This is a genomic window from Burkholderia sp. Ax-1719 (genome assembly GCF_011753055.1).
Taxonomy (GTDB): Bacteria; Pseudomonadota; Gammaproteobacteria; order Burkholderiales; family Burkholderiaceae; genus Paraburkholderia.
The window spans coordinates 226,881-318,905 of the sequence record NZ_VWWJ01000007.1 but is presented as its reverse complement, the minus strand read 5'-3'; the positions used below and the strand labels follow the sequence as shown (position 1 = coordinate 318,905).

Genomic DNA, 92,025 nt, shown 5'->3' with positions numbered 1-92,025 from the left:
AGACGCGGCGCGGCCTGCGCGGCGCGCGCGAGCCCGGCGGCCAGGCGTGTCACGTCGCGCATCGCCACCGGACCGCCTTGCAGGCGCGGCAGCACGAAGCGCGTGACCAGCGCCGCCGTCACGAGGCCCGCGATCGAAAACGCGCCCAGTTGCACGAGGCCCGGGAAGCCCGAGAACAGCATCGACGCGAATCCGCACACGGACGTCAGCACGCCCAGGCGGATCGTCGGCCAGTAGGCGGCGACCCACGCGCGCAGCCTGTCTTCCTTGTGTGCTCCGGCGAAGTCTGGCGTGGAAGTTTGTGCAGACTGCACGAACAGATAGATCGAGTAATCGACGGCCTCGCCGATCAGCGTCGTGCCGAAGCCCAGCGTAATGCCCTGCACCGTGCCGAACGCAAGACTCACCGCCGCGATCCCCGCCGCCACGCCTGACAGCACCGGCAGCAGGCCGAGCACGAGCGTGCGCGGCGAGCGGTACAGCGCCAGCAGCAGCGCGACGATCAACACCATGCTGAGCGCCGAGATGCGCTCGACGTCATGGCGGATCGCATCGCGCGTCTCGACCGAGAACACGCCGGGGCCGCTCATTTCGATGCGATAGCTGGAAGCGTTGGGCAGCGTGCGCGTGGCCGCTGCGAACGCGCGCTGGATGGCGTCGGCGGCGCGGGCCTGGGCGTCCGTGTGGGAGCCTGCGGCGGCGGTTTGCGCCACCAGCACGGCGCGCGAGCCGTCGCGCGAAGCCCAGACGCCGTCGCGGGTGGCGGGCTGCGCCGCACCGTCCATCTGGCCGACCAGCGCGGCGACTTCGCCGGTCGGATCGTGCGGCAGCAGATCCTTGGCCATCAGTCCCGCCGACGAGCTGAGCAGGTCGAGACTGTCGCCGAGCGCTGCGTGCAGGCCGTCTGTCGTAAAGCGTTGTGGCGTGACGTCGGGGCTCAGCGCGTAACGGTGCGCGAACACGAACTGCTGATCGCGGGCGTCGTTGACGGTTTCGCCGTTATGGATCGCTGCGAATTGCGGATCGGCGCGCAAGTTGGCGGCGACCTGACGCGAAATCTGCGCACGCGTCGTCGGAACGCCGCCTTCGACGCCGACCAGTATCAGCCGCGAAACCACGCCGTCGCGCAGTTGATCGACCAGCACGCGCTGACCTGCGCTGGGCGCGCGCGGCAGAAAAGCGGAAAGATCGGTGCTGAAGTGGGTGCGGGCGATTGCGCCCGCGCAGGCCAGCAGAAACAGCAGCCAGATAAGCACGGCGCGGCGTTGCAGCGCGTGCATCAGACGGTGGATGGGCGTGTGCGGGGCGTTCATGCGGTTCAACCGTGGCGCGAGGGCAGAGGTGCGCCGCTCAGTTCGAAGCCGATCCGGACGAAGAGGCCGATGCCGAAGCCGACAGCGGTCGCAACTGCATCAGCGAATGATCGCCGCCCGCCTGCTGGATCGCCACGCTGCGCAGCAGATCGCGCGTGCCTTCCAGCGTGATCGAGCTGACGGTTTTGCGCATTTGCGAATCGCGCGGCGTGAGCGTGAGCGTCCAGTCGTCGCCGCTGCCGGTGAGCGCGACCTGGTAAGTCTGCTCCAGCGCGAAACGGTTGCCCGTGAGCGTCGCGCGGATGCTTTCGATAAACGCGCCCAGTTCCAGATAGCGCGCGAGCGCGAGCGTGTATTTGTGGTTATTGCGATCGACGGTGAGCATGTCGCCGTCCACGACCAGATGCTCGGGCTTGGGCTTGAGCGTGTTCTTTTCGAGATGGTCAGGCGCGACGAAGGACAATTCGCCCGACGATTCGACAGGCTGTGTCGCAATCGACAGGTATTTGGTTTCGGTGAAGGCGGCGCGCCCCGATTTGTGCTGCGCGAGCGTGGACATCAGCCGGTCGAGCGTCCAGTCGGTGGAGGTGGTTTGTGCCGCGTGGGCGATGCCCGTGACGCCTAGCATCAAGGCGGCCAGCGCGGGCGCAAGCACGCGGTTCACACTGCGCAGGCGATGAATACGGAGGGCGCTCATGCGTCGGAAGTCTCCCGGGCGGCGAGGCTGGCGGTGGTGCTGTCGCGGCGCGCGTTCACGTTTCTGGCGACGAACGCGCCCTGCGTGAGCCGGGCGGCGGCCAGCGCCGCGGTGTTCGGTTCGGGCTTCGCCGTCTGCCAGAAATCGAAGTAGTTGAACCAGTTATAGGGCGCGGCGCGGCAATGGCGGTCGAGCAGCGCAACATAGCGCACCAGCGCTGCGTCGATGGCTGCCTGACGGCCCTCGCGCGGCGTGTGCGTGAAATCCGCGAGCGTTTCGAAGTGGATGTCGTAACGGTTGCCGCCGCGATAGAGGCCGGTCATGAAGATGACCGGACGCTTGAGCATCGCGGCCATGTAAAGCGGTCCGAGCGGAAACGCCGCCGGTTCGCCCAGGAAGGCCATGCGGCGCAGTGCGGCGGTGTCGTCGGCGAGCAGGGTGCGGTCGGCGAGCATGCCGACCATGCAGTTTTCGTCCAGGCGCTGGCTCACGCGCAGCATCGAATCCACCTGGCCCAGACCGATCACCTCGGGCTGCGCGGCGGGATTGACGGCGGCGAGCGTCGCGTTAATGCGGCGCGCGTTCTCTTCGAACATCGTCACGACCACGCGCAGCGTGGGGTGCGTGCGGCCGAGCGCGCGCACCACTTCGAAGCTGCCCAGATGCGCGCCCATCAGGAACGCACCGCGTCCGCCCGCGAGCGCTTCGTCCACCAGGTGGTGGCCTTCCGGTTTGATGTCGAACAGGTCGAAACGCTCGTTCATCAGATAGATGCGGTCGTGGATCGTCGCGGCGAAGGTGAAAACGTGGCGATAGAGATCGGCCCAGTTGGCCGGGCGGCCCAGCACGCGGCGCAGGTAGTCGCGCGAGGCGGCCCGCGCGCGCGGCGAGAACAGCACGAAATACAGGGCGATGAGGTGCACCAGGGCGCGCGCCAGGCGGCGGCCCAGGCGCAGCGACATCCAGGTCATCGCACGCAGGAGCAGGGCGTTGCCGCGTTCCTCGCGCTGCGCCCAGTCGGTGCGGTTGGTGGTGCTGGTCGAGTTCGTCTGATTCTGTTGGGTCATGGCTGCGGCCCTTCCTGCGGGTTTGTTGCGCCTGGCGTCAATGCCAGCGTGCCGCTCGCGACATCGCGTTCGCCCGCGCGCACGGTGAAGCGGATCGAGCCGCTGGCCTGTGCGTCGAAGGCGAGGTCGAGCGCCTCGCCTGGCACTGCCGGGCTCAGGAATTTCGCCGCGCTCAGGCGCCAGCCATCGGCGGGACGGTCGAGCGCCGAGCCGATCGCGTCGATGGCGTGGTCGAGCAGCATCACGCCCGGCACGATCGGATGGCCGGGAAAGTGGCCGGGCAGCGCGGGATGATCGGCGGGGATCGTAAAGCTGAGGGCGGCCTGGGTGGGGGCTGCCGCATGGTGAAGCGCACCGCGTGTATGGGTGGCGACCAGCGCGGCGAGCACGTCGTGCGGCAACTTGCCGGTTTCATTGCGCGGCAGCGAATCGACGAACACCAGCGGGCGCGGCATGAACGCGGCGTCGATACGCTCGCGCAGCGCGCGTTGCAGGTGCGCGGCGTCGAGCGTCGGCGCCACCACCAGCGCGACGAGGCGCGTGACGTGTTCGATGCCTTCGCGCCCGGTGTGGGCGTGCGCGGGTTCGGCGGGCATGAAGAACACGCCGTCCGCGACGCCTTCGATCGCGTTGAGCTGGTGATTCAGGTAGGCGAGCGAGGTGCGCTTGCCCGCAATATTGATGAGATCCGCCTTGCGCCCGTGCAGCAGGAAACGATGCGCGTCGAGCAGTTCGAGCGCGTCGCCCATCGGCACCGGCACTTCGACGTGACCGCCCGAGGCCCACATGGTCGGGCCGTCGTCGGTGTCTTGGCGCGCTTCCAGGCGGATATCGTCGAACAGCGTCCAGGTTGCGCCCTTCGCGGTGCGGCGCGTGGCGATCTGGCCGGTTTCGGTGCTGCCGTAGATTTCCACCAGCGGCGCGTACAGGCGGCTTTCCGCAACGGTGGCAAGCTTTTCCGCGAGCGGGGCGGTGGCGCTCAGGACCAGCGATGCTTCGGGCAGCGCCGCATCGCTGGCGAGCAGCGCGCGCAGGTGGATCGGCGAGGTCACCAGCACGCGCGGCTGCGGCACGGCGGCGAGTTCGTTGCGGATGTCTTCGGGATAGAAGGGCTGGCGGTTGCTGAAGGCGAGGCCGCCGATCAGCGCGAGCAGCACCGTCGATTCGAAGCCATACATATGCTGCGGCGGCACGGTGCCGATCAGCGTGTGTGCATGGCCGTTGTCATCGGCGAGGCCCAGACGCGCGGCGGCAGCCTGAATATTGGCGACGAGAAAGCCCCACGTCTTGCGATGCGGCACCGGCGCGCCGGTCGAACCGGACGTGAACACGTAGGCCATGACGCGGGCGGCGTCGATCTGCGGGATCTCGAAGGGCGCGTCTTCGTCGGGCTCCGCGGTGGTCAGCGGGGCGTCGGGATAGCGAAAACGCGGCAGATCGATCGTGCATTCGGCCGTGTCATGCAGGCAGAACGCATCGGGCGCGAAGCTGGCAAGCTGGCGCACCATCTCCGGCGTGTGCGTGGACGGCAGCAGGCTGATGCGGCCCGTCACGAGCGCCGCGCACAGGCTCACCGCGAAGCGGTAGCGGTCGCGGCAGACATTGAACACGTGGCCGCCCGGCGGCAACGCAGCGGCGACCCGCGCGACCTCGGCGAGGAACGCGCGTACCGTGACCGGCGAGCCGTCGCACCAGGCAATGACCTGGCGGGGCGATGTGTGAAAGACCAGCGGTTGAGTCGGCATAAATCGGTTGAAACGAAAACTGGGGCCCGCGCGAACGGTATCGCCGTCTGGTGCTGGCCCGGTATGTGTTGCAGTTATTGCAGTTGGCCCGCGTGCGGCGAGGTTCGGGCTGCGTTTTGCGATTTCGCTCGGTAAGCGCGGATCGCTTCCATCATCCCCGCCTGCGCCTCGCCAGGCACCACGAAACGACGCACCGCGTGCTCGCCGACGAACATCGCGCCCACCAGCGGCAGCGCCAGATAGTTCGCGAAGGTCGACCAGTCGACGATCGGCGCAAAGGCGAACATCAGCGTCGATACCGCTGCGATCGCCACGAAAAATACGGTCCAGGCAACGGTGATCTGCCGCGTGTACCGCGCCACCGCAGGCTTGAGACCGCCCGCACCGGACTTGCGCATCATCGTCGCGAACTGCGTACACAGCGGCGTCTGACCTGCCGCGAGCGTGCGCCCAAACACCAGCGCCATGCCCAGATTGAAGCTCACATGTTCAAGGTACAGGCCCCATTCAAAGTGCTGAGCAAGCGGCGTGCGCGCTCCCCACAAAGCGCCCGCAGCCAGCATCCAGAGCGTCAACCACCACGCGCGGCGCGGCGAACGGGCGGCCGCGCCCAGTGCGAGCAACAGGGGCGGCGCCAGCGCCATTGCCAGTCCAAGGCCATGCTCGTCGGGCGTTGCAACCGCATGATGCGCGAGCACCTGATACGCCGCGACCGACGCAACCGCCAGAAACGCCCGCATAAAACCGATGAATCCGCGCGTCGTGTTCATCGCTCGACTCCCGGTCGCACGCCGTCACGCCCTGCGAGGCAGGGCGGTTTGGGGCAGCGGTGAAAGGCGGGGCGATGCATGGTCGATGTTGTATCCGTTGGTTTTCAGATCGCTTTCGAGATAGTGGTCCGGATCACGAAGCGTCTTATGTCATATGAATGTCGGGCCCCGAATTCAGGGCAGGCGTATTTTAAGATGCCGGAGGCGCATCCTCGGTAAGCCTTCCGGACGCTTTGTAACCGTTTGTATGACACTGTCATCGCGGTTTCGGACGCCACGGCCGGATGCAGCCGGTTTCGCCCAAGCGCTACGCGACTTTGCGTCCCCAAACACGCGAGGCGCGTGCCCGACCCTCTGTAACCTTTCGGAAGGCCTCCCCGTATACGCACCGATACCCATCGTCTAGAATCCGCGTAACTTTTACCAAACGAACCCTAAAATCAGGGCAGGCGGGGGCTAGCGTCGCAAGAACGGCGCGGGCACAGGCTGATGGCCGATGAATTGATCATTGGCCAATTGCGACATGGCAACGCTGTGATGCGCCCGTGGCGAACCCCGCACCCTTGATTTCCACGCCCTGCACGCACATGAATCCACTCGAACACGAGCTTGCCACCCTGATCGTCGGCGAACTGAATCTGGAAGACGTGTCGCTCGACGACGTGAACGCCGAGACCCCGCTCTATGGCGAGGGCTTCGGGCTCGACTCCATCGACATTCTGGAAATTGCGCTGCTGATCTCGAAGAAGTACGGTTTCGAGCTGCGTTCGGACAATCCGGATAACGAAAAAATCTTCGCGACGCTGGGCGCGCTGGCCGCCTACGTCGAGGCGCATCGCACGCGCTGAAGCGTTTTTCCGCGAACGCCAGACGCGCATCTCCATTGCGCCTGGCGCCGCTCAACGGGGGAGCCGAAATGCACAACGACAAGCCCATGCGGGCACTCGTGACCGGCGGCAGTGGGGCGCTCGGTCAGGCCATCTGCGCCGCGCTGGCCGCGGCGGGCCATGAAGTGTGGGTACACGCCAACCGGCGCCTGGACGAAGCGCAGGCCGCCGCGCAACGCATCGTCGACGCAGGTGGGCGTGCTCACGCCATCGCCTTCGACGTGACCGACGCCGACGCCGCACAAGCGGCGCTCGAACGTTTGATCGAAGACGCGCCGGTGCAGATTCTCGTCAACAACGCCGGCATTCACGACGACGCGCCCCTCGCAGGCATGACGCGCGAACAATGGCGCAGCGTGATCGACGTGTCGCTCAATGGCTTTTTCAACGTCACGCAGCCGCTCATGCTGCCGATGATCCGTACGCGGCGCGGGCGCATCGTCAATATCGCCTCGCTGGCGGGCGTGATGGGCAATCGCGGGCAGGTCAATTATTCGGCGGCCAAGGCCGGCTTGATCGGCGCGACCAAAGCGCTGTCGCTCGAAGTCGCTTCGCGCGGCATCACCGTGAATGCGATCGCGCCCGGCATCATCGCTTCGCCGATGGTGCAGGACGCCTTTCCCGCCGAGCGCATCAAGCAGCTGGTGCCTGCGCAGCGCGCCGGTCAGCCCGAGGAAGTGGCCGGCATGGTCGCCTACCTCGTGTCGGATGCGGCCGCCTATGTGACGGGCCAGGTGCTGTCGATCAACGGCGGGCTGGCCTGAAGCGGATTTGTCGCTGAACTCGCCGGATTTAAGCCACGCCAGCCACAGCAGCCACGCCAGCCGCGTCGTGTCATCAAACTTTGTCAGTATGTCTTCCGCCATGTCCACGCCCACTGCCTCCACCACGCATCTCGTCCTGATCCCGAGCTACAACCCGGGCGTGAAGGTCGAGGAAACCGTGCGCGGCGCGCGCGCGCAATGGAACCCGGTCTGGGTCGTGGTGGACGGCAGCACCGACGGCAGCGCCGAGCGCCTGCAGGCAATGGCCGCCGCCGACCCGGGCCTGCACGTGATCGTGCTGCCCACCAATCGCGGCAAGGGCAGCGCGGTGCTGGCGGGCATGCAGGCGGCCGCCGCGCGCGGGTTCACGCACGTGCTGACGATGGATTCGGACGGCCAGCATCCGGCGGGGCTGATCCCGCGTTTCATGGCGGCGTCCCAGGCCGACCCCGAGGCGATGGTGCTGGGCGTGCCGAAGTTCGACGCAAGCGCGCCGCAACTGCGTGTGCAGGGTCGCCGCCTCTCCAACTTTTTCGCTGATTTCGAGACCCTGTGGGCCGGTATCGGCGATTCGCTGTACGGTTTTCGCGTCTATCCGATCACGCCGCTCGTGACCATCATGGAGCGCCAGTCGTGGATGCGCCGCTTCGACTTCGATCCCGAAGCCGCCGTGCGTCTGTGCTGGGCTGGCGTGAGGCCGATCCAGATCGAGGCGCCCGTGCGCTACTTCGGCGCGCATGAAGGCGGCGTCTCGCACTTCAACTATGCGCGCGACAATCTGCTGCTGTCGTGGATGCATCTGCGCCTGGTGGCGGGATTTGGCGTGCGGCTGCCCTTGCTGATGGCGAAGAAGGTGCTGCGCTAGTTACCCTGCGCTAGTTACCTTTACGCGCGGCGCAGTTGCGGCAAGGTCGTTGCGTGCGCATCGAACGCGCTGAATAGTCCGGCTTGCGATATGGCCTCGCCGATCGCATCGCCCACCAGAATGATCGCGGGGCTGCCGAGTCCCGCAGCCTGCGCCAGTTCCGCGATCGTGCCGAGCGTGCCCATCACGCGGTGCTCCCGGGCGTTGCCCGCCCATTGCACCACCGCAGCGGGCGTTGTTGCGGCAAGCGTCTGTGCAAGCGTCGCGCAAAGCCCTTCGATACGGCTCATCCCCATATAGATCGCGAGCGTCATGCGCGTGGCCGCCAGTGCCTGCCAGTCCGGCTCGCTATGGTCGCGCAAATGCGCGGTTACAAAGATCACGCCCTGGCAATGGTCGCGATGCGTGAGCGACACGCCCAAACCGGCCGCCGCCGCAAATGCCGACGACACGCCATTGATGATTTCAAACGGCACGCCCGCGCGATGCAGCGCCGCGAGTTCTTCGCCCGCTCGGCCGAACAGGAGTGCATCGCCGCCCTTCACACGCACCACGTCGTGGCCCTTGCGTGCATAGCGCACCATCAGTCGCTCGATAAAAGCCTGCGGCGTCGAGCGGCAACCGCCGCGTTTGCCGACCCGGATGATGCGCGCCTGCGGCGCCAGCGTGGCGATCCCGGGATTGACCAGATCGTCGAGCAGCACGATCTGCGCGCGTGCTAGCGCTTTCGCGGCTTTGAGCGTGAGGAGATCGAGGTCGCCTGGGCCTGCGCTCAACAGCGTGACCGTGCCGGTTGTTGCGTTCATCGTCGCGTTCGTCGTGTCATTCATGTTGCGTCCTCTGACTGCGCTTCCTCTATGGTGCGCTTCAAATGCAAACGGCGTCCGCCCGTCTTGATGACGAGGGGACACCGTTGTCCGTTTGTACTCTATGTGATGCGGTGTTCTGCGCCGACATCGTTGCCGGTTGCCGTTTCAAATGCAAGTTCCAGACCAGTGCGATGAGCGCGTGTTTTCAGCGCCTTCTCACCTTGCAAACGCGCCGAGCGCGCACAGCGAGCGTGCTGCGCAGCACCAAATCTGTGCCCGTCTGCATCGTCGTGTATCAGTGCATGGTCTGCTTCGCGGTCGCGCATGAGTGACGCAAACGCCCGCTGCAAAAGGCGTTGCGCCGATTGCGAACGCATTGGCACAGTGCTTGCGTAACGCTTAGCGAACCGGATCAATGGCGATCCGGCTGCGGCGAAGCAAGTGCAACGCAGCAGGCAGCAACAATCGTTTGAATACAGGACAACGGCGTCCCCTGAATCTGGCTTGTCACAAGCTGGATTTGCGGGACGCCTTTTTTATTGGCTTTTTCTCAGGCAGGGTGCACAGGCATGACGCAATCTACGCTCGCAATGAAGACTCTGGACGTGGTCGTCATCGGTCACGGCATGGTGGGTCACAAGTTTCTCGAAAGCGTGCTCGCCGACGCGGCCCAAACCGCGCGCAACGTGCGCGTCACGGTGCTCAGCGAAGAGCCGCGTCCCGCCTATGACCGCGTGCATCTCTCCGAATTCTTCGCGGGCAAGAGCGCCGACGATCTTTCGCTGGTGAGCGCAGGTTTCTCCGAACGCGATGACGTGTGCGATCGCGTGCGCCTCGTGCTCGATGCGAAAGTCGTATCGATCGATCGCGCCGCGCGCACGGTCAGCGTGTCGAATGGCGAGACGATCGCTTACGACAAACTCGTGATCGCCACCGGCTCGTCGCCGTTCGTGCCGCCCATCGAAGGCAATAATCGTTCGGATTGCTTCGTATATCGCACCATCGAAGATCTCGAAGCGATGCAGGCGCGCGGGGCGAGTGCAAAGACGGGCGTGGTGGTGGGCGGCGGCCTGCTGGGCCTGGAATGCGCCAAGGCGCTGCGCGATCTCGGGCTGCAAACCCACGTGGTCGAATTCGCGCCTCGCCTGATGGCCGTACAGGTGGATGAAGACGGCGGGCGCATGCTGCGCGGCAAGATCGAGGCGCTGGGCGTGAGCGTGCATACGCAGAAGAACACGACCGCGATTGTCGACGGCGAAAGCGCTGCGAACCGCATGGTGTTTGCCGATGGCACGCATCTGGAAACCGACATGATCGTGTTTTCGGCGGGCATTCGTCCGCGCGACGAACTGGCGCGCGCGTGCGGACTCGAAGTTGGCCCGCGCGGCGGCATCGTGATCGACGATACGTGCCGCACGAGCGATCCCGACGTGTACGCAATCGGCGAATGCGCGCTGTGGAAAGGGCAGATTTTCGGCCTCGTCGCGCCGGGCTACGACATGGCGCGCATCGTTGCGAAGACGCTGACAAGCGACGCGGCGCAGGATTTCGCGGGCGCGGACATGAGCACCAAGCTCAAGCTGATGGGCGTGGACGTGGCGAGCATTGGCGACGCGCACGGCAAGACGCCGGGCAGCCGCTCGTATCGCTTCGCCGATGAACGCCGCGAGGTCTACAAGAAGATTGTGGTGTCCGAATGCGGCAAGAAATTGCTGGGCGCGGTCATGGTGGGCGACGCCGGCGAATACGGCACGCTGCTGCAAATGATGCTCAACAGCATCGAATTGCCCGAAGCGCCGGAGTTCCTGATCCTGCCGCAAGCGGACGGCAAGGCGAAGCCCGCGCTCGGCGTCGAAGCGCTGCCCGATGGCGCGCAGATCTGCTCGTGCAATAACGTGTCGAAGGCGCAGATCTGCGCGGCCGTGCGCGAAGGCGCGACCAGCATCGGCGCGATGAAGACGGCCACCTGTGCGGGCGCATCGTGCGGCGGCTGCGTGCCGCTCGTCACCCAGGTCATGAAGTCGGAGATGAAGCGCCAGGGCGTGGCCGTCAACAACCACATCTGCGAGCACTTCCCGTATTCGCGCCAGGAGTTGTATCACCTCGTGCGCGTCGAGCAGATCAAGACTTTTGGCGCGCTGCTCGCGAAGCACGGACACGGGCTGGGTTGCGATATCTGCAAACCGGCGGTGGCCGGCATTCTGGCGTCGTGCTGGAACGAGTTCGTGCTCAAGAAGGAGCATGCGAGCCTGCAGGATTCGAACGACTATTACCTCGCCAATATCCAGCGCGACGGCACGTATTCGGTGGTGCCGCGTATGGCGGGCGGTGAAGTGACGCCCGAAGGACTGATTGCCGTGGGCATGGTGGCGAAGAAGTACGGCCTCTATACCAAGATCACGGGCGGCCAGCGCGTGGACCTGTTCGGTGCGCGTGTCGAGCAGTTGCCCTTCATCTGGGAAGAGCTGATCGAAGCGGGCTTCGAATCGGGCCATGCCTACGGCAAGGCGCTGCGCACGGTGAAATCGTGCGTGGGCTCGACGTGGTGCCGCTTTGGCGTAGGCGATTCGGTGGGGCTCGCGATCGATCTGGAAAACCGCTACAAGGGCCTGCGCGCGCCGCACAAGATCAAGTTTGGCGTGTCGGGCTGCACGCGTGAATGTGCGGAAGCGCAGGGCAAGGACGTGGGCGTGATCGCCACGGAAAAGGGCTGGAATCTCTATGTCTGCGGTAACGGCGGCATGAAGCCGCGTCACGCCGAACTGCTCGCCGCCGATCTCGACCGCGCCACGCTCGAGCGCTATATCGACCGGTTCCTGATGTTTTACGTGCGCACGGCGGATCGTTTGCAGCGCACCAGCGTGTGGCGCGACAACCTCGAAGGCGGGCTCGATTATCTGATCGACGTGATCGTGCATGACAAGCTCGGCATCGGCGCGGAACTCGAAGCGGAAATGCAGCTCGTGGTGGACACCTACGAGTGCGAGTGGAAAAAGGCCGTGACCGATCCGCAAACGCGCCGCCGCTTCCGCCATTTCGTGAACAGCGAGGAGGGCGACCAGCATGTGACCTTCGTCGAGGAGCGTGGCCAGATCCGCCCGGCAACGCCCGCGGAGCGGAAGCAGATTCCGGTGCGTGCGCAACGAGATGCGCTGGCGGACATTCCCGTAGTGGTCGAGGCAGTCTGAATCCGTTGATTGCAATTTGAAGAGGAATCCAGAATGAACGATATGAGCCATGGCGTGTTCGCGCAAAGCTGGGTGCCGGTTTGCCAGCTCGACGATATCGTGCCGAATACAGGTGTTTGTGCGCTCGTGAACGGCGAACAGGTTGCCGTCTTTCATGTCGATGATGGCGAGGCGCGTGTCTTCGCGATTGGCAACTACGACCCGAATTCGCAGGCTGCGGTGCTCTCGCGTGGGCTGGTCGGCAGTCTGGGCGAGCGCATCGTGGTGGCCTCGCCGATCTACAAGCATCACTTCGATCTCGCGACGGGCGAGTGCCTGGAAGAGCCGCGCAGTTCGGTGAATGCGTTCGCCGCACGCGTGGAGAACGGGCAAGTGTGGGTGGCAGCTTAAAACCCGCATCAATCGTGATGTAAACAGCTAGAGACCGATATGACGGGCGAGAGCGTCAAGACCGTGTGTCCCTATTGCGGCGTGGGCTGCGGCATGGTTCTGCACGTCGAGGATGGCGAGGTCAAAAAAATCTCCGGCGACACCGAGCACCCGAGCAACTTCGGGCGGCTCTGCACCAAGGGTTCGTCGGCGCATGTGGCGCTGCGCAAATCGGGGCGGCTCGAACGCGCCTTCGTGCGTCACGCGCGCGACGAAGATCCCGTGCCGCTGCCTATGGCGCAGGCGATTGCCGATACGGCGGCGCGCCTGCGCGCGACACTCGACGCGCATGGCCCCGACGCGCTGTCGTTCTACGTCTCCGGGCAGATGTCGATCGAGGCGCAATACCTCGTCAACAAACTCGCGAAAGGCTTTGTCGGCACCAACAATATCGAATCGAATTCGCGTCTTTGCATGGCGAGCGCGGGCAGCGGCTACAAGCTCTCGCTGGGCGCGGACGGCCCGCCGGGTTCGTATCAGGACTTTGATCGCGCCGATTGTTTTTTCGTGATCGGCGCGAATATGGCGGACTGCCATCCGATCCTGTTCCTGCGCATGATGGACCGCGTAAAGGCGGGCGCGAAACTGATCGTGGTGGACCCGCGCCGCACCGCGACGGCGGATAAGGCATCGCTCTATCTGCCGATCAAGGCGGGCACCGATCTCGCGCTGCTCAATGGCCTGCTTTATCTGCTGCACGAAAACAACCACACGGATGCGGATTTCATCGCCAGGCACACCGACGGCTGGGACGCCATGCCCGCGTTCCTGGCCGACTACACGCCGGAAAAGGTCGCCACCATCACGGGTCTAACCGAAGCCGATATCCGCCGCGCGGCACAGATGATCGGCGAAGCGCCGGAGTGGATGAGTTGCTGGACGATGGGCCTGAACCAGAGCACGCACGGCACCTGGAGCACCAACGCGATCTGCAACCTGCATCTGGCAACGGGGAAGATTTGCCGCCCAGGCAGCGGGCCTTTCTCGCTCACGGGCCAGCCCAATGCGATGGGCGGCCGCGAAATGGGCTACATGGGCCCGGGTTTGCCGGGGCAACGCACGGTGCTTTCCGAGGACGATCGCGCCTTCGTGGAGGAGCGCTGGAATCTGCCGCGCGGCACGCTGACCACGAAACTGGGCGGCGGCACCATCGACCTGTTTTCGCGCATGGCGGCGGGCGAGGTCAAGGCGTGCTGGATCATCTGCACCAACCCGGTGGCCTCGGTTGCGAACCGGCAAACGGTGATGGCGGGCCTGCGCGCCGCTGAACTCGTGATCGCCCAGGATGCCTTTCTGGACACGGAAACCAATCAGTACGCCGATGTATTGTTGCCTGGCGCGCTATGGGCCGAAGCCGAAGGCGTCATGATCAACTCCGAGCGCAATATGACGCTCACTCAGGCCGCCATCGAGCCGCCCGGCGAGGCGATGCCCGACTGGCAGATCATCGCGCGCGTGGCATGCGCGATGGGCTATGAAGCCGCCTTCAGCTATACCAGCGCGGCGGAAGTATTCGACGAGATTGTTGGCTTTTCAAACTTCAAAACTGGCTACGATCTGCGTGGCGCGAGCCACGCGAAGCTGCGCGAAACACCGCTGCAATGGCCATGTGCGCCCGATGCGCAAAGCGATCGCAATCCCATTCGCTATCTGAAAGACGAAGGCGGCAGTTCACGCATTGTGTTCCCCACGGCCCATGGCAAGGGCGTGTTTTTCGCGCGCCCGCACGTTGCGCCCGCCGAGTTGCCCGATGGCACATTCCCGATCGTCTTCAACACGGGCCGCCTGCAGCATCAGTGGCACACGATGACGAAGACGGGCAAGGTCGCCATGCTTAACAAGCTCAATCCCTCGCCTTTCGTGGAGATTCATCCCGAGGATGCGAGTGCGCTGGGCATCGCGGCGAAGGATCGTGTGGAAGTGCGTTCGCGGCGCGGACGCGTGGTGCTGCCCGCCGTCGTTACTGACCGCGTGCAGCCCGGCAACTGCTTCGCACCGATGCACTGGAACGATGTATTCGGCGAAGAATTGTGCGTGAACGCTGTGACCAATGATGCAATCGACGCTGTTTCTCAGCAGCCCGAACTGAAATTTTGTGCCGTCGCGCTCACGCGTGTTGCGCCCGAGCCGGCCTTGGCCGAACCGAACACGGCCGCCCCGCAGACCACCGATGAAGCCGGCCACGCGGCGATGCCTCAGGAATTCGATATGACCCGAATCGATGCGTTTGCGAATCTACTCGACCTTGGCGCGGTGCCGGCACCCGCGCTTGGCGAAACGGAGCGGCAGTATCTGGCGGGCTTCGTGAACGGCTTGCGAGCCTCGCGGGGCGACGCCGCGGGCGGATCGGCTGCGCCAGTTTTGCCGGAACATGCGCCCATGCCCGCGTCCAAACGCGCATGGGTGGATGGTCTGCTGGCAGGGCTGTTCAGTCGCGCCGCGCCGCACGCATTGCCCGCCGTCGATGGCACGCAGCAACAGGACGACCCGCAGGGCGCCGTGCGCATTGCTCATACGCGTCCGAAAGTGGTGTTGCTGTGGGCGTCGCAAACAGGCAATGTCGAATCGCTGGTCGAACGCTATGCGACGCAACTGATGGAATCGGGTTGCGAAATCCGCACGGCCTGCATGGCTGATTATCCGCTTGTGAACCTGGAAAAAGCGCAATATGTGCTGCTGATGACGAGTACCTTCGGCGATGGTGATGCGCCCGATAGCGGCGAGCCGTTCTGGAGCGCGCTCAAGGCCGGGAATGCGCCGCGACTCCCTGCGCTGCGCTACGCGGTGCTCGCGCTGGGCGACCGCAATTACGACCAGTTCTGCGGCCACGGCCGCAATCTCGATGCGCGCCTCGAAGCGCTGGGCGCACAACGCCTGATGGCGCGCGTCGATTGCGATACTGAATTCCAGAGCGCCGCCGACGCATGGCTCGAACGCGTCACGCTGCGCATCAAGGAGGACGACGCAGCGCTTCATGCGGTGCCGGCGTCCGGCTCGATCCCCGACGTGCTGCCCGGCTGTGCGCCGACGAAGGCGCGTCCCGGCACAACGCGTCTGGTCGAAAACGTGCGCCTGAACATGCACGGCGCGGCCAAGGACACGCGCTATTTCTCGCTGGCAACCGGCGAAGCGGGTATCGAATACGAAGCGGGCGATGCGCTGGGCGTGTGGCCGACAAACTGTCCCGCGCTCGTCGACGAATTGCTGACGCTGACGCGCCTGCATGCCGATACGCCCATCGACGTTCCTGGGGTTGGCGATATGCGCCTCGCCGATGCCTTGAGCCATCACTACGAAATCGCGCGGCCTGGTCCCGATGCGCTGGCATTGATCGCGGCGCGTGCGCGAGGCCCGGGCTTGAGCGATCTGCTGCGCGAAGAGCGCAAAGGCGATCTGAAGAACTGGTTGTGGGGGCAACAACTCGCCGATGTATTGCACGAGTATCCTGTTGATCTCACCGCGCGCGAATTGACGGGCATGCTCAAGCGACTGCAACCCCGGCTCTATTCGATTTCATCGAGCCCAAAAGCGCACGCAGGTGAAGTGCATCTGACGGTTTCGGCGGTGCGCTATCACAACGGACGGCGCGACCGCAAGGGCGTGGCCTCGACGTTTCTGGCCGACCGTGCGGAAGCTGGCAGCGTGCCGGTGTTCGTGCAGAAGAGCACGCATTTCCGGCCGCCGCGCAGCGGCGATACGCCGATGATCATGGTCGGTCCCGGCACGGGCGTCGCGCCATTTCGCGCCTTCCTGCACGAGCGACGCGCGCGCGGCGACGCGGGCCGCAACTGGCTGTTCTTCGGTGAGCAGCATGCGGCCACCGACTTCTACTATCGCGACGAACTGGAACAGATGCGCGGCGACGGCCTGCTCAATCAACTCGATCTGGCGTTCTCGCGCGACCAGCACGACAAGGTCTACGTGCAGGATCGCATGCGAGAAAGCGGCGCACGGCTCTGGTCGTGGCTGGAAGAAGGCGCACACTTTTACGTCTGCGGCGACGCGAGCCGCATGGCAAAGGACGTGGACGCCGCGCTGAAGTCGGTGGTGGCGCAGCACGGCGGTCTGAGCGACGAGGCCGCCGCGGAATACGTCGGCTAGATGGCGCGCGAGCGCCGTTATGTGCGCGATGTGTATTGACGTCTTGATCGAATCACGCCTGGCGCCGCTCACTCGCCGTCGCGCGTTTCTGCAGGTACATGGCGGCGTCGGCGCGCGCGAGCAGATCGTCGACCGACGAAGGCTGATCGTCGCGCGTCATCGCGCTGCCTACGCTGCTGCGTAGCTGATAAGGCTTCTGCGCCGCGCGATTGAACAGGTCGAGCTGATTGCGGATGCGCTCCATCGCACTCATTGCGCCGTGTTCGTCGGTGCTGGAGAGCAGCACGGCGAATTCGTCGCCGCCCATTCGTCCAATCACATCGCCATCGCGCAGCGCCGTGCGCAGAATGCTTGCGAACGCAACCAGTGCGAGATCGCCTTCGGCATGGCCGTAGGTATCGTTGATCTGCTTGAAACCGTTGAGGTCGAGATAGAGCAGCGACGCGGGCCGCTGCGTGCCCAGGCACAGACGCACGGCCTGTTCCGCGAGCGATTTGAAACCACGGCGATTGGCAAGACCGGTGAGTTCGTCGGTGGTGGCCATCTGAGTAGCGGCGATTTCCTGCTCCGCCATATCGGCGAGATCGCGCAACACAATGCGCTCTTCATCGTCGAACAGGCGCGGACGGCTATCGATCACGCACAGCGTGCCCAGGCGAATATCACCCGTGACCGATAGCGGACAGCCTGCGTAAAAGCGGATATTCGGCGAGCCGGTGACGAGTGGGTTGTCGGCGAAACGCACGTCGGTGCTGGCGTCGTTCACGAAGAACAGATCGTCGCTCAGGATCGCGTGACCGCAGAACGAGACGTCGCGCGAGGTCTCCGAAGCGTCCAGGCCAGGATGCGATTTGAACCATTGACGGCCAGTATCGACCAGCGTGATGGCAGCGATCGGCACATTGAACAGACGGCGGGCAAGGCGCGTGATGCGGTCGAAACGGTCCTCGGCAGGCGTGTCGAGGATCTTGTACGAGCGCAGGACTTCCATGCGCTCGGCTTCGTTCGCGGGTACGGAAGGTCGAAGCATAGATGGACGAGACGATGGTCAAAAGATGCGATCGATTCTAACGCGAAGAATCGGCGCGCGGCGTGCGCAAGTATGAGCATAAAGCGCTGAATTGCAGGTCGAATTGCAGAGTCCATGCGCGAGCTTTCGAATTGATTGCGAATGCATGCAGTTTAAAGCGTGGCGCATACTTCAAATAGCAAGGCACGTGCCCAGCGCCGCGCCGGGTCGCGGTGTGTGCGTTCGTGCCACGCGGCCGTTTTCGTGAAGCCAGGAATTGCAAGCGGCGGCGCAACGATGGCGAGGCCTTCGGCGCGCTCGGCAAGCCTGCGCGGCACCACGGCGATCAGATCGCTGTCGCGCAGGATCTGCGGCAACACCAGAAAGCTCGTTACGGAGAGGGCGACGTGGCGCTTGCGACCGAGTTGAGCGAGTGCTTCATCGGTTACGCCTTCGAAGGCGCCGCCCGAATACGACACCAATGCATGATCGAGCGCGCAAAAGCGCGGCAGCGTGATGCGGCCGCGCGCAGCATCGGGGTGATCTTTACGCATCGCGCATACGTAGCGCTCGTCGAACAGGCGGCGCGCATGTAGATCGGCCGGCGTGCTCTCGGGCGTGATGAGCGCGATATCGACATCGCCGCGCGCGAGTTGCGCATGGAGCGTGGGGTCCTGGGCGGGCACGACAGCCACGCGTATGCCGGGTGCATCGCGGCGCAACGCTGCGAGATAAGGCGTGACCACGGCCTGCAGGGCATAGTCGGTGGCGGCAAGCGTGAGCGTGAAATCGGCGCGAGCGGGATCGAACGCCTGGGGCGTGAGCAGCGACTCCACCTCGCCCAGAATCTGTCTCACCGGCGCGGCCAGTGCGAGCGCGCGCAAAGTGGGCGCAATGCCGCGCTGCGTGCGCACGAACAGCGGATCGTCGAAGGCGTCGCGCAGCCGCGTGAGCATGCCGCTCACCGCAGGCTGCGTGAGCGAGAGGCGCTGCGCGGCGCGCGTGACGTTGCGCTCGTCGAGCAGGGCGTCCAGCGCGCGCAGCAGGTTCAGATCTATCGTCCTGATATCAGCTGGCATGATGTCAAAAATAAAAATACTCGATTGGCCTTATTTCAGCATAACGGCCATGATGATGAACGTCCAGCGGGCGCGCAAGCAGCATCAAGCGTCCGTTTCCACTATGTTCATTCTCGAGTGTCCAACTCTGGAGGCAATCATGCATGCAATCATCTGGCCCGACGACTATCAACCGGGCTTCACGGACAATTTCGCTTCGAACGAAGTCATCGTCGCAGGCCTGAGCGTCGCCGACGTCTGGCCGCAACTGGCGAATACCACGGCATGGCCGACCTACTACAGCAACGCATCGGATATCGCGTTTCATGATGGCACCGGACCGGTGCTGTCGGCTGGGGCACGCTTTCGTTTTACGACGTTTGGCTTTCCTGTCGAGGGCGAGGTGACCGAATTCGTGCCGCCTTCCGCGGGTCAACCTGCGCGCGTAGCGTGGCACGGCTGGGTTGAAGGCGATGCACAAGGCCGTCTGGACGTGCATCACGCGTGGCTGCTGGAAGATTTGCCGGGCGGGCGCGTGCGCGTGCTGACTCAGGAAACGCAGAAGGGCGCGCCAGCGGTGGAACTGGCGAAAACGCGACCGAATCCGATGATCAACGGACACCAGGAATGGCTCGACGGTTTGCTCGAATCAGCCCGGACCGTTAGCAAAGCGAAGTAACGTAAACCGTTGAATCAGGCGTGAAGGCGTTACCATGAGGCATTCAGACGCTTATCGACAACATGGAAAACGCGCCTATGAAAACGGGTTCGCTGCATCGGTTTTCGATCCACGCCGCAGGTGTTGAATATAAGGACGCGTGGTATGCGCTCTGGCGCGCGTACTGCGCATACTACGAAGTCACGCTCGACGAGCGTGTAACGGCGCGCACCTGGGAGCGCATCGTGAGCGCAACCGATCCCGTTCACGCATTGATCGCGCTGGATGCGCACGGCACGCCGCTGGGGTTGTGCAATTACGTCCTGCACCCCAATACGTGGAGCGATCAGTCGGTCTGCTATCTGGAAGATCTGTATGTGGCGCCCGCTGGTCGCAGACAAGGTATTGCGACGGCGTTTATCGAGCAGTTAAAAGCGCTTGGCGCGGAGCAGAAGTGGTTTCGCATTTACTGGGTGACGAATCAGGATAACGTCGCCGCGCAAGCGGTTTACGATCCCATCGCGAAGCGCACGGGTTATGTGCGCTATGAGATTGCGTTGGGCAATCGTTCGCGGTGACGGATGCAAAGCGTGTCTGGAGCGGGGCTTGTAAATAGTGCTGATCTTCGAACGTCCAGATTAAATGCCCGGTCAATTTTTCCTCGGTAGTGTTTTCGAGGAAGCTATAAAGCGTCGTTAAATGGGTGATTTAAAATAGTCTGAAGAATGATATTAATCTTGGAAATTAAGTAGTACGGTGTTATAAACCGATCCACGTACCCGATTGCTGTCGCAACGTTCCATCCTGCGGACGAGAAAATGCGAAGACGGACGTGGAAAATCGGTCTGGGCGCCATTGCGCTGCTCTCCGGCGCAACGCCATTGTGCAGCTTCGCGGCTTGCTCTTCGACCGCGCCCGGCAGCAATAGCACTGTCACGTGCAGCGGCGCGGGCGTGCCGTCTGTCAATGCATTGACGGGCAGCACCCAGGTGGCGATCACGCTCGATAGCACGGCCACCGGCAGCTATACGCTGTCCAGCACGCCCACGCCCTTTTCAGTCGACACCTCCAGCACCATCGTCAATAACGGCAGCCTGTCGATGTCGGGCAATGGCAGCGGCGTCGCCAATCGCGGCGCGGTGCTGATCGGCGTGAATTCCGGCAATACGATTACCAATGGCACGACCGGCGTGATTGCCACGACCGGTGCCTATAACGACGGTGTCGCCGCAAACGGCAATAACAATACGCTCGTTAATAACGGCAAGATCACGACGTCCGGCGCCAATTCCTATGGTATGACGGCGGCCTGGGGGCAAAGCAATCTGGGAGCCTCGGGCAATACCTTGATTAATACCGGAACGGTCTCTACTTCGGGCAGCAATGCGCGCGCGGCCTCGTTGCTCGGCGGCAGCGGCACCATCAACAATAGCGGCACGCTCATCTCCTCGGGCCGCGACAGCCCCGCGGTCTATATGCAGGGCAACAACGACACGTTCATCAATAGCGGCACGGTGCAAACAACAGGAACGGCGTCGAGCAGCGGCAGCGTCGATGCGGTCGTATCGAATACACTTGGCAGCTCGTTTGTCGCCACCATCACCAACCAGGCGGGCGGCTCGATCATCAGCAATAACGGCATTGGTGTGCGCTCGACCAACGGCAACACCACCATCACGAATGCCGGGCTGATTCAGGGCGGTAGTGGCACCGCCATCAAGAATGGCAACGGCAACGATACGCTCATTCTCCAGACTGGCTCCCAGATCATTGGCACTGCTGATGGAGGTGGCGGGACCAATGCCGTGCAATTGCAGGGCAGCGGTACGGCGTCGAACGCATTCGTCAACTATCAGACGCTGGCGATGAGCGGCGATAGCTGGATCTGGTCGGGCAGCGGCACTTTCACGAACGCATACGTGAAAAGCGGAACGCTCAATCTCACCGGCACGCTGGGCACGACGACGGCTACGGTGAGTGCCCGCGTGGATAGCGGCGCGACCTTGCAGGCCAATGCCGGCAATCTGCCGCTTGCCGTGACCGATAACGGCCTGGTGCGCTTTCAGCAGGACAGCGACGGAACCTATGCGGGCTTGATCGGCGGAGCAGGCGCAGTCGAGAAAACAGGTGCAGGTGTGTTGACGCTCGCGCCAGCGGCTTCGAGCGGCAATACCAGCAACACCTACACGGGCGGCACGACGATCACGCAAGGCGCGCTGGCGATCAGTGCGGATAGTGCAATTGGCGCGTCGACGGGGGCGGTCGCCTTCAACGGCGGCACACTGCAATTCAATGCGGCCTTTGATTTATCCGCAAGCCGCGCAATTGGCATTACGTCGAACAACGGCACTATCGATACGCAAGGCTTCAGTTCAACGCTCGCGCAGAGTATTACAGGCGCGGGCGCGCTCACCAAACTGGGCGCGGGTACGCTTACGCTCGATGGCGACGACAACAGTTATACCGGTGGCACCCATGTCGATGCCGGTACGCTGATCGTGGGCGATAACGCCAGCCGCAACGCCGCGCTTGCGGGCGGCGGCGAGGTGACGATAGCGGCGGGCGCAACGCTGGGCGGTTACGGCAGCGTGACGGGCGATGTCTCCAACAGCGGCACAATTGCGGTAGCCAACGCGTTGCCCGATCTCGCGAGCGGGGCAGTCGGCAATTTCCAGATCAACGGCACGTTCACGAACGCGGGCCTGTTGAAGCTGGGCGGCAACGGCGTGGGCAATACCTTGACCGTGGTGGGCAATTACGTCGGCCAGAATGCGACGATTGCGCTCAACACGTATCTGGCGGGCGACGGCGCGGCCTCGGACAAACTGGTAGTCAGCGGCGGCAGTGCGAGTGGCACGAGTACCCTGGAAGTGACGAACGCGGGCGGGCCAGGCGCTGTAACGCTCGTCGATGGCATTCAGGTCGTTGAAGCGACCAATGGCGCAAGCACGGCTGCGGGCGCGTTTTCACTGGCAGGTGGCGCAATCAAGGCCGGAGCGTACGAATACTATCTGGCGAAGGGCGGCGTGAGCGCGGGCACGGGCGAGAGCTGGTATCTGCGCAATACGATTCCAGAAGTAGCCGGTGAAAGTGTCGCCGCGCCGGGGACGCCTGAACCCATTGCGCAGGCGGTTACCAGCGCAGTTGCGAATGCGGGTAGTCAAACCGTGCCTGTCTATCGCCCCGAAGTGCCGCTCTATTCGGAAGCGCCTGGCGTCGCTCGTCAATTGGGCATCCTGCAGATCGACACGTTTCATGACCGGATGGGCGAGCAGAGCCTGCTGACCGAAAACGGCAAGGTGCCGGCCTCGTGGGCGCGATCGTGGGGCGGTTACAGCAATATCGCTCGGGGCGGTGCGATCAGTCCTTCGTTCGACGGCTCGGTTTGGGGTATGCAGATTGGTCAGGATCTCTACGCGTCGACTTCGTCCGGCGGCGCGCGAGATCACTACGGCCTCGTGCTGGGTTTTTCGCGTGCGGTGGGTGACGTGAATGGCTTCGCGCTGGGGCAGCCAGACTACGGAGTCGGATCGCTACAGCTCAATGCGTATAGCCTGGGCGCGTACTGGACGCACATCGGCGCGGCTGGCTGGTACACGGATGCCGTGGCAATGGGCAGCGCGCTGACCGTGCGTACGCAATCGAATGAGGCTGCCGGCGGCGTGTCGGGGTCGACGCATGGCAATGCATTCACGGGATCGATCGAGGCCGGCCTGCCGATCGCGCTGGCGTATGGACTGACGCTGGAACCGCAGGCGCAACTCGTCTGGCAATGGCTTTCGCTGGACCGCTTCGATGATGGCGTTTCAACCGTCACATGGAATAACGGCAATACGTTTCTTGGCCGCATCGGCGCGCGGCTGCAATATGCTTTCGACGCGGGCGGCGTGAGCTGGAAACCTTATCTACGGCTGAACGTACTGCGTGCGTTTGGATCGGATGACGAGACCACGTTTAGCGGAACGACCACCTTGGGCACGCCGGTTGGGCAGACGATGGGGCAATTCGGCGTTGGGCTGGTCGCACAATTAACGAAGCGCGGCAGCGTGTTTGTGACGGCAAGCTGGCTCACCAATCTGGGCGGTGAGCATCAGCGCGTGATTGCGGGCGATGCGGGCGTGCGCTGGTCGTGGTGAGTGATTTCATCGCTTTAATTCCCGTGCTCAAGATTCGGTAACTTTTGAGAATCCCTACCGGTTGAATAAATTCTCACAGAAATAAACAGGATTTAAAGGTAATTGATTTGAAAGAATAAGCGGCCTGATGGCCGGGCCTTCGGCGCAGCAAGGCCTTGAGACACTGCGTGGTCGAGGCGCATCTAATTGCTGGCACCGAGCCAGGAGAAAATCGAATGCTTCACCTGCAAAAACGTTGTGATCCAGACTTGATCGGGCATACATAGGCGACTCTTATAATCACGCCTCCTCAAATTGCAGGGAGTCGCGTTCATGTTCGATCTTGCAGGCAAGGTAGCAATCGTTACGGGTGGAACCAGCGGTATTGGCTTTGGCATTGCGAAGGGTTTTCTGCAAGCCGGAGCGCGCGTCGCACTCATTGGTCGTGACGAAGAGCGAGGCGCAAAGGCGCTCGAAAAACTGGGCGCGGGCGACGCTGCCATTTACGTCAAGGCCGATATTTCGGCGGGCGAGCAGTGCAAGCGCATGGTGGCCGAAGTCGAACAGCGCTTTGGTCGCGTCGACGTGCTCGTGAACAATGCCGGGATGAATATCCGCCGCCATGGTCAGGACTATGCCCACGAAGAATGGCACCAGATCATGGATACGAATCTGAGCAGCGCGTTCTATTGCGCGCAAGCGGTTTTTCCGGCGTTCGGCCGTGCGAAGGGCGGCAAGATTCTCAATATTGGTTCGATGCTCTCGTTGTTCGGCACGACGTATGGCACGGCCTATGCGGCGAGCAAAGGCGGCATCGTCCAGCTTGGCCGCGCGCTGGCCGTGGAATGGGCGCCGCACAATATTCAGGTCAATACGCTGCTGCCGGGCTGGATCGAAACCGAACTGACGGCGGAAGCCAAGAAACTGTTCCCCGATCTCGAAGCGGGGATTCTCTCGCGCACGCCGCAGGCGCGCTGGGGACGACCCGACGATCTCGCGGGCATTGCCGTCGCGCTGTGCTCCAGTGCCTGCGACTTCATCACCGGCACCGCGATTCCGGTCGACGGCGGCTATTCCGTTCAGGGCTGATTCCGGCCCTTCAGGTTTTATCGCACATGAATGCTTTACACACCGGCGACGAGCGATCGCCTGCCCAGATTGATCGACGTAGATTCATTCTGGCAACGCTATCGCTCGCCGTCGTCGAACTGACGGGCGGCGCGCTTGCGCAAGCCGCCTCAAGCGCTGCTGTTGCGGGCAGCGATACGGCGAAGAGCCTGTTTATGCAGGTATCGAAACTCGTTTCCACCAAAGCCGTGAATATCGTGACCGCAGACGCGCTTTACGTCGCGCTCCGTCATAGCGATCCCGCCTTCGATGCGAATCTTCTCGCGCTGGCCAGGCGGATGTCGGGCAAGCCCGATTTCACGGTCGAAACGCTTGCCGCCGATCTTGACCGCGATGCGCAACTGGCGCTGCGCGCCACGCTGAACAGCATCGTATCGGCGTGGTATCTGGGCGTGGTGGGCGACCGGACCTACGCCTACGAGTCGGCGCTGATGTTCCGTAGCGTTGACGATGTGCTCAGCCCGCCCAGCTATACGCGCGGCGCGCCCTTGTACTGGGCTGCATCGAACAACCTGCCATCCGCGTAATGCCCTGTCTGTTGAGAGCCGCTTCGATCCGGAGCGCTCTCAAACATAATTGGTATAACGAATCATATCTAGAATAACCTTCCTGGAAATACGTTCCCCGTGAATAACTCATCGCTTTCTGCGGACGTCGTGATCGTCGGCGCGGGCGCGGCCGGCAGCATTGCGGCTCTCGAACTGGCGAGCAGCGGCTTGTCGGTGCTCGTGCTCGATGCGGGGCCGCGCGTTACGCGTGGTGAGATCGTCGAGAACTTTCGCAACGCGCCGGTCACCACGCGCGCCCTGACGACGCCTTATCCGCCCAAGCCGTGGGCGCTTGCACCGACCTTTTACAACACGGACGGATCGATCCAGGATTACCTCCAGGTGAGCGGGCCGGACGGCGATGCCTACCAGACCGACTATCTGCGCCTGGTGGGCGGCACCACCTGGCACTGGGCTGGCTGCGCCTGGCGACACCTGCCGAATGACTTCAGGCTCCATTCGCTCTACGGCGTGGGCCGCGACTGGCCCATCGGCTATGACGATCTCGAACCGTATTACTACCGCACGGAAGCGATCTGGGGCGTATGCGGACCAGATCCGTTGAACGGTGCTGATCAGGAGTACCTGGGGTCGCCGCGCAAGAAAAAATATCCGATGGACCGGATGCCTTGGACCTACACGAGCCGCATGGTCGACGAGGCGGTTCGCAAGTACACGAAATGCCGCGTGGTGCATGAACCGGAAGCGCGCAATACGCGGCCGTACGAAGGTCGCCCCGCCTGTGCGGGCAACAACAACTGCATGCCGATCTGCCCGGTTGGCGCGATGTACAACGCCATGGAAACCGTCGTCAAGGCGGAAAAGGCCGGCGCGCGCGTGATGGAAAACGCGGTGGTGTACCGGATCGAAACCAATCCGGCCAACAATGAAGTGGTGGCGGTTCACTTCTACAACCCGAACAAGGAGAGTTTCCGCGTGACGGGCAAGAAGTTCATTCTCGCCGCGCACAACATTGAAACCGTCAAGCTGATGTTGTTTTCGAAGGACGACAAGAACCCCAACGGCATTTCGAATAAAACCGATCAGGTCGGCCGCTACATGATGGAACACGCGGGCACCGAAGTGCAGTTCACCTGCAAGGATCCGGTCTGGATGGGTCAGGGGCCACAGCACAACGCCGCGATCGACACCTGGCGCGACGGCGCATGGCGTAGCGACATGGCCGCGTCGATCCATCGTGTCGACGAGATGAACATGACCGCGCAGGTCACCGTCGCGGCGCTGAAGAAGGGGTTGGTGGGCAAGCCGCTGGACGACGCGATTCGTCATGGCGTGTCGCGCAGGATCGAAATTTCTTCGCACCACGCGGTGGTGCCGAATGCAGAAAACCGGCTCACGCTTTCGGGCAAGAAGGACATGCTCGGCATCAACTTCCCGAGCGTGCACTACTCGATCGACGACTACACGCGCCGTAGCGCCGTGCGGACCGTGAAGGAGCTCTATGAGCCGCTCATCGCGGGCATGGGCGGCACCGACGTGCTTTATATCCCGGACCCGGCCAACCCCTACAAATTCTCGGCCGAAGATCATCCGGCCGGCGGTGCGTTGATGGGCAACGATCCGAATACTTCGGTGGTGGACGCGCAATGCCGCTCGCACGAACTGAAGAATCTGTATGTTGCGTCGAGCGCGGTGTTCGTGACCACGGGCACGGCCAACCCGACGCTCACGATCGCATCGATCAGCCTGCGTGTGGCGGACACGGTGAAGGCCGAACTCGCGCACGGTTGAGGACATGCAGATGACGACGAAAGTATCGTTTTTAAAAACGCTGGTTAGCTCGGCATGTGTGGCGATGGCGTGCCAGGCCGGTGTGGTGCATGCCGTTGCGAGCGCAACGGATTCGCCTTCGGCTGAGCTTGTCGCGCGAGGCCAGTATCTGGCCGCAGCCGGCGATTGTGCGGCGTGCCATACCGCGCCGGGTGGCAAGCTGATGGGCGGCGGTTTAGCAGTCGAATCGCCGTTCGGCACGATTTATTCGAGCAATATTTCTCCGTCGAAGTCCGACGGTATCGGCAGCTATAGCGAAGCGGAGTTTGCGCGGGCACTGCGCGAGGGCGTGCGCGCCGATGGCACGCATCTCTATCCCGCCATGCCCTACACGTCCTATGCGGGCATCAGCGACGAAGACGTGAAAGCGCTATACGCGTACTTCATGCACGGCGTTCAGCCTGTGGACGCTGCGCCGCCCGCCACGCACCTCGCATTTCCCTTTAATCAGCGCTGGCTGATGGGCGGCTGGAATCTGCTGTTCGCGGGCGATGCATCGGGTGCTCCGGTCAGCGGCAAGAGCGAGGCATGGAACCGCGGACAGTATCTGGTGCAGACGCTTGGGCATTGCGATGCGTGCCATACACCGCGCAACTTCGCGATGGGCGAGAAGCGCAGCCTTGGCTTGTCGGGCGGGAGCGTGGGCGCGTGGCGCGCGCCTAACATCACGTCGGACCCTGTCAGCGGCATCGGCGGCTGGTCGCACGAAGAACTCGTGCAGTACCTGCGCACCGGCGCGGTGGCAGGGAAGGCCCAAGCAGCGGGCGATATGGCCGAAGTGGTGGGGCGCAGCACGCAGTATCTGAGCGATACCGATCTGATGGCGATTGCAACGTATCTCAAGGACGCACAAGCTGTTCGCAATCCTGATGATAAGGTGCCAGCCTATAGCTACGAGGGGAGCGGTCAGGACTACGAGCCCGCATTGCGCGCACAGAACCCCGGCATTGGCTTCAATAGCCCGGGACCTGGCTATGTTTCGCTGACGTCAGGTGCGCAACTCTATAGCGCGAACTGTGCAAGCTGCCATCAATCACATGGCGACGGCACGGCTGATCATGCGTTCCCCGCACTCACGCACAACTCGGTATTGGGCCACGATAACGCGGACAATCTGGTCATGGTAATGCTCGGTGGCCTGCATATCGAAACGCAGGGTAGCGAGCGCCAGATGCCAGGTTTCGCCGACGATCTCAACGATGAGCAGATTGCCGCGCTTGCCACATTCGTGATGAAGCAATACGGCAATCCGGATGTGACGGTGAGCGCTGAGCGCGTCGCGCAACTGCGCAAGGGCGGCGCCATTCCAGTGACCGACGCATGGCCGGTCGGCGTTGGTTTTGCGGTATCGCTGCTGGTGCTGGCGGCGATCGTCTGGGGTGTGCGGCGCAAGCGGGCGCGTTGATCCGCGACTGAAGCCGCAATAAAACATCGACGTAAAAAAATCGAGCCTCCCAAGGGAGGCTCGATTCATTTGTGGAGCACGTCCCCCGCGCAACGCACGGGGGCGGATTCCATCGCTTACTTCGCAGCCGCTTCCAGCGCAGCGTTGAACGTGGCGCTCGGGCGCATCACTTCAGCCAGCTTCGCGAAGTCCGGCTTGTAGTAGCCGCCGATGTCGACCGGCTTGCCCTGAACCGCAGCCAGTTCGCCAACGATCTTCTGCTCGCTTTCGGCCAGTGCCTTGGCGAGCGGCGCGAAGTGCGCTGCGAGTTCCGCGTCGTCCTTCTGTGCGGCCAGCTCTTGCGCCCAGTACATCGACAGATAGAACTGGCTGCCGCGGTTGTCCAGCTCGCCGGTCTTCGGCGACGGGCCCTTGTTGTTGTCGAGCAGCTTGCCGGTGGCGGCGTCGAGCGTCTTCGCGAGCAGCTTGGCGCGCGCGTTGTTCGTCTTGATGCCGAGGTCTTCCAGCGAGACAGCCAGCGCGAGGAATTCGCCCAGCGAATCCCAGCGCAGGTGGTCTTCCTGAACCAGTTGCTGCACGTGCTTCGGAGCCGAACCGCCTGCGCCCGTTTCGTACATGCCGCCGCCGGCCATCAGCGGAACGATCGACAGCATCTTCGCCGACGTGCCCAGTTCCATGATCGGGAACAGGTCGGTCAGGTAGTCGCGCAGGATGTTGCCGGTGACCGAGATCGTGTCCAGACCGCGGATCACGCGTTCGAGCGTGTAACGCATCGCGCGCACTTGCGACATGATCTGGATGTCCAGGCCGCTCGTGTCGTAATCCTTCAGGTATTCCTCAACCTTCTTGATCACTTCGTTTTCGTGCGGACGGTACGGGTCGAGCCAGAACACGGCCGGCGTGTTCGAGTTCTTTGCGCGCGTGACGGCGAGCTTGACCCAGTCGCGGATCGGCGCGTCCTTCACGAGGCACATACGCCAGATGTCGCCTTGCTCGACTTCCTGCGTGAGCGCGTCCAGCACTTCGTTGGTTGCGTTGTCAACGATGCGGGCCGTGCCGTCTTGCGGGATTTCGTAGGTCTTGTCGTGCGAACCGTACTCTTCAGCCTTCTGCGCCATCAGGCCGACGTTCGGCACCGTGCCCATGGTCTTCGGGTCGAATGCGCCGTTGGTCTTGCAGAAGTTGATGATTTCCTGGTAGATGCGCGCGAACGTGCTTTCCGGAATCAGGCACTTCGTGTCGGCCGGGCGGCCATCGGCGCCCCACATCTTGCCGCCTGCGCGGATCATGGCCGGCATCGATGCGTCGACGATCACGTCGTTCGGTGCGTGCAGGTTCGAGATGCCCTTGGCCGAATCGACCATCGCCAGCGCCGGACGGTGCTCGTGGCACGCGTGCATGTCGCGGATGACTTCTTCGCGCTGCGATTCCGGCAGCGTTTCGATCTTCGTGTAGAGATCGACGAGGCCGTTGTTGACGTTCACGCCCAGTTGTTCGAACAGCTTGGCGTGCTTCGCGAAAGCGTCCTTATAGAACGTGCGCACGGCGTGGCCGAACACGATCGGGTGCGAAACCTTCATCATGGTCGCCTTGACGTGCAGCGACAGCATGACGCCGGTCTTGCGCGCGTCTTCCATCTGGTCTTCGTAGAAAGCCAGCAGGGCCTTCTTGCTCATGAACATGCTGTCGACGATTTCGCCGGCTTGCAGCTTGACCTTCGGCTTGAGGACGATGGTTTCGCCGCTCTTCGTCACGAGTTCCATGCGGACTTCGCGGTCCGTGGTGTTCGTGATCGACTTTTCACCGTGGTAGAAGTCGCCGTGCTTCATGTGCGCGACGTGGGTGCGCGAAGCCATGCTCCACTCGCCCATGCTGTGCGGGTGCTTCTTCGCGTAGTTCTTGACGGCCAGCGGCGCGCGGCGGTCCGAGTTGCCTTCACGCAGGACCGGGTTCACAGCCGAGCCCAGGCACTTCGAATAGCGCTTCTGGATAGCCTTTTCTTCGTCGGTCTTCGGATCTTCCGGGAAATCGGGGATCTTGTAGCCCTTGCCCTGGAGTTCCTTGATCGCGGCGACGAGCTGCGGCACCGATGCGCTGATGTTCGGCAGCTTGATGATGTTCGTTTCCGGCAGCTGCGTGAGACGGCCCAGCTCAGCCAGGTTGTCCGGCACGCGTTGTTCTTCGGTCAGGAATTCGGGGAATTCACCGAGAATGCGGCCCGCCACGGAGATATCGCTGGTCTCGACGTTCACGCCGGCCGGCGCAGCGAAAGTGCGGATGATCGGCAGAAACGCGCTGGTGGCAAGCAGCGGCGCTTCATCGGTCAGGGTGTAGATGATGGTGGGTTGGGTGCTCATCGGCTTCTTGGCGGGATCGTTAAACGAGGTGGTAACACCACCGGCTGCGCGCAGTCGGCGAAACACCTGGATTTTGCCTCAATTTCCGCCAGGCCGGGGCGGAGATCGACATGTATTTCATATCGTGGAATCGCGTTGCGCGGCGTCATTCGCCTGCAAAATCGTCGTGCTGGCCATGATTGCCCGGCTGCGCGCTGAAAACGTTATCGCGCCAAAGCCCTGTTACATAAAGGCTTTCAGGTCGAAACCAGCAATCTGGCCCCGTGGCAGATGTTTTAAGTTTCGTACCCTTCATTGTTTGTCAAGCTGGTGAAGACCCTTGCTCAACCGCGGGGCAATCGGCCACTCTTATAGAAGAATTTATTGCCGGGCAGGGGCGATTCGAGGTCGGGGAGCGCTCGCATTTCCTGGTGGTTTAGTGGGATATCGGGTGCCACCAGGCGCGTCGGGGAATCCGCAAAACTGACCGGCCGGGGGCCGGTCGAGGGTGAGCGGGGGCGTTCTTACTTGCGGTTCAGGAACTCCAGAAGATCCGCATTGACCTTGTCGGCTTCGGTCGTGCACATGCCGTGCGGCGCGCCCGGATAAATCTTGAGCGTGGCGTTCTTGACGATCTTCGCGGAGAGCTTGCCCGCATCGTCGATCGGCACGATCTGATCGTCGTCGCCGTGCAGGATCAGCGTGGGCACGTCGAACTTCTTGAGGTCTTCGGTGTAATCGACTTCCGAGAACTCGTGCACGCACTCGTACAGCGCGAGTACGCCGCCCCACATGCCCTGCTGCCAGAACGAGTCGATCGTGCCCTGCGAAACCTGCGCGCCGCTGCGGTTGAAGCCGTAGAACGGCACGGCCAGATCCTTGAAGAATTGCGAGCGGTTATCCACCACACCCTTGCGGATGTTGTCGAACACTTCCTTCGGCAGGCCGCCGGGGTTCTGCTCGCTCTTGATCATGATGGGCGGCACCGCGCCGATCAGCACCGCGCCCGACACGCGTTTCGTGCCGTGGCGGCCGATATAGCGCGCGACTTCGCCGCCGCCCGTCGAGTGGCCGACCAGCGTGGCGTCCTTGACGTCGAGCTTGTCGAGCAGTTCGGCCAGATCGTCGGCCCAGGTGTTCATGTCGTTGCCCTTGGCCGGTTGCTCCGAGCGGCCGTGGCCGCGTCGGTCGTGCGCGATCACGCGGAAGCCTTTCTGCAGCAGAAAGAGCATCTGCGCATCCCAGGCGTCGGCGGACAGGGGCCAGCCGTGGCTGAAGACAACGGGGCGGCCGCTGCCCCAATCCTTGTAATAGATCGACGTGCCATCGCGGGTGGTGAACGTGCTCATCTGAAGCGCTCCTGGTTGGGGCTGAAGGGGAATCACGCAGGGGGACGGATGTCACGGTGCGCACGCGGCGGGCGTGCCGCCTGGGATGTGGCATCCGGTGGGTGAGGCAAAACGGAATGGATCGTGAGCGACGCGCCGCGCGCGGCACCTCGAACACGCGACCGAGTATAGGGAGGAACGCGAAGCGATGATGCGAAGCTGTCCGATGCAACGGTGAGGCGGCGGAATGTATGAAAACGTGATGACGCTACGTTTCCGGATGAGCGTTTTTCAGCAGCGTCAGGCCTGCGCCGGCGAATAACCGTGCGCGTCGAGCCAGTGACGAACGAGCCGCGCCTGATCCGCATCGAGCGCGCGCAGCACCTGTTCGGCGGGCTGCTTGCGCAGGGCCTCGACAATCGGCGCAAGCGGCACGCCCTGCAGGTGCCAGACGCCAAGCGGCTGATCCGGGCTCACCACCACATCGGCTTCGGCGATCAGATTGCCGTCGATCACGGGGGCGCGTTCGATATTGAGCTGGCTGAAATCGGCGCGGACGTGCAACGGCGCATCGTCGGGCCAGAGTCGGCGCGCTTCCCAGAACGGTCGCGCGGCCCAGCGTTGTTCGAGCGCGTAGAAGTCGCGCCCGGTGCGCGCGAAGCGCTTGAAAAGCTGCTCGATACGCTGCTGGTGAAAGCGCAGCGCGAGCGTCGCGCGTTCGGGGCAACTGAGCAGCGTATGAATCACGGCCGGTGCCTGGAGCGCCGACGAAAGCGACTGGAAGATGCCATTGCCCGAGAGCGGATCGACGGCCATGGCTGCGTCGCCCACGCGCAGCCAGTTGCGCGCGCCCGTGCGTCCGCACAGCGTGGGCGTGCTGCTGCGCGCGTGCAGGCGCATGTCCGTTTCGGCGTCGCGCGCGAAGAAGTTGCTCGCGAGCGGCGCCTGGCGCATGCGGGCGCAGAAGCTCAGGAGTTCGTCGCGCTGCGGGAGTTCGGCGCTCGCGACGTCCAGCGTCATTTGCCAGTAGCAGCGGCCGTCAGGCAGGCGCGCCATCCACGCCCAGCCATCCTGCAGGCTTTCCACGGCGCTGGCTGCCGCGCCGCGCTCGCCTTGCCAGATGTTCAGGAGGCTTAAGGTTTGCGGGCCGCGTGTGGCGTCGCGCATGAGGGGCGCCACGCGGCCACGGGCTTCGACGAGAAAATCCGCGCGCAGTGACAACGGCCCGTCGCAGGTTTCGATCATGAGATCGTGGCCGGATGGCGCGGTCTGCACGCTGCGCACAGTGGCTTCGATCACCTCGACATCAGCGTGACGCAAATCCTCGCGCAGCGCGGCGTCGAACACCCGTCGGTCGACGAGATATTCCGCATTGAGCGTTTGCATCACGCCATTCCAGAGCGTGGTGCGGGCGCTCGGCCCCGCGACCGCATTGGCGGCGCGATGCAGGCCCGCGTGACGCAAACCTTCGATCACGCGCGGCGACATGCCTTCTACGGCGTCGAAGCGCCGCCAGTCGCTCACCACCTGAACGGCGTAGCCCAGACCCGCGAGCGCACGCGCAACAGCCGCGCCCGCCGGGCCTGCGCCAAGGACGACGATGCGCGGCGCGCTCATGATGCGTGCGTGCGTCTTTCGACGCCGATAAAGGCCGCGTGCGTGCGCAGCCAGTCGAGCAGGGCGTCGCGGTCGGCGTCCGGATGGCGCATGAGCCACGCGGCGGCGTGTCCGCTCAAGGCTGCTGTGGCGATGCTTGCGCCCGCCTGCGTGCTTGCCTGTCCACGCACCAGCGCGCCGAATTCGGCCTGTGCGCTATCGAGCCACGACCATTGCGTCGCATTGCAGCGCGCGTCGCCGGTCACGCGCACGACGTCGGGATAGCCCGATGGAAACACGGGCGCGCCTTGCGCGGGACTCGCTGCGCAGATCACCACGCCCGCATCGACCGCGAATGCGCAGGCCTCGCGCAGGGCCGTGCGATCGGCGCGCACGCCCAGGCTGAGATTGATGACGCGGACCTTCTGCGCGACGAGCCAGCGAATGGCCTCGGCGATCTGCAACGGCGTCGTGGTTGCGCGCTCGCGAAAGACTTGCGCAACGCAGAAGCGCGCCTCGGGTGCGCCGGCTGCAATGCGCTCAAGCACGGCGCTGCCGTGTCCAAGCCGGTCCGTGATCGCATCATGCCGATGCACCTGCATATCGTCGTCAAGCACGAAAGCTGTGGCCGCATGCACGCGCGCGGCCTGATCGGCGCGATAGCCGCTATCGACGACACCCACGCGAAATTCAGTGTTCATGCGCGGCTCCCTGCGATTCGCGCATCACCAGCCGGCCATCGATCAGATCGAAATGCAGATCGGCGTGTGCGAGCGTGCTCGCCCGATGGCTGATGAGAATGCGCGTGCGTGTGGCAAACAGCGTGTCGATCTGCGCGATTACCTCACGCTCGGTTGCTTCGTCCACCGCGGACGTGGCTTCGTCGAGCACCAGAATCGACGGTTCCTGCAACAGCGCCCGCGCGATGGCGATGCGTTGCTTCTGTCCACCAGAAAGCTGCTGGCCGCGCTCGCCAATCTGGCTGTCGAGGCCTTCGGGCAGCGTTGCCACCAGCGAATCGAGCTGCGCGGCGTGCACGGCCAGCGCGATCTGCTCGCGGCTGGCGTGCGGCGCGCTATAGCGCACGTTATCGGCGAGACTGCCGCGAAACAGCACGATGTCCTGGCTCACCACGGCCACGCGACGGCGCAGGTCGTCCAGCGGCAGATCGCGCAGATCGACGCCGCCTAGCATGAGTGCGCCATGCTGCGGATCGTAGAAGCGCTGCACGAGATCGATCAGCGTGGATTTGCCTGCGCCCGACGCACCCGCAAGCGCAATCTTGCTGCCTGCGGGCAAGACCGCGCTCGCGCCGCGCAGTACGCCATGCGCGCGCTCGTCGTGCGAGAACCAGACGTCGTCGAAAACGAGGGTGCTGTCATTGGATGCGTCGACAGGTGTTTCGGCTTCCTGAACGATAACGGGTTCGTGCTGAAGCTCGACCACGCGCGTGAGGCTGACGGTCATGCGCTGGAGCGCGACATAGAGGCCCAGCAGGCTTTTCACCGGACCGACAGCCATGCCGAGATAGGTCGTGAACGCAATCAGCGCACCCAGTTGCCACGTACCTTGCACGACCCAATAGCCGCCAACCAGAAAAGCGCTGGCGCGCGAGATCGATGTGAACAGGCCCGGCACCGACTGCGTAAAAAATTCCGTCACCTGCAGCTTGAGCAGGCGGTCCATATAGCGGTCGCCAAAGCGTTCGAGCCGCAGGCGTTCGGCGTGCTGCTGGCCGCTTGCCTGGATGAACTTCATCGCGGGCAGGGTTTCGACCAGAAACGAGGAGAGATCGGCGGCGCTTTCACGCAGGCCGCGCGCGTCGCGCTCGACCTTGCGGCGCATCCAGCGCAGCCAGAGCGCTTCGAAGGGAATCAGCACTGCAACCAGCATCGCAAGCTTGACCGACAGCGTGAGCAGCAGCGCCACGGAACCAAGCAAACCGATCACGCTCGATACGGCAGAAAAGAGCGCATCCAAAGCGAAGCGCTGGATTTCGGCCACGTCGCCATCCAGACGCGAGAGCAGATCGCCAATGCGCCGCCGTCCGTAGAACGAAGGCGGCAGCTTTTGCAGATGCGCGTAGACGGCGCTACGCAGCGCAAACAGCACGCGGCCCGAAAGACGCGTATGCAGATATCGGTTCACGCCGCCGAGCACAGTGCCCACTAGTCCAGCAACGATCATCGCCACGGCGAGCACGAACAGCATCGAAAAATCTCGCCCTACCAGCCCGCGATCGATCATGTCCTTGGTGATCCAGGGCTGTACCAGCACGAGCAGCGATGCGCAGACCGAGAGCCCCAGCAGTCCCGCAATCGCCAGCCGATGGGGCCGCACGAAGCCGTAAAGCCAGGCCATCGACGCTTCGAGGCGCGCGCGGTCGTCGGTTTTCGCCAGGCGGAGCAGCAGGTTCAGCATAGGTGCAGGAGATTCAGGGGCGCAGCCGTTTGAGCTTGCGATAGAGCGTGGCGCGGCTGATGCCGAGCGACAGCGCCGCCGCCGCGACATTGCCGTCGTGGCGCGCAAGGCTCTCGCGGATCAGTTCGTCTTCGTGCTTGCGGATCAGGCCGCGTCCGGCTGGATGTACAGCAGCGGGGCACGCGCCATCGATAAAGCCGTCACATAGATGATCGAGACCGATCTCCTGTTCGTTGTCGGCGCGCACGGCAAGCGCGGTGCGCAACACCATTTCCAGCTGGCGGATATTGCCTGGCCACGAATGCGTGCGAAATACTTTGGATAACTCATCGCTAACCCGCACGTCCTGTGCATTCAAACGCTCCAGCAGCGACGCGACGATCAGATCGATATCGTCGCGTTCGCGCAGAGCCGGCAAGGTCACGCTCACGCCATTGATGCGATAGAAAAGGTCTTCGCGGAAGCTCTTTTCGCGCACCATCGTCAAGAGGCTGCGGTGCGTGGCGCAGATCACGGCGATGTCAATCGTTTGCTCTTCGCCCGCGCCGAGCGGCGCGACCTTGCGTTCCTGTAGCACGCGCAGCAAACGCGCCTGCAGCGCCAGCGGCATATCGCCAATTTCGTCGAGAAAGAGCGTACCGCCGTGTGCCTGCATGAGACGGCCGAGCATGCCGCCTTTGCGTGCGCCCGTGAACGCACCGTCGCGATAGCCGAACAGCTCGGATTCGATCAGGCCTTCGGGAATCGAGGCGCAATTCACGGCGATAAATGGCTTGCCCGCGCGTTCGCTTGCATCGTGCAGTGCACGCGCGACGACTTCCTTGCCGGTGCCCGTTTCACCTTGTACGAGCACAGGCAGCGCGTTGTCCAGACCTCGCCGCGCCATTTGCAAAGCGCGCAGCAAGCGGCTTTGACGGCCAGCGATCTTGACTAGACCCGCTTCGCGCGCATCGGGGCGAGCTTCGGAATAACGCGCGGCACCACAGCCGATATTCGAAGTCGCGCGCCGTGGCGCGCGTAACACGCGCAGCGCGAGATCGCGCGCCACGCCTGGAATGTCGAGCGTATGAGTTTGTGAAACGCTCGCCGCGAAGCTCATGCCGCGCAGACTTTCGCATTGACGGCCGATGAGATCCGCACGCGGGAAGCCCAGCAGCTCACAGGCCTGCGCGCTGGCCGCGAGGATTGCGCCGTCCTCACGCATGGCGAGCACGCCGCACCAGGTCGAGTCGAGGTAAGCGCGATGCGGATGAAACGCGATCACGAAGTGTTCGGGATAAAACGCTTCGAACAGGCGCGCTTCGATATGACTGGCCGCTGCCCCCACCAGCATCGACAACGTGTCCTGCGCGAGCGGCAGTTGACCGTCGCGCGTAAGGTCGAGCACGCCGATCGTTTTGCCGTGCGGATCGGCGATCGGCAGCGAACGGCAGGAGAAGCGTGCGAGGCGACCCAGAAAATGTTCGCCGCTGTCGATCGCAACCGGGCGTCCTTCCACGAGCGCAGTGCCCAGCGCATTGGTGCCGCGCAGGGCTTCGGTCCACGTCGCGCCCGGCGAGACATCGCCGATGCCCAGTTCAGCGAGCGCGCCCGCATTGCCTTCGACGGAAAGAATCGTGGCGTCCGCATTGGCGAGAATCACGATGCCTTGCTGACCACAACGCTGGGCGAGGAATTCGAGTTCGGGCGCGGCGGCGTCGAGCAGCATGCGGTTGGCATCGCGCAATTCGCCGAGGTCGAGAAACTCATGCAGATTGAGCAGCGCGTCGTCGTGACAACGTACGCCATGAGCGAGGCTACGCCGCCACGATGCGTCGATCTCCATGCGCAGCCAGCCCTGCGGAAAGAGGCTGTCCGAGCGCAGCCGCTCGCGTATCAGTTGAGCTGCGTGTTGCCGGTCGGCCAGCGCCGGCATGGGAGGAAAGGAATCGTGCAAGCTGTCCCCCTGGACCTCGATGGTTAATCCCGTGCGCCGCGTTCAACGATGCCGCGCAAATCGAAGGGCTAATCTGGCATGGTTGCCGCGATAAGTCCATCCGGTCAAAAACGCATTCCATCAGGCCGCGATGCATAAGCGGGACATATGCCAGCGCAATGGTTTTAACGATGATGCTTTTAAACTCTTTTGTTATATCCGTTACACCAACCGGCGGCCGCTACGCGCTTGCCGCCAAAGAGTGGGCAATTCGCCGCGGAATCGCTGGATTTACCCTGATAAAACGTGCAGTTGCCGCAATCCTGGCCCGCTGCGTAGCGGGCGAATTTTGTTTTATCGACATGGGTGGCGTCGGCACGATAGCCGAGCGCCTGCGCATTGGGATCGGTCTCGGCGACCATCGGGGATTCAGCTTGGGCCGCACGCGCAAGCGGTAATAAAACGAGCGTGCTGGCGGATGCAATCAGAAAAGTACGGCGCGATGGATGGATCGAATCCGGCTTGAATGGCATGGCGTTTTTATGACGGTGTAGTGTGAGGAAACCACGGAATAAAATGCCGCGCGCCATTTTCCGGGCGCGCGGCCTGTGTTGCAGGCGCTTCAGACGTTCATCAGCACGGATTTGATTTCGGTGTAATGCTCGATGGCGGCCGCGCCCATTTCGCGGCCAAGGCCCGACATGCGATAGCCGCCGAAAGGCAGCGCGGGATCGAGCGCGCTATGGCAGTTCACCCACACCGAGCCCGAGCGGATCTTCGGGATCATGCGATGTGCGGCGCTCAGGTTGTTGGTCCAGATGCTCGCGCCCAGTCCATAGCGCGTGTCGTTGGCGAGCCGCAACGCATCGTCGATGGTGTCGAAGGGAATGGCCACCAGCACCGGCCCGAAGATTTCCTCCTGCACCAGCGGGCTCTTCTGTTCGACATCGACAATGACCGTGGGCTTGACGAAGTAGCCCGGGCCAAACTGCTCGCCGCCGCAAGCGATCTGCACACCCGCCGCACGGCCGCGTTCGATATAGCCATACACGCGCTGCTGTTGCTTGAGCGAGATGAGCGGCCCCATCTCCGTGGCCGGGTCGAGTCCATTGCCCAGCTTCATGCCGTTGGCGATCGAGGCGATGTCGCCGACCACGTTGTCGAAATGCTTGCGCTGCACATAAAGGCGCGAGCCCGCGCAGCACACCTGGCCCTGGTTGAAGAAGATGGCAGTGGCGGCGCCTTGCGCGGCGGCCACGGGGTCGGCGTCGTCGAGCACGATGGTCGGCGACTTGCCGCCGAGTTCGAGCGTGATGCGCGTCATCGACTCCATTGCCGCCTTGCCGATCAGCTTGCCCACTTCGGTCGAGCCGGTGAAGGTGAGCTTGTCGACATCGGGGTGATGCGAAAGTGCAGCACCCGCCTCAGCACCCGTGCCCGTCACCACGTTGAATACGCCCGGCGGATAGCCCGCTTCGAGCGCAAGTTCGGCGAGCTTGAGCGCTGAAAGGGGCGTTTCGTCCGCAGGCTTGAGAACCACGGTGCAACCCGTCGCCAGCGCCGGGCCGAGCTTCCAGCACGCGAGCAGCAGCGGAAAATTCCACGCCACGATTGCGCCCACCACGCCCACCGCCTCGCGGCGCGTGAAGCCGTGCAGATGCGCATCGGGCATCAGCGGCGCGGATACTTCGACGGTCGAGCCTTCGATCTTGGTCGCGAAACCCGCCATATAGCGCAGGAAGTCGATACCCAGTTGCACGTCCATCACGCGCGCCACGGCTGCGCTCTTGCCGTTGTTCAGGCATTCGAGTTCGGCGAGCATCTGCGCGTCGCGCTCGATCAGATCGGCGAAACGCCACAGCAGATTCTGGCGTTCGCGCGGGCGCATGCGGCTCCATGCCGAATCGTCGAAGGCGCGCCGCGCTGCCTGCACGGCGCGGTCCACGTCTTCTGCGCCGGACTTCGGCACATCGGCGAGATGCGTGCCGGTGGCGGGGTTATAGACGGGCAGCGTCGCGCCGCTGGCGGCGTGCACCCAGCCATCGCCGATCAACATCGTCGGCGCGCGTTCGATGAACGCCTGGGTCTGCGGAAGGAGTTGCGGGAGTGTTGCGGACGCAGCCTGCATGTGAAGTTCCTCGCTCGTGGGGTTGATCGGGGAGGGCGTCAAGCAGCTTCTGTACCAGATGCATCGCGAGGTGCGCCGCGCGGCCGCTGAAGGCGCTGAAGGCGCTGAAGCGATGGCGTTCGCAAAGGTTGTGTGAGTTAGCGCGACGTCGCGCGGCAAGCCGGTCCGGCATTCGATGTGTCTCATTTTGAGAATTCTCGTGAGACATGAGACGAGACAAACGCACGAAAATGCATGCGCGCGCATCAATTCAAATGACGGATGCGCAAGCGCATTATTTTTCGTATCGGTGATTACCCGGAACGCGCAATAAGAAAAGCCCTTGTTTCAAGGCTTGAACGCATCGCGGGGCGCATAAAATCGGATTGGCACGACCCATGCTTAATGCTCCGCCGAAGCATTGCAGCGCCTCACAAACCTTATGCGGATCTCTGTGCATCATGCGCACCGCGTGAGACGAAACGAGACGGGCCACCGAGAACCCGGTAAAGGAGCAGAGCCTTGTTCATGAATTTTCATTCGCGCAGCCGCTCGACGCATGCCAGCCTGGCGAGTCTGTTATTGCCGCTTGCCTTCGCAACGCAGGCCGCGCACGCGCAGACGGCAGCGCAAACCCGCGACGCGCCCACCATCATCAGTCAGACCTGCGCCGCTTGCCATAGCGCGGAATCGAAAGATACGTGGAGCCGCATCAGCCATCAGCGCAAGACGCCCGAAGGCTGGCTCATGACGATTGCGCGCATGCAGACCATGCATGGCCTTGTGATCAGCGATGAAGACAAGCAGATCATCGTCAAGTATCTGGCCGATCGCCAGGGCCTCGCGCCCGCCGAGACCGCCGACGCGCGCTATGCGCTCGAACGCCGTCTGAACACGCAGGAAGTGCTGGGCTCCGACGAATTCAAGCAGATGTGCGCGCGTTGCCATTCGGCGGCGCGTCCGTTGCTGCAGCGTCGTCCGGTGGCCGAATGGGATCGTCTTGTGAATTTCCACCTGGGGCAATGGCCGTCGATCGAATATTCGGCGATGGGCCGCGACCGCGACTGGCTCAATGGGGCGCTCAAGGACATCGCGCCGATGCTCGCGCAACAGTATCCCTATGAAAGCGCGCAGTGGGCGCAATGGCAGAAGACGCGTCCGAAGGCGACTTCGCTGGCGGGCGCATGGAGCTTTGCCGGACATATGCCGGGACGCGGCGACGCAGCGGGCGTGATGACCGTGACGGGCGGCGCGAAAGACAGCTTCAAGGTCACGCTCAAGGGACATTTCGCCGATGGCGGCGGATTCGACGGTAGCGGTACGGCGGTGCTGTACGACGGTTATGAATGGCGCGCGAGCATCAAGGTGCAGGGCGTGGAAATGCATCAGGTATTGGCCGCGACGAACGGCGAGATGAAAGGCCGCATGTTCGACGAGGCGCATGACGAGCGTGGCCTCGATTTTGATGCCGCGAAACTCGATGTAAAGAGCGCGCCGCGCATTCTCGCCGTGCAACCCGCGTTTATCAAAGCGGGGGAAAGCACTGAAGTGACCGTGGTGGGCGCGAATCTGCAGGGCACGCCCGATTTCGGGCCTGGCGTGAAGGTGAACGGCGTGCTGGCACGATCGGCGCAGGCGATCCGCGTGCGCGTGACGGCAAGCGGCGATAGCGCGGTGGGCACGCGCACCGTGAGCCTCGATCATGCGCAGGGCGGCCAGTTCGCTGTCTATCGCCAGATCAAGGATGTGAAGGTGGTGCCCGAGTATGCGGTCGCGCGTATTGGCGGCAACGGCGGGCCGATGCCAAAAATCGAAGGCCGCTTCGATGCTGAAGCGTGGGGCGTGGATGCAGCCGGCCAGCCGTTCCGCATCGGCGTGGTGCCCGCGAAATGGTCGGTCGAGCCCTTCAACGATCAGGCAAAAGATGATCGCGACGTGAAATTCTCGGGTGCGATGCAGGCCGCCACTGGCGTATTCACGCCGGGCGACGCGGGCCCGAACCCGGCTCGCCGCATGTCCACGAATAACACCGGCAACCTCAATGTGATCGCCGCCGTCGACGATGCGGGGCAAACCGTGACGGGCAAGGCGCATCTGATCGTGGCCGTACAACGCTGGAACAATCCGCCGATTCCGTGATGCGCTCGTCGCGCCAGTCATGGTGGCGTGCTGAAGAACAGGCGCGCCGCAATCGTATAGCACCGGATCGAATGCAAGGAGAGTGAGATGAACGGCATGTTGAACGTAGTGGAGCGCAATGTCCACGAAGTGCAGGTTGACGGCGCGCGCCTGATGTTCCATGTACCGAGCAGTTCGTTGTTTGCCGCCGATCGCATGACGGCCGCGATCATCGACGCACTGCGCGCAAGCAGTTGCACAGCGGACGAACTGTTCGCGCGGTTAGCGAACACGTCTGCCGCGGGCGAGCGCACCGAATTGAGCGAAACGCTGGACGAATTACTGGCGCTGGAGGTGGTGAGCGACGGCTCGCCACTCACGCCGGAAATCGGCATCAAGCGGGTGGAGCGCGTGGCGCTCAACACCGTCGTGCTCAACGTGAATACCGGCTGCAATCTCAGTTGCACGTATTGCTACAAGGAAGATCTCGACACGCCTTCTGCCGGGCGGCGCATGGATCTGGAAACGGCGAAGGCATCGGTGGAGATGCTCATCGAACAATCGCCAAACGAGCCGGGCTATACCGTGGTGTTCTTCGGGGGCGAGCCGCTGAGCAACCGCAAGCTCATCGAGAATATGGTCGAGTATTGCGAATTGCGGTTTGGCGCGCTGGGCAAGCGCGTCGATTTCGTCATGACCACCAATGCGACGCTGTTGACCGAGGAAATCGTCGACTGGCTCGACGCGCATCGCTTTGGCTTATCCGTGAGTATGGACGGTCCGCGACCGGTGCACGACCTGAATCGTCGCACTGTGGGCGGCACGGGCACTTACGATGTGGTACGCCGCAAGGTGGAGATGCTGCTCAAGCGTTATCGCAGCCGCCCGGTGGGCGCACGCGTGACGCTCACAAGCGGCGTGACCGATATCGCGGGCATCTGGGACCACCTCTTCAACGAACTCGGGTTTGCGGAAGTGGGCTTCGCGCCGGTCACGTCGGGGGCGCTCGATACCTTTAATCTGCAGCCCGAAGAATTGAAGCGCGTATTCGACAATATGAAAGCGCTGGGGCGGCGTTATCTGGCGGCGGCACTGGAGAATCGCAATATCGGCTTTTCGAATCTGCATCAACTGATTACCGATATCCACGAAGGCCACAAGAAATCGCTGCCGTGCGGCGCGGGCCTCAAGATGCTGGCCGTCGACCACAAGGGCGAGTTGAATCTGTGCCATCGCTTCACTGGCTCGACCTTGCCGACCTTTGGCAACGTGCATACGGGCGTGAACACCGAACAACTCACGGGCTTTCTCTCGCAACGGCTCGAACGCGAAGGCACGGGCTGCGAGAGCTGCCGTATTCGCAATCTTTGCTCAGGCGGCTGCTATCACGAGAGTTACGCGCGTTACGGCGACCCCCAGCATCCCACTTACCACTATTGCGAATTGATGCGCGACTGGGTGGATTTCGGCATCGAAATCTATAGCCGCATCATGGCCGGCAATCCGGGCTTCATCGAGCAACACATCACTTCGCGCAAGGCACACTGACATGAAACATCTCAAGCCGCTCAACAACAAGGCGAAGCAACTGGAGCAGGCCGCCGCCGAAGATCGTCTCGAAGAAGTGGTCGCGATGACCTCGGTGGCGGGCTGTACGGCGACCACCGATCCTGGCTGGGAAGTGGACGTGTTCGGCGGCGTGGCCTCGCTGTGCCAGCCGATGGAAGCGGACCTCTACGGTTGCTCCGACCCGTGCTGGTGGCCCGCCCAGGTGCCCGACATGATGACGACCTTCCAGGACTGGAACAAGACGGCCGCCGATTCGGGCAAGGACTGGCGCAATCTCGGCAGCGTTTTTCCCAAAGATAACTGAGCCACGCGACCCGGAGAGGACACACCATGGCATTGAGGAAGCAGACCGCGTGCGCCACGCTGGCCGCATTGACGATCGCATTGCCCGCGCTGGCGCAGACCGGCGCATCGCCCGACGCGGGCGCGGGCGCGGACGTGGGCGCAAAGCTTGCCGCAAACATCGCGGCGCCGCTTGCGAGCGGGCACGAATATCTTGCGGTGACGAATTATCCGAACAACCTGAGCGTGATCGATACCGCTACGGACAGCGTGGTCAAGACCTGCGCGCTGCCCGATTCGTTCGGGCCAGGTACGATGCAGATCAGCCCGGATCGCAAGCGCGCCTACGTGCTGAACAATCACTACGGCGATCTTTACGGCGTCGATCTGGATAGCTGCAAGACGGTGTTTCATGCGGCGCTCGCACAGCAATGGGATGAGCGCGCAAGGGCGATGTTCTCGATCGCGCTGAGCCCCGACGGCAAGGAAATCTATAGCGTCGTCAATCCGACGAAGATGAATCGCGACAGCTACGAGGTGGAAGCGCCGCGCCTGCAGGTGTGGTCGACGGACGGCGGCATGGACGCGAAGCCTGTACGCAGTTTCCCCGCGCCGCGCCAGACGACCATGATTCAGGCGGCGGACGATGGCTCGCTGTTTGTGGTCGGGCCGGATATCTATCGCATGAATGCGCAGACCGGCAAATACGAGGTCGCTGTGCCCTTGCGCAGCTGGACGCGGCCGCTCTATGGTCAACCGGATGTGTTGTATGTCTGGCCGCAGCAACGCCCACAACACGCGTTCAATCTGCTCTACACGGCCGACCGTTTCCCCGACGAGAAGAAAGATCCGTCGAAAGCGCAAACCATGTATGGCTACGTCGATATCGATCTGAAAAGCGGCAAGGCCACGCTCACCGACTTTGCCCCGTTCACGGAGGTGTATTTCACGGGCGGCCGCTCGCCGAAGGACCCGAACGTGATGTATGGCGTGCTGAACCGGCTCGCGAAGTACGACATCAAGCACGAAAAGATGACCGCGAGCGCGGCGCTCGATCATTCGTACTACTGCTTGTCGCTCAACAAGGAAGGCGACAAGATCTATCTTGCCGGCACTTTCAATACCGTGGCCGTCTATGACGCCGATTCGCTCAAGAAGCTCAAGGACATTCCCCTGCCCGGCGGCGATATGGCGATCACCACGGCGCAGATCTTCACGCGTTAAATCATGCGAACTTGCGTGGAGCCGGGCAGGGCATAGGCGTAAGGGATGAGTTAGCGCGTGGGCACGCCTGCGCGCCAGTCGTCCCAATGCGTAACGATGTCCTGTACCAGCGGATTGCCCGCGCGATACAGGTTTTCGAGCGCGGGCGCGAAACCGCCCTGGCTCGCGTAGTTCAGTAGATTCGCCGCGCTCGATTGACCCTTGTACGGACGGTCGAAGTCCGAACCCGCGCGCAGCACCGCTACGCGGTCGAGATCCACACGCTGCGTGGCGGCAGCGCGCTTGAGTGCCTCGTAAGTAGCGTTGTCTTCCTGCTGGGTCATGCAGTAGACGCCTTTGCCGTCGGTAAGCTGCCGCGTGAATTCGGTTGCGCGCGCACCGAGTTCCGTGCCCGACCACCACGTGTCACCCGCGATCGAATCGCAGCGGATCACGCCGGGCGCGCGATTGGCGGGCGCATAGCGGTACTTCGCACGCGCGGCCTTCGCTTCGAGGCTATCGGAGAGCGCCACATCGTGGCTCAACGCATAAGCCGCCGAGGTCAGCTTCGCGTTGAGCTGGAACGCCTCGGTGCGATAGTCGAGCGCCGGTTTCTCGCCGGGATTTTTCGTGTTGATGCCGAGATAGCCGGTGCGCCAGCCCTTCGGGCGATGATCGGGATCGATCTCCCATTGCAGGCCGAAGTCCACCAGCCAGTCCGACCACGCCGCCGACCCTACCGTGCCTTGCTGCGGATTCACGCCTGCGATACCGGCGACGAGAAAATACGTCTGGCGCAGATCGAATTGCGGCGCGAAGGCCAGCGCCATCGTCGAGGCGGCTGCGTTGGTGTGGCCCATGCCGGTGGTCATCACGCAGACATCGTCGTGATTGCATTGCACGGCGGGGTAGTCGGGCGAGAGGCCCGCGACCGGAATGCTGTCCCACGGGCCGAGCTTGTCGAGCCAGGTTTTGGCTTCGGGCGCGAACATGGTGACGATCATGACCTTCACGGGGCGCGCACCGGTCGCGGTGCCTTGCTGTACGAAGGTGCCGGCGGCGGATGTCTGCGTGGCGGTCTGCGAATTGCTGGCGGCGCAGCCTGCTAGCACGAGGGCGGAAAGAAGCGCGGTAAGACGGAAACGATTAACGAAAGAAGCGGATGAAGCGGAAGCAACGAAGGGCGGAGTGTTGTTGTTCATATGCGCGTTGGATTTCGTGACGTTCGGGTGTCGAGGCCTTCTGGCCCCGGCCCGTCATCATATGACGCCAACGGTTTTTTACGCTTCCAACGTGCTGCTTCGTGCATTCCCGTGCGGCTAGAGTGTTTCCTTGGTCACCAGCGTGACCGGCGTTTCGATGTAATCCGGCAGATCGTCCTGACCACGATGTTCCTGACACGCCTGCAAGGCCACGTCGAGACCATAGACGGCCTGCTTTTGCCCGAACTGGTCGAGCGTGGCGAGCACGCGGCCATCCTTGATCATCGGCTTGATCGCATCGCTGGCGTTGAAGCCGGTGATCAGCACGCGGCCCGTGAGTTGCGATTCGCGCACGGCGTCCACCGCGCCGCGTGCCATGTTGTCGTTCGCACACAAAAGCGCGCGGATGCCGGGTTGCGCGGCCAGGATCGACGCCGCCGCCAGACGCCCCTGACCATATTCCCAGTTGCCGGATTCGACGGCGGCCACTTCGACCCGCGCGGCCTGCATGGCGTCGCGAAAGCCCGCGGTGCGCTGTTGCGCGTTGAGATCCGCCGATACGCCTTCGATGATGCCGACACGATCGCCCGCATGCAGCCGCCGCGCGAGATAGTCGCCAACGCGTTTGGCCGCGCGCCGGTCGTCCGGGCCCACATAGGGGATATGCAGATGCGCCTCTCGCAGTGCATCGGCGTCGAGCGAATTGTCGATGGTGAGCGTCAGGATGCCGTGCTGCACGCTGCGGCGCGCGGCGTTCACCATCGCGCGCGAGTCGGACGGCGCGAGCACGATGGCATTCACGCCCTGCTTGATCGCCATATCGACGAGACGGATCTGGCCGGCCGCATCGCTTTCCGACTGGATGCCCAGCACGGTCAGGCGGAACGGATAGGGCGCGTGCGCCTGGAAAACCTTGGCGGCGGAGATCATCGCCGTCGTGAACGGATCGGGCAGATCCTTGAGCACCAGCGCAATCGAGGTGTCGCGCTGGGCGCTGTTGCCGCTGCGGGCGTGCGCGGCGCCGATCGCGGCAAGCAGGCCCGTGAGCACGAAGCGGCGGCGTTGTGGTTGAAACATGACGTGAGCGGCGGCGCGGATCGCACCAGATGGAACGCAATGCTGGAAGTGTAAACGAGCCGTGCGGGCTGCGGTGGGGCTATCTTTGGCGCATTGCGGGCCTCACGCGCGGGCGGCGTACTGCATCGCGCGGTTCAACCTGACGCTTTGGCGTCCCCAGCCGCCGCGCGCGCGACCAGATGCTCGACCATGCGCTGGGCGGCGGGCTGCAACGCGTCGAAGGCGCGAAAACAGACGATGAAACGCCGCTTCGCCCAGGCATCGCTCAGCGGAACCAGCCGCACGTTCATGATGCGCGTATAGCTCTGGCCCACCTCTTCGGGCACCACGCTAATGCCCAGATTCGCCGCGACCACGCGAAACGCCGCATCGAAATTCGACACCGTGGCGCGGTAATCCACGGTGCGTCCGCTGCGCGCCGCCGCGCGTTGCAGCAGCGTGTGTACGGCCGTGGAAGGCGGCAGCCCGACGTGCTCGTAGCCGAGCGTATCGGTGAACGCCACCGCCTTGCGACGCGCGAGCGCATGGCCGGCCGGCACCGCCAGCGCCAGCCGGTCGCTGCGCCAGGGCCGCGCCTCCAGGCCGCCCAGCTCCACGTTGTCCCAGCACACACCCACCGACGCCACGCCGTCACGCACGCGCTGCACGAGTTCCTTGGAAGTGCGTTCGTCCACATTGACACGGATGTTCTCGTGCGCGGGCATGCGCATGAACGAGGCGAGATCGTCGAGCAGCGACTCCGCAATCGCCGATGCCGACGCGCACACGCTCACACTGCCGCGCAGACCGCTGCCGAACGCGGCGATATCGCTGACCGCGCGTTCGAGCGTGAAGATCACGCTGCGCGCGTGCTCCAGCAGCGCCGCGCCCGCCTGAGTGGGCTGCACGCCGCGCCGCGAGCGGGTGAGCAGCGGCACGCCCAGATCGGCCTCCAGTTGCGCGATGCGCTTGCTGATGGCAGACGGCTCGATATGGGCGTCGCGGGCCGCATGGCCCATGTTGCCGTGCTCGCAGACGGCAACCAGCAGGCGCAGGGTCTTGATGTCGATGTCTTGCATAGCTTTTCCGCTGTGTTTCCAGATTGGAATCTTTGCGCTTCCGAAATACCGCTTTATGTATCGGCGGGAATGTCTAAAGTTAGCACATCGCCGGTGCGTTACCCACCCGCGGACAGAGCAAAACATCAGGAGACATCCCCATGCCTTTCTATCCGGCGCAGGCCACGCTGCGCGAAGTCGGCCTGCGCGACGGTCTGCAAAGCATCGCCACCGTCCTGCCCACCGAACGCAAGCTCGAATGGCTGCGCGCCGCGCACGCGGCCGGGTTGCGCGAGATTGAAGTCGGGTCCTTTGTGCCCGCGCGCCTGCTGCCCCAACTCGCCGATACCGCCGAACTGGTCGCTTGTGCGCGCAGCCTGCCGGGCCTGTGCGTTTCCGTGCTGGTGCCCAATCTCAAGGGCGCGGAACGGGCGCTGGAAACCCACGCCGATCTGATGCTCGTGCCGCTTTCGGCCAGCGTCGAGCATAGCCGCGCCAACCTGCGCAAAACGCCTGAAGAAGTGGTCGCCGAAGTCGCGCGTATGCGCGCCGCGCGCGACGCCTCGGGCGCGAAGACGCTGATCGAGGGTGGCATCGGCACGGCGTTTGGCTGCACGCTGCAAGGCCATGTCGCGCCGGAAGACGTGCTGCGTTACATGCAGGCGCTGCTCGACGCGGGCGCGGACCGCGTGAGCCTCGCCGATACGGTTGGCTACGCCAGTCCGCGCGCCGTGAGCGAGCTGTTCGAGCGCGCGCGCGTGATCGCGGGCGAGCGGCTCTGGTGCGCGCACTTTCACGACACGCGCGGGCTCGCGCTCGCCAACGTCTACGCGGCGCTGGAGACGGGCGTGACGCGCTTCGACGCCTCGCTCGGCGGCATTGGCGGCTGCCCGCACGCGCCGGGCGCAAGCGGCAATGCGGCGACCGAAGACCTCGCCTTCATGCTGGCCGATATGGACATCGATACCGGCATCGACATCGACGTCTTGCTGGCACTGCGAGCCGAGGTCGCGCAATGGCTGTCGCACGAGACGCTGCACGGCACGCTCTGGCGCGCCGGGTTGCCGAAGACTTTCAAGGCCGCTCAGGCGGTCGATTCGTTATCCTGAGGATGGTATGAGCACAGCAAATCTGAATACGCAAACGCAGGCAGCGCGTCTGCCGCTAGCTGGCGTGCGCGTGATCGAATTCACGCATATGGTGATGGGTCCCACCTGCGGCATGATCCTCGCCGATCTGGGCGCGGAAGTCATCAAGATCGAGCCACCTGGCGGCGATAAGACGCGCAATCTGCCGGGGCTGGGCATCGGCTTTTTCCGCTCTTTCAATCGCAACAAGAAGAGCGTCGTGCTCGATATCAACACGCAGGAGGGGAGCGCCGCCGCCGTGGAATTGATCGGGCAGTGCGATGTGATGCTTGAGAATTTCCGGCCTGGGTTGATGCAGAAGCTCGGTCTCGACTATGCGACGCTTGCGCAGCGTTATCCGCACCTGATCTATGTTTCGCACAAAGGCTTTTTGCCCGGGCCTTATGAAAATCGCCTCGCGCTCGACGAAGTCGTGCAGATGATGGGCGGCCTTTCCTATATGACCGGGCCGGCGGGCCGGCCATTGCGCGCGGGCACTTCGGTCAACGACATCATGGGCGGAATGTTCGGCGCCATTGGCGTATTGGCGGCGCTGCGCGAGCGCGAAACCAGCGGGCGCGGCCAGGAAGTCCAGAGCGCGCTGTTCGAAAATTGCGTGTTCCTGAGCGCGCAGCATATGCAGCAATACGCGATGACGCGCGAAGCGCCGCCGCCCATGCCGTCACGCGTCTCCGCGTGGAGCGTGTATGACGTATTCACGCTGGCGGAAGACGAGCAGCTTTTCATCGGCGCGGTCAGCGATAAGCAGTTCGTTACGCTATGCGAAGTAATCGGTTGTCCGGATCTGGCGCGCGAGCCGCAATACGCGACCAACGCGGCGCGCGTGGCGCTGCGGCCCGAACTGCTCGCGCGTCTGGGCGACGTGCTCAAGACGCATCACAGCGCCACGCTGATGCCGCGCCTCGAAGCGGCGGGCGTGCCTTATGCGCCCATCGTGCGGCCGGATCAATTGCTCGACGATCCGCATCTGAAGGCGAGTGGCGGCCTCGTGCCGATGCAGACCGACGATGGCGGCGAAACGGAAGTGGTGTTGCTGCCGCTGATGATGGATGGACGGCGGCCCGGCGTGCGTCAGCCACTTGCGAGGGTGGGCGAACATACGGAGGAGGTGCTCGCGCGGCTGGGCGCACATCTACCCGTCTAGCGCGATTGAGCGTCAACGAAGCGTCAACGATGCGACGAATCGCGGGCCAATGAAGCCCGCGCGCCAGAACAACATGGAGACAGACAATGCAACGCACCCTCACCACGGACGATGCGCCCGCACGCCCTCTGGACCGCGCCGATCCCGGCCAGGCCACGGCGGCGGCGCTGTCCGCCCGGCTCGATCGCCTGCCCGCCACCTGGCAGTTGTGGAAGCTCGTGCTGCTGATTTCGCTGGGCGGTTTCTTCGAGGTCTACGACCTGATTTTCACGGGATATATCGCGCCTGGCATGGCAAAAAGCGGACTGCTGCAAACCACGACGTCAAGTTTTTTCGGCTTTAACGGCATCGGCGCGTTTGTGGCGGCGACTTTTGCGGGCCTGTTCGTTGGCACTTTCTTTCTAGGCTGGTTGCCTGATAGATTCGGACGACGAAGCGTTTTCACATTTTCCCTGCTGTGGTACTCGGTGGGATCGATTGTGATGGCATTTCAGCATTCGTCCGAGGGCTTGATCCTGTGGCGCTTTGTCACCGGCATCGGCGTGGGCATCGAAATCGTCACGATCGACAGCTACGTGACGGAGATGGTGCCGCAGCAAATGCGCGGCCGCGCGATGGCGTTCAATCAGGCGATCATGTTCGCCGCCGCGCCCGCTTCGGCTCTGTTGTCGTGGTGGCTGGTGCCGATTGCGCCATTCGGCGTCGACGGCTGGCGCTGGGTCGTGCTGGCGGGCGCGCTGGGCGCGGCGATCGTGTGGTTCGTACGGCGTGCCGTGCCGGAAAGCCCGCGCTGGCTAGTCACGCACGGCCACACTGAAGCTGCGGAAAGAGAGATCGCGCGTCTGGAGCAGGCAGCGATGCGCGAGAGCGGGCGTGACCTGCCGCCACCCGCGCCCGCACCGAACATTCCCGCGCACCGCAGCCCTACGCTCGCGGGATTGTGGCAGCCGCCGTATCGCGGGCGGCTCCTGATGCTGGTCGCGTTCAATCTTTGCCAGGCCATCGGCTATTACGGCTTTGCGAACTGGGTGCCGACCTTGCTGATCGGGCAGGGCATTCATGTCACCCGCAGCCTGCTCTACGCTTTCGTGATTGCGATCGCGTTGCCCTGCGGGCCGCTGCTCGCGATGCTGGTGGCCGACCGCATCGAGCGCAAGTGGTTGATCGTCGGTTCAGCTTTTGCGGTGCTGGTGTTTGGTTTGATGTTCGCCCAGGCACGCTCCGCTGCGGCGCTGATCGCGCTGGGCATTGCGATCAGCCTTGCGGGGCAGATGATCTCGGTGTGCTATCACGCCTATCAGGCAGAACTGTTCCCGACGGCCGTGCGGTGTCGCGCGAATGGGGTGGTGTATTCGGCCAGCCGCGTGGGCGCGATGTTGTCGGGTTTTACCATCGCGGCGCTCTTGCGTGATGGCGGCGTGCAGGGCGTATTCACAGGGATTACCGTATGCATGCTGGTGGTGATGGTGTCGATTGGCGCGTTTGGGCCGCGCACGAATGGCTTGTCGCTCGATGAACTCTCGCACTGAATGCGGGGGTAGCTGATACGCATAAAAATACCGCTGGCTCACACGATCCAGCGGCGAATTCGTGCGGCGAATCTGCATGATTTAATGCGATTCAGATTCGGTAAAGTTTGTATTTAACAAGAATATTGTATGTTTCGTTGTGGTCGTCGCAATGGGCGATCGCAACCGCTGTCTGCAACACGGTGATACCGGAAGCTTTTTCTGTAATATGGCAGATTCCGGCAGCCAATGCCGGTTGCGGTCATGCCGGGGGGACACAGGCAACGCGGCCGCGCTTCCGCCTTCCGACACCTCACGCAGTGACGACAAGCAGCGACGACATGCAGCGATCTGATCCGGCTAATTTGCAGGGCGCATTGACTACCGCTGGCGCCGAACGGGTTCGTTCGACGCGCCTGCCTTCGGGCGTGGTGCTATCCGAATGGACGGGCAGCAATACCTTCACCGCGTATGAAGGTTCGCCGGAAAATGTATTGAGCATTTATCTGTCCGACGGCGAGAACTGCAGCCAGATTCGCGGCGGCCAGATCGTGCGGCGCGGCTTCAAGGATGCCATCTGCCTGTTCCCGGTGGGCGAGGGACGCTCGCAGTGGCGCATCAGCGGGCGGCTGAATTTTCTGCATCTCTATTTCGATCCGCGCGGCTTCGAAACCGGGTTGCTCGAATCGCTCGGTGGTTCGGTGGACGCGCTGAAGTTTCGCGAGGCGTTCCAGGAAGCGTCGCCCGTCATCAGCGCCGCCGCGCGCAGCGTCGCCCATGCCAACTGGAGCGATTCGTCGATGTCGCTCGGCATCGACGGCGTGGTCAGCTGGATTCTGCTCAATGCCGTCAAAACCTATTCGTCGACGGGGCTCGAAGCGCAGGGCCGCGCCGCGCGCGGCTGCTTCACGTTGCGCCAGCGCGCCTTGATCCGCGACTACCTGGCCGACAATCTCGCCGAAACCGTGCGCCTCGAACAACTGGCCACGCTCGTCAACGTCAGCCGCTACCATTTTCTGCGCAAGTTCACCCAGACCTTCGGGCAGTCCCCGCACGCCATGCTCACGCAGATGCGGATGCAGCGCGCGCACGAATTGCTGGGCGCGTCCAATCTCAAGATATCGATGATCGCGCTCGAATGCGGATACGCGCAGCATAGCCAGTTTTCCACGGCCTTCCGGCGTCACTTTGGCTATGCGCCTAGCGCGGTGCGCGAGCGTTAGCCTCACGTTTTGCAGCACTTCAGCCAGGCTGCGCGGCAAGCGCATTCGCTGCATCGCGAATTGCCGCGCGCAGATCCGCCGTGCGCAACTTGCGGTGCGAGAGCGCGGGCACGCCTAGCTGCGCCGCAAGCCGTTTCAACGGCTGCTTGTAACTGCTCTTGAGATTGTCGTGAAAGGCGATGGCGTCGATGCCGCCGCGAATCGACTGCGCGCATGCCAGTAGATCGCCAAAGCGCTCCTCGCGGTCGTAGTCATGCGCGACGAGCCAGTGATTCGGCAGGATGTGCGAGAGCGCGAGTTGCTGGCTTTCGCCATGATCGAGCATCAATTGCGTAAAAGCAGGCTCGAAATGCATGCCGCCCACGCAGAGCAGGGAAACGATGGCGTCGCGCGGCGCGATCAATCTATCGGGCGCATCGCCCAACGCTATCAACGCACGCGCCAGCACCCGCGCTGCACGCCGGTCCGACCACGCTGCTGGCGCGCTGCCGATTTCGAGGTCGATAACAGGCACGTTCAGCGCGCCCACCAGTTCGCCAGGCTGAAAGTCAAACTTCGAGCCGAACTGTGTCCCCGACCAGTGCGTGGCTTCCATCCACGTCGAAAATGCGTCGAGGCCTGCGCGTTGGCGCTCGCGCTCGACCGTAAGAAATAGCGCTCGCGTGAAGGCCGGGTCGACGGGGCTGAAGGTACCGCTCGCCATGTCGCCGGTGGTCTGGATCGTGAAGATATTGTCGGGCGCGCGACTGCCTTCGTGCCAGTTGACCACGATGATCGCTTCGGCATCGGCGTAGGCGGCGTTCAGTTGCGGCGCATAGCGGCGGTAATCGTGGCTCAGTACCGTGTCCAGGCGCAGCACTTCCAGGCGGCGCGTGGCCAGTTGCACCTGCAGCGCGGGCCGTCCGTCGATGGTGACGGGGCTGTCGGTGAGCGTGACGGCCTGTTCGAGCGCGGCGAGCACGCTGGAAGCGACCGGGTCGAAACGCTCATCCACGCAGATTGCCAGGACGATGGTAGGGACGGGGTTTGTGGTCATGGTCGTCGGGAAAACATTCAGTACAGCAGAAAGAGTATTGATGATGCGGTGACCAGCCCCATTACGCGCTGGAACATCCGGCCGCGCAGTGCCTGGCGCATCATCAGGCCAAACAATGCCCAAAGCGAATTGCAGGGGAAGAAGATCACGCCGAGCGTGATCGCGAGTATCGTTGCGTCGACAACAAAATTGCCGGTCAAGGGCAGGAAGGTCGAACACGCGGCGAGCGCGAGCAGCCAGATCTTGGGATTGACGATCTGCAGCAGCGCGGCCTGCGCAAAGGTGACGGGACGATCGGCGGCTTCAGCGCCGCTCGCGCCGCCGCGCGCGGAAAAAAGCCGCCATGACAGGTACAGGATGTACGCGCAACCCGTCGCCTTTAGGGCGATGTGCAGTTGCGGATGCTGGATCAGCACGCCGCCCAGCCCCAGCGCAACCAGCAGAAAAAGCGTGACGACGCCTGCTGAAACGCCTGCCAGCGAAGGCAGCGTGCGCCGGTATCCAAAGCGCGCGCAATTGGCCGTCATCATCAGATTGTTCGGTCCCGGCGAGAGCGTCAGCGGGATCGAGAACAGCGCGATCTGCGCAAGCTGGGCAATCAGTTTGTCCATCAGTGCAGGCTTTCCGTTTCGGTGGTGTTCAGGCGGGCGAGTGCGCGTGCTTCGTGGCGCGGGCGGCGCACGAGATGATGCGCAAGCTCGACGCGCGGGCCGCGGTCGCGCATGCGCCAGGTGTTGCCAATGGTCTCCTGTGCCTCGCTGGACCAACGGCTAACGTCGGGTTCGCGCACCAGCCGCTCCACCAGCCGGTCGATCGCGCCGCGTTCTGCGCGAGAGTAGAGTGTTTCCGAGCTGTCGCCCGCGACGTATTGCACTGTATGGCGAAACACGATTTCGCCCGTATCGAGTCCCGTCGCCACGCGATGCACGGTGGTGCTGAGCTTGTCGAGATCGCCGTGATGCAGCGCGAAGAAAAAGCAGTGATTGCCCTTGTATTCAGGCAGATGGCCGCCGTGCACGTTGACGATGCGCTGCGACGGAATCTCTGCCAGCACGGCTTCGCTGATGCGCTTCGTGCCCATCACGATATAGGCACTGGATTGCGTCGAGCGCAGCGTTTCCGCTACGCGTGCATGATTGATCGACGGCACTTCGACATACCGTACGCCCGGGTGCGCGCGCAATGCCTTCCAGCTTGCCGGGCCGCGTGTATGCCGGAAATAGTCGCGGCGCAGGCGGTCGTAACCAAACAGCTTGCGCCGCAGATCGTGATAGTGCGTCCAGAGCCATGAGCGATAGAAGCCACGGCGGCGCAGTTCGCGCGCCTGGGCGTGCGATGGCTCGACGACGATGCATAGCTCTCCGAATGTTTCGAGCAAGGCGGCAGCCAGATAGAGATGATGAGGGCCGTCGGAGCAGAGTACGGTGATGGAAGGCATCAGCTGGCAGTCCTGAAGCGTTGATCGAGCGCGGCGCGCGCTGCGCCACTGCGCGCGCGGTGAGCGAGGTGTTCGCGTCGGGCCGTGTGCAGGCGCTCGCCGATGTGTTGAAGATGCGCTGAAGTGGGCGTGCGACCGGGTCCCGCGCCGAACGCGAGGCGGTCGGTCAGCGTGCCGGTCTGCAAGCCATGCTCCGCCTCGTCGAGTGCGCGAGCGGCGTCCAGCAGCAGCGGCGTGGCGTCGATTTCGGCGGCCGTTGCGGTGAGCGCGTGCGCCACCGCGCCGTGCGCGTCGCGAAACGATGTGAAGCCCTGCTGCACCAGCGCTTCGGCAGCCAGCGTGGCGCTGGCGTGGCCGTTGAGCAGTACGTCGCGCGCGGCATCGGCATCGAAGCGAATCCCGTCGAGCGCGTAAGTCATCACGCTGAGCATGTCGAGCAATTGACCGGCGATTTCCACGACGGTTTCCAGCGCAGTGCGGCTCGCCTGATATGAGTTGCCCGTCGGCAGATGCGAGAGCGAGGAAAGCGCCGTAATCAGTTTGCCGAAGTTCTGCTCATGCGCGAGCCGCAGCCATTCGAGCAGCCACGGATTGCGCTTTTGCGGCATGTTCGAGGAGCCGCCGTAGAGGGCATCAGGCAGCGTGGCGATGCCGGTTTCGCGCATGGTCCACAGTTGCAGATCGCAGGCGATGCGATTGAGATTGCCGCTTAGCTCTGTGAATGCCGAGGCGGCACGCTGCGCGAGATTCTTGTCGCTGATCGCGGCCAGCGAGTTGTGCGGCCCGCTTGCGAACCCGAGCAGCGCTGCCGTGTCGGCTGTATCGGTGGCGAAGCTGGTGCCTGCGCCGGCGCAGGCGCCCAGCGGTGAGGCGCACGGCCGATCGCGCAGGGCGGTGAGCGTATCGAGCGTGCCCAGCAAAATTTCGCATTGCGCCGCAAGGTAATGGGCCGCCGATCCCGGCATGGCGATCTGATACTGGCTGTAGATCGGCAAGAGGATGTCGAGATTATCTTCGGCGCGGCGCGCGACGGTTTCAATGAGTGTGAGCGTCTGGGCTGAAACCTTCGCGATGGCTTCTCGCACGACCAGATACAGATGGGTGCTGTTGATATCGTTGCGCGAGCGCGCCGTCTGGATCATGCCGCCGGTGTCGCGTCCGCAACGCGCGATCACGTAATGCTCGTAGTCGAAATACACACCGCGACCGGAGCGATGTGCGTCCAGCAATCGCGGATCGGCTTCGAGCGCAAGCAATGCTTCGCGCAGCATGGAGAAACGATCGGTATCGATAATATGTTGCGTGCGCAACATGATGAGATGCGCTTTCTCGATTGGCATCAGGTTATCGAGCAGCGATCCAAAGCGGGCCGGACTGGCGTCGTAGACAATCGAATGAATGGTTACTGCGTCGGGCAACGCAGCGTCGGGTTCGAGATACAGCACGCGGGTGCGATCGCGCAGGGAGTGCGCGTCGCGCTGTGCCTCTTCCGGTGTGCGTGCCGTTGCAATCACGTAGCCGGCGCGATCCGAGAAGTCGAACTTGCCGGCGTTGACGCCGCCAGTGGCGAAGTGGCCCGCATCTGCAGAATCGGTGATATCGGCGGGGAAATCCAGGCCCGCATAGGCGCGGCCGATTTCCGGCACGATAAAAGCGACGGCGCTATGCAGCGGCGGCTCCGGTACGATGAACTGGCACCGTGCCGTGAGATGGCTGCGGATGTAAAGATCGGTCATGGACCAGCCGTATGCGCGCTCCATGAGCCGCGGAATCATGCCGCCCGCGAGGCGCGCGTTGATTTCGATGAGCGTGACGCTTGCGCCATCGACCTTGAGTTCGGTATGGGCGGGGCCGAACCGGTAGCCCACGGCGTCGAGCGCGCGGCGCACGCAATCCGTGATGCGGGTGTGCGTGGCGGCGTCGAGCGCAGCGGGAAATACATGAGCCAGTTCGAGGAAATGCGGCGCGTCGCTCACGGTCTTGCGCGTAACGCCCAGCACGTGATGCCCTTGCGCATCGCTGAAGGTTTCCACCGAATATTCAATGCCCGCCACGAAGCGCTGGCAGATCGCATCGGTTTGCGCGTACTGGCGAAATTCTTGTGGATTGTCGATCAGCCGCACACCGATGCTGCCGGTGCCCTGACGCGGTTTGACTACCACCGGCCAGATCAGGTCGGCGATATCGTCTGGAGTGCGAATGACACGCGTAGTGGGATAAGCCACGCGAGCCGGGCGCAGCGTGTCTTGCATCAGCCATTTGTCGCGGCATAGGGCGACCGCAGCGGGCGGATTGCCCGGCAGGCCCAGACGCTCGGCTGCGCGCGCGGCCATTTCGATGCAGGCATCGCTGGTCGAGGCAAGGAGGCGGATAGCGTCGATGCGCTGGAGCGCTTCCCAGACCGCTTCGAACGACGTGGTATCGCAATCGATCACGCGAATGCCATTGTGCAGTTGCGCACAGAATGCGTAGCGGGCGCGGTCGCGCACGAGAAAATAGACGTCGTCATAACGCGCCGAGGCTTGCAGCAATTGCTGGCCAAAGCCGGTCGTATTCGATTCTAGATAGACGATGGCCATGGTTTAGCGATATTGATTGATGTCCGCGCGGTTCCAGTGCATCCAGGCCCATTGCATGTCGGGCACGAAGGCGCGCGGCTCGGGAATGCGCTCTGGCACGGTGCCTGACAGCGCCGCGTCGGCAGGGTCGTCGGCGTAGGTGGTTTCGATGTAGCGCGTGCCGTCGTCCGGGCTCAGGAAGACGATCGGCTGGCCGGGATAGTGCACGCGCGCGAAATGTGCGGCAGCGCTGGCCGCGCCGGTCGTGGGACCGCGAAAGTGGCCGGTTTCGCGATAGAGCGTGCGCGTGTAGTGATCGGCGAGTTCGGCGCTGATCCAGTGCACATCGTCGAACAAGGTGTGGCGAAGGTTCTTCGGCATGATGGTGTTGCCCAGTCCGCGCAACTTGCGCGGGCCGTCGGCTTGACCGAACAGAATGCTGTTGAACGTGTCCACGCCGATCAGCGTGCATTGCGCGCCGGATTCGCGCAGCGCCGCGGCGATGCCGCAACTCGAACCGCCCGAGCCCACCGGCGCGACCAGTACGAGACGCGCGCCGATTGCACCCAGCAGTTCGCGCGCGACGCCGGCATAGGCGCGGGCATTGTCTTCGTTGTCGTATTGCCTGCACCAGAACACGCCCGCTTCGCTGGCCAGGATCTCTTGCAGGCGGTCCAGACGCGCTTTCTGGTAACCCTGGCTGCCTTTTTTATCGGTGACGATTTCGACGCGTCCGCCCAGCATTTCCAGTTGACGGCGGTAGGCTGGATCGATGGCCGGGTCGCCGATTGCCACGAAGGGATGGCCAAGCCGATTGCAGACCATCGCCATGCCGAGCGCGAAATTGCCGCTTGAAGTTTCCACCACGGTCGCACCGCTTTGCAGATCGCCGCGTTCGTAAGCTGTTCTAATGATGTAATTCGCCGGGACGATTTTCATCGCCTTGAAAGCGAGCATATGCAACTGCGCGTCGATCGGGAATAGCGTCGCGTCGCGCATCGCGTCGAGCGCGGACTCGTAGCGGAGCATGAAATCGTCCTATGCGGTGGTGAATTGGCGGGTTTCGATGCCGTGCCAGGCAAGCCGTTCGAGCGCGAGAGCCGCTTGCGGCTGCGGTCGCGACGTGCCGGCGTCGAGCAACAGGCCCAGGCAAGTGCCCGAATGCGTCGCGACCAGGCCGAGCGCGTCGAGATCGGCGCATAGCTTTTGCATCACGCCCAGATGAGGATGCGGATTGGCCGTCTGCGCCAGCTCGCAGCTACGCGTTGCAATCGCGCCGATGGTCCGCAGATCGTGCGCGCGCACGGCGCCTTTCAGACGGTCGAGCAGCTCCGCGTATTCCTGTTGCACGGCGGCGGGCGTCTCGCGACGGATGCTGTTGTGCAGCGTATTGCATTCGCCGCCACGGTCCGCGCTGACGATGGTGAAGCGCGGCGTGGGGCCGATCTTCTCTTCGAGCATGACCTCGCGGTGGAAGAACGACACGATGCCGTCGTACATCACGCCATCGGTGGGCTCGATGAAGCGCAGGATCAGCTCGATGAGTTCGGGCGCGGCGTCCAGACGATAGTGGCGCGCGGCCGCGCGGATCGCCGCGACCATATCCGACGACGAACTCGCCAGTCCCTTGCCTACCGGCAGGCCGGACACGAAATGCAGCACGCCGCCGGGCGGCATGCCGAACATGCCCAGAAAACACTGTACGGCGCGGCACGATTTGGTTTTGTGGCCGATGCTGGCGGTGATGCGGTCCGTTCCGGCCGGCTCGAATTCGACCACGCTGCGCGCGGCGATGGGCAGCGTCACCAGGAAATGCCGGTTGTCCGGCAGCACGCCCTGCAGGAGCTCGCCAAAGGTGCCGGGGCATTCTCCGCGCGCGCGTGCGGCGGCCTCCGGCGGGCGCGACAAGTCCTGTTGTTCGGATACGGTGTCCACGATTTCTCCTGAAGCGCAACGGCTATGCGTGCTGGCGAACCGACGCTAGCTTAGGAAATGGGGTAGCAGTCCGTCCTGGGCGATGTTGCGGTCTGCTTTGGAGAAATTGCGCCGAAGGGGTGTGGGTGATGCGAAGGTTTGCGCGGCGTCATCGCGCGGATGGATGGTTGCGGGCGCAACGGGACGACGGCGCGTGGAATTTGATATCGACGCGACTCAATCTTCAAATGCAACTAACAGCCAGTTTCGCCCGATCACACCGAATTGCGTACGCCTGGTGGTACGCAAACATGTATTCGGTACTTGCGATGGGTTTTACAGCATCAAAAGCCGATCCGTGCGGGCACTGCGAATCAAAGGATTCGCTAAAACCTCAGGTCGGCGCTGCGCGTCAGGACGCCAGCGTACGCGCTGCGGCCGCGCAGCCGGCATCCATCAACGGCTCAACCAGCGCGCGACGCTCGTCGGGCAGGAAATCGCAGGTCCATAGCAGACGGCAACGGCCGCCCGTCTCATCGGCGACGATCTGCATTGACGCCGCGTGGTGCTCGAAATTCGGACCGCAGACCGTGTAGGCCACACGCATGCGCGCGTCATCCACAGCGACGATCCGCTCCCGCACCACGTTGCCGTTTGCAAACGTCACGTCACGCAGATCGCCGTCCACTTTCACATCGGTGAGCACGCCGGCGAACACGCGAGCGATATTGCGCGAGTCGCGCAGCGTGGCCCAGGCGCGTGCGGCGTCGGTGGCGAGCGGGATGTCGCGATAAAGGGAAGCCATCGTCGCGTCTCCTGGAGGGATGGTCGGATGGCGTCAGTATGCGCGCTTGCGCAACGGCGAATCGACGTAAAGCCGCGTGCCGCCGCTCAATGCGAGTGCCGGTGATGCACGTCCGGAAAATGCGCATGCGAGTGCGTGAGCGGCAGATGATGGTGTGCGTGCGTGTGCGGCTCGGTGCCATCCCAGTCGAAATCGTGCTCATGCCGATGGTGCGCGTCGTGCCGGTGCCGGTGCGTATGGTCGAGCGGCTCATGCGTGTGCGTGTGCTCGTGGCGCTCGCGCACATGCAGCCACACACCCAGCGCCATCAGCGCGAGCGCGGCCCAGAACGTGAGCGCGGGCCGCTGCGGCCACAGCACAAGCGCCAGTGCCACGCCAAACAGCGGCGCTACCGAGAAATACGCGCCTGTGCGCGCCGTACCCAGGTTGCGCAGCGCGATCACGAACAACACGAGGCTTACGCCGTAGCCTGCGAATCCGACGACCATGGCCGCCGCGAGGCGCGCGCCATCGGGCCAGTGCGCGCCCAGCCAGAACGCCACCAGCAGATTGACCGGCCCGGCCGCGAGGCCCTTGAGGCAGGCGATGGTCATGGCGTCGTTGGCCGAGACCTTGCGCGTGAGGTTGTTATCGATCGCCCAGCACAGACACGCACCGACCACGAACAGCGCGCCGGGCGCGAGCCCCGCGTGCGGCCCGCTCCACGACAGCAGCACGCCGCCCGCGACAATGGCAGCCATGCCCAACGCGATCTGCGCGTCGAAATTCTCGCGAAAGCAGACCCATGCGATCAGCGCCGTCAAAACACCTTCGAGGTTGAGCAGCAGCGCGCTGGTGGCCGCGGGCGTCGTGACGAGGCCGAGCATCAGCAGCGCGGGACCGGCCACGCCGCCCGCGACGATCGCGCCGGCCAGCCACGGCGCTTCGGCCAGACGCAGCGGCGCGTGCTCGGGTGCTCGCGTAGACGGACCGTTGGCGCTGTCGCGCGGGCGCAGCAGGCGGCGTACGAGGATCGCGATGGCAAGCCCGCCACCGCTGCCGAGATAAAAGAGGCCAGCCACCATGAAAGGCGGCAAGGTGCCGAGGAGCGCTTTCGCCAAAGGCGTGGCGACCCCGAACAGCGCGGCGGCGGCCAGTGCGGTGACGATGGCGTGGAGATGCGATTTCATTGGCGAAACGATGGAATGTGCGGCGGGCGGGGACGTGCCGATTATCGCCGATGGGGGCGGGTCAGCCGCAGTGACCGATTTCGCCTGTGGTCTTTCTGAGTGTTATGTTATAACATAACAAAATTAATGCATATCGAGAACGAAAAGGAGCCCCCATGGACTCACGCTTGCCGGTCACCGTGCTTTCCGGCTTTCTCGGCGCCGGCAAGACGACGCTGCTGAACCACATCCTGAACAACCGCGAAGGCCGCCGCGTGGCCGTCATCGTCAACGACATGAGCGAGGTGAACATCGACGCGGCGCTGGTGCGCGATGGCGGTGCGCAACTCTCGCGCACCGATGAAAAGCTCGTCGAAATGAGCAATGGCTGCATTTGCTGCACCTTGCGCGAGGACCTGCTGCTGGAGGTCGACCGGCTCGCGAAAGCGGGGCGCTTCGACCAGTTGGTGATCGAGTCGACGGGGATTTCCGAGCCGCTGCCGGTGGCCGAAACCTTCACATTTGCCGATGAGGATGGCCGCAGCCTGTCCGACGTCGCGCGTCTCGACACCATGGTGACGGTGATCGACGCCTTCAATTTCCTCAACGATTACGGTTCGCAGGACAGCCTGGAGGCGCGCGGCGAATCGCTTGGCGAGGAGGACCAGCGCACCGTGGCGGACCTGCTGATCGAGCAGATCGAGTTCTGCGACGTGCTGGTCGTCAACAAGATCGACCTCGTCGACACGGCGGATCGCGAACGTCTCATCGCCATCCTGCGCGGGCTGAATCCGCGTGCGCGCATCGAAATCGCGCAGTTTGGCCGGGTGCCGCTCGATCGGCTGCTCGATACGAAGTTGTTCGATTTCGACGAAGCCGCCAAAGCGCCGGGCTGGCTGCAGGAATTGCGCGGCGAACACACGCCGGAAACCGAGGAATACGGCATTGGCAGCTTCGTGTGGCGGGCGCGGCGGCCGATGCATGCGCAACGTTTCTGGGATCTCGTGAATAGCGAATGGCCGGGCGTGGTGCGCTCGAAGGGCTTCTTCTGGCTGGCGAGCCGTCCGACCCATGCGGGCTCGTGGTCGCAGGCCGGTTCGGTGTGCCGTCATGGCGCGGCCGGGCTCTGGTGGGCCGCGGTGCCCCGGTCGCACTGGCCGACCGACGACGAATCGCTCGCCTTCATCAATGAAAACTGGGACGAAAACGTGGGCGATGCGCGTCAGGAACTGGTGCTGATCGGCATCGATATGGACGAGGCGGCGCTGCGTCGCCGTCTGGATGCCTGTCTGCTGGACGATGTGGAAATGTCCGTGGGTCCGCAGGCGTGGGGTGATTTCGCCGATCCGTTTCCCGCATGGGGCGGCACGGTGCCCGAAGACGCCGAGATGAGTGAAACGCAGGAAACCAACATTATCTGGTGAGGGTGCAGGGCAATGATCAGAAAGAATCCGCGCGGCGATCTGCCCGTGGTGCATGAAAGTGCGTTTGTCGATCCCACGGCGATTCTGTGCGGACGCGTGGTGGTCGAGCAAGACGTGTTTATCGGCCCGTATGCCGTGATTCGCGCCGATGAAACCGATGCGAACGGCGAGATCGAGCCGATTGTTATCGGCGCGCATTCGAATATTCAGGATGGCGTAGTGATTCACTCGAAGTCGGGCGCTGCGGTGACGATCGGCCGTCATACGTCGATCGCGCATCGCGCCATCGTGCATGGTCCGTGCAGCGTGGGCGACCGCGTGTTTATCGGCTTCAATAGCGTGCTGTTCAACTGCTCGGTAGGCGCGGGCTGCGTGGTGCGTCATAACGCGGTGGTGGACGGCTGCGATCTGCCCGAAGGCTTTTACGTGCCATCGACATTGCGGATTGGACCCGCGACCGATCTCGCGACGATTCCGAAGGTGTCCGCAAGCGCCGCGGAATTCTCGGAAGATGTCGCGCAGACCAATAACCGCCTCGTGCGCGGTTATCGGCGGATTGCAAACGAGCTTTGAATCAGGTCTCTTTCAGACCTGCTTCCAATCTATTGCGCGGGTAGCGTGGAACCCGCGTCGGCCGCCGCGCCAGTCGCGGCGGTTGTCTGAGCGGGAGCACCAGTTGGCTCCTGGCTTTGTTGCGTTGCTGTTCGGGAGGTCACTGCGTGCTGAACGGCCGGAGTGGCGACATAAGGCACGAAAGCGGCGACGGCCACCATGATCACGAAGGCAAACATGAGTTTCACCTGTCGGTCCAATAGAGGGGCCTCCCCGACACGGTTAAAGCGTATTAATTCGCTCCATTAATTTGGGCGATATTTTAATAATTGAGTATAGCGTAGGGTAAATTGAAAACAAGTTGATCGGAAGATTCAATTATTTTGCGCGTTCGTAGGTTTATTTCTCGTGCGATAGATTATTCGTCATATTTAAAATAGTATCCCGGCGTAGTTGTCGAGCACACCGCCGCGCTACATCACGCGCGTCTACCTGGGATTCCCCTGATCGTCGTCCGGTTGGATCCAGCCACCGCCGTGCACGCCTGAAGACGCTTTCCACTGCAAGCGTCTCGTCGCCTCTACGCCGATTATTCGCAATTCGCGAATGAGGCGTTCGCCCGTTGATCCATACCCGAATGTGCCGCCTTGCGCCTATCTTGGTGTCGTCGGGCCGCTGGAAGAGGCGGGCGACTTTTCCCCGCGACTGACCTCGCACACAAAAACCATTGGCGTTGAACCCTGCAAGGATGCTGCGGCGCGAGCAGGAATAGCAACGTCCACGGAGACGGAAATGAAAGCAAACGAGTGGGATACCGCCTACGAATGGAAGGCGGTGACGCTGCTGGCGCTTGGCTTCGGACTGGTGGGTCTGGACCGCTGGCTGATTGCGCCGCTGTTCCCTTCGATCATGAAGGACCTCAATCTGACTGCGCAGGACGTTGGCAACTGCATCGGCGTGCTGGGGCTATCCTGGGGCATTTTCGCGGCCCTGATGGGTGGCATCTCCGATAAGGTGGGCCGCAGGAAGGTGCTGATTCCCGCCATCATCGTTTTTTCGCTGCTTTCGGGTTTCTCGGGTCTTGCCGGCGGCCTGCTCGGCCTGATTGCCATTCGCGCATTGATGGGTGTCGCGGAAGGCTCGTTTTGCCCGACGAGCTTCGCGGCCACGGCAGACGCCTCGCATCCGCGCCGCCGTGGCCTGAACCTCGGTCTGCAGCAGAGCGGCTTCGCGCTGTTTGGACTGGCTTTGTCGCCGATCATCGCGACGCAGTTGCTGAACTTCGTGACATGGCGATGGGTGTTCGCGCTCGTGGCGATTCCGGGGCTCATTCTCGGAACGATCATGTTTTTCGTGATTCGCGAGCCGAAGGTTGCGAAAGAGCTTGCTTCGGAGCATGCGCCCGCGTCGCTTGGGCAGGTGCTCAAGAGCCGCAACATCATCGTTGCCATGGCGGCTTTGTGTTGCGCGATGACCGGCGTGTTCGTGCTGGGCGCGTTATTGCCGCTTTATCTCACCGGTTTTCTGGCGCTCGATACGCAGAAAATGGGCCTGGTTGTCTCGGCGATTGGCTTTGGCGGCTTCCTGGGACAATTCGGCTTGCCTGGACTTTCCGATCTGGTCGGGCGTCGCGTTGCCAGCATCGTGGGTTTCGCGGGCACGGCGGTGATGCTCTATCTTTTCCGCGGTCTTGGCCCACAACCGCTTGCCTTGTTCGCAGTGCTCTTCGTTGCATCGTTCTTCACGCTGGGGCTGGTTTCATTGCTGTCCGGGCCCGTGGCGACCGAGGCCGCTCCCATTGGGCTGGTGTCGACATCGATTGGTGCGGTCGTAGGCGTTGGTGAGATATTCGGCGGCGGGATTGCGCCAGCGATGGGCGGCTATGTAGCGGCTCACTTCGGTATCCAGAATATTCTTTGGCTGCCGATGTGCGCCGTTGTTCTCGGTATCGTGGTGAGCCTGCTTTTGAAGGAGACAGCACCGGCGGTGCTGCAACGGCGTGCCGTCCTGCGACCGGAACTCGCGGCCGGCGAGCAGCCGCAATAGCGCGTCGACAAGGCGTTAATGAGCGCTTATTCGAACGCTGCCTTGAGAAATGCCGCGACTTCAGCAGGCGATTGTGCTTCTGCTTGCGGATCGCCGCCCAGCGTGACGCCGGTGGTCAGGCAGCGTTTCGATTCGGCCACGGCCGCAGCGCCAGAGAGCATCTGGCCATCCCGGATCATGGTGAAGGTTCGGCTATCGAGATCATAGACGCCGTGACACGCTCTCGCGCTCGTTGCCAATGGTTTGGAATGCAGCGGTGTTGGCCGGTCGAAGCCGTGCCATGCATCCGGATATTCCTTCAACGTGACCTGCGCGCCTTTCGAGCGCAGCGTGTCCGCATAGGCGATACAGGGGGCGGCGGGCGTGTAGTTGTCTTTGCCGCCCACGAGCATCAATACGGGAGATCCATCCAGACGTTCCGCGTTGTATGCGATCCCGCAGGATGGATAGAACGCGACGTGTGCAGCAAAACGCAGATTGCCTTCCGTTGCAGGCAGACGGAACGGTTCCAGCGAGGAATAGAGCGCCGCAATGGCACCGCGCGAAAAGCCCATGACGGCGATCCGGCTTTTGTCGATGCGAGGGTCCGTTGCCAGCAGACGCAAGGCGGCGTAGGCATCGGCGATATCCGCGGTCATGGACAATTGCGTCTGATCGTTCTCTGTGCTTTTGATGCCACGCCCCGTGAAACTGTCCACGACGAAACTGGCATAGCCGAGCGCATTGACGCGCCGCGCCCAGACACGTTCACCGGGATTCACACCGCTGCTTCCGTGCAGAATGATCACTGCGGGCACGACGCGCGGCCCATTGGCGGGCATGCTCAGAACACCGGTGATGACAGCGGTTTTGCTGGCGGCGTAATGCGCGAGATAGTCGCTGGTACTGCGTGGCGTAACCGATGCGAACGTGACGATTCCGCTTTGATCTGCGCTGAGTGAAGTCGTAATCGATGGGTTCACCGTGGCCGATGAACTGCACGCCGCCAGCACGCTCGCGGCGAGCACGCACAACAGATTTCGAAAGGCATGACGAACACGAGCTGCGGTCATCGTTAGCGCATTCCCTGGTTTCAACGTTACGGACTTCCCACTGCGGCCAACTGCAATATGCCGTATCTGGATCTCTCATGTCGCCAGACGGCGGCCGCCTTTAATCGATCCATCCTCGATTGTCGCCAATCGGCAGGCAACGGGGAAGCAACCGGGAAGATTGACATCCAGTCAGTGACACTGTGACGTCTTCCAGGTGACGCTGAAAGCCGTCCGGCCCATATACACTGGCATTTTGCTGACGGGAAAGGCGCCGTATGGACCGCTTTCTGAGCATCGAGACATTCGTGAGGGTGGCGGAGGCAAGCAGCTTCGCCGAGGCGGCGCGTCAGCTTGGCGTGACGAGTTCCGTGGTGACCAACCGGATCCAGCAGCTCGAAAAATTCGTCAACGCGCCGCTGTTTCATCGCAGCACGCGCCATGTCCGGCTATCGGAAGTCGGCGAGGCGTTTTATCGCGAATGCGCCGAAGTGGTGGGCCGCGTCAACGAGTTGACGGACCAGATGCGCGAGCTTCGCGCCACGCCTACCGGGCGCTTGCGCATCCAGATGCTGCCAGGCTTTGCGCTTGGGCATTTCGGCGTGCCGCTGGCTGAATTCAACAAGCGTTATCCGGCTATTCAACTGGATATCATCGTCAATGATCGCGTGGTCGATCCAGTGGAGGAAGGCTTCGATATTGCCTTCCAGATTTTCCCGCCTATTTCCGAATCGCTGATCGAGCGTCGGCTATTCACGGTTCGACGTCTCTTTTGCGCGTCGCCTGCTTACGTTGAAGCGCATGGTGCGCCACAGCATCCGCGCGAATTGTTGCAGCACACAACCGCGCTTTATTCGGGCTATCCCTCACGCAATCGCTGGACGATGACGCACGGCGATGAGGTGGTCGAAATGGAATTGCCGGGCATGATCCGGTCGAACTCGGTTCATTTGCTGCGCGATTACGCGCTGACTGGCGGCGGCGTGGTGTGCCTGCCGACCCTCGTGGCAAGTGAGGCGCTACTCAAGGGCACGCTGGTGCCTATCCTGACCGACTACGATCTTTCGGCCTTGAGCTTTGCCGCCGTCTATCCCGCAACGCAGCGTCAGGCCTTGAAGGTCAAGGCGCTGGTGGAGTTTCTTGCCGACTATATCGGCAGCGAGCCGTCATGGGATGTGCCGTTGATCGAGCGCGGCTGGGTGCGTTGAGCGGCCAATGAGGCGGCAGCGTCAGTCGCGCATTATTCGGAAATCGCAAATGCCGTAGTCGCTGTCCAGCCGGTTGTTGCTGCCAGCGCTTGCTCCTAGAGTTGAACCTGACAAGCAGTTCAACACAGGAGACAGACATGACCGACACGGCATTCCACACCGTTTTTGGCTCGCTCAACAACTACAAGAAAGGCGAGATCGAAATCACGAGCGGCAGCGCTCATCACTACGCTTTCTCGAACGTCTTCGAGGTGGCATCGAAAGCGGCGCCCTACGAAAAGGTCGTCGTTGGCAAGAACCTCGAATACGTTATCGAAGTGCTTCGCACCGAAGGCGTGTCGCCGTGGTTCGCCTGCGCGCACGACGAATTCACCATCCAGATGGATGGCGAAGTGCAAATCGAATTCATCAAGCTCGACCAGCCGCCAAAGTCCGGGCAGGGCACCGTGAGCGCGGGCGCTGAGCCCGCCGGTCGCAAGATGGGACGTGTCGTTCTGCGCAAGGGGCATCAGGCGTTGCTGCCTGCGGGCTGTGCGTATCGCTTCATCGCGGCTGCGCCTGGCGTCGCGCTGGTGCAGACCATTTTTGGTGAATTGTCCGTGCAGAAGTGGGCCGATATCTGCCTGCATTGACCGCTGAAACGCTAATCAGCCGCGATTCGACTATCCCAAGGAGACAAGTGATGGCCACGCTCGATACCCTCGACCATTCCACTGGCTTTGCCGCCGATACGGTGCGCGCCACGCAACCCGACGCCGTCACCGGCTATCGCCGCTTTCAGCTGGGCGAATTCGCGTTCCAGCGCGACGAATACTTCGTGAAAATCAGCTGGCCCGCCAAAGGCCAGACGCGCACGCACGCAGTCCCCGCCGATGCTTTCCTGCGCGCAATGATGCGCGATGTGGCGTGGGGCTTCTTCTACGGTTGGGTCAATTTCGATCACGTGTTTGGCACGCGCAATCATTACGGCAAGGTCGATGTTTATGCGGGCACCTTCAACGGCATCCTGAAGGAAGCGGGCGTCGACTACACCGAGACCTTCGAAACGCCCACCATCATGGCGACCTTTAAGGCGATGCTGCACGACTGGACCAACGAGGGCTTCGACCCGTTTGCGGCTCCCGAAGAAACCGGCACGGCCTTTGGCCGCAAGCATGGCGAGAACGACGCCGCCATCGAACGCACGCGCATCGCCACGCGCCGTATGCCGGGTCTGGATGGCGATTCGCCCTTGCGCGATGATCTACCGGTCAATCGCGCGTTCCAGGACGTGCTGCAGGACGAGCCGGAAGTACACGCCGAACCCGGCTTCGAAGGCGAGCTTCATGCCTTCAATCTCTTCAAATACCTGTCGCGCTCGGACGTGACGTGGAATCCCTCGGTGACGTCGGTGTGCGGGCGCAGCCTCTTTTGTCCGACCACCGAAGAATTCATCCTGCCGGTCTTTCACGGCAACGATCGCGTCGAATGGTTTCTTCAGCTCTCCGATGAAATCGTCTGGGACATCGGCGACAAGAATACCGGCGCACCGCGCGCCCGCGTGACGATGCGTGCTGGCGATATCTGCGCGATGCCCGCCGATATCCGCCATCAGGGCTACTCGACCAAGCGCTCCATGCTGCTGGTCTGGGAGAACGCCACGCCGAATCTGCCGCAGCGCTACGAAAGCGGCGAGCTCGCGCCGTATCCCATCGAGTTTTAAACCGTGAGCCCGCAATCAGTCGAGGACGATTCAATGCAAACCCAACTCTTTATCGATGGCCGCTTTGTCGATGCCGTCGAGCGCGGCACCATCGACGTGCTCAATCCTCACGATGGCTCGCTCATCACGAAAATCGCAGCCGCTACGGCAGCCGACGTGGACCTCGCCGTCGACGCTGCGACCCGCGCGTTTCCGAAATGGTCGGCCATGCCGGCCGCCGAGCGTGGCCGCCTTCTGCTGCGTCTGGCCGATGCGATCGAAGCAAATGCCGAAGAGCTGGCGCAACTGGAATCGCTCGATACGGGCCATCCGATCCGCGATTCGCGTTCGCTCGATGTGCCGCGCACGGCAGCGTGTTTTCGTTACTTCGGCGGCATGGCGGACAAGTTGCAGGGATCGGTGATTCCGGTTGAAACGGGTTTCCTCAATTACGTCCAGCGCGCACCGATTGGCGTGGTCGGCCAGATCGTGCCGTGGAATTTTCCGCTGATGTTCACGAGCTGGAAGATGGGGCCTGCGCTCGCGGCGGGCAACACGGTCGTGCTCAAGCCATCGGAAATCACACCGCTTTCCACGTTACGCATCGTCGAACTCATGGCTGAGGTGGGCTTTCCTGACGGCGTGGTGAATGTCGTTCCCGGCTACGGTCACACAGCCGGCCAGCGCCTTGCCGAACATCCGGGTGTGGGCAAGATCGCCTTCACGGGATCGACCGCAACGGGGCGTCGCATTGTCGAAGCGTCGCAAGGCAATCTGAAGCGCGTGCAACTGGAACTGGGCGGCAAGGGCGCGAATATCGTTTTCGACGACGCCAATCTGAGCGCCGCCATCAACGGCGCAGCGTGGGCGATCTTTCACAATCAGGGGCAAGCCTGCATCGCCGGTTCGCGTCTCGTCCTGCACGAACGCATCGCCGATGAATTCCTCGAACGGTTCGTTTCGCTGGCATCGTCGATTCGAGTCGGCAATCCGCTCGACGCCGATACTGAAATGGGACCGCTGACCTCGAAGCAGCATCTGGACCGCGTATTGACCTACGTCGACGTGGCGCGCGAGCAGGGCGGCCGCGTTCTCACGGGCGGCAGTGCGCCGCAGGATAGTGCGCTCGCCAAGGGGTATTACGTGCGCCCGACCGTCATCGAAACAAAGAGCGCCGCAGACCGTATCGCGCAGGAAGAAGTGTTCGGGCCGTTCGTCACGGTGCTGCGCTTTGGCAGCGATGAAGAGGCACTGGCCATCGCCAACGCAACCGAATATGGACTGGGTAGCGGCTTGTGGACCCAGGACCTTTCGCGCGCCCACAAGACCGCCGCGCAGATCAATGCCGGTATGTGCTGGATCAACTGCTACAAGCGCGTCAATCCGGGCAGCCCGTTCGGTGGCGTCGGCAAGTCGGGTTATGGCCGCGAGATGGGATTCGAAGCGATGCACGACTACACCGAAGCGCGATCGGTCTGGGTCAACGTCGACGGCAACGTGCCGCCGCATTTCAAGCGCTGAGGCCGCCATGGAGCGCTTTGTCTATCAGGGCAGCCCATCGCGTGTGGTCTTCGAATGGGGCGCGCTCGCGAAGCTGCCGGATGAACTGACCCGGCTTGGGGCGCGCCGGGCGCTCATCCTGTCGACGCCGGAGCAGCGCCATCTTGCCGATCAGGTGAAAGAGGTGCTGGGCGAGCGCGCCGCCGGCGTATGCGCGCAGGCGGTCATGCATGTGCCGGTCGAGGTCGCCCGCGCGGCGCGCGAAACGGCTCGCGATCTGGACGCGGATTGTTGTATCGCGATCGGTGGCGGATCTACCATTGGCCTGGGCAAGGCCATTGCGCTCGAATCGTCGCTACCCATTCTGGCCGTGCCGACTACGTACGCGGGATCGGAGATGACGCCGATTTACGGCCTCACGCAAGGGCGGCTGAAGCGCACGGGCCGCGATGCGCGTGTGTTGCCGCGCACGGTATTGTATGACCCGTCATTGACACTATCGCTTCCCGTTGGCATCTCGGCAGCCTCTGGGATCAATGCGATGGCGCATGCCGTCGAGGCGCTCTACGCCGAAGACGCGAACCCCGTTATCAGTCTGATGGCCGAGGAAGCGATTCGCGCGCTCGGAGAAGCACTGCCAGTGATCGTCAGCAGACCTGATGACCGATGGATGCGCAGTCGTGCGTTGTACGGCGCGTGGCTCGCGGGAACCTGCCTGGGCGCGGTCAGCATGGCGATACACCACAAGCTCTGCCATACCCTGGGTGGCACGTTCAATCTTCCGCACGCGCAGACGCACGCGGCCATGTTGCCGCATACGGCGCACTATAACCACGCCGCCGCACCCGAAGCGCTGCGCCGGGTTGCGCGCGCTCTGGGCGGGAACGATGCCGCCGACGCCGGCCCGTTGCTGTTCAATCTGAACGCGAAACTGGGCATTGCCCCGGCGCTCGCGGATATCGGCATGCCGAATCAGGGCCTGGACGAAGCCGCGGATCTTGCCTGCCAGAATCCTTACGAGAATCCACGTCCCATCGAGCGGGCAGCGATTCGCGCGTTGCTGGAGGATGCGTGGGAAGGGCGCGCACCGCGCTAGTTACGCATCATGCAAGCAAAAATGCGGACGGAGACGATTGTGAGCACTACGGTGAAAACTGAACATGACGATCGCCAGGCGAGGCTGACCGCGCAGATTGTCGCCAGTTTCAACAACATGTCGAACGCACGTCTGCGCAACTCGCACGCCACTTCACATTGAAGAGTCCAAGGCGCGAAGCGAATGGCGATTTCGCGCTGGACCGGAGCTGAATCATGCGCCGCTATTTCGCTGTCTTTGCCACTGATAAACCGGATATGCGCGAAGTGCGCGAGCGCGTGCGCGCGCACCATCGAAACTGGCTGCGCAGCGCCTGCGAACATGGGGTTTTCGTGCGTCTGGGCGGGGCGACGCTGGCGCCGTTATGCAATGCGATGAACGGGACGCTGCTGGTGCTGGAAGCCGACGACATCGACGCCGTGATGCAGTTCGTGGGCGAAGACCCGTATATGAAGGAAGGTTTGTTTTCTCGGGTCGAGGTACGCCCGTGGGACTGGAACCTTGGTAATCCTGAGCAACGGGTGTGAGTCATGAATGTCAGTCTCTTATGTCGCCTTGCTGACGTGCCGGACGGCGGCGCTCGTGTGATCGACGAGCAATGCGTAGGGCGTCCTGTCGTGGTCGTGCGCCGCGGCGATCAGGTCTGGGCCTACGTGAATCGCTGTCCGCATTTTTCCGTGCCGCTGGATTTCGAGCCTGGAAACGTCTCATGTTATCGGTCGCAGGTGCTGATGTGCGCTCACCATAGCGCGCTGTTCAGGTTCGACGATGGCATGTGTATCGATGGTCCCTGTGCGGGCGCCGCGCTGGAGGCGGTTCCTGTGAAGATCGATTCGAACGCCTGGGTCGTGTGCGCGCGCGAGTGATGATGTCCGGAATCATTGCGGATCTGACGTTGTGTTTGTCGCCGGGCATGCCAGAATCGGCTACGAACCCTGCAACGGCGTCGGAGACTTCAAACATGCCTTATCTGCAACTGGATGTGAACGAGCACTACGCGGCGCAAACAAAAAGACAACTGGCCGCGCAAATGAGCGAGACCTACGCGCGCATGATGTCGGTCGATATCCGGCGTATCAGTGTAGCGATTCGCGAGTTGGGGGAGGGTGGCGTCTGGCGCATCGCCGAAGCGGGGCAAGAACCCGTTCCGGTTGCGGTCATGATGCTGGACATCAGGCAGGGCCGCTCGCCCGAACTGCGCATGGAAGTAGCGAAGGCGCTGTGCGCGCATTGCATCGAGATTCTGGGGCTGCGCGAGGATCGGCTCAATGTCGAATTCACGCAGCATTCCGGCGACGAGATGTATCACCCGGCGCTGGGCGGCTACAGCCCGGAGTGGACCGCCGACGAGCGATAGTGCGTCACCTCACAGCAAAGTCACATACTGCGCTGGATTTTCAGAGCGCGGCCCGCGCGCCCGCCGACGCGCGCTGAATGGTTTGCGGGGCCTGGCCAAACGCCCGCAGAAACGCCTGACGCATGCGTTCCCGATCGCCGAATCCCGTTTCTCTCGCGATGATTTCGATTGGGTGGCGCGTGGTCTCCATCATCAGGCGCGCGGCCTCCACGCGTAGCCGTTCGACGGCTTTGGCCGGCGACTGGCCGGTTTCCTCGCGAAATACACGGCTAAACTGACGCGGGCTCAGGCTTGCCGCTTCGGCCAGGCGCTCGACGGACAGATCGCTGCCCAGATGCTCGCTGGCGTAGCTCAAGGCCATCTGGACGCGATCCGAGCGCGCATTCATTTCCAGCAAGGCCGAGAATTGCGACTGGCCGCCACCGCGCCGCTGGTAGAGCACGAGTTTGCGCGCGACCATGCGCGCCGTTTCCAGCCCCAGATCGTGTTCGACGATCGCAAGGGCAAGGTCGATCCCCGCGCTCATGCCCGCCGAGGTCCAGATCTGGCCGTCGACTACGAAGATGCGGTCCTCGTCGAGCGGAATGTCGGGATATTGCTTCTTGAAGGCTTGAGCGTGATACCAGTGCGTCGTGGCGCGCTTGCCGTTCAGCAGACCCGCCGCGGCCAGCACGAACGTACCCGTACATATCGACGCGATCCGCCTGGCCTGACTGGGTGCGGCGCGCAGATAGGCCAGCAGCGATGCGGAAGGCAACCGGCATTCGTTGTCGCCTGCGACGATCAGCGTGTCGTAGGCCTCGTCGCCCAGTGCCTCGCTGTGCACCGAAAAGCCTTGCGACGACGCGACCGGTCCGCCCAGCTCGGACACGATGCGGAACTGATAAACCGGCTCGCTGTGCAGCAGATTGGCGTACTCGAACACGCTCGACACGGCGAGGGCGAGCGACTGGAAATTTGGGTAAACAACAAGGCCGACGGTATGCATGATGGCGCGAAATCGTGTCCTGATTCGTTGAATGTAGCATAAAAGAGACGCGCCTGCAGAGGCAGGTCGTGTGGCCGGAATCATTGCATCTATGACATTGAGGATGTGTGCGGGTGCGGTCAGAATGCCTTCAACGAACCGGCGTCCTGCCGGTTCAGTCAACCGAAAGGACAAGACATGACTGCTCAAACCCAACCCACTCAAGGCATCGCACTGATTACTGGCGCATCGGCGGGCATCGGCGCTGTGTACGCGGACCGTCTCGCGAAGCGTGGCTACGACCTCATTCTGGTGGCGCGTAACGAGGCGCGCCTGACGGCACTCGCCACTCGCATAGCTGCGAAAACCGGCCGCACGGTGGAGACGGTGTGCGCCGATCTCAACGACAAGGCCGCGCTTGCGAAAATCGAAACGATTCTTCGCGAGAACCCGCGCATCACGATGCTGGTGAATAACGCGGGCGTCGGCTCGGTTGCTTCGGTGCTTGATAGCAACGTCGACACCATGGAGGCGATGATCAACCTGAACATCAACGCGCTGACGCGCCTGACTTACGCGGTCGCGCCCGCGTTTGTCGGCCGAAAGGGCGGCACCATCGTCAATATCGGGTCGGTGGTGGGGATTGCCGTGGAGCTATTGAACGGCGTGTATAGCGCGTCGAAATCGTACGTGCTCAGCTTCGGTCATGCGCTCCAGCGCGATCTGGCCGATAAGGGCGTGCGCGTACAGACCGTGTTGCCTGCCGCGACAGCAACGGAGTTCTGGGATGTCGCCGGCTACGCGAAGCAGAAAGAGGCGGCCAGCACCATGACGGCTGACGATCTGGTGGACGCCGCGCTCGCGGGCCTCGATCAGGGCGAACTCGTGACGATCCCGACGCTGCATGATGGCGATGGCTGGACGCAGTGGGAAGCGCAGCGACGCGCGCTGGCTCCGAAGTTCGCCAACGCGAAAGCCGCTCCCCGCTATGCGCTGAGCTAGGCCAATTTGATCTGGACTGCTGATTCACCATGAAGGAGTTTCGCAGTCCAGATGAAAAGCACCGCCGCAGGTCTCTTATCAAGCGTGATTGGCGGAAAAACGCGCATACGAGCGCGGCGAAAAGCGCGTACAGAGCAGGCAAAGCAGAAACGCGCCCGCAAGCATGATCGCCCACGCGTGCGTGAGATCCGCGAAACGATCGCGCAACGCACCGGCGAGCAGGGGCATGAGACTCGCGATCAGATAGCCGCCGCCCTGCACGAAGGCCACCAGTTCGCCAGCGCGCGTCGGGTTATCGCTATGGTCGAGTGCGACGATCAACGAGAGCGGAAACAGCGCACCAATTCCCAGACCGAGCAACACACATGCGATGGCCGCGAGTGCAAGCGGCGCGCTCAACAAACAGGCAAGACCGCCGATCAGCAGGGCGAGCGCAACGAGCAGCGGTTTGCGCCGGTCTGGCATGCGCGCAATCGAGGCCGATACCGTGAGACCGGCGACAACTTCGGCAACCGTGACGCCTGCGAGAAGATAGCCCGCATCGGCGCGACTCCAGCCGAGTTGCGTGTAGAACGGCGGCAACCACGCTAGGACGAGCGTGTAAGCGCCGGTGCCCACACCAAAGAACAGCATCAATTCCCACGCGCGCCACTGTTTCCAGGGCGCGTAATGCGATTGGGCCGCGCGCGCTACGGCAGTGATTGGCGTGCGCGAAACGTCGAATCGACGCGTCGCCGCGAGCCAGAGAACGCATGCGAATAAGGCCGGAAGCGCCCAGACGGCCAGCGCGCCGGACCATCCCCAGACTTGCGCAAGCGGCGCCGCGAGCGCGGCAGCGGCAGCGGCTCCGCCCATGATTGCGGTGGTGTACAGCCCCATCATCGCGCCCGCTCGCGCCCCGTAGACGCGTTTGATGAACGCCGGCATCAAAGCCTGGATCAGCGCGATGCCGGCACCGGCGAGCAACGCGGTAATCAGCATGGCCATTGCGCCTTGTTCGAAGGCGCGCGCGGCGCACGCGGCGGCAATCAGGGCGATCCCGACACCCACAAAGGCGCGTTGGCTCCCGCTTCGTTGCAGCGGCCCGCTGAGCAGCGCCCCTAGGCCCATGACGCCGACTGGCAGCGCCGTGAGCATGCCGGCGCCCGCGTGGTCGAGTCCCGTTGCGGCCATGATGCCGTCTAGCAGAGGGCCGACCGCCGCCATCGTTGGCCGCAGATTCAATGCAAGCGCAACGATTGCGCCTGCTACCAACATCGGTTCTTTCGCAACTTCAGTTTGGCTCATATTCGTTCGACATCAAGTATCTTGATATCGAGTAAACTAGCCTGGTTACAACTCAGACGCAAGCTGATATCTTGACGTCAAGAAAATTGCACGGGAGTGATTGAGATGGGACGAGCCAGACGCGCGGCGGAGCAGTGGCGCAGGGAAAGACCGGACATCGACGCAGATGTCATGGCGACGGTCGGTCGCCTGCTGGAGGCCACACATCTGATCGAGCGCACGCGGCTGATGCCGCTGGCGGCGCAATTCGGCTTGCAAACCGGGGAGTTCGATGTGATTGCGGCGTTGCGCCGCGCAGGCGAGCCGTACCAGCTCACGCCCACCGAACTCTACGAAGCGCTGATGCTGTCTTCAGGCGCGATGACGAGCCGGCTTGACCGGCTCGAACGCTCGGGGCTGATCGAACGTCGCGCGTCCGCGAAGGACAGGCGCAGCGTGGATGTCTGTTTGACGCAGAAGGGTTTCGATCTGATCGACGAAATCCTTCCGCATCATATTGCCAACGAGCAGGACGCCTTGAAGGCGTTGAGCGTGCGCGAGCGCGAGCAACTCGACCGTCTGCTCGATAAACTGATTCGCGATGTCGAAGCGTAACGGCGCATAACGGCGCATAACGGAGCATCACGCGCGCGCGTGCTTGCAGAGGCAGGTTATTTGCCGGACTCGAACGTCGGCAGGTTGTCATAGCCCTTCGCGCGATAGATCAGGAACGAGGCGACCCAGGCAAAGATAAACACACCGATGATGATGAAGCCCAGATTGTTGAAGTTGTCGTTCAACGTGCCGATCAGATCCCAGAAGCCGCCCTTGAGATTGAACTGATCGGCGAGCAAGCCGAGTGTTTCGATCCCGCCGATCAATACCGCAACCGCCACCGAAACGAGCGTAATCGTGAGGTTGTAATAGAGCTTGCGGATAGGGCGCACGAAAGCCCAGTCATACGCGCCGAGCATCAGAATGCCATCGGTGGTATCCACCAGCGACATGCCGGCCGCGAACAGCACCGGGAACACCAGCACGACGCCCATCGACACGCCCTGCGCCGCTTGCGATGCGGAAATGCCAAGCAGGCTGACTTCCGTCGCGGTATCGAAGCCAAGGCCGAACAGAAAGCCCAGCGGCAGCATCCACAGCGGATTCGACACCAGGCGAAACAGCGGACGGAACAGGCGCGCAAGCAGACCGCGATTGTTCAGCAGCAGATCGAGATCGTCGCTGTCGTAGGGTTCGCCACGACGGACCTTGCCGAACGCGCGCCACACGCCGCGCAGAATGATGATGTTCATCGCGGCAATCAGAAACAGGAACAGCGCGGAGACGCTCGTCGAGATGACGCCGCCGATGTCCTTCCAAGCCTCGACGCGGCTTTCCAGCGCCGCCGCCGTCGCGGCAACGGCAATCGCGACCAGCAGCACCACGGCGGAGTGGCCAAGCGCGAAAAAGAAGCCCACGGAAACCGGGCGCTGACCGTCCTGCATCAGCTTGCGCGTGACGTTGTCGATTGCGGCGATGTGGTCGGCATCGACGGCATGGCGCAGGCCAAAGCCATAAGCCAGCAGCCCTGTGCCGAGCAGCAGCGGTTGCGCGTGGAATGCGATGAACGCCCAGATCCAGGCGCCGATATTGAAGACTGCGAGAACGGTGTAGATGCCGATTACTCGGCGACGAAGGGCTCCCGGCGCGGTGGCCGTTTCAAGAGCGATGGACATGTGACAGATCCTGAGGTCGGGGCTGTCCTGCAACGGGCCGCCGTAACAAGCGGTGGCTTGCGCATTGGGACACCCCGCCCGTTGCGGCTGCATGGACCTCGGTCGATGGCAGGTCTCCTGGCTCGCGGGTCAAGGTCCGATGCCGGCCTTCCCGGTTTCCCAGTGGCCCTGAATGACATGGACTCGCCGCTCACAGTTGCGGGGGCAGCCGCAGACTCGACGCTCGGGCGTCAGCACGGACGTCACTACTGCGTTCCCTTTTGATCCCGTCGCCGGGAACCATCAGCGCGCAAGCGTAGAGGCGCAGGGCACGCGCGTCAATTGCATGGCGATAAAAAATGGCCCTTTTTACCCGAGCTGCATTCAGTGCGCTTTCCGCGGTATTTCCGTTGAAAGCGAGGTGAAATGACTTCGAAGGGATATAGATGGCGAAACGTTGAAGCGCGGCGATGTCTTTACAGCATCACTCGCCGGCGGGAACGTACAGCGATCGGAAAAGGTGATCGTTCATTGGCCACGCGTTGCCGGTTTCATCGGTCACGATCCAGTCGCCGTCATTGACTTCGCGCCAACCTTCGGGTGTGGCGATTACCCATCGCTCGGCGTCGCGTTCGACGCGTGGATGGGCCGACGCTGCCAGCCAGCGCTGCGCGTCGACGATGGCCCCACGCTTTTCGAAGCGCATGCTGATTTCCTTCGCGTAATGTCGATCACGCGAACTATGCACGATTGCTTTCAGAATTGTGTGAAGGAGTTGTGGAGGATGTGCGAAGATCAGCTGTCAATCAGCTTGCGAAGGTGAGCGCCTGTGTTGCCGCGAATATGTTCGCATCGCCAGCGTGCGGCAATTCTCCAGCATTGCATGCCATCATGCCGCGGCTCGCACCGCTAAATTCAACGAACGGCGGCGCAAATACAGATTGTTGATGACCAGCGCGGAGGCGGTCAGCGTGGCCCCGGCAATTTGCGCTGGCATCGGCACGACACCCGTTAGCGCGGACACCACAAAAGCGGTGACTGGCACCACATCCATAAACAGGACGCCATTCGTTGGACCGAGCGCCCGATTTCCCGAGACCCACAGCAGGATCGCACCGAAGCCGGCGATGGGACCCATATAAAGCAGATGCGGTGCAATCGAGTACAACGCCGATAACGTGGGCACAGGCACCGCGTGCAGCGCAATCAGGATCGCGTTGACGGCGATGATCGTGCTCAGGCCTAACCACGTCGTCATGGTCGTGTATTTCAGGGCTGACCAGCGCGTGAACCTGGCGGAGCCGAAGGTGTACACCACCCAGCACAATGCGCCGATCAGGATCAGCCCGCTAGCCGCATAGTGCTGGGGGCCGTGGATCGCGGCCGCCAGATCACCGCGCGTGATGACCAGCGACACCCCGACAAACGATAGCGCGACAAACATAAGCGATAGAAGGGGCGGCACACTGCGGCGTAGCCACGCGCCGAGCAGCAAGCCCATCATCGGCTGTGTCGCCATCATGATCGACGCATCGAGAGCACCGTCCGGTCCCGCCAACTGCTGCCCAAGAAACACGAACGAGCCGAAGCCGCAAAAGCCAACCGATCCAAGTAACCAGGCAGTCCTGATCGAGTGGCCGTTTGCCGAGAATGCACCGGGCCCTTCGCGTTGCCGCAGCAGCGTCGCGAACGCGATCCCGGCAATCAGATAGCGCAGCGATGTGAACGTGAACGGATCGACCTTCGTCAGCGCGGCGCTCATTACGGGAAACATTGCCCCCATCAATACGGTCGCTGTGAGGCACAATCCGACACCCTTCCAGTAATGCATCGACGGCGCGGATGAGATGAACTCTGATTTCATGACTGAATGTTCTCAAATTGGTTTGAAAAAATGCCGGCAATCGCCGACACCCATGAAATCGCGCACTTAGGCCGATAAAACGCGCCTCTCAGACCAGCGCGCGCATTGTCATCTCCACGATCGACGCCAGCGCGGCTTCATCCATATCGATCTTGCCGAGCACACGCATTCCCTGAACGACGCACAGCAGAAATCGTCCGACTTCCTCGGCATCCAGGCTCCGATCGAATTGGCCCGCCTGCTGGCCGCGCGCAATCGCCAGACTGAACTGCGTCGCAATGCGATGTAGCGCTGTTTCGATCTGCGCGCGCATGTCCTGATCGTCCGGCAACAATTCGATGGCGGCGTTGGTGATGAAACAACCATGTTTTTCCAGCAAATTTGCGCTGACCCGCGTGTAATGCATCAGCGCCGCGCGTAATGCGTCGGCTGGCGACAGGTCGGCGGCCAGCCGCTCCTTCAGCCGCGCGATGGCGCCTTCAGCGTACCGATCGAAGGCTGCAACCAGCAAACCATGTTTGTCGCCGAAAGTCCGGTACAGGCTGCCGCGAAATACGCCGGTTGCATCGCATAACGCGTCGATTGGCGTCGCGTTGTAACCATGCTCCCAGAACACGCGGGCCGCAGCATCGATCACCTGATCGACGTCAAATTCGCGCGGCCGGCCGCGTTCCGTGGGACGCGAGCGACTGCTGGTGCGGGAATCGTTGAAGGTCGTCATGAAGTCGATATTAGAACCAAACGTTCTCAAAATCAACTAGGCTGATCCGGCGGGTACTGTAGCCGTACCAGTCGTGACAACCCGGCCGACTGCTTTCACCATCTGCTTTGCGCTAAAGCGACCGTTCATCGCGCCAGACGATTTCCCCTGATACGATCGTCACAAACCGTGTCGAAATTCGCTCCTAAGCAACGCGAACTGCAGAAGATCGTGATAGGTGTCCCCCCAGTACCCACCCTGGCGCTGATACCCTTCACGCAGAAAGCCCAGCGTCTCCAACGTATGTATCGAAGGTGCGTTTTGAGTGTGGACCTGGGCCTCTATGCGGTTTATCTGCATCGTTTTGAAACCGTAATTGATCGCAGCGGAAAGCGCTTCATTCATATAGCCTTCGCCACGCGCAGACGGAGCCAGTTCATAGCCGACAACGCAGCTATGCCAGTTTCGATTCCAGCGGAAGAGGCCGCATGTACCGAGGAAACTCCCATCCGAAAGCCTCTCGATGGCCCAGCGAAAGCCTGTTTGATTGCGCTGCCAGTCGGCGAATAGCTGAATTAGCTTCTCGGCCTGCGCAATATCGGTCATTGGATCGTTGCCGAACCAGCGCATGCCTTCTGCATCACGATGAATCGCAAACAAGGACGGTGCATCGCCGGGCAAAATCTCCCGCAATGACAGCCGCGAAGTTGAGAGGGTGGGAAATGTGCTCATTGGATTTCGACTGGAGGCAGAAAGCCAATGATCGCATGCCATCAATCAGCGAGCGGAGCACCGGCCGCCTGCCGCACAATTGAAAACTAATCGAAAGCGATTATGCATTCAAAGCGTGGGCGCGAACTCCGTGCTCGGCGCAATCCGTCGTTTGAGCGCGCGCGCTAGCGAGTAGCCGGTGCCAAGCCGTTCGACGGCCAGGCGCTGGCGCAAGGTCGCACCGAAGGCGCTTAGGAAATGAAATGTCGAAGGGCTCGCGAAACCGTCGAAATCGAACGTGAGCTTGCTCGCCAGGGCGCGTTGGATACCGGTCCACAGCAACAGACTGATCGAGCCGCAGTGGGCGTCTTGCACCCGCGAGGACAGCAGATAGTAGGCCGCGTGACGGTCCCATACCAGGCCAATCGCCGCGACCAGCCGGCCACCCGTTCCATACGCACCGAGCAGGGTGCCCGACTTGCGCTCGACGAACGCTTTGACTAGCTGGCGCATGATTTCGGACGAGTAGGCATTGGTGCGCGAGCGAGAGGCCAGGTTGGCTTCGTAAAACTGGGTGAATTCGCCCGGCGTAGCAATTGGCGCGATCGTCAGATTGCGGTCAGCGCTACGAATCACATTGCGGGTTTTGGTATCGAGATTCGCCCATGCCTCGTCGGTCGAGCAGTTCGCGTCGATCTGAAACGTGTAGCGCGCCGACACCGAATAGCCTTTTAGCGCAAAGGCGATCGCATCGTCGATGCGCGGGTCGAATACCTGGAAAAAACTGTCGCAGTCGGGCAGCTGCTCGATCAGCTTCGCAGTGACATCGAGGCGATGATGTCGTTGAGACGCGATGCTCCCCATCACCGGCTTGATCACGGGACCGAGCGTGCGCGTGAGCGGCGGCAGATGAGCAACGCGCCACAGACGCAGACGCGTCGGTGTATAAGGCATCTCTCCGATGATCTGATTGTTGCGATTCACCGTGGCGAGTTTCCAGCTCCCTTGCGTAGCGATGTCTAGCCACCAGGGTTCGTGGAATATCGAAAGGGCGGCGCTGGCCGACTGGGGCGAAAACGGTGCAATCGTTGCTGGCGAAAAAATCTCGCACGTCTTCGCACGCTTGCCGAGTGAGGAAAAGTTATTGTCGCGTTTCACTAATGACTCGCATTGTCGGCGCCAACGGCAAGCACCGTGCGGATACAGCAGCGTTACTCCTATTCTCCCGGCATCGGCTCCGTGCAAACGTTCCCCGCGGATTCCCTGCCCGATGCACGACGCTCCCACACGCTATCCGTCAGTTCCTTTAGGTCGTTGTTCGATGGTCTGATAACCGGGCATCATGAAAGGCAAGGAGTTTGTCCGGTGTTCGGCTGCCTTTCCTGGCTAGTGCTGTCTGCCTCCTTTTTTTCATCGTTCTGAGGATTGCTTGTGCTGCGCGTGTGCCGTATTTTCCGGTGTATTCGTATTCGATTATCGAGGGCGCTCGACTTTACTGGAGCATTCTGCGAGGCCGCATCGAGACGTACGTTTTCCGCAGCTAGCTTATTTCATTGGCAACGTGAGCGCAGCGTATTGAGCTGCCATTGTCCAGGAGAATTCCGCCAAAATAGCGTGGGATTGAATCGCGCATCGCCGAGGATCGGCATAGGCGCAATTCCTTAGATGATTGACGTTAAATTGCGTGTGTCGTCACACCGATTATTTTTGCCGCAAATATTCGCTGGGTGGCACACCCAGCACTTTGCGAAACATCGCGGCAAATGCGCTAGGACTGTCGTAACCATGCTCCAGCGCCAGTTCGAGAATCGACACACCCGCGGCCAGGCGCGGCAGACTTAGCAGCAGACGCGTATGACGCCACCACGCGCCTGGCGTCATACCGGTTTCGCGCCTGAAAATACGCGCGAGCGTGCGGGCGTTCATGTTCGCCGCGCTCGCCCAGGAGGCGAGCGTGACCGGCTCGGACGGGTCGCGGATCAGCCGCGCGCACAACGCGGCCAGTTGCGCATGGTGCGGCATCGGCACATGCAGATCGAGCGTCGGTGCGATTTCGATTTCGTCGAGGATCAAGGCCAGCACGCGTCCCGTGCGATGACTCAGGTCGTAATCGGCGGGCAGGCCGCTGGTGGCCAGGATGAGTTCGCGCAATAACCCGCTTACGCCGATCACACGGCACTCGCGCGGCAGGCTCGGGCGCACTTCATGGGCGACGAACAGGGAGCGCAGGCTCACGTCGCCGGCCATCTCGATGCCATGGCGCGTGCCTGCGGGCAGCCACACCGCGCGGCTTGGCGGCACGACCCAACTGCCGTCGTCGGTGCGCACAATCATGACGCCGTCAATGGACAGGATCATCTGGGCCTGCGCATGCGTGTGCGGCGCGAACTCATCACCCGCCGCGGAGTCCGTTGCCAGCACACCAATCTGCCGGGTTTTCTCCGAAGCATCCAGCGCCTGAAAAAATTCGTTCATGTGTGTTTTGGCGTGACCGCGCTCATCCATGTTGTCCATTTTGCGACGATGAATGCACATTCCGCGCGCGATAGATAAAGAGCATCAACATAACATGGCCTGACTGATTCATTCCATGACGCTCGATGCAAGTCGCTCCGCTTTTTCAATCGTCGCCGGGATCTCCGGCGTACCGTTTTTCCCTCCGTGCCCGAGGCATTACTGCCGTTTCCAGCGCGCTCTTCGCGGCGACGCTCGCTGCCTGTTCGGTTGCCGAACCCTATCGCTCGCCGGTTGCCAGCGCCGCGCAGAATGCGCCTTTCGATGCGGCCGCCTCGACGCCGCAGGTCGTGTCCGCCGCGCCGCCGGATCACTGGTGGCGGCTTTACCAGGACCCGGCGCTGGATGCGCTGATCGGCGAAGCGCTGGCCCAGAATCGCGACCTTGCTGTCGCGGCGGCGCGCGTGACGCGCGCCCGCGCCGTGCTGGCGCAGGCCGATGCCGCCCGTCTGCCATCGACGCAAAGCTCGTTCGGCGTCGATTACGGCAAGCATCAGAACGACCAGATCGTGGCTGCCGCGCGCGACACGGGCAGCGCGCCGTCGCGTTTCGGTTGGGCGCCGGGTTTCGCGCTGTCGTGGGAGATCGACTTCTGGGGGCGCGTGCGCAATCTCGTGGATGCCGCGCACGCGGACGCCGAGGCGCAGCAAGCCGCTACCGATGCGCTGCGCGTCACCGTCGCCGCCGAAACCGCTGGCGCTTATGCCCGCGCCTGTGCGTATGCCGCGCGCCTGGACGTCGCTCAGCACTCGGTGGCCATTGCGGGGCGCATCGCGACGCTCACGCAGAAGCAGCAGGCGCTGGGCCTCGTCTCGACGATGGAACTTGCGCGCGCCCAGGCCTTCGCCGACGACACGCGCGCGAGCCTTCCGGCACTCGATGGCGAGCACCGCGCCGCGCTCTACGAACTCGCCGTGCTGCTCGGCCGCGCGCCCGCCGATATCCCGCGCGCGGCAGCCGAATGCCATCAGCCGCCGATGCTTGCACAACCGTTTCCCGTGGGTGACGGCGCGGCGCTGTTGCGGCGACGGCCCGATCTTCGCGAGGCCGAACGCAGGCTGGCGGCGGCCCACGCTCGCGTGGGCGCGGCGCAGGCCGCGCTGTATCCGTCGATCACGTTTGGCGGCTCGATCAACGGGTTGTCGACCACGGGCCACCCGGCTTCGCTCGGCGACCGCTATGCGATCGCGTGGAGTGTCGGACCGCTTGTCAGCTGGAATTTTCCCAATCTGGCGGCGAGCCGCGCCCAGTTGGACGCAGCGCATGCCGACGACGCGGGCGCGCGCGCCGCATTCGATGCGCAGGTACTTCGGGCCTTGCAGGAAACCGAGCAGGCACTGGCACGCTATGGCGCAGCGGCGCGCGAACACGACGCACTCGCGACCGCACGCGCGGGGCACGCACGTGCGTTTGCGCTTGCTGAGCGCGAGTTTCGAGCTGGCGCGATCGATTCGTTAGGAATGCTTGATGCGGAGCGCAGTCTGGTCGCTGACGATGCCGCGCTTGCGCAATCGGCCCAGCAGATCGCGCTGGATCAGGTCACCGTGTTCAAGGCGCTTGGCGGCGGATGGCAGCCTTGAGCGTGCCGCTCTCATTACCTATTTCAAAAGAAGATTGTCTGCATGAGTACGACTGTTGATACCGAAGTTCAGACGAACTCGACCGCGCGTCGCGCGCGGCGTTCGATGATTGTCGCGGGGAGTGTGCTGGTGCTGCTCGCTGCGGCGGCGTGGGGCTGGCACTGGTGGCGCGTGGGGCGCTTTATCGAAACGACGGATGATGCCTACGTGCGCGCCGATGTCGTCACCGTAAGCCCGCGCATTCCGGGTTATGTCACGCAGGTCATGGTGGACGACAACCAGACGGTGCATCGCGGCGACGTGCTTGCCACGCTCGACGACCGCGATTACCGCGCGAAAGTGCAGGCCGCTCAGGCGGCCTTGCTGGAGGCGCAGGCGGCCTTGCAGGAGAGCGCAGCGGCAGCGCAGACGCTGGACGCGCAACTCGAACAACAGGCCAGCACGATTGCACAGGCGCAAGCCGATGTGGAGGCTGCACGTGCCGAATCGGTGCGACGAGATGCCGACGCGAACCGCTACCACGCCTTGCTGGCCGACGAAGCGGCCAGCGGCCAGCATTGGGAAGCGGCCCACGCGGATGCGCTCAAGGCGCGGGCGGCGCTCGCGCACGCTGTTGCGGCTGCGCAGGCCCAGCGCGAACAGAGCGGCGTGCTGCGCAAGAAGATGGCGCAAAACGATGCGGCAACGGCTGCGGCTCATGCGCGTGAGTCAGCGGCCGAGGCGCAACTCGCACTGGCCACTCTCGACCTCGAACACACCCGCATTCTCGCGACGCAAGACGGCATGGTGGGCCAGCGCAGCGTGCGCGCGGGGCAGTATGTGGAGGCGGGCACGCCGCTGCTCGCCGTGGTGCCCATACACGCGCTCTATGTGGTGGCCAATTTCAAGGAAACGCAGCTTGCCGCGATGCGCGCTGGCGAGCCGGTCGAACTGGACGTCGACACCTTTGCGGGGCAGGTATTGCACGGCCGTGTGAGCGGCATCGCGCCGGGTTCGGGCGCGGAATTCGCCTTGCTGCCGCCGGACAACGCAACCGGCAACTTCACGAAGATCGTGCAGCGTGTGCCGGTGAAGATCGCGCTTGAGGCTATGCCGCGCGATGGGGTGCTGCGGCCCGGCATGTCGGTGATCGCGCGTGTCGATACCAAGGAGGCGCGGCAATGAGCGCGGTGGCTCACCGGTCGCGTGACGCGCACGAAGAAGCCGTATCGCTGCGCTCATGGGTGGCCGTGCTCGGCGGCGTATTCGGTTGCTTCATGGCGGGCATGAACGTGCACGTCACGAATGCGTCGCTGCCCGATATACGCGGTTCGCTGGGCGCGAGCTTCGAAGAAGGATCGTGGATCACCACGGCCTATCTGGTCGCCGAAATCGTCGTCATTCCGCTTACCGGCTGGCTCGTGCAGGTCTTCTCCGCGCGGCGTGTTTTGCTGGTGGGCGCGACGGGTTTTCTGGCGTTTTCGCTGGCATGCTCGCTGGCTCCCACAATCGGTTCCATGATTGTGGCCCGCACGTTGCAGGGCGCGTTTGGCGGCGTGCTGATACCGCTGTCGTTCCAGCTGATCGCAACCGAACTGCCGAAGTCGCGGCACCCGCTGGGGATGGCGCTCTTCGCGGTCGCCAACAATGTCGCGCAGGCCGCGGGGCCGTCGCTGGGCGGCTGGCTTACGGATACGTATTCGTGGCGCTGGATCTTCTATCTGCAGATTCCGCCCGCACTGGCGCTGATCGCTGCGATTGCGTGGGCGATCCGGCCGGTTGCCGTCGATGCCGGCAAGCTGCGTAGCGCGGACTGGCCAGGCATTCTGACCATGGCCGTGGGTTTGAGCGCGTTGCAGATCGTGCTCGAAGAGGGCGGCCGTAAAGACTGGTTCGCGTCGAGCAGCATCGTGCTGCTTTCCTGCGTCGCGCTAGCCGGCCTCGTGGCGTTCGTCGTCATCGAAGTGCGCCGCGCGCAGCCGTTTATCAATCTGCGGTTGCTCGCCGGATATAACTTTGGCATCGCCAGCCTGATGCAGTTTCTATTCGGCGCGGTGGCGTTTGGGGTCGTGTTTCTGGTGCCCAATTATCTGGCGCAGGCGCAGGGCTATAGCGCGCGCGACATCGGCATGGTGATGATTCCCTATGGGCTGGTGCAATTTGCCATGTCGTTTCTGACGCCGCCGCTGATGCGCCGCACGAGTCCGCGTATGGTGATCGCGCTGGGTTTCCTGCTGGTCGCGGCGGGGTGCCTGATGAACATTCACCTCGACGCCGATTCGGCGCGCAATGTGATTGTGCCTTCGCTCATCGTGCGTGGCGTCGGCCAGTCGTTCGTGGTCATTGCGCTCTCGGTGATGGCGGTGAGCGGCGTCGACAAGGCGCAACTGGGTTCAGCATCGGGCGTGTTCAACATGGTGCGTAACGTGGGTGGCGCGATCGGTATCGCGGTCGTGAGCCAGATCGTGGTGGAACGACAGAAGCTCCACATGGCGCGCATTGGCGAAGCGGTCACGCCTTATGCGCAAGCATTCCAGGAGCGCATGATCGTGCTTGCGCGCGCGATTGCCCGGCTGCATGTGCCGCGTGTGGATGGGTTGCCGCGCGGACGTTTTGACGGTGCGTACGAGACCGCGCTTGCGCTGATCAATCAGCGTGTGACCCGCGAAGCGCTTTTGATGGCCTACAGCGATACGTTCCTGCTCGCAGGATTGACGATGCTGGCGTGTGTGGCGGGCGCGTTCGCGCTCAGAGGCATAAAACCGTGATCGGCGTGCGCGCCCGCGGCACTACGCGCGGCGCTGCAAACTATCGAAGGTATTCATCAGCGCGTGCATGGCATCCTTGCAATCGCCAGGTTGCGGCGTCGCGGCACGCAGTGCAGCCAGTGCCCGGTCGATGGCCTTATCCAGGCGATGCCAGTCGTCGGGCGCGCGCGGCTTGAGTCCGGCTTCGGCTTGATCCCAGGCGATCTCCAGATCCTTGATGCGGGTTTTTGCGGCCGGCAGATCGCCGCTCTCTACTTTGGCGGCGACATCGGCAGCGATTGTGCGAAACGCTCCCAGATCGCCCAGCGGTGAAGGCGCACTGGCTGCAGTGGCCACGGAAGTTTGCGTTGACTGGCCGCCTGCATTCGAAGTAGTGGAATCGGTGGATCGAGAACACGCGCTGGTGGCGAAAAGAAGCGTAACACAGGCGGATAACAGCAGAGTGGATCGAATCGACATAGAGGCTCCGGTTATGGGGTCTGCGAGTTGGCACGACGTGGTCGTGCATTGAATTCCACCGTGGCGACCAGGCCGACGATCGCGGCGAGAAAAAGGGCGCTCGTCCATTGCGCTCCGAGGCCCAAACCGCCGTAAGTTCGTGCCTGAGTCAGCAGGTCGCCCAGTGCTGCGCCAAATGGCCGGGTCAGGACATAGGCAAACCAGAAGGTCACCACGGCATTGACGTCGGCACGAAACAGCAGCCATGTCACGGCAATCAGTACACCGAATATAATTACGCCGCGTGCGAAACCGAGCCCCGTGGCTTCCGTTGCCAGATCGCCAGCGGCCGTTCCCAAAGCGAAGGTGCAGAGGATCGCTGCCCAATAAAACGATTCGCGCCGACGCGTAACGATGGTGTGGATCGACAGCGTGCCTTCGCTTCGATACCAGATCGCAAAGATCGCCGCGAGCGCGGCGGCGAAGAGCGCGGTGCTCAGATAGAGGCTGACGCCCAGTCCGTCGGTGAGGAGGTCGGTGATCTGCGTGCCCACCACGCTCACCAGCACGACCGCAAGCCAGTACAGCCAGGGGCGCAAGCGTCCCGATCCCAGCTGCAGCGCGAGAATGGCGCACAGCAGCGCGCCCATGACGATCCGCGTAATGCCTTGTCCCCAACCAGCGTTGACCGCCAGATAGTCCGCGCCGGTTTCGCCGACGGTGGTTGAGAGGATTTTGATAATCCAGAAGGAGAGCGTGATTTCCGGCACTTTGTTCTGGCCATTCACGGATTGCATTGAATACTCGGATGTCATGACCGTCTCCACGACGAAGGCGACTGAGAATTGAAACTGCTTTTGTTCAGGTGAGCCTACGCTTTGAAACTTAGCTGACGCTTAGCTTGCAATGGTGATGCTGGTTAAGGTTGTCCTAAGTGTTGCTCGACGAGAATCCACGCAGATTGCGGCGCGCCCGATTTTCAAAGCGGAACCATTTGTGAATTCATTCGATACGGCATCGGCCCCTGACCTGTGGGCGGACTGGCTATTAGAAAGCCGCTTTTCCGGCGAGCAGGCAGTCAGGCGTGCATTGCTCGACAGCATCGAAAGCGATGTCGACCGATTACTCGATCATGCGCAATTGAAACCGGGGATGACGCTGCTCGACGTGGGTAGCGGCGACGGCACCGTGCCCTTGCGTGCGATTGAACGGATGGGCGCACAGGTGCACGTGCATATGACCGACGTTTCCCCGCGCTTGCTGGACTACGCGAAAGAGCAGGCCCGCGAGCGCGGCGTGGCATCGCAGTGTCGGTTTTCGCTGTGTGGCGCTCAAGCGTTGGAGGCGATTGCCGATGCCTCGGTCGATGCCGTGACGGCACGCGCCGTGATCGGCTATTTGCCGGAAAAGGCTGCCGTGTTCCGCGAATTTTTCCGCGTTCTGAAACCCGGTGGCCGGATTTCGCTGGCGGAGATCATTCGTCGCGATGAAGCCTTCGAAACCTGTTCGCTCAGAAAGCTCGTGGAAGCCGGGCGCGACGCGCCGGAGAACCGCTTCTTTGCCTTGCTGCATCGATGGAAACGCACGCAGTTTCCCGATACCGAAATCGAAACCGCGCGCATGCCCATGACGAATTTCAGCGAGCGCGATCTCGTGAGCTTTGCCATGCAGGCGGGATTCGCCGATATCCATATGGAGTTTCATATCGATATCGGCGCGCCGGTCAGTCACACGTGGGATGCGTTGCTGGACAGTACGCCTTTTCCGTGGGCGCCAACGCTGCGTACCTGCATGGCCGAACAATTCAGCGCGGACGAGCGCGCAATCTTCGAGCAGGTGATGCGCTCGGAAGTGGGCAAAGGGCAAATGCGAACCGCCACTCGCGTGGCCTGGATTTCAGCGACCAGGCCGGCCGCGTAGTTGAACGGTTCAAAAGTCCACAGTCGCCGACGCGAACACCGTGCGCGGCGCGCCCAGTGAAATCGTGCCGTACGACGCAACGCCCGACCAGTAGTGTCGATTGAACGCATTGAGCAGGCCGGCGCGAAAGGTGGTTGCCCGTCCATAGAGCGGCGTGGTGTAACGTGCGCCGAGATCGACCGTGGTCCATGACGGCACTGATTGCCGGTTGGCCTGATCGAAATATTCCTGACCGGTGAAATTGACGCCGCC

General features: G+C 62.9%; 78 protein-coding genes and 1 riboswitch (1 of these 79 cut by a window edge). Of the genes, 38 read left to right on the top strand and 40 right to left on the bottom strand.

What is annotated here, in order from left to right; all coding sequences use genetic code 11:
• From F3J17_RS16425 to F3J17_RS16405, 5 genes are all read right to left on the bottom strand, one after another.
• Positions 1–1,313: MMPL family transporter (locus F3J17_RS16425; protein WP_167060463.1), on the bottom strand; the 1,313-nt coding region annotated here is incomplete at its 3' end.
• A gap of 37 nt (positions 1,314–1,350) precedes the next feature.
• Complete coding sequence (locus tag F3J17_RS16420; protein ID WP_167060460.1) at positions 1,351–2,010, bottom strand: outer membrane lipoprotein carrier protein LolA; 660 nt, start codon at positions 2,008–2,010, stop codon at positions 1,351–1,353.
• Positions 2,007–3,077: an acyl-CoA synthetase gene (locus F3J17_RS16415; RefSeq protein ID WP_167060457.1), complete on the bottom strand. Its 1,071-nt coding sequence runs from the start codon at positions 3,075–3,077 to the stop codon at positions 2,007–2,009. Before F3J17_RS16415 ends, F3J17_RS16420 begins: the two co-directional genes overlap by 4 nt.
• Entirely contained in the window at positions 3,074–4,822 is a 1,749-nt protein-coding gene (locus tag F3J17_RS16410; protein WP_167060453.1) for an AMP-binding protein, read from the bottom strand. Before F3J17_RS16410 ends, F3J17_RS16415 begins: the two co-directional genes overlap by 4 nt.
• A gap of 74 nt (positions 4,823–4,896) precedes the next feature.
• Positions 4,897–5,592: a hypothetical protein gene (locus F3J17_RS16405; RefSeq protein ID WP_240161003.1), complete on the bottom strand. Its 696-nt coding sequence runs from the start codon at positions 5,590–5,592 to the stop codon at positions 4,897–4,899.
• Positions 5,593–6,179: 587 nt separating this feature from the next.
• Here F3J17_RS16405 and F3J17_RS16400 point away from each other — a divergent pair.
• The 3 genes from F3J17_RS16400 to F3J17_RS16390 all read left to right on the top strand — a co-directional run bounded on the left by F3J17_RS16400 (position 6,180) and on the right by F3J17_RS16390 (position 8,108).
• A complete protein-coding gene (locus F3J17_RS16400) occupies positions 6,180–6,440 on the top strand; it encodes a phosphopantetheine-binding protein (RefSeq protein WP_167060450.1) in 261 nt (86 codons plus the stop codon).
• Positions 6,441–6,526: 86 nt separating this feature from the next.
• Positions 6,527–7,243 carry a 3-oxoacyl-ACP reductase FabG gene (gene fabG, locus F3J17_RS16395; protein ID WP_167060557.1) on the top strand — a complete coding sequence of 239 codons (717 nt, stop codon included), beginning with the start codon at positions 6,527–6,529 and terminating at the stop codon, positions 7,241–7,243.
• A 100-nt stretch (positions 7,244–7,343) separates the two neighbouring features.
• A complete protein-coding gene (locus F3J17_RS16390) occupies positions 7,344–8,108 on the top strand; it encodes a glycosyltransferase family 2 protein (RefSeq protein ID WP_167060447.1) in 765 nt (254 codons plus the stop codon).
• 20 nt (positions 8,109–8,128) lie between these two features.
• On the opposite strand, the gene cobA is transcribed toward F3J17_RS16390, so the two are convergent.
• On the bottom strand, positions 8,129–8,914 hold the full coding sequence (gene cobA, locus F3J17_RS16385; RefSeq protein WP_167060554.1) for a uroporphyrinogen-III C-methyltransferase: 786 nt from the start codon (positions 8,912–8,914) through the stop codon (positions 8,129–8,131).
• Positions 8,915–9,516: 602 nt separating this feature from the next.
• Between cobA and nirB the strand changes: the two genes are divergently transcribed.
• From nirB to F3J17_RS16370, 3 genes are read left to right on the top strand one after another with little or no spacing between them, the layout of a single operon-like run.
• Positions 9,517–12,105, top strand: a complete 2,589-nt coding sequence (gene nirB / locus F3J17_RS16380; protein ID WP_167060551.1) for a nitrite reductase large subunit NirB — start codon at positions 9,517–9,519, stop codon at positions 12,103–12,105.
• 42 nt (positions 12,106–12,147) lie between these two features.
• Positions 12,148–12,495 (top strand): nitrite reductase small subunit NirD, encoded by a 348-nt coding sequence (gene nirD / locus F3J17_RS16375; protein WP_167060548.1) that lies wholly within the window; start codon positions 12,148–12,150, stop codon positions 12,493–12,495.
• A 39-nt stretch (positions 12,496–12,534) separates the two neighbouring features.
• The gene (locus F3J17_RS16370) at positions 12,535–16,635 is read left to right on the top strand and encodes a bifunctional nitrate reductase/sulfite reductase flavoprotein subunit alpha (protein ID WP_167060444.1); all 4,101 of its coding nucleotides are present in this window, start codon (positions 12,535–12,537) and stop codon (positions 16,633–16,635) included.
• 52 nt (positions 16,636–16,687) lie between these two features.
• On the opposite strand, the gene F3J17_RS16365 is transcribed toward F3J17_RS16370, so the two are convergent.
• Both F3J17_RS16365 and F3J17_RS16360 read right to left on the bottom strand, forming a co-directional pair.
• Positions 16,688–17,665: a sensor domain-containing diguanylate cyclase gene (locus tag F3J17_RS16365; RefSeq protein WP_167060441.1), complete on the bottom strand. Its 978-nt coding sequence runs from the start codon at positions 17,663–17,665 to the stop codon at positions 16,688–16,690.
• 152 nt (positions 17,666–17,817) lie between these two features.
• A complete protein-coding gene (locus tag F3J17_RS16360; protein ID WP_167060438.1) occupies positions 17,818–18,723 on the bottom strand; it encodes a LysR family transcriptional regulator in 906 nt (301 codons plus the stop codon).
• Between the two features lie 139 nt (positions 18,724–18,862).
• On the opposite strand from F3J17_RS16360, the gene F3J17_RS16355 reads away from it, so the two are divergent.
• From F3J17_RS16355 to F3J17_RS16325, 7 genes are all read left to right on the top strand, one after another.
• A complete protein-coding gene (locus F3J17_RS16355; protein WP_167060435.1) occupies positions 18,863–19,381 on the top strand; it encodes an SRPBCC domain-containing protein in 519 nt (172 codons plus the stop codon).
• A gap of 77 nt (positions 19,382–19,458) precedes the next feature.
• Complete coding sequence (locus F3J17_RS16350) at positions 19,459–19,938, top strand: GNAT family N-acetyltransferase (protein ID WP_167060432.1); 480 nt, start codon at positions 19,459–19,461, stop codon at positions 19,936–19,938.
• A gap of 240 nt (positions 19,939–20,178) precedes the next feature.
• Positions 20,179–23,496, top strand: a complete 3,318-nt coding sequence (locus F3J17_RS16345) for an autotransporter outer membrane beta-barrel domain-containing protein (RefSeq protein WP_205194811.1) — start codon at positions 20,179–20,181, stop codon at positions 23,494–23,496.
• Between the two features lie 312 nt (positions 23,497–23,808).
• Positions 23,809–24,564 (top strand): glucose 1-dehydrogenase, encoded by a 756-nt coding sequence (locus tag F3J17_RS16340; RefSeq protein WP_167060429.1) that lies wholly within the window; start codon positions 23,809–23,811, stop codon positions 24,562–24,564.
• Between the two features lie 26 nt (positions 24,565–24,590).
• Positions 24,591–25,130 (top strand): sugar dehydrogenase complex small subunit, encoded by a 540-nt coding sequence (locus tag F3J17_RS16335; RefSeq protein WP_167060426.1) that lies wholly within the window; start codon positions 24,591–24,593, stop codon positions 25,128–25,130.
• 99 nt (positions 25,131–25,229) lie between these two features.
• Positions 25,230–26,903: a GMC family oxidoreductase gene (locus F3J17_RS36595; protein ID WP_167060423.1), complete on the top strand. Its 1,674-nt coding sequence runs from the start codon at positions 25,230–25,232 to the stop codon at positions 26,901–26,903.
• Between the two features lie 10 nt (positions 26,904–26,913).
• Positions 26,914–28,347 carry a cytochrome c gene (locus F3J17_RS16325; RefSeq protein WP_205194810.1) on the top strand — a complete coding sequence of 478 codons (1,434 nt, stop codon included), beginning with the start codon at positions 26,914–26,916 and terminating at the stop codon, positions 28,345–28,347.
• Positions 28,348–28,463: 116 nt separating this feature from the next.
• Here F3J17_RS16325 and F3J17_RS16320 read toward each other — a convergent pair whose 3' ends face one another.
• From F3J17_RS16320 to F3J17_RS16285, 8 genes are all read right to left on the bottom strand, one after another.
• Positions 28,464–30,704 (bottom strand): NADP-dependent isocitrate dehydrogenase, encoded by a 2,241-nt coding sequence (locus F3J17_RS16320; protein WP_167060420.1) that lies wholly within the window; start codon positions 30,702–30,704, stop codon positions 28,464–28,466.
• Between the two features lie 503 nt (positions 30,705–31,207).
• On the bottom strand, positions 31,208–32,032 hold the full coding sequence (locus F3J17_RS16315) for an alpha/beta hydrolase (RefSeq protein ID WP_167060417.1): 825 nt from the start codon (positions 32,030–32,032) through the stop codon (positions 31,208–31,210).
• 279 nt (positions 32,033–32,311) lie between these two features.
• On the bottom strand, positions 32,312–33,628 hold the full coding sequence (locus F3J17_RS16310; RefSeq protein WP_167060415.1) for a tryptophan 7-halogenase: 1,317 nt from the start codon (positions 33,626–33,628) through the stop codon (positions 32,312–32,314).
• Positions 33,625–34,308, bottom strand: coding sequence for a S8 family serine peptidase (locus tag F3J17_RS16305; RefSeq protein WP_167060412.1), 684 nt, complete (start codon positions 34,306–34,308; stop codon positions 33,625–33,627). The genes F3J17_RS16310 and F3J17_RS16305 overlap by 4 nt, the downstream gene beginning before the upstream one ends.
• A complete protein-coding gene (locus tag F3J17_RS16300) occupies positions 34,298–36,028 on the bottom strand; it encodes an ABC transporter ATP-binding protein (RefSeq protein ID WP_167060409.1) in 1,731 nt (576 codons plus the stop codon). Before F3J17_RS16300 ends, F3J17_RS16305 begins: the two co-directional genes overlap by 11 nt.
• A gap of 13 nt (positions 36,029–36,041) precedes the next feature.
• A complete protein-coding gene (locus F3J17_RS16295; RefSeq protein WP_240161002.1) occupies positions 36,042–37,964 on the bottom strand; it encodes a sigma-54-dependent Fis family transcriptional regulator in 1,923 nt (640 codons plus the stop codon).
• A gap of 179 nt (positions 37,965–38,143) precedes the next feature.
• Positions 38,144–38,455 (bottom strand): high-potential iron-sulfur protein, encoded by a 312-nt coding sequence (locus F3J17_RS16290; protein WP_345891210.1) that lies wholly within the window; start codon positions 38,453–38,455, stop codon positions 38,144–38,146.
• Positions 38,456–38,565: 110 nt separating this feature from the next.
• Positions 38,566–40,071 (bottom strand): aldehyde dehydrogenase family protein, encoded by a 1,506-nt coding sequence (locus F3J17_RS16285; RefSeq protein ID WP_167060406.1) that lies wholly within the window; start codon positions 40,069–40,071, stop codon positions 38,566–38,568.
• A 507-nt stretch (positions 40,072–40,578) separates the two neighbouring features.
• Between F3J17_RS16285 and peaA the strand changes: the two genes are divergently transcribed.
• From peaA to peaD, 4 genes are all read left to right on the top strand, one after another.
• Entirely contained in the window at positions 40,579–42,189 is a 1,611-nt protein-coding gene (peaA, locus tag F3J17_RS16280; RefSeq protein WP_167060403.1) for a quinohemoprotein amine dehydrogenase subunit alpha, read from the top strand.
• Positions 42,190–42,276: 87 nt separating this feature from the next.
• On the top strand, positions 42,277–43,716 hold the full coding sequence (peaB, locus tag F3J17_RS16275) for a quinohemoprotein amine dehydrogenase maturation protein (RefSeq protein ID WP_167060400.1): 1,440 nt from the start codon (positions 42,277–42,279) through the stop codon (positions 43,714–43,716).
• 1 nt (position 43,717) lies between these two features.
• Positions 43,718–44,041 (top strand): quinohemoprotein amine dehydrogenase subunit gamma, encoded by a 324-nt coding sequence (gene qhpC, locus F3J17_RS16270; RefSeq protein WP_027819789.1) that lies wholly within the window; start codon positions 43,718–43,720, stop codon positions 44,039–44,041.
• 26 nt (positions 44,042–44,067) lie between these two features.
• Positions 44,068–45,243 carry a quinohemoprotein amine dehydrogenase subunit beta gene (gene peaD, locus F3J17_RS16265; protein WP_167060397.1) on the top strand — a complete coding sequence of 392 codons (1,176 nt, stop codon included), beginning with the start codon at positions 44,068–44,070 and terminating at the stop codon, positions 45,241–45,243.
• A gap of 50 nt (positions 45,244–45,293) precedes the next feature.
• On the opposite strand, the gene F3J17_RS16260 is transcribed toward peaD, so the two are convergent.
• The 3 genes from F3J17_RS16260 to F3J17_RS16250 form a co-directional block, all read right to left on the bottom strand.
• Entirely contained in the window at positions 45,294–46,424 is a 1,131-nt protein-coding gene (locus F3J17_RS16260; RefSeq protein WP_167060395.1) for a purine nucleoside permease, read from the bottom strand.
• 117 nt (positions 46,425–46,541) lie between these two features.
• Entirely contained in the window at positions 46,542–47,501 is a 960-nt protein-coding gene (locus tag F3J17_RS16255; RefSeq protein ID WP_167060391.1) for a substrate-binding domain-containing protein, read from the bottom strand.
• 134 nt (positions 47,502–47,635) lie between these two features.
• Positions 47,636–48,559 (bottom strand): LysR family transcriptional regulator, encoded by a 924-nt coding sequence (locus F3J17_RS16250; RefSeq protein ID WP_167060388.1) that lies wholly within the window; start codon positions 48,557–48,559, stop codon positions 47,636–47,638.
• 140 nt (positions 48,560–48,699) lie between these two features.
• Here F3J17_RS16250 and F3J17_RS16245 point away from each other — a divergent pair, with 140 nt between their 5' ends.
• The 4 genes from F3J17_RS16245 (at position 48,700) to F3J17_RS16230 (ending at position 53,561) form a co-directional block, all read left to right on the top strand.
• Positions 48,700–49,647 (top strand): hydroxymethylglutaryl-CoA lyase, encoded by a 948-nt coding sequence (locus F3J17_RS16245; RefSeq protein ID WP_167060386.1) that lies wholly within the window; start codon positions 48,700–48,702, stop codon positions 49,645–49,647.
• 7 nt (positions 49,648–49,654) lie between these two features.
• Positions 49,655–50,830, top strand: a complete 1,176-nt coding sequence (locus F3J17_RS16240) for a CaiB/BaiF CoA-transferase family protein (RefSeq protein WP_205194809.1) — start codon at positions 49,655–49,657, stop codon at positions 50,828–50,830.
• Positions 50,831–50,916: 86 nt separating this feature from the next.
• Positions 50,917–52,359, top strand: a complete 1,443-nt coding sequence (locus F3J17_RS16235; protein ID WP_167060384.1) for an MFS transporter — start codon at positions 50,917–50,919, stop codon at positions 52,357–52,359.
• Between the two features lie 320 nt (positions 52,360–52,679).
• Positions 52,680–53,561 carry an AraC family transcriptional regulator gene (locus tag F3J17_RS16230; protein WP_167060530.1) on the top strand — a complete coding sequence of 294 codons (882 nt, stop codon included), beginning with the start codon at positions 52,680–52,682 and terminating at the stop codon, positions 53,559–53,561.
• A gap of 19 nt (positions 53,562–53,580) precedes the next feature.
• Here F3J17_RS16230 and F3J17_RS16225 read toward each other — a convergent pair whose 3' ends face one another.
• The 8 genes from F3J17_RS16225 to F3J17_RS16190 form a co-directional block, all read right to left on the bottom strand.
• The gene (locus F3J17_RS16225; protein ID WP_167060381.1) at positions 53,581–54,597 is read right to left on the bottom strand and encodes a D-aminoacyl-tRNA deacylase; all 1,017 of its coding nucleotides are present in this window, start codon (positions 54,595–54,597) and stop codon (positions 53,581–53,583) included.
• 17 nt (positions 54,598–54,614) lie between these two features.
• Positions 54,615–55,208, bottom strand: a complete 594-nt coding sequence (locus F3J17_RS16220) for a LysE family translocator (protein WP_167060379.1) — start codon at positions 55,206–55,208, stop codon at positions 54,615–54,617.
• Positions 55,208–56,035, bottom strand: coding sequence for a formyl transferase (locus F3J17_RS16215; protein ID WP_167060376.1), 828 nt, complete (start codon positions 56,033–56,035; stop codon positions 55,208–55,210). Before F3J17_RS16215 ends, F3J17_RS16220 begins: the two co-directional genes overlap by 1 nt.
• Entirely contained in the window at positions 56,035–58,614 is a 2,580-nt protein-coding gene (locus F3J17_RS16210) for a lyase family protein (RefSeq protein ID WP_167060373.1), read from the bottom strand. The genes F3J17_RS16215 and F3J17_RS16210 overlap by 1 nt, the downstream gene beginning before the upstream one ends.
• Before the next feature lie 3 nt (positions 58,615–58,617).
• Positions 58,618–59,622, bottom strand: a complete 1,005-nt coding sequence (locus F3J17_RS16205; protein ID WP_167060371.1) for a pyridoxal-phosphate dependent enzyme — start codon at positions 59,620–59,622, stop codon at positions 58,618–58,620.
• Between the two features lie 9 nt (positions 59,623–59,631).
• Positions 59,632–60,528 (bottom strand): GHMP kinase, encoded by an 897-nt coding sequence (locus tag F3J17_RS16200; protein WP_345891209.1) that lies wholly within the window; start codon positions 60,526–60,528, stop codon positions 59,632–59,634.
• Between the two features lie 391 nt (positions 60,529–60,919).
• Complete coding sequence (locus tag F3J17_RS16195; RefSeq protein ID WP_167060367.1) at positions 60,920–61,312, bottom strand: SRPBCC family protein; 393 nt, start codon at positions 61,310–61,312, stop codon at positions 60,920–60,922.
• Between the two features lie 86 nt (positions 61,313–61,398).
• Positions 61,399–62,481 carry a DMT family transporter gene (locus F3J17_RS16190; protein ID WP_167060364.1) on the bottom strand — a complete coding sequence of 361 codons (1,083 nt, stop codon included), beginning with the start codon at positions 62,479–62,481 and terminating at the stop codon, positions 61,399–61,401.
• Between the two features lie 155 nt (positions 62,482–62,636).
• Here F3J17_RS16190 and zigA point away from each other — a divergent pair, with 155 nt between their 5' ends.
• From zigA to F3J17_RS16175, 3 genes are all read left to right on the top strand, one after another.
• Positions 62,637–63,884 carry a zinc metallochaperone GTPase ZigA gene (zigA, locus tag F3J17_RS16185; RefSeq protein WP_167060361.1) on the top strand — a complete coding sequence of 416 codons (1,248 nt, stop codon included), beginning with the start codon at positions 62,637–62,639 and terminating at the stop codon, positions 63,882–63,884.
• Positions 63,885–63,896: 12 nt separating this feature from the next.
• Positions 63,897–64,457, top strand: coding sequence for a carbonate dehydratase (locus F3J17_RS16180; RefSeq protein WP_167060358.1), 561 nt, complete (start codon positions 63,897–63,899; stop codon positions 64,455–64,457).
• A gap of 771 nt (positions 64,458–65,228) precedes the next feature.
• Positions 65,229–66,482, top strand: a complete 1,254-nt coding sequence (locus F3J17_RS16175; RefSeq protein ID WP_167060356.1) for an MFS transporter — start codon at positions 65,229–65,231, stop codon at positions 66,480–66,482.
• 26 nt (positions 66,483–66,508) lie between these two features.
• On the opposite strand, the gene F3J17_RS16170 is transcribed toward F3J17_RS16175, so the two are convergent.
• Positions 66,509–67,534, bottom strand: coding sequence for a dienelactone hydrolase family protein (locus F3J17_RS16170; RefSeq protein ID WP_167060353.1), 1,026 nt, complete (start codon positions 67,532–67,534; stop codon positions 66,509–66,511).
• Between the two features lie 257 nt (positions 67,535–67,791).
• Here F3J17_RS16170 and F3J17_RS16165 point away from each other — a divergent pair, with 257 nt between their 5' ends.
• The 8 genes from F3J17_RS16165 to F3J17_RS16130 all read left to right on the top strand — a co-directional run bounded on the left by F3J17_RS16165 (position 67,792) and on the right by F3J17_RS16130 (position 74,355).
• Positions 67,792–68,721: a LysR family transcriptional regulator gene (locus F3J17_RS16165; protein WP_167060350.1), complete on the top strand. Its 930-nt coding sequence runs from the start codon at positions 67,792–67,794 to the stop codon at positions 68,719–68,721.
• 137 nt (positions 68,722–68,858) lie between these two features.
• Entirely contained in the window at positions 68,859–69,353 is a 495-nt protein-coding gene (locus F3J17_RS16160) for a hydroxyquinol 1,2-dioxygenase (RefSeq protein ID WP_167060347.1), read from the top strand.
• A 50-nt stretch (positions 69,354–69,403) separates the two neighbouring features.
• Positions 69,404–70,423, top strand: coding sequence for a hydroxyquinol 1,2-dioxygenase (locus tag F3J17_RS16155; RefSeq protein ID WP_167060344.1), 1,020 nt, complete (start codon positions 69,404–69,406; stop codon positions 70,421–70,423).
• Positions 70,424–70,456: 33 nt separating this feature from the next.
• A complete protein-coding gene (locus F3J17_RS16150; RefSeq protein WP_167060341.1) occupies positions 70,457–71,923 on the top strand; it encodes an aldehyde dehydrogenase family protein in 1,467 nt (488 codons plus the stop codon).
• A 7-nt stretch (positions 71,924–71,930) separates the two neighbouring features.
• Positions 71,931–72,998, top strand: a complete 1,068-nt coding sequence (locus tag F3J17_RS16145; RefSeq protein WP_167060338.1) for a maleylacetate reductase — start codon at positions 71,931–71,933, stop codon at positions 72,996–72,998.
• A gap of 215 nt (positions 72,999–73,213) precedes the next feature.
• Positions 73,214–73,525 (top strand): YciI family protein, encoded by a 312-nt coding sequence (locus F3J17_RS16140; protein WP_167060335.1) that lies wholly within the window; start codon positions 73,214–73,216, stop codon positions 73,523–73,525.
• Positions 73,526–73,528: 3 nt separating this feature from the next.
• On the top strand, positions 73,529–73,864 hold the full coding sequence (locus tag F3J17_RS16135; protein ID WP_167060332.1) for a Rieske (2Fe-2S) protein: 336 nt from the start codon (positions 73,529–73,531) through the stop codon (positions 73,862–73,864).
• A 95-nt stretch (positions 73,865–73,959) separates the two neighbouring features.
• Positions 73,960–74,355 carry a tautomerase gene (locus F3J17_RS16130; RefSeq protein ID WP_167060329.1) on the top strand — a complete coding sequence of 132 codons (396 nt, stop codon included), beginning with the start codon at positions 73,960–73,962 and terminating at the stop codon, positions 74,353–74,355.
• Between the two features lie 40 nt (positions 74,356–74,395).
• Here F3J17_RS16130 and F3J17_RS16125 read toward each other — a convergent pair whose 3' ends face one another.
• Positions 74,396–75,343, bottom strand: coding sequence for a GlxA family transcriptional regulator (locus F3J17_RS16125; protein ID WP_167060326.1), 948 nt, complete (start codon positions 75,341–75,343; stop codon positions 74,396–74,398).
• 177 nt (positions 75,344–75,520) lie between these two features.
• On the opposite strand from F3J17_RS16125, the gene F3J17_RS16120 reads away from it, so the two are divergent.
• A complete protein-coding gene (locus F3J17_RS16120) occupies positions 75,521–76,324 on the top strand; it encodes an SDR family oxidoreductase (RefSeq protein ID WP_167060323.1) in 804 nt (267 codons plus the stop codon).
• 78 nt (positions 76,325–76,402) lie between these two features.
• Here the strand turns inward: F3J17_RS16120 and F3J17_RS16115 are convergent, their stop codons facing one another.
• Positions 76,403–77,611 (bottom strand): MFS transporter, encoded by a 1,209-nt coding sequence (locus tag F3J17_RS16115; protein WP_167060320.1) that lies wholly within the window; start codon positions 77,609–77,611, stop codon positions 76,403–76,405.
• Between the two features lie 105 nt (positions 77,612–77,716).
• Here F3J17_RS16115 and F3J17_RS16110 point away from each other — a divergent pair, with 105 nt between their 5' ends.
• Positions 77,717–78,205, top strand: a complete 489-nt coding sequence (locus F3J17_RS16110; protein ID WP_167060317.1) for a MarR family transcriptional regulator — start codon at positions 77,717–77,719, stop codon at positions 78,203–78,205.
• 56 nt (positions 78,206–78,261) lie between these two features.
• Here the strand turns inward: F3J17_RS16110 and F3J17_RS16105 are convergent, their stop codons facing one another.
• The 7 genes from F3J17_RS16105 to F3J17_RS16075 form a co-directional block, all read right to left on the bottom strand.
• Positions 78,262–79,320, bottom strand: coding sequence for a HoxN/HupN/NixA family nickel/cobalt transporter (locus tag F3J17_RS16105; RefSeq protein WP_167060314.1), 1,059 nt, complete (start codon positions 79,318–79,320; stop codon positions 78,262–78,264).
• A gap of 89 nt (positions 79,321–79,409) precedes the next feature.
• A riboswitch (cobalamin riboswitch) is annotated at positions 79,410–79,619 on the bottom strand.
• A 164-nt stretch (positions 79,620–79,783) separates the two neighbouring features.
• Positions 79,784–80,005 carry a hypothetical protein gene (locus tag F3J17_RS16100; protein ID WP_167060312.1) on the bottom strand — a complete coding sequence of 74 codons (222 nt, stop codon included), beginning with the start codon at positions 80,003–80,005 and terminating at the stop codon, positions 79,784–79,786.
• Positions 80,006–80,188: 183 nt separating this feature from the next.
• Complete coding sequence (locus F3J17_RS16095; protein ID WP_167060309.1) at positions 80,189–81,163, bottom strand: DMT family transporter; 975 nt, start codon at positions 81,161–81,163, stop codon at positions 80,189–80,191.
• An 88-nt stretch (positions 81,164–81,251) separates the two neighbouring features.
• The gene (locus tag F3J17_RS16090) at positions 81,252–81,884 is read right to left on the bottom strand and encodes a TetR/AcrR family transcriptional regulator (RefSeq protein WP_167060306.1); all 633 of its coding nucleotides are present in this window, start codon (positions 81,882–81,884) and stop codon (positions 81,252–81,254) included.
• 159 nt (positions 81,885–82,043) lie between these two features.
• A complete protein-coding gene (locus F3J17_RS16085) occupies positions 82,044–82,595 on the bottom strand; it encodes a GNAT family protein (protein WP_167060303.1) in 552 nt (183 codons plus the stop codon).
• Positions 82,596–82,703: 108 nt separating this feature from the next.
• Positions 82,704–83,861 carry a GNAT family N-acetyltransferase gene (locus tag F3J17_RS16080; RefSeq protein WP_345891208.1) on the bottom strand — a complete coding sequence of 386 codons (1,158 nt, stop codon included), beginning with the start codon at positions 83,859–83,861 and terminating at the stop codon, positions 82,704–82,706.
• Between the two features lie 414 nt (positions 83,862–84,275).
• Positions 84,276–85,049 carry a helix-turn-helix transcriptional regulator gene (locus F3J17_RS16075; protein ID WP_167060300.1) on the bottom strand — a complete coding sequence of 258 codons (774 nt, stop codon included), beginning with the start codon at positions 85,047–85,049 and terminating at the stop codon, positions 84,276–84,278.
• A gap of 125 nt (positions 85,050–85,174) precedes the next feature.
• On the opposite strand from F3J17_RS16075, the gene F3J17_RS16070 reads away from it, so the two are divergent.
• Genes F3J17_RS16070 through F3J17_RS16060 form a run of 3 tightly spaced genes read left to right on the top strand, consistent with a single transcriptional unit; the run spans position 85,175 to position 89,415 of the window.
• Positions 85,175–86,668: a TolC family protein gene (locus F3J17_RS16070; RefSeq protein ID WP_167060297.1), complete on the top strand. Its 1,494-nt coding sequence runs from the start codon at positions 85,175–85,177 to the stop codon at positions 86,666–86,668.
• A 42-nt stretch (positions 86,669–86,710) separates the two neighbouring features.
• Complete coding sequence (locus F3J17_RS16065; protein WP_167060294.1) at positions 86,711–87,832, top strand: HlyD family secretion protein; 1,122 nt, start codon at positions 86,711–86,713, stop codon at positions 87,830–87,832.
• The gene (locus F3J17_RS16060) at positions 87,829–89,415 is read left to right on the top strand and encodes an MDR family MFS transporter (RefSeq protein WP_167060291.1); all 1,587 of its coding nucleotides are present in this window, start codon (positions 87,829–87,831) and stop codon (positions 89,413–89,415) included. Before F3J17_RS16065 ends, F3J17_RS16060 begins: the two co-directional genes overlap by 4 nt.
• A gap of 21 nt (positions 89,416–89,436) precedes the next feature.
• Here the strand turns inward: F3J17_RS16060 and F3J17_RS16055 are convergent, their stop codons facing one another.
• Positions 89,437–89,874, bottom strand: coding sequence for a hypothetical protein (locus tag F3J17_RS16055; RefSeq protein ID WP_167060288.1), 438 nt, complete (start codon positions 89,872–89,874; stop codon positions 89,437–89,439).
• Positions 89,875–89,885: 11 nt separating this feature from the next.
• Positions 89,886–90,668: a hypothetical protein gene (locus tag F3J17_RS16050; protein WP_205194808.1), complete on the bottom strand. Its 783-nt coding sequence runs from the start codon at positions 90,666–90,668 to the stop codon at positions 89,886–89,888.
• A 181-nt stretch (positions 90,669–90,849) separates the two neighbouring features.
• On the opposite strand from F3J17_RS16050, the gene F3J17_RS16045 reads away from it, so the two are divergent.
• Positions 90,850–91,773: a class I SAM-dependent methyltransferase gene (locus tag F3J17_RS16045; protein ID WP_167060285.1), complete on the top strand. Its 924-nt coding sequence runs from the start codon at positions 90,850–90,852 to the stop codon at positions 91,771–91,773.
• A 9-nt stretch (positions 91,774–91,782) separates the two neighbouring features.
• Here the strand turns inward: F3J17_RS16045 and F3J17_RS16040 are convergent, their stop codons facing one another.
• Positions 91,783–92,025 carry the end of a TonB-dependent siderophore receptor gene (locus tag F3J17_RS16040; protein WP_240161001.1) on the bottom strand. 2,001 nt of this gene lie beyond the right edge of the window, so only the last 243 of its 2,244 coding nucleotides appear in the window; its start codon lies beyond the right edge, outside the window; the stop codon is at positions 91,783–91,785.

Bases quoted from the DNA above. Each gene is read 5' to 3' on its own strand.
- F3J17_RS16420 (WP_167060460.1), bottom strand. From the start codon at position 2,010: ATGAGCGCCCTCCGTATTCATCGCCTGCGCAGTGTGAACCGCGTGCTT.
- F3J17_RS16415 (WP_167060457.1), bottom strand. From the start codon at position 3,077: ATGACCCAACAGAATCAGACGAACTCGACCAGCACCACCAACCGCACC.
- F3J17_RS16410 (WP_167060453.1), bottom strand. From the start codon at position 4,822: ATGCCGACTCAACCGCTGGTCTTTCACACATCGCCCCGCCAGGTCATT.
- F3J17_RS16405 (WP_240161003.1), bottom strand. From the start codon at position 5,592: ATGAACACGACGCGCGGATTCATCGGTTTTATGCGGGCGTTTCTGGCG.
- F3J17_RS16400 (WP_167060450.1), top strand. From the start codon at position 6,180: ATGAATCCACTCGAACACGAGCTTGCCACCCTGATCGTCGGCGAACTG.
- fabG (WP_167060557.1), top strand. From the start codon at position 6,527: ATGCGGGCACTCGTGACCGGCGGCAGTGGGGCGCTCGGTCAGGCCATC.
- F3J17_RS16390 (WP_167060447.1), top strand. From the start codon at position 7,344: ATGTCCACGCCCACTGCCTCCACCACGCATCTCGTCCTGATCCCGAGC.
- cobA (WP_167060554.1), bottom strand. From the start codon at position 8,914: ATGAACGCAACAACCGGCACGGTCACGCTGTTGAGCGCAGGCCCAGGC.
- nirD (WP_167060548.1), top strand. From the start codon at position 12,148: ATGAGCCATGGCGTGTTCGCGCAAAGCTGGGTGCCGGTTTGCCAGCTC.
- F3J17_RS16370 (WP_167060444.1), top strand. From the start codon at position 12,535: ATGACGGGCGAGAGCGTCAAGACCGTGTGTCCCTATTGCGGCGTGGGC.
- F3J17_RS16365 (WP_167060441.1), bottom strand. From the start codon at position 17,665: ATGCTTCGACCTTCCGTACCCGCGAACGAAGCCGAGCGCATGGAAGTC.
- F3J17_RS16360 (WP_167060438.1), bottom strand. From the start codon at position 18,723: ATGCCAGCTGATATCAGGACGATAGATCTGAACCTGCTGCGCGCGCTG.
- F3J17_RS16355 (WP_167060435.1), top strand. From the start codon at position 18,863: ATGCATGCAATCATCTGGCCCGACGACTATCAACCGGGCTTCACGGAC.
- F3J17_RS16350 (WP_167060432.1), top strand. From the start codon at position 19,459: ATGAAAACGGGTTCGCTGCATCGGTTTTCGATCCACGCCGCAGGTGTT.
- F3J17_RS16345 (WP_205194811.1), top strand. From the start codon at position 20,179: ATGCGAAGACGGACGTGGAAAATCGGTCTGGGCGCCATTGCGCTGCTC.
- F3J17_RS16340 (WP_167060429.1), top strand. From the start codon at position 23,809: ATGTTCGATCTTGCAGGCAAGGTAGCAATCGTTACGGGTGGAACCAGC.
- F3J17_RS16335 (WP_167060426.1), top strand. From the start codon at position 24,591: ATGAATGCTTTACACACCGGCGACGAGCGATCGCCTGCCCAGATTGAT.
- F3J17_RS16325 (WP_205194810.1), top strand. From the start codon at position 26,914: ATGACGACGAAAGTATCGTTTTTAAAAACGCTGGTTAGCTCGGCATGT.
- F3J17_RS16320 (WP_167060420.1), bottom strand. From the start codon at position 30,704: ATGAGCACCCAACCCACCATCATCTACACCCTGACCGATGAAGCGCCG.
- F3J17_RS16315 (WP_167060417.1), bottom strand. From the start codon at position 32,032: ATGAGCACGTTCACCACCCGCGATGGCACGTCGATCTATTACAAGGAT.
- F3J17_RS16310 (WP_167060415.1), bottom strand. From the start codon at position 33,628: ATGAGCGCGCCGCGCATCGTCGTCCTTGGCGCAGGCCCGGCGGGCGCG.
- F3J17_RS16305 (WP_167060412.1), bottom strand. From the start codon at position 34,308: ATGAACACTGAATTTCGCGTGGGTGTCGTCGATAGCGGCTATCGCGCC.
- F3J17_RS16300 (WP_167060409.1), bottom strand. From the start codon at position 36,028: ATGCTGAACCTGCTGCTCCGCCTGGCGAAAACCGACGACCGCGCGCGC.
- F3J17_RS16285 (WP_167060406.1), bottom strand. From the start codon at position 40,071: ATGCAGGCTGCGTCCGCAACACTCCCGCAACTCCTTCCGCAGACCCAG.
- peaA (WP_167060403.1), top strand. From the start codon at position 40,579: ATGAATTTTCATTCGCGCAGCCGCTCGACGCATGCCAGCCTGGCGAGT.
- peaB (WP_167060400.1), top strand. From the start codon at position 42,277: ATGAACGGCATGTTGAACGTAGTGGAGCGCAATGTCCACGAAGTGCAG.
- qhpC (WP_027819789.1), top strand. From the start codon at position 43,718: ATGAAACATCTCAAGCCGCTCAACAACAAGGCGAAGCAACTGGAGCAG.
- peaD (WP_167060397.1), top strand. From the start codon at position 44,068: ATGGCATTGAGGAAGCAGACCGCGTGCGCCACGCTGGCCGCATTGACG.
- F3J17_RS16260 (WP_167060395.1), bottom strand. From the start codon at position 46,424: ATGAACAACAACACTCCGCCCTTCGTTGCTTCCGCTTCATCCGCTTCT.
- F3J17_RS16255 (WP_167060391.1), bottom strand. From the start codon at position 47,501: ATGTTTCAACCACAACGCCGCCGCTTCGTGCTCACGGGCCTGCTTGCC.
- F3J17_RS16250 (WP_167060388.1), bottom strand. From the start codon at position 48,559: ATGCAAGACATCGACATCAAGACCCTGCGCCTGCTGGTTGCCGTCTGC.
- F3J17_RS16245 (WP_167060386.1), top strand. From the start codon at position 48,700: ATGCCTTTCTATCCGGCGCAGGCCACGCTGCGCGAAGTCGGCCTGCGC.
- F3J17_RS16240 (WP_205194809.1), top strand. From the start codon at position 49,655: ATGAGCACAGCAAATCTGAATACGCAAACGCAGGCAGCGCGTCTGCCG.
- F3J17_RS16235 (WP_167060384.1), top strand. From the start codon at position 50,917: ATGCAACGCACCCTCACCACGGACGATGCGCCCGCACGCCCTCTGGAC.
- F3J17_RS16230 (WP_167060530.1), top strand. From the start codon at position 52,680: ATGCAGCGATCTGATCCGGCTAATTTGCAGGGCGCATTGACTACCGCT.
- F3J17_RS16225 (WP_167060381.1), bottom strand. From the start codon at position 54,597: ATGACCACAAACCCCGTCCCTACCATCGTCCTGGCAATCTGCGTGGAT.
- F3J17_RS16220 (WP_167060379.1), bottom strand. From the start codon at position 55,208: ATGGACAAACTGATTGCCCAGCTTGCGCAGATCGCGCTGTTCTCGATC.
- F3J17_RS16215 (WP_167060376.1), bottom strand. From the start codon at position 56,035: ATGCCTTCCATCACCGTACTCTGCTCCGACGGCCCTCATCATCTCTAT.
- F3J17_RS16210 (WP_167060373.1), bottom strand. From the start codon at position 58,614: ATGGCCATCGTCTATCTAGAATCGAATACGACCGGCTTTGGCCAGCAA.
- F3J17_RS16205 (WP_167060371.1), bottom strand. From the start codon at position 59,622: ATGCTCCGCTACGAGTCCGCGCTCGACGCGATGCGCGACGCGACGCTA.
- F3J17_RS16195 (WP_167060367.1), bottom strand. From the start codon at position 61,312: ATGGCTTCCCTTTATCGCGACATCCCGCTCGCCACCGACGCCGCACGC.
- F3J17_RS16190 (WP_167060364.1), bottom strand. From the start codon at position 62,481: ATGAAATCGCATCTCCACGCCATCGTCACCGCACTGGCCGCCGCCGCG.
- zigA (WP_167060361.1), top strand. From the start codon at position 62,637: ATGGACTCACGCTTGCCGGTCACCGTGCTTTCCGGCTTTCTCGGCGCC.
- F3J17_RS16180 (WP_167060358.1), top strand. From the start codon at position 63,897: ATGATCAGAAAGAATCCGCGCGGCGATCTGCCCGTGGTGCATGAAAGT.
- F3J17_RS16175 (WP_167060356.1), top strand. From the start codon at position 65,229: ATGAAAGCAAACGAGTGGGATACCGCCTACGAATGGAAGGCGGTGACG.
- F3J17_RS16170 (WP_167060353.1), bottom strand. From the start codon at position 67,534: ATGACCGCAGCTCGTGTTCGTCATGCCTTTCGAAATCTGTTGTGCGTG.
- F3J17_RS16165 (WP_167060350.1), top strand. From the start codon at position 67,792: ATGGACCGCTTTCTGAGCATCGAGACATTCGTGAGGGTGGCGGAGGCA.
- F3J17_RS16160 (WP_167060347.1), top strand. From the start codon at position 68,859: ATGACCGACACGGCATTCCACACCGTTTTTGGCTCGCTCAACAACTAC.
- F3J17_RS16155 (WP_167060344.1), top strand. From the start codon at position 69,404: ATGGCCACGCTCGATACCCTCGACCATTCCACTGGCTTTGCCGCCGAT.
- F3J17_RS16150 (WP_167060341.1), top strand. From the start codon at position 70,457: ATGCAAACCCAACTCTTTATCGATGGCCGCTTTGTCGATGCCGTCGAG.
- F3J17_RS16145 (WP_167060338.1), top strand. From the start codon at position 71,931: ATGGAGCGCTTTGTCTATCAGGGCAGCCCATCGCGTGTGGTCTTCGAA.
- F3J17_RS16140 (WP_167060335.1), top strand. From the start codon at position 73,214: ATGCGCCGCTATTTCGCTGTCTTTGCCACTGATAAACCGGATATGCGC.
- F3J17_RS16135 (WP_167060332.1), top strand. From the start codon at position 73,529: ATGAATGTCAGTCTCTTATGTCGCCTTGCTGACGTGCCGGACGGCGGC.
- F3J17_RS16130 (WP_167060329.1), top strand. From the start codon at position 73,960: ATGCCTTATCTGCAACTGGATGTGAACGAGCACTACGCGGCGCAAACA.
- F3J17_RS16125 (WP_167060326.1), bottom strand. From the start codon at position 75,343: ATGCATACCGTCGGCCTTGTTGTTTACCCAAATTTCCAGTCGCTCGCC.
- F3J17_RS16120 (WP_167060323.1), top strand. From the start codon at position 75,521: ATGACTGCTCAAACCCAACCCACTCAAGGCATCGCACTGATTACTGGC.
- F3J17_RS16115 (WP_167060320.1), bottom strand. From the start codon at position 77,611: ATGAGCCAAACTGAAGTTGCGAAAGAACCGATGTTGGTAGCAGGCGCA.
- F3J17_RS16110 (WP_167060317.1), top strand. From the start codon at position 77,717: ATGGGACGAGCCAGACGCGCGGCGGAGCAGTGGCGCAGGGAAAGACCG.
- F3J17_RS16105 (WP_167060314.1), bottom strand. From the start codon at position 79,320: ATGTCCATCGCTCTTGAAACGGCCACCGCGCCGGGAGCCCTTCGTCGC.
- F3J17_RS16100 (WP_167060312.1), bottom strand. From the start codon at position 80,005: ATGCGCTTCGAAAAGCGTGGGGCCATCGTCGACGCGCAGCGCTGGCTG.
- F3J17_RS16095 (WP_167060309.1), bottom strand. From the start codon at position 81,163: ATGAAATCAGAGTTCATCTCATCCGCGCCGTCGATGCATTACTGGAAG.
- F3J17_RS16090 (WP_167060306.1), bottom strand. From the start codon at position 81,884: ATGACGACCTTCAACGATTCCCGCACCAGCAGTCGCTCGCGTCCCACG.
- F3J17_RS16085 (WP_167060303.1), bottom strand. From the start codon at position 82,595: ATGAGCACATTTCCCACCCTCTCAACTTCGCGGCTGTCATTGCGGGAG.
- F3J17_RS16075 (WP_167060300.1), bottom strand. From the start codon at position 85,049: ATGAACGAATTTTTTCAGGCGCTGGATGCTTCGGAGAAAACCCGGCAG.
- F3J17_RS16070 (WP_167060297.1), top strand. From the start codon at position 85,175: ATGCAAGTCGCTCCGCTTTTTCAATCGTCGCCGGGATCTCCGGCGTAC.
- F3J17_RS16065 (WP_167060294.1), top strand. From the start codon at position 86,711: ATGAGTACGACTGTTGATACCGAAGTTCAGACGAACTCGACCGCGCGT.
- F3J17_RS16060 (WP_167060291.1), top strand. From the start codon at position 87,829: ATGAGCGCGGTGGCTCACCGGTCGCGTGACGCGCACGAAGAAGCCGTA.
- F3J17_RS16055 (WP_167060288.1), bottom strand. From the start codon at position 89,874: ATGTCGATTCGATCCACTCTGCTGTTATCCGCCTGTGTTACGCTTCTT.
- F3J17_RS16050 (WP_205194808.1), bottom strand. From the start codon at position 90,668: ATGACATCCGAGTATTCAATGCAATCCGTGAATGGCCAGAACAAAGTG.